Below are 115,343 nucleotides of genomic sequence, written 5' to 3' on the forward strand. Positions count from 1 at the left end.
GTGGCCGCGTAGGCGGCGGTGACCTGATCGGGCAGAGCGAGCTGCCGCTCGCGCAGGGCGGCTTGGACGGTGGCCGCTTTCGTGTCGCGGTTGCGGCGTCGGTGGCGGGCCAGGACGGTGGTGATCTGGGTGCGGGTCAGTTTTGCCGCGGTGGCCGGGGCAGGGGCTTTGATCAGTAGTTCGAGGGCGTCAGCGCTGGTCAGGGTGAGGTCGGCGTAGGCCGTCAAAGCGCCGGGGAAGTACTCGCGGAGCGTGCTGCGAAGGCGTTGGAAGGTGCGGGTGCGTTCCCGCATCAGGGTCTGGTGGGCGCAAGCGACGACCTTGACTGCCTGGGCGGCGTCGCTGTCCCCGGCCACGGGCCGCAGTTGGTCGCGATCGATGCGGACCATGTCGGCCAGCGCGTGTGCGTCGCCCTTGTCGCTCTTTGCTCCCGAGGAGGCGTATCGCTCCTTGAACCGGGCGACCTGGCGGGGGTTGATCGCGTAGACCTGGTAGCCGGAGGCGATCAGGGCCTGCACCCACGAGCCGCGGTCGGTCTCGATGCCGACGACCACCTTGCCCGGATCGGGGCTCTCGCCGCCGTGGCGGGCGACGAGTTCGTGGAGTTTCGCCATGCCCGCCACTCCTTCGGGCAGGTTCGCGGCGGCCAGTTTGCGGCCGGTCTCGTCCTGGATCTCGACATCGTGGTGATCTTCGGCCCAGTCGTCACCGATGAGCAGCAACAAACCCTCCCAAATACGTTCCCCGTACAACAGCGCAGCCTGCGGAAGGCGGGGCACAGGGCCTAATGGATCCAGTGCTCACGCCCCGCGAGGGCGGGCACGCCACCCCATCAGCGGTCTGGCCTCCCAACGACCAGACGGGGCACGGTCTGACCTCAGAAATCAGTGCTTCCGGCGGTGAAAGTGCTCACCTGCTGGCGGCTGCGGAATCGAGCATTCCCCGACTCCGTAGCTCCCATTAGGCGGCGAAGCCGATGTTGGTGAGGTACTCATACTGGCCCCACTGGGTGCCAAGATCGGCAACCTGGTCGACCCACGCGTCGTCCAGCTCCTGGTCGTCGTCGGCTGCCCATGCGGCGACGATCCGGTCCCAGTGCCGCACGTTCATCGTCCGGAACTCCACCGGCCGCTGGTGGACCCCGCCCGGGACGCGGTAGCGCAGAGGGCGGCACATGTCCTGGACCGGTGTGTCATCGGACCTGTGGATGTCCCGAGCACATGCGGCCCTTCATGGAGGACCTGGTGGCGGCGCTCCTGAGGGTGGGGCTGCCCCTCCGTGACCCGAAGTCCGATGACGCCGGCGAGGCGGCGACCGGCGTCATGCTCGCGCTGGGCCCCGGGCCGACGGGCGCCGCCGTGCGGGTCATCTGGCGCCAGCACCACTCCGTCGACGTGCTGAGCCAGGTGTAGCGCACGCAGCAGGACGCCATGCACACCGCGCTCCGCACGATCCTCACCGCGCAGGGCTACTGGATGAGCGACGACACCGGTGACGCACCGGTCGTCTTCGGCCCTCACCGTCCCCGTCCTGAGTTAGGAGGAGCCCCGAACGGGCGCGGATCAGCAATACGACCTGCGAGGCTTCATCCCTGCCTCGTTGCTGCCCGGATTCGCGCGATGGTTGAGATCGGGAAATGGACCGGAGAGCACAACAGAATGCCTCAAGCGGGAGCTGCGCGAGGAGCTGTCGGAGGTCGGCCACCGCGCGGTTCAATGGCGGCCATGATGCGCAGAACGTCATCCGCCGCCGTCGCCGTTGCCGTCGCTGTCGTGTTCGCCGCTCTCACGTCGTGTTCTTCGGATTCTTCGGACCCGTCCCCCGCCAAGGGTCGGCCCAGCGGGTCCGGATCCGGGACACCGACACTGGACCCCAGACTGACTCCCACGGAGACGGCCACGCCGTCGCCCTCGCCGACCGGGCCGTGCGCTGACGGGACTTGTGAGATCAAGGTCGCCGTGGGAGACGTCGTGACAGTGCCGGAAAAGTACGGCCTCGGGCCGATCAAGGTGACTGCGATCACTGGCGGCGAGGTCGAGATGGTCGCGCCGCTGACGGGGTCGGGCTTCAGCGTTTCGGGCTGTTCCGGTGGCGGCGGCGTGTCCTCGGAGGGCAGCGGCGGCGTCAGGCTCAACTGCGGAGAGGGACCCGCCGCGACCATCAACAATGCCATGAGCCTGAAGGTCGTCGAGATCCTCGACACCGCCGCCGTCCTCCGTATCGGACCCGTTGGGTGACGCACGGCACCGACTCCCTGTACCGCCTGTCTCTGCTGCGGGAGGAGGCCGGGGACCGGGAAGGCGCCGAGGCCCTAGCCCGGCAAGGCGCCGAGGCCCTAGCCCGGCAAGGCGCCGACCACGGCAACGCCGACGCCTTGTACTACCTGTTGGCCATGCCGCAGGAAAAAGTGCTCAGCAGGCTATGGCCGTACGGCCTGGACCCGGACGGTACACCGACCCCTGCATGGCAACCGTCAGTGTCCGCTCCGCTCAACCGAGACGTACCGCCGGGCAGAGTGTAGCCATGCCGACGTTTGCCGCTGGTGACGATCCTGCTGGCTCATTGCGTGCCCGGCGGCGCGCGCCCCTCGACGGCATCCGCGTTACCCTCTCTGTCAATCCCAAGGACGACAGCCACAACAAGACCATCACCGTGGCCGAAGACCTCGCCCGGCTCAGCGCCAACCCCGCCCACCTGACCAAGGCCTGCGCCCTGCTCACCACGACGGTGGAAGCGCCCGCCGTCGTCTCCACACCGCCCGATGCCCGCCTCGCCCGCATCACCGCGGACACCGACCTCGACACCCCGACCCGCCTCCTGGAGCGCAACTACCAGCACCACCGGGTCGCCGCGCTGCACCCGCTCGAACTCGCCTGGATCTACCACCAGGACAACGTCCCCGACTGGCTGCGCACAGCCGCAGCGTCCCTCGCCCCAGCCGACGAAACCCAGGCCGTGCTCCGGCTGCTCACCGACGACGAACTCGATCAGCAGCCCGACCCGGCCGCCGTACTGCAGTCCTGGCTGGACGCCCCGGAGAGGGAGGGCGTGTGGACGGACCGGGAGGTGTACCGGGCCGTCCTCAACTCACGTCACCACACTGTCGATCACCTGCGCCAGCTGCCCGCCGACGAAGTCCTCGCCCGCAGCGAACCCCACGTCGCCCTGCCCCACCTGCTCACCCACTGCGCCACCCGGCCGGCACGCTGGAACACCATGCTCAAGGTCCTCGACCATGGCCCCACCGACAAGAAGATCACATTCGGGGAGCTCCTCGACAGCGTCCAGAGTGCCGCCCACGCCCAACCACTCACGGCTTGACGGAGCATCAACGCCACCGAACGCGACGCGCTCGCCCAGCAGCTCGCCGACTGCTCGACCTGCCGATCACCGTCACCCTCACCCGGTGAAACAGATCCGGCCCGTCGCTACAGGGGGAAGCGGCGGGCCGGATGGCTGCCAAGGTCTCATACCGTCGCCAGGGCGCGCCGCCTCCGGCGGTAAGTTGCGCGTGCACCAGGGCGAGTGGTGGCTCGATCGCCTGGCGCGGTGTCTCAGCCGAGTCCGAGGCGGCTGAGGGCTGTGGTCCAATCGGTGACGATGGCCTTCTGCGCGGCGGCGAGGGCGACCTGGCCCTTACAGACCGCGGTGTGCAGCTTCGTCTCCACCGGGTCCTTCGGGTTGTTGACCCCTGATCCCTTCTTATGGCCGGGGTCGGCAGGCTCTACCCACAGGTTGCGGTAGTCGTTCGGGTCCCCGCCCAGCTGCAGGCTGATCAGATGACATCCGGGGTTGCTGATGAGTGCCGCTAGTGTCGCTGACGGGCGGCAAAGTACCGGCTTTGGGCCCGATGGGTGGCACTATCTGGGGTTGTTCGCTCATGACGGTGACGCTGCTGACGATCGGCTCTGCCCGATTGCGGACGGGTGCAGCTCCTTTGGAGGGACGGGCCGGGCTGGGACGTCGGTGTCTGGCGCATCGCCCGTGCCCTATGCGGCTGCCCCTCGTCGGAGTGCCGCGGGTAGGCGTGCCGGCCAGGCCGAAGATCGGCCGAGCGGTCCTCGGTGATCAGCGGCGGGACAACCGGAACCGCCGGAAGGATCACACCTCACATGTGAACTCGCGGCTCGGTGCCGGTGAGAGTGGCGGTTGCCTGCCAGAGCCTCTTGGCGACGGCCGGGTCCAGGCCGGCCCGGCTGGGCTTGCGGATCAGTGGGTAGCCCGTGAAGCTGAACAACCCGTCCGGACCGACGTAGGCGTTGCCGGGGACGTCTTGTGTGGCTGCGTACATGAGCGGCAGAGCTCCGTGTTCGACGTCCTGGACCAGGAACGGGAGCCGGTTGACGAATCCCAGCGGCGAGTGCGTGACCAGTCCGGTCCGCGCGACGCCAGGGTGAGCGATGACCGAGCGGACATGGCTGCCCGAGGCGGTCAAGCGGCGCTGCAATTCCAGCGAGAACAGCACAACGGCGAGCTTGGACGACTCGTAGACGGCCAGCCCGTTGTACTTGCGGGTGCGCCAGTCGAGGTCGTCGAGGTCCAGCCTGCCGAATCGGTGCAATTGGCTGGAGACCGTCACCACGCGGTCGGTCAGCCGGGGCAGCAGCAGGTTGGTGAGCACGAACGGCCCGAAATAGTTCGTCGCGGTCTGTACGTCCAGGCCCTGCGCGGTGCGCGCCGCCGGGATGTCCATCACCCCTGCGTTGTTGATCAGAACATCGATGTCGCCGGTGTACGACGTCGCGAACGCACGTACCGAGTCCAGGTCGGCGACATCGAGTCGCCGGACATCGAAATCTCCCCGCATACCGGCCACCGCCTGACGTGCCTTGTCGACGTTGCGCACGGCCAGCACCACGCGGGCGCCGACCCGTGCGAGTTCGCGAGCGGTCACCAGCCCGATCCCCCCGCCGGCACCGGTGATCACCACCGTCGCGCCGGCCATGCTCGGCAGCCGGTCCGCGGTCCATTTGGCCATGGTGAAATCCTCCAGAGGCTCTTTTACCTGATTCCTGACGTCGTCCAGTGAAGAGGGCCCGTGCCGACGGATGAAGGACCTGCTCAACCACTGAATGGCAGGGCGTGGCTACCGGTGTTGACCTGCCGGACAATGAGGCGGCCAGGTATGCGACATCCGAGTTGGGGAGCCCGATGATGGACACGGCGGTGGATGGCGAGGGTCTGGCCGATTTCCTGCGCGGACGCCGGGAGTCCCTGCAACCCGAGGACGTCGGGTTGCGCCGCGGCGCACGACGGCGGGCGACCGGGCTGCGCCGGGAGGAGGTCGCCGAGCTGTGCGACATGTCGGCCGACTATCTGGCCCGGCTGGAACGCGGTAGTGGTTCCCAGCCGTCGCAGCAGATGGCAGCGGCCATCGCCCGGGGCCTGCGCCTGACCCCCGACGAACGTGACCACCTGTTCCTGCTGTGCGGGCACCGCCTCCAGACACGGCGACTACGCGAAGCGCACATCAGTCCCGGGCTGCTGCGCGTCATGGACCGGCTTCAGGACACACCGGCGCAGATCGTGGGCACGGTCGGTGAAACGCTGCAGCAGACGCCGCCCGCCGTGGCGCTGCTCGGCGACGAGACGCGTCACACCGGCCCGGCGCGCAGCGCCCTCTACCGGTGGTTCACCGACCCCACCGCCCGCCATCGGTACCTGCCCGACGACCACCACCTGCACAGCCGCGTCTACGTCGCCGTCCTGCGCGCCAGTGCCACCGCGCAGGGGCCCGGGTCGCCGGCCGCCTCGCTCGTGGCCGACCTGCAACACAACGAGGAATTCGCCGAGCTGTGGAACCGCCACGAAGTGGGACTGCGGTGGAGCAACGCCAAACGCTTCGTCCATCCCGAGGTCGGACGCATCGACCTGTACTGCCAGACACTGCTCGACCCCGACCAGGGGCAGTCCCTGCTCATCTTCACCGCCACACCTGGCACGGAGAGCCACGACAAGCTTGCCCTGCTGACCGTGCTCGGCGCGGACACATTCGCAGGCTCCTGCCACACGTGCGGCATTCTCGGAGCCGAGCGCCTGTGGGTGTAGCTCCTCTCAAGGTACGACCTCACCGGCACCGAGCCGCGAGTTCACATGTGAGGTGTGATCCTTCCGGCGGTTCCGGTTGTCCCGCCGCTGATCACCGAGGACCGCTCGGCCGATCTTCGGCCTGGCCGGCACGCCTACCCGCGGCACTCCGACGAGGGGCAGCCGCATAGGGCACGGGCGATGCGCCAGACACCGACGTCCCAGCCCGGCCCGTCCCTCCAAAGGAGCTACACCCATTACGGACAGGCTCATACGGTTGCGAGCATGGCAGTTCCGCAGCGGGTCACGTTCGGTGATGAGGTCACCTATGTCGTTCTCGACCGGCAGTGGCGGGTTGTGGAGCCGGCCGAGGAGTACCTGGAGCACCTGCGGCAGGAGCAGTACTCGCCGCACACCGTCCGCTCCTATGCGCACGGCCTGGCGTTGTGGTGGTCGTTGCTCGAGGACCGGGGCCTGGACTGGGAGCGTGTCAGTGTGGAGGATCTCGCCGGGTTCGCGCGGCGGCTACGCAACCGCGGTACCGATCCGGCAGTGCCCAGGCTCAGGCCGGTCGCACCGGTGCCAGCCAGCACGGTCGACGCGGCGCTGACCGCGGTGATGAGCTTCTACCGATATCAGACGGTGGTCGCCGACGTGCCGGCCGCACGCACGTTCTACGTGCACGTCAAAGGCGGCACGATGCAATCGCGCGGCCGGTATGCCTCCTTCCTGGGGCATGTCGGCGGCGAGTAGGAACGACGGGTGATCGGCCGGCGCCGCGATCCGCGTCTTCCGCCGCCGTTCCTGACGCCACGGCAGATGGTCGTGATCAAGGATGCTACCGCCGTGTTCGACCAGGGCCACGGCGGCTGGGTGGGGGACTTGCGGCTGCGGCCCCGGCAGCTGGCCGACTGCCCCGACGGGCCGACTCACTGTCACCCTCGCCCACTGGACGGACGGCCGGGTCCGCCGCTACGGGGGAAAGCGGCGGACCCGGCCGGTACCCACCGTCGCATATCCGCCCGCACGTCCGCAGGAGTTCATCGTGTCCCGGACGACGAGTCAGTGACCGCGCCGCTGGTGCTCGGCTGGCCCCGGACGCTCGCCGTCGCCCCGCTGGCGAAGGCGGATACGACGGTGATGGGTATGCCGCTGGTCCGGGCCCTCCCCCATCGGCGAGAGCGAGCGGTGGAGGCCAGATGCTGCCGGCCCGCACTGCCTGCATCTGTAAGACCTGCCCCGCCAGGCGCCGGGCCGGCCGACGGGCGCCGGACAACGAACGGGGGCTGTCCCGCACCGTGTGCGGGACAGCCCCCGTGATCGAGCGCCGGGCAGGCCTTGCACCTGCATTTCCCCGCAGGAAGCGGGGCGTCGTTCCTTGGACCACCAACGCAGCACCAGCCGACCGGAGTGACGGCGACTAGCTCAAGATCCACTATAGCCGGTGGAAGGTCGGCAAGGAACCGGCGCCGGAAGCAGCCGGGGCTGCGAATCCGGTCCCGAATCCGGAGGGGCCCTGCGAGAACGCCTGGGCGGCCCGGACGCGGAAGTGATCAGAGCCGAAGGCCTCGACACACTGGCCCGCCTCCGCGACCGGATGTTCCGCCTCACCGCCGGACACGAATCCATGATCTTCACCCTCAGCGACCACCAGATCGACCTCGGCCCCTGCACCGAGACCTACACCATGGACAAGATCCGCTCGACCTTCGTCAGCTCTCCCGGCGCCGTCGAACTGTTACCTGCCACCGGAACAGGCCGGTACCCGGTGGTACCAGTTGAGCGGGATGACGGAAGAACCGAACCCCGCAGCCTCAGTCCCACAGCGGATGGCCTACCCTCCCACTCCAAGACCACAGGGGGGGCGTGATGCGGTTGAATCGCGGAAGTAGACGGCTGACGGCAGCCATATTGACAGGCGTGCTCGGTGCGGCATTGGTGAGCTGCGGGTCTCGGCACCCGGCCGCCGCGGCCGGCGGCGGGCAACAAACCGCGGCCAAGGCCGACTATCCCCGGTTGGGCGACGTGCCCGAGCAGGTGGAATCGGACGGTACAAGCATTCTGGTGGGCGACCCCCAGGCGCGGGTGACTGTGCACCTCTACGAAGACCCGCGCTGCCCGTACTGCAGGGAATTCGAGACCACGGGCGGCGGCCCGGTCCTGACCAAATGGGTCCTGCGGCACAAGGTCAAGGTCGAGTACACGATGGCGTCATTCCTGGACCCGCGGCTGGGCGGAAACGGGTCGAAGAAGGCGGTCAACGCCCTGCGCGCGGCGCTGGCGAGGGGAAAGTTTGCCGAGTACCACACCGTCCTCTACCAGAACCAGCCCTCCGAGGAGGTGGACGGCTTCACCACCGCGCGCCTGCTGCAACTGGCCAGCAAGGTGAAAGGGCTGCGGAACCCGTCCTTCGACACCGCCGTGAAGTCCATGAAGTACCAGGCCTTCGTGGACTCCGCCGAGAAGGTGTTCGCCGCCGCTGGGCACTACAACGGGCACGCTGGGCCCGGCACACCTACCGCCGAAGTCAACGGGTACCGGATCCCCGTCAAATACAGCGGGCTCCTCTACAAGGCCGACCTCTTCGACCAGTACCTGGCAAAGGTGATCAGCGCAGCGACGTGAGGGGCAGGCGGTCTGCCGGAGGCTTCCGCGGCCCGACCGGCCCCCAGCCGGCTGGGCGCTTTCCGCCACTGCCATGAGGGAGCTGTCTTGAGCAGCGGTGCTGACGCCCCACGTCATTCCCCCCGAAGTGGAGCTCCGTCGAGGCGTCGGACGCGCAACTTTGGCCGAGGCCTGTGACTTCCTCAAAGATCTTTCGGTCCGTTTCGAGCAGGACACGGCCTCGGAGGACGCCGAGTTCATCGGTCGGCTGGTCCATCTCCGTCGACGTCAGGATCAGGGACTTTTATGAGTCCACGCGGCTCAGCATCGGCAGGCCGCTCCGGCGCGGAGCCGGGAGCAGGCGTCCGTTTCGTCCAAGAAGACGGCGACCTCGGTCAGGCGGCGTCGGTCCGGAAGGGCCATGCCGGGGGTGAAGCCGGATCACCCTACGGACAAGATGTGTGCGGCAGTGGACTGTCTTTGGGTGGCTGTTCCGCAGTGAGGTCGAGTCGGCGGGCGAGCCCGGCGACGGTCGGGTTCTCAAACAGCGCGCGCACCGGAAGCTCGACGTCCAGCGCGGCCCCTACCCTGCCGGTCAGCCGCAGGACGAGCAGCGAATGCCCGCCCAGCGCGAAGAAGTCGTCGTCGGCGCCGACGGAGGGTACGTCCAGTATCTCGGCGAACAGCTTGGACAGGATCGCCTCCGGGCCTGCCGAGGTCACCCGGCCGGTACGTGGGACGAGGCGGGACGGGACGGCGGGCACCATGGTCTTTGGCAGGGCGTGATCCCGTGTCGGCGAATCCGGTGTGGACTCCAGTTCCGAGACCACGTGGTGCAGGGCTTCGAGCAGTGCGGTGCACACCCAGTCGGTGCCGATCGACGGGAGCGCCTGGGCGACGAGCAGGAAGCCGTCCGCGGAGTCGTCGACCGACAGGAATACCGGGTAGTTCGTCCGCTCCTCGCCGACCAGGAGCGTGATGCCCGGCGCTATCTCCGTCACCCCCGGTTCCAGTACGACGGACGTGGCGTGCCGGTAGTTGAGGACGGTCGTGAACAGCGGCAGTCCAGCGTCCACTGCACCGCACCGCTGCGCCCGTGCCAGCGAGGCGTGTTCGTGGCGCATGAGCTCGGCCAGGAGCCGGTGCGTGCTTCGCACGCACGCAGCGGCGTCTCGCGCGCCCGCCGCCACCCGGACCGGCAGCGTGTTGATGAAGGCGCCGATCCCTCGCTGCGCGTCCGCGCCGCCTCGCCCGAACAGCACCGTGCCGAACACCGCGTCGTCCTGGCCGGTGGTGCGTGCCAGGGCCCGTCCCCAAGCGACGTGGAACAGTGTCGCCGGCGAAACCCCCGCTGCTCGCGCCGTCCCTCGTACGCGCGCGGCCAGCTCCGTGTCGAGCCACGTCCGTGCCTCGTCGACGCCGAGGCCATTGCCCTGCACGTCCAGAACGCCGAACGGTGCTGTCGGCCCGGTCACCCCGTCCAGCATCCGCCGGAAGAACCCGTCGTGCTCCGCCTCCTGGGCGTCGAGGACCGACCGGGCGACCACCGTGCGGTACGGCACGGGGTCCGGCAGCCGTCCGCCGGTGCCCGACATGTGCGCGCCGATCTCGGCGAGCAGAAACTGCAGCGACGTGTTGTCGTCCACCAGGTGGTGCAGCAGCAGCGAGACGAGCCAGCGCCCGTGTTCCGCGTCGAACATGGTGGAGACCCGCAGCAGCGGTGCCGCTTCGAGATCCATCCGGTACCGGCGCGCGTCGACCGCACTCGCCAGATCCGCGGCCGAGCCCGGCCCGAGCCACCGGACCGGCAGCTCCGCGCGCCGCCGCACCACCTGAACGGGCAGCGGAAGTCCCCGCCACACCACCGCGGTCCGTAGGACGTCGTGACGCTCGACGGCCTTGTGCAATCCGCCGAGGAACGCGTCGAGCCTCTCCCGCGAGTCGACGGCCAGCAGCCCGGAGATCACGTACGGGTCGCCCTCCTGCGCCAGGGCGTGGTGGAAGAGCATGCCCTCCTGGAGGGAGGTCAGCGGATAGATGTCCTGCACGTCCGCCGCCCCCTCCGGGACGGTGGCCAGCACCCGGTCGATCTCCTCCTGGGTCAGCTCGACCAAAGGCAGCATTTCCGGGGTGATCGCCCCGGTCCCGTGCGTCACCAGGTTCGGCGGTACTTCTGTCTCGGCGCTCGGTGTGCCGAGCGCCGGGGCGAGGCCGGCCGCGGTCGGTGCCGAGAACACGGCGCGGACGTCCAGCCGTATCCCCTGGGCGCGCAACGCCTCCACCAGCTGCACCACCAGCAGGGAGTGGCCGCCCAGCTCGAAGAAGTTGTCGTCGACACCCACCCGGCCGACGCCGAGAACCTGCGCGAACGTCGTGCACAGCAGTTCCTCGTCCGGCGTGGACGCCTCCCGGCGCGCGTCGTCGCGGGCTGCCGTGTAGTCGGGGGGCGGCAGCGCCGCCCGGTCGAGCTTTCCGTTGACCGTGAGGGGGAGGGCGGGCAGCTCTACGAAGGCAGCGGGCACCATGTGCGTGGGCAACGCCGCCGCCACCCACGCCCGCAGCTCACCGGCGTCGAGAGCGCCGGCCGATGTCGTGTAGCCGACGAGGCGCCGGTCGCCAGGGGAGTCCTCACGTACCACGACGGCGGCCTCGCCGACGGTGGGATGGGCGGCGAGCCGCGCCTCCACCTCGCCAGGCTCGATCCGGAAGCCCCGCACCTTGACCTGCGAGTCGGAGCGCCCGAGGTACTCAAGACGTCCCTCACGGTTCCACCGGACGACGTCCCCGGTCCGGTACATGCGCCTGCCCGGTTCCCCGAACGGACAGGCGACGAACCGTTCCGCCGTCAGGCCGGGACGCCCCAGGTAACCGTGTGCGAGCTGGGCACCCGCCAGATGGAGGTCGCCCGCCACGCCCACCGGCACCGGACGCAGCCGCGCGTCCAGCACGTACGCCTCCAGGCCCGGCAACGGCGGACCGATCACGCTCGACACCCGCGCCGAGCCGGACTCCACAGGCAGTTCCTGGCAGCTCGCGTGGACCGTCGTCTCGGTGATCCCGTACATGTTCACCAGGCTCGGCGACTGGACGCCGTGCCGCGCGAACCACCCGTCGAGACGCGCATGGTCCAGTGCCTCGCCGCCGAGGACCACCGTGCGCAGCGCCAGCCGCGCGGACAGGTGCGGTGCCTGTTCGTCGGCGCGCACCAACTGGTAGAAGGCCGAGGGGGTCTGGTTCAGCACCGTGATCCGCTCACGCACCAGCAACGCGAGGAACTGCGCCGGCGAACGTGAGACCGAGAACGGCACGACAACGAGCCGGCCGCCGTGCAGCAGTGCCCCCCACAGCTCCCACACGGAGAAGTCGAAGGCGAACGAGTGGAACAGCGTCCACACGTCCTGCGGGCCGAACGCGAAGCGCTCACGAGTCGCCGCGAGCAGACTCACGACGCTGCCGTGCGACACGGCGACCCCCTTCGGCCGCCCCGTCGAACCGGACGTGAAGATCACGTAGGCCGGCTGTCGCGCGTCCACTCCCGGCGTGAGGTTCGCCCCGCTCAGCCCCGCCAGCCATTCGGCCGTTCCCGGATCGTCCGGCACCACGACGGGCACCCCGCCCGACACCGCACCGGCGGACGCGGTATCGGTCACCGCCAGCAGGGGCATGGAGTCCTCCAGCAAGGAGGCGATGCGCTCCTGCGGATAGCCGGGATCGACCGGGACGTAGCCCGCGCCGACCTTCAGCGTCGCCAGGATCGCCACCACCAGCCCGGCGGAACGCTCCAGCACTACGGCCACGCGCGTGTCCGGCCCTGCACCCCGGGACCGCAGCAGGCGCGCGAGCCGGTTGGCCCGCGCGTTCAGCTCTCCGTACGACAGCGCCTGGGCGCCGTGCGTCAGCGCCGTCGCTCCCGGAGCGCGTGCCACCTGCGCCTCGAACAGCTCCGGCAGCGCCGCTCCGGACACCGTCGGGGCCGGACGGCTACCCCAGGCCAGGACACTGTCGCGTTCGGTGTCGCCGAGCAGATCGGCGTCGCCCACCGTCGCGTCGGCCCCGGACCGGACCGCCCAGTCGAGCACGCGCCGAAACCTGTCGACGTGCTCACCGACGTCGTGCGCGTCGTACCTGACGGCGGCGGCGTCGACGACGACCTCCATGCCATCACCGCCTCGCCTGTCGTACACGGCGAACGACACGTCGTCCACCGGCCCGTTCGACAGGTTGCGGCCGCTGACCGTGCACCCGCCGAAGGACGTCGCCGAATGGTCGAACGACATCACGTTCACGCGGAAATCGGCGAGAACGCCCCGCTCGACGAGCCTCAGGTCGCGGAGCATGTCCTCGTAGCGGTACCGCTGGTGCCGCAATCCGCGCCGCACCGACGCCGTGACCTCCCGCACCACCTCGCCCAGCGACATGCCGACCTGCACGCGGCAGCGAACGGGAAGGACATTCGAGGTCATGCCGGGTATCCGGAGCCGCCGGGACCCCGAGCGACCGAGCACAGGGATGCCCACAAGAAAGTCCTCCGCCCCCGTGACGCGGTGCGCATACACCGCCGAGGCGGCGATGACCAGGCCGGAGGGGCTAGTCCGCAGCCCCCGGGCCGCCTCGCGCAGCGCCTCCACCCCGGCCGGACCGATCTGCCCTGTCGCACGCACCGTTGCCCACGACCGGGCACCCGCGGTGCCACGCCCCCCGAAAGCGAGCGGCGCGGGCGACTGCGCGAGCGTCTCCCTCCAATACGCCTCGTCCGCGGCGCGGTCCGCCGATGCGCGGTAGGCCCCTTCGTCCTCGAACAGGACGGAAACCGGTGCCAGCCGCCCCTCGTCCGGGTCGCCGCCGGCCGTCAACGCGTCGTAGACCTGTGCGACGCGTGCCAAGATGACCGAACCGCTGAACCCGTCGATGGCGATGTGGTGGCACCGCTGATAGCACAAATAGTGGTCGTCGCCGGCTGTGAAGAGCGCCGAGGTGAACAGAGGGCCCTCCTGGAGATCCACGGGGCAGCCCATGTCGGCCCGCATCCACTCCTCCGCCGCCGCACGTGGGTCGGCCTCGGCGCTGACGTCCACCCGGCGCAATGTCCAGTCGTCGCGCTCCCCCACGACCTGCCACACGCCCGCGCCGTCACCACCGAACCGCAGATGGAACGCGTCGACCTCGCGCAGCGTCCTCCGCAGTGCTTCTTCGAACGCGGTGAGATCCAACGGGCCCCGGAACTCGAAGTACTCGCCGATGTTGAAGCGAGGGTCGTCGGGGGCGAGCTGTTGGGCGTGCCAGATTCCCAGCTGCCCGGCCATCAAATCCGACCGGGTCGCCTCGCGCTCCGCCATGGACATGTCCCTCAAGGTTGTGGTGGTACGAAAGTGGGTCCGGGTATGCGTGCTTCGGTTTCCACCGGCACCGTGCCGTCTCCCGGCACGACGCGCATACCGATCCCTCGGGCGTGACTCCTCCACCCCGTAAACGGGGTGGCTTCTCGCTATGCCTGGCTGGCGTGGCGAGAAGCCACCCCGGCCCGTAGAACGTTGATTGCTCCGACGACGTCGGCGTGTGCCCGGTGGCCGCACGAGCGGCAGTGGAACTTTTCCTGGGTGGGCCGGTTCCCCTGGGCGGTGTGCCCGCATTCGGGACACCACCGGGACGTGTTGCGGAGGTCCACGGCCAACACTTCCCGCCCGGCGCTTTCAGCCTTTGCGTTCAGGATCGCGAGGAACACCCCCCAACCGGCGTCAGCGATCGAACGGTTCAGCCCGGCCTTGCTCGCGGCGCCGTTCGGCAGGAAGCTGCCCGGCCGCCCGGGGTCGGGCTTCGCCGCGGGAGCCTTGCACCTGTTGCGGATCTTGAGGTCTTCGTGCGCGATGAAGTCGTGCTCACGGACCAGGCCGAGCGCGGTCCTGTGCGCGTGGTCGAGCCGCTGGCGGCGTACCTTGCCGTAGAGTTGGGCGGCCTTGTCCACAGCGCGCCGGTGGTTGCGGGTGCGGTCGTTGGCCTTGCGGCGCGGGAAGCGGCTCAGTGCCTGCTGCGCGACTTCAAGCGTCGCGGCGGCCTTGCGTGCATGGCGCGGGTTGACGACGTGTAGGCCGTTTGAGTCGGTGAGGAACGAGGCAATACCGAGGTCGATGCCGACTGCTGAGCCGGTCGCGGGCAGCGGCTCGGGCCGAGGCTGCTCGGCAGTCAGCACGACGAACCACTTACGGCCCTCGCGCTTGACCGACACGGTCTTGACCTTGCCGATCACCGCGCGGTGCTGGTTGACCTTGACGTGCCCAACACCCTGGAAGCGGACCCGGGTCACGGGGTCGTGCGGGGTGGAGTCCCACCGGCAGCCGTCCCCGTCCTTGGGGAATTCCACCGTGTCGAACCAGGTCACCCCACGAAAGCGCGGGTAGCCGGGCTTGTCCCCGGCCTTGATCCGGCGGAAGAACGCGGCGAACGCCTTGTCCAGACGGCGCAACGTCGCCTGCTGCGAGGAGAAGGACCAGCGGCCCTGCCGCGCGGGGTCGAAAGCCCGGACGTCCGTGAGCTGTCCGGACTTCTGCCCGTACGTCACGCTCGACTTCGAGACGTCCCGGTAGGCGTCGCGACGCTCCTGCAAGGCCCCTTTGTAGAGGGAGCAGTGATCCCTCAGCATCTCGCCGAGCGCGGCGGCCTGGCCCACAGTGGGCCGCATGAGGAACTTGTACGCACGGATCATCCAGCCCACCTCCTCCGACCGAGTCCGTTGACCCTATTCCACTTGGTTCATGTCACCACGCTGAGAGCCGAACACCGATATCCGCCGGGGCCGTCACGTCGTCTACAACCTGCACGCGCACTTGGTGTTCGTAACGAAGTACCGGCGAGGAGTCTTCCATGACGACATGCTGACGCGCTGCGAAGAGATCGCGCGGAACGTCCGCACCGACTTCGGAGCGGACCTGACCGAGTTCAACGGCGACGAGGATCACGTGCACCTGCTGGTGCACTACCCGCCGAAAGTGGCCCTGTCCTCGCTGGTGAACTCACTCAAGGGCGTGTCCTTCCGCTACCTGCGCCAGGAGTTCACCGGCCGCGTCAACCGCTTCATCATGCACGGCCGGTTCTGGTCCGGCCCCTACTTCACAGGCTCCCGCGGTGTTGCGCCCCTGGCGATCGTCAAGCAGTACATCGAGCAGCAAAAACGTCCGCGCTAACCTACGGGTCAGAGGGGTCGGGCTGCTCGCGCGTGCCGCCGGGGTGCGCATGGGCACGGTGTCTCTGAGTGTCGCCGAACTTTACTCTGGACAGGCCCCGTTGGGGCGGGTGCGCGGGGCGGGCGGCGGCCGTAAGCGGACAGTCGATCTGGACCCGGGGCTGGGTCCGGCGCTATTGGCTCCAGTCGAGCCGGACGTGCGGGGCGATCCGATGTCGCCCCTGCGCTGGACGACGAAGTCCACCCGCCATCTGGCCAGCGAACTCACCCGCCAGGGCCACCGGATGTCCGCCGACACCGTTGCCGACGTACTGCGCGAGGAAGGCTTCAGCCTCCAGGGCTCGTTCGTAGTGGTTGAGACGGCGTCGGGCAAGCGCAAGGACGGCTTGCTTGTGGGACTTCCCCTCAGCGCGTTTGCGCTGGTAGAACCGCTTGGACTCGGGACAGCACACGGCGGCCAACTGGGCTGAGAGGTAGAACATTCGCAGGAGCCGTCGGTTGTAGCGGCGGGGTCTGCGGAGGTTGCCGCTGACCTTGCCTGAGTCTCGGGGGACCGGGGCCAGCCCGGCGACGCCGGCGAGCCGGCCTGGACTGCCGAAGGCAGACATGTCGCCGCCGGTCGTGGCGATGAACTCCGCGCCGAGCAGGTATCCGATGCCGGGCAAGCTGGTGATACGGCGGCATCGGGATGCTTCCGGAAACAGCCCACGATCAGGACTTCCAGTTCCTCGATCTCCCGGTCGAGGGCCATGACATCCCGGGCCAGGGCGTGGACCATCTTCGCGGCGGTCCTCTCCCCGCGGATGGCCGCGTGTTGAGTCTCGGCGGCGGCCACCGCGGTGTCGGCGACATGCCTGGCGTGGTCGGTGCGGAGGTATCCCGAGTTCCCTCCGCTCGATACCTGCCTCGTCGTCGCCAGTCACGGCGGCGAACTGGCCGGCCTGGTTGGAGTGGTACGCGGCCAAGAGCCGATAGGCGGCCAGGCGTCGCAGGTCCTCGTCCGGCACCCAGGAGCGGGTCAGTTCCGCCCTCAAAGACCCTGGGTCGACGACGGACTGACGGTCACCAGGACGGCACCCATAGATTCCCCACTGATCAGGATTTGATCATCGTGAGTCAGCATGGGTTCAGCGCTGGGAATGACGTGCAGTCGAAAGTCACAGGAGTACGAATGAATCGTTCTTCGCTGATCACGGGCAGAGAGGTCTTGGTATTTCTCGACCGAAAGCAACAGGTACAGTACGGAAGTCCGGAATTCTTCCGGCAGTTCGGCGGTTCGGCCGAGGAGCTACACGGAGAGCCGTTCCGTCACCTCATAGCACCGAACCTGCGCGAGACTCTCGACCAGCACCTGAATCAGCTGCTCGCCGGCACTCGTGACCAGTTCAGCCGTCACATAGCGCTGCTGCGCCGCTCCGCCTCGCCGCTCGATGCCACGCTCACCGCGACGGCCCTCTACGGGAGCTCACCGAACAGGGCCGTGGTCGTGCAGCTTGCCCGGCCGCTGGACGCGCCCGCCACTGCGGCGGCGGGCAACGGCCCGAGCATCGGTGAAATGGCGGCCAGGGTGCTGGAAGGAACTGCGGCCGGTCTGACCACTGAATTCCTGGCCGCGCGCCTGTTCATCAGCCGGCAGACCGTCGAATACCACATCTCGCGCATGCTACGGCAGTTCGAGACACCGAATCGAGTGGCCCTCATCGCACACGCCTACTCGACGGGAATACTCCAGACCAATTCCTGGCCACCCCGAGTCGCGGACGAGTACATCAAGTAGGGGCCCTGACAGATCAGTCTCCGCACTCCGTCAAGCTGCCAGCCGATCACGTGTCACCGTTTCACAGAATGGGGTAGGAGTGGAACTCACCCACAGTGCATGGCTGAACGGCGGAACGCTTCGCGCAAGTGCCGAACGGGACAGGGCGGCCGAGGCCGCTCCGACTCAGCTGAATCTCCTGGGCCCGCTCGAAATCCTCGTATCGGGCGTCACGATGTCCCCAGGAGGAGCGAAGCCGCAGATCCTCTTCGCCTACCTGTGTCTCAACGTCAACCGGCACGTCTCGGTCGGCAACCTCATCGAGGCCACCTGGGGCGAACGGCCGCCGTCGAGCGCCAAGAAAAACCTTCAACTCTATGTCAGCCGGCTGCGCGTACAGTTCAAGCGCGCGCCCGACGTGCACCTGATCACGACGAGCGACGGCTACCAGCTTTCGGCCGAGTCGGACCAGGTGGACCTGGAGCGGTGCCAGCGATTGTGGCAGCTGGGCAAGGAACGTCTCCACCACGGTGCACCCAAGGAGGCAGGCAGGCTCTTGCGCGAGGCGATCAAGCTGTGGCGGGGCAAGCCCCTGAGCGGCCTCACCAAGACGCTGTTCATGCAAGGCGAGGCCGCCAAGCTGGAACAGTTCAGGCTCGGCCTGCTGATGAACTACTTCCAGGCGCAGCTCGCGGACGGCCAGCACTTCGAGATCATCCCCGAACTCCTCGACGCGGTCACTGATCACCCTCACCAAGAACGGCTGCGGGCCGATCTCATGCTGGCCCTGTGGCGGTCCGGGCAGCGCGATGCCGCGCTCGCCACCTACCGCGACGCGTACCAGCTCCTGGCCGACGAGCTGGGGATCACCCCGGGCCGGCGGCTGCACGCGCTGCACCAGGCGGTCCTGGCCGACGACACGGAAGGCCTGTGGTTCGACACGAGCAGGTGCATGTAGCGGGCCGGGGGCCTCGGCGAAGGGCGCTCAGGCACCCCCGGCATGCCGAACCCCCCGCCTCACCTGCGGATTGATCGCCAGTTGATCGCGGGCTGCCATCATTGCGAAGCACTGCGAGCCCCGGCGACTCGCAGTCTGGAAACGGCATAGAAACGGGCATAAATAGTGATTCCATTTACGAGCCAGATATCATCGCTCATTCGTCCTTTGTTGGCGGTGCTGGCGCTGACGGTCGTTCTGGCCGGATCCGCCGGAAGCGAGTCGGCGAGCACAGCGCCGGGCCGTCTGTCCCCGAACTCGACGAACTACCGGACGCTGGCCGGGGAACTACCTGGGCTGAAGTGGAACGGCACGGGTTCGGAGTGCGAGAAGTGCAACCAGCAATGACATGCCCGCCCCCAGGCAGTCGCATGGTCACCGGTGATCGATGTACTCGCCAGCCAGGTCGCTGAGCGAGACCGGTGCGCCCGGCGCCGGCAGTGCGGCGAGCCTGCTGCGCCGGGCGTGATCCACCAGGTCCTGCGGGGTCAGGCCCGCCATCGCCTTGCTGACATGGTCGAGCATGGCCGTGGCGGCGGCGAGGACGGCTTCGTCGTCCAGTGGGCGGACTTCAACGTTCATGGCCTTGGCCGAGAGCTTCTGCAGGCTGCGGAACAGGTCGCCCTTGTGGATCTCACGGATCGTCAGGGACAGGTGTGCGGACAGGCCGCCGCTGCCGACGGCTTCGTGCGGGAAACCGCGCGGAATATACAGGACCTGTCCTTCGCGCACGGTGGCGCGCAGCACCTCGGGGGGCAGGTCGCCGTCGCCGTCCAGCCTCCCTTCCTGCCAGTCACCGTCCGCCGGTCCCTGGTAGACGCGCCAGTCCTTGCTGCCGCCCAGTTGGAGGACGAGCACATCGGCGTCGTCGCGGTGCAGCGGAGCCCCCCGGGCACCGGACGGCGTGACGAAGCAGAACGCCTCCACCGGCCGCTGGAGTTCGGCCGACAACCGGGCGAGGAGATCACGGGTGGGGCTGTGCCACTGGTCGACCCGGCGCATGAGCAGGGTCGAGCCCCGCTCGATCAACGCCCGTATCTTCCCCTGGTCCGCGAACCCCGCGTACGAGGTGTGGTTGACGGAGCGCGCCGAGAAGTAGGCGTCGGAGGGAAGGGGCCCCTCGGGGCCGGTCATCTCCAGGTAGGGCTCGTGCAGGAAGCCGGTGGCAAGGGCGTCATCCACGTCGGTGAGTGTGAACGGACTGGCCAGAGGGCCGTCCGGAGTGAAGATGCCAGGGCGGCGACGCCAGTGTCCGGCGGCGAAGGCTGCGGGGTCGCCGACCCACCGGGCCAGTGTCGTGGCGTGAGCGATGTTCATTTCGGGTCTTCCTTCGCGTGCTTGGACGGCGTCCGCCGGAATGCGCGGGGCCGGAGGGCGGGCAGGGCTCCCTGCTCGACGCGGCGTCTCGTCTCGAAGACCCGCACCTTTCCGCTGGGTGTCACGGGGAGGCGGCCGTTCGGCAGCAGGACCATCTCCGACACGTACAGGCCGAGGGTGTGAGCGAGCCGACGCCGGACCTGTGCGGCGACGTCGGCGGGCGGCGACGCGTCGGGGCCGTCGGACGCCTCCACCACGAGACACAGACGCTCACCCGGACCTCCGTCCCCGGTGGTGAAGACGGCGCACCGACCAGGCCTCAGGTCCGGTGTGCCGACGCAGACCGTGAGGGTGTCCACCGCGTAGAAGTTGCGGCCGTGGTGGACGAGTTCGTCGTCGACCCGTCCGAGGACAAACAGCTGGCCGCCGTCCATGAATCCCGGGCGCCTGGTGGCGTGCCGTCGGGACCGCCGGGCCGGCGCGCCAATAGCCGCCGCACAATTGGGGACCCTGAATGTGTGTCTCTGCCGCCCTGTCCGGGTGCTGCCATCCGTCGCCGATGAGGACCTGGGTTCCCGGCAGCGGACGCCCGAGGGGAGCAGGGTGACGGAAGAGGACTCCCGGCACCGCCGGGACCACCCGGCCTGCCCGCAGCGCGTCGGCGAGACGGAGCGCTGGGACAGCGGGCATGGTGGCGGTGACCGTGAGGATCGCCTCCGCCATCCCGTACGAGGGTCACAGGCCTTCGGCCCCGAACCCCGCCGCCACGAAGCGCGCGGTGAACCGCTCGGCAGTGGCGCTGCGCACCACTTCTCCCGCGATGCGGGCGTCGCGCCAGGTGCGCAGGTCCAGCGTGGCCGCCTCGGCGTCGGTGGTACCGCGCGCACAGGTCGTACGCGAAGTCGGGAGCGCTGAAGAGCGTTCCACGGCACGCCGTGAGAGCGGCGACCCACTCCTCCGGACGCCGGGCGAAGCGGCACACGGGTCACAGCGACGTCCGCCGGGCTCCCACCGTAGAAGCCTGCCGTCCGACGGCAACTGGACAACAGTGCGCGTTGGCTGACGACGACGCTCTTGGGAGACCCGGTCGAACCTGATGAGTACCGAAGGAAGGTGGCTGCCTGCGGATTCATTCGCGTGCGGGGCGGACCGTTGCCGCCGGGCACGGCACGGCCGTCTGTCAGCAGTTCCTCCCACGTGGCGGCCCTGGGCCGAGCGGCCGGATGGTCCAGCGCCGCGCGAACCCCTTCCCACCAGGTCTCCGTGGTGATCACGAGGGCCGGACGGCAGTCCAGGACGGTGGCGCGCAGCCGCTGCTCGAACTCCTCGGTGCGGGGCGTACGCGGGGCAGGGACAGGCACCGCGATAAGTCCGCCGCCGATCGGGGCCGGCAGGACGGCGGCGAAGGTCTCGTCGTTCGGCAGCACCAGCGCCACCCGACCGCCGGGATCCGCGTCCAGCCGACGCAGCGTGCCGACGCCCGTGCCCACGAGACGGTCCGGCTCACCGAAGGTCAGACGGTGGCGGACCTCTCCTCGGCCCCGGCCGGTCAACGCGGCGGCGTCCGGCCGGTGCCGAGCAAGCTGCCGGACCCGTCCGGAGGCGGTGCCGCAGTCGGGTTCGGCTCCGGGGCTACCTGCTGCCATCGGGCGCGCTCCGTGCCAGGACGGTGAGATCGGCCCGCCGCAACTTGCCACTGGGAGTACGCGGCAGAGCGCCCGAGGCCGCCAGGACGACGCGCGGGCAGGGCAGTTCGAGCAGATCCGCGGTGGCCTCGATGGCGGGCCCGGGGTCCCGGAAGGCGCTCGTGCCGCCGTGTTCCACGAAGCACACCGTTGCGTCGTCGGCTCCGTCGAGGACCGCCGCGTCGGTGACTCCGGGCAGCAGACGGATGTCGTGTTCCAGGCGTGCCGTCCGTATCTGCCGGGGGCTTTCGGCCCGGCCCAGGACGAACAGATAGCCCTCGTCGTCGACATGGCCCACGTCGCCGGTCCTCAGCACGCCATCGTTCTGGTCCCGGTCGGCCACCCGCAGCCGGATGCCTATGTCCCCCGTCTCCCCCGCGGGCACCGGCCAATCGTCCCGGGTGATCTCGATGCGGATCCCCGGCAGGGGCCGGCCCACCGAGCCGGGTCTGGCCAGCCATTCCGCCGTGGTGATCTCGGTGATGACGCCGTTCGACGTGCCGTAGTACTCGTGCAGGACCGGCCCGAACAGGTCTATGGCAGCGCGTTTGACAGCGGGCGGGCAGGCGGTCCCGCCGTGGAAGACGACGCGGAAGCGGCGCTGCGGTGCCGTGCCGGCCTCGACGAGGTCGGTCAGCCGGTCCGGGCTGAGCATGACGCTGTCCGCACGGTGCCGGTCGGCCAGTTCCGTGAAGGCGCCTGACGACCAGGAACGCTGGACGACGACCGTGCTGCCGGCCTGGAGGGCGTACAGGGCAGGACCCAGCGTGCCGAGGTGATAGGTGGGGTTGGCCATCAGATGAGGACCTCTGCCGGCGCCCGCGCCGTAGCGTTCGACGACCGCGACTCCCTGGTACGGCCTGCGCGGACGGGCGCGTGCCACGGCCTGGGGCAGTCCGGTGGTGCCGGAGGTGGCGAAGACCAGGCGGCCCGCGGGAGTCGGGGACGCGGACGGACCGGCCGCGGTGGCAGTCAGCTCCGTGTCGGTAAGTACGGGGCAGGGCAGCGCGGGTCCGTCGGCCCAGGGCTCCGCGCTGATGTGCGCGACCGTGGCCACCGATGCGAGCAGGGACGATCCCGCAGGCAGTCCGAGCAGCTCACGGTCGATCGGGAACAGACCGAAGCCGTGTCGCAGTGCCGCAAGGGCCAGCGCGAAGAAGGCCGGCCCGGTGGGGATGTCGGTCGACACGGTCGCGCCGTCGGGGAATCCACGGGCACGCAGGCCCCGGGCCAGGGCGTCGGCACGGCGGGTGAGGTCACCGTAGGTGCTCTCCTCGCTGTCCGCGATCACGGCCACACGGTCCGGGTCGGTCCGCGCGGATGCCCACGGGTCCCAGAGATAGGGCTTCATCGGGGCTCTCCTTCGTGGATACCCTCGGCTTCAGCCGGGGGAGGAAACGAAGCTCCTGCGAAGCAGGGCAGGGAAAGCCGGTTCGCCGCCAGGGCGGACCGGCGTCCACCGTTTACCGGCCGGCACCCGCCGCTCGCACGGGAGCTGATTGAATGTGAGGTATGGCGCGGCAGGTAAAGCGGGCGTTCAGGTTCCGCTTTTACCCCACGGACGAGCAGGCAGCGGAGTTGTCGCGCACGTTCGGCTGCGTCCGGCTCGTCTACAACAAGGCGCTGGAAGAGCGCACACGGGCCTGGTACGGCGAGCAGCGCCGCATCTCCTACCTCCAGTCGTCGGCAGCGCTGACCCAGTGGAAGAAGACCGGGGAGCTGGCCTTCCTGACGGAGGTGCCCTCGGTCCCGCTCCAGCAGGCGCTGCGGCATCTTCAGACGGCGTTCGGTAACTTCTTCGCCCAGCGCACGAAGTACCCGCGTTTCAAGTCCCGGAAGAAGTCCCGCGCGTCGGCCGAGTACCCCCGCTCTGCCTTCACGTGGCGCGAGAACCGTCTGACGCTGGCGAAGGTGGCCGGTTCTCTGGACATCCGCTGGTCGCGTCCCCTCCCGGAGGGTTCGGTACCGACGACGGTGACCGTGCCCCGTGACCGTGCGGGCCGCTGGTTCGTGTCGATGTTGTGCGACGACCGCATTGCTCCGGCTCCGGCCACGACGAATGCGGTCGGTATCGATGCGGGCATCACCTCCCTGGTGACGCTGTCCACCGGGGAGAAAGTCGCCAACCCGAAGCATGAGAGGTGTGACCGCGCTCGTCTCGCGAAGGCGCAGCGGGAGTTGTCCCGGAAGGCGAAGGGCTCCGCGAACCGCGAGAAGGCCCGCCGTACGGTTGCCCGCGTGCATGCGCGGATCGCCGACCGGCGCCGTGACTTCCTGCACAAGCTGTCGACTCGGCTCGTCCGTGAGAACCAAACGGTCGTGATCGAGGACCTCACCGTCCGCAACCTGCTGAGGAACGGCAGGCTTGCCCGCGCCATCTCGGACGCGTCGTGGACGGAACTGCGCTCCATGCTGGAGTACAAGTGCGCTTGGTACGGCCGCGAACTCGTCGTGATCGACCGCTGGTTCCCCAGCTCGAAGCTGTGCGGGGCCTGCGGGACGGTCGCGGCGAAGATGCCGCTGAACGTCCGCGCGTGGACGTGCGACTGCAGCGCCGTACATGACCGCGACATCAACGCGGCCCGCAACATCAAGGCAGCCGGGCTGGCCGTCTTGGCCTGTGGAGCTGGTGTCAGACCTCAAGGGAGTTCTCCTGGCGGGCAGTCGGCGTTGAAGCAGGAACCCCTACAGCGCGAGCCGTAGGAACCCCCCTCCTTCAGGAGGGGGAGGAAGTCAAGATTCCTCAGTGCTCGGCTGTCGACGGGACGGACGAAGGCTGCGCGAGCGATGCGGCGAGGGCGGCGAGGCTCGGAAGGTCGACGATGAGTTCGACGGCGACGTCGACGCCCAGGCGTTCCTCCAGGCGGATGCTCAGTTCGACGGCGGTGACGGAATCGCCACCGAGGGAGAAGAAGTCGTCCTCGGGCGCGACCGCGTGGCCGAACACCTTGCTCGCGGCGGCCAGTACTTCGTCGATCGGTGTGTCGGGCATGGTGCCTTCTCTGCTGGGTGAGGGGACGAGGGCGGGTTGGCTCAGACCGCTCCGGGGCGTGCGCCGCCCGTGGCCGCCGTGATCCCGGCGAGCATGTCGTCCAGGATCGAGCGCGCCAGCCTGCGGTCGGCACGCCGGCCGTCGTAGAGGAGGTCGACGCAGAGGCGGTCGCGGAACTCCGTGCACCGCAGATGAAGTGCGAACCTGTCGTGGAAGGTGATCCGTTGCAGCGGATAGGCGTCGTCCGTGATCCGTAGCCGGCCGCCGTCGTCCGTGACCGTGGAGTCCCCTTCGAACCGGCGCAGGTTGACATAGACGTCACGGTTGACCGGCGCACCGCCCACCTCCTCCGCCTCCCGGGTCAGAACGGCGATGTCCCCGGCGGTCAGTCCCTGATGTCTGAGCGCGTTGAGCAACTGATCGCGCACCTGGGTCCGTACGGACAGCGCGTCGGCCGCGGCGTCGCGGACGACCAGCGGGCAGGAGCCGGCGAACATGCCCACCACGTCCGCGTCCCGCGAGGAGCGCGAGTCCATCGAGGTCCACAGCCCGATTTCGGTCCTGCCGGTACGGGCGGCCAGCGCCGCGACGAAGAAACCGACCGTCGTCTGCAGGACGGTGAAGCGGAACTCGGCGCATGTGCCGCGCAGCGCCGCGACCGTCCGGCCGGACAGTTCGTCACCCACCATTCCCCCGGCCTCGGTGTGATCGGACCCGGCGGGAGCGGTCCAGGAAAGGCGGGTCAGGGCCGCCAGGCGTTCCCGCCAGCTCGCCACCGCCCGCTCGCGCTGCCGCACACCGGTCTTGGCCCGCTGCCGGACCGCCGCCTCGGCGAAGGAGGGGGCGTTGTCCGGCAGGGGTTCGCCATTGCGCAGGGCCTGGTAGTCGCGCCAGACCTCGTGCCCGAACAGGTGATGGGCCCGCCCGTCGAAGACGAGGTTCTGGAAGGTGGCCAGCAGGGCGTGGTGGTTCTCGTCGTGGCGCAGCAGCCGGATCCTGAAGGGCCGTTGTGTGCCGTACGACCACGGGGTGACGCAGTCGCGGGACAGCAGGGCCGAGGCGTAGCGGGAGAACTGTCCGGGCGAGGCGGCCTTCACGTTCACGCACCGGACGACTTCCTCGTCGGCGGCGATGGGCCGGGTCCACTGCTGGGGGTGCGGACCCGGGGCCGGAGCCATCTGGAGGTGCAGAGCGTCGTGCCGGAGTACGAAGGCCCGCACCGCGTCCGTCAGCGCGCCGGTGTCGAGGTCGCCGAGGATCTCGAACCCGAGCTGGACGTTCTTGTGGGACCAGCCGCTGGAGCGGGTCTTGGTGTGGAACCGGTCCTGCTCGTAGGTGAGAGGGAAGGGCGTACCGGCCCCGAAGCCCGTCAGGCCAGACACAGGTACTCCGTTCCGCTCTCCTTGAGGACTGCGGGGGGGCCGGTCTCCACGATGCGTCCGTCGCGCATGACGACGACCTGGTCGGCCTCCTCCAGGACGGTCAGGCGGTGGGCTATGACGACGACGGTGATGCCCGCGTCCAGCAGCCCTCGCATGATGGATTCCTCGAGAGCGGGATCCAGGGCGCTGGTCGCCTCGTCGAGGATGACGAGCTCGGGCTTCTTCGCCAGCGTCCGGGCCAGCACGATCCGCTGGCGCTGTCCGCCCGACAGGCCGTAACCGCCGGGGGCGACGAGGGTGTTGTAGCCCATCGGCATGGCCTCGATCTCCTCGTTGATGTGCGCGAGCCCGACCGCAGTGATCAATTCGTCCTTGGTGATCTCGTCGGCGCCGAAGACGATGTTGTCGCGGATGGAGCCGCCGAACAGGTGGGCGTTCTGGTTGACGTACCCGATGCGGCGCCGGTGCGTGGGCCGGTCGAGTTCGGCCAGGTCGGTTCCGTCGACGGTGAGGATGCCGCTGGTGGGGGTGTGGAGTCCGGCGAGCAGCATCCCGAGGGTGGACTTGCCGGAGCCCGAACGGCCGACGATGGCCGTGAACTGGCCCGGTTCGATTTCGAAGTTGATGTCGTCGAGGGTGAGCCGAGGGGCGCCCGGGTAGCGGAAGGCGACCGTTTCGGCCCTGATGCGGCCGGGCCGGGCGACGCCGGTACCGGCGAAGGCGCCCCGCGGCTCGGGGGCCGCGCGCAGCACGTCGTCGAGTTTGGCAAGGGTGGGCCGGACTGCGGCCAGCTGGGAGCCGGCGTCGAAAAGGCCCTCCAGCGGGATGAACAAGGCGATCGTGAGCGTCATGAAGCCCATGGCCTCGCCGAGCGGGTAGTGGCGGCTCAGGACCAGCCAGATCCCGGCGACCAGCACGATGAGAGGGGCGGCGAACTGCAGCGTGCGGCTGAGGGAGGCGAACAGGGCCAGGTTGCGGCGGGCGCTCAGACGTTTGTTGACCTCGTGCACGAGGGTGTGCGACCAGCGCTCGACCGCTCTGCCGTCCATGCCGCCTGCCTTGAGGGTGGTGATGCTCTCGAGCATCTCCACCAGTTCCTCCTGCGCCTTGGTCTGGCGTTCCAGGACCTCTTGGCTCAGCCCCGTCTGCCATCGCCAGGTCAGCGCGAGGATGCCGGTCTGGACCACGACGAGCACGGTGACGACGAGCGCGAGCAGCGGGTTGGCCACGGCAATCGCGATCAGGTACAGGACGATGAGCAGGCTGTCGAAGACGGCGGAGACCGCAGTGAGGCTCAGTACCTGGACCAGGACGTTGCTGGTACGGACGCGCAGGGCGAGGTCACCGGAGTTGCGCACGGTGAAGAAGTCGTACGGCAGGTCCGCCATATGTCCGACGATGCCGAGGGTGAGCCGCTTCTCGATGACGGCCTGACGTCGTGTCACCAGGAACGAACGCGCCGCGTACAGAGAGAAGTAGAGGACCACGAGCCCGGCCAGGACACCCCAGACCGTCCACACTCCCCCGGCCGATCGGCTGCCGAGGACGCGCTCGATGAGGAATCCGGTGGTGAGCGGGAGGGCGAGTTCGAAGGCCATGAGCCCGGTGGAGGCCGCGAGGAGAAGCGCCAGTTCCCGTCCGCGCGGGAGGAACTGCCGCAGGCGGTGCCAGGGGCCCCGCAGTTCGCCGCCGCGTCGGACGCGGCCGGAGCCGGCGGCGAGCGGCGCCTCGAACTCCAGGGCCACGCCGGTGAAGGACTCGGCGACCGACGCCATACCGAGCCTGCGGCGTCCGTGGACGGGGTCGATGACGTCCACGTGGTCCTTGCCGGCCGCCTCCAGGACGACGAAGTGGCTGAAGTTCCAGAACAGGATCGAGCCGGGCGACAGCCGGGCCAGCGCCTCCGTGGTGGCGCGCACGCCGCGGCCCTTCACGCCGTACTCGCGGGCGATCTCCAGCAGCGTACGGGCGGATGCGCCGTTGCGTCCGGAGCCGGCCCGCGCGCGGATCTCGTCGAGGGAGACGTCCACGCCGTGGTAGCGCAGCACGCTCACGAGAGCGGCGGGACCGCAGTCGCTGACCTGAGTCTGGAAACAGACCTGAAGCCGCTGTACGCGTCCGCGACGCCCGAGCCGCTCGCGGACCGCCGCGATCCGCTCGGCCGGCCCTATGGACCGGGTCGCGGGAGGAGAGTGGCCGAATACCGGTCCGAGGCCATCGCCCCTGCGATGGTGCTCGAGCGCCTCGGCGTTGAAACGCGATTCGCCAGGCATGGGTCCCTTCCCGTGGTGAGCCGCGACCCGTCCGCCGAAGAGACTTTCGCTCCTCCGGCGGACGGGTCACGGAGTCAGCGGGGCAAGCGTCAGATGACGCAGCCGTTGGCGATCGCGAACTGGCCGCCGACGATGTCGTCCAGCTCCTCGTCGGACAGCTCAGAAATGTCGATGTCGTCGAAATTTTCCATGACTTTTCCCTTTCGAAGAGGCTTCTTCACGCAAAACGAATGGTCGGCTTGGATTCGCTACGGACACCGAACCGTCCGACAGGAAGAAGCACAGAGGATGTACGGAATTCTCGATCCACGTTCCCATGGGAAATCCGCTCCACAAAGAGATCCAGGAGAAGACTAGTGGATTCCCTAGACCTTCGAGTTCTCCGGCCCGTTTCGCCGTTAGGCAGGAACGGTCACCAGCACCAGGAAACAGGTTGTCCCGCATCCCAGGTCATGGTCAACTCGCCTATGGAAGCGACCCGTTGGCCTCCGGGATTCACTGCCATAAACACCGGGGTGGGTGCGGGCACACTCAACACCTGCCACGTTCCCGCGGATCCAGGGTCCAAAGCCATGACGTCGCCGCCTACACGGACCCGAGCGTCCGGTCCGACAACTCTCGCTACTGCGAGACCCCGAACCGCCCGCAGACCCACACGCCGTACCAAGTCGTCCTCAAACCCGAGCCCGGTACCATTCACGAGCTGTTCCTGGGGAGCCTTCGGGCATTGCGTATCGAGACGGGACCGCTACTTGACCCGCCGGTCCGCCGGATCATGTCCCTGCGGGGCCCTCCCGGTGGAGCAGCGGTATCCGGGACCCGGCCCGGTGCGCGTTTCGCCGGTTGGACAGCGGCTCATCGAGCCGACGCATGCCGCAGCGGATGCCCGCACGGTCCTGGAACGGGCCGACTCGCCGCGGCCGGCCGCACACACCCTGGACGAGCCGGATAGCGTGCGCAGCGCCGAACGGTTCGCCGCACGGCCCAGGCATGTTCCAGCGGGTACGGCGCATCGTGCCTGCGGCGCCGGAAGCGGGCCACGCGACCCGCCACCGGCGCGACGGGCCGACCGAACAGGCCGGGCTGCCGGGCTCGTCAAAAGCCGTGAGGTCCTCGACGGATAGACCCCATTCGTCCGCTTCACCGTGGAGACCGGCGAGTTGGCCGACATGGTGAACACCTTCGCCGAGGACGTCCTGGTGACGGCCGAGGACCCCGAGGTCCGGGGCGACAGGCCGGGCCCGCTCACCGCGGTACGCGATCTCACGGAAGGCATGGTCAACTGTGGCGCCCAGGCCCGAGAGTTCGGACCGTCCCGCTCTCGGTCCCCTCCTTCTCCTCCCATCGGCGCGGCATCTCCGCCACCCGTAACCGGCCACCTCCTGTCCCGGCGCACCCGGTCACAACCAGACAGGGAACCGACCGTTGCAGTTACCACTCTTCGTCACCGAAACTTGGTGCCGGTGGCACGGCAGGAAGGGCGTGGGCAGCGTGACGGAGGAGCTTCGCTTTGCTGTGCTCGGCGCATTGCGAGTGCACCGTGGCAGTGCGGAACTACATATCAGGCAGCCTCAGCTGCGGGCCGTGGTGGCGGTCCTGCTGCTGCGGCCCGGACATGTGGTGTCCAAGGCACAACTCGTCGACGCGTTGTGGGGTACCACGCCCCCCAACAGGGCCACGACCACGATCCGCACCTACGCCTGGCAGTTGCGGAGCCTGCTGGAACCGGACCGCGCCAGGCCGAGTGTCCTCGTGTCGGTCGGGGACGGCTACCGGTTGGTCGTCCCGCCGTCCGCGCTCGACGTTGGACAGGCCGAACTGCTCACCCGGGAAGCCGGGCTGGCACGTACCTCGGGACGGACCCGGGAGGCGAGCGACCTGCTGGCGCGGGCACTCGGCATGTGGCAGGGAGAGACGCTGGCAGGTGTCCCCGGGCCCTTCGCCACCCGGCAGCGCCGCCGGCTGGAGGAGTTACGGATCTCTATGCTGGAGGAGCGTTTCGATCTCGACCTCGCCCTCGGCCGTCATCGCCAGGTCATTCCCGACCTGGCGGACCTCACGGCCACCTATCCCCTGCGCGAGCGTCCGCACGGCCTGCTGATGCGCGCGCTGTACGGGGCGGGCCGGCAGGCCGACGCGCTCGCGGTGTACGGCGGCGCCAAAAGGCTGCTGCTGGAGGAGCAGGGCATCGATCCGGGACCCGAACTGACCACCGTCTACCGGCAGGTCCTGGAGAACAGTCCGGCCCTGTCCATGGCGACCGCCGAGGAATCCGCGGCGCCCGACGAGCCGGCGGAGAGAACCGAGGCAGCGACCACCGCCGCCATCCGTGACCGGGACGCGTTGCCGGTGCCGGCGCATCTCCCTCCCGATCTGCCCGACTTCGCCGGACGTACGGACGCCGTAAGCGACATGCGCACCGTACTGACGATGCCTGGACGCCAAGCGCTGACCATCGTGGCGATCGCCGGGATGGGCGGGATCGGGAAGACCTCGCTGGCCCTGCACACCGCCCACGGGGTACGCCACGCCTATCCGGACGGGCAGCTCTACGCCGATCTGCGCGGCAACGACGACAGCCCGGCCGAGCCCGCCATCGTACTGACGGGCTTTCTCCTGGCGCTCGGTGTCGCGGCCGAGGCCGTGCCCGACGCCCTCGACGACCGCTGCAAGCTGTTCCGCTCGATACTGAACGGTCGCAGAGTACTGATCGTCCTGGACAACGCGCGTGACGTGTCGCAGGTCAGGAACCTGCTGCCCGGATCGGCCGGCTGCGGGCTCGTCGTCACGAGCAGGTCTCGGCTCTTCGGTCTGCCGCTCACGAAGCAGGTCGGCGTGGACACGTTCCGGCCCGATGAGGGCCTGTCCTTGCTGAGCGCGGTCGTGGGACCCGAGCGGGTGGAGGCGGAGCGGACGTCGGCGCTCGAACTGCTGCGGCTGTGCGGGTTCCTGCCACTGGCCGTCCGAATCGTGGCCACCAAGCTGGCGTCCAGGCCGCAGTGGACCATCGCGACGCTGACCGCCCGGCTCTCCAACGAGCGGCGGCGCATCGAGGAACTGCGCGTGGGTGATGTGTCGATCCACGCGGCCTTCGAGGTCGGATACCGGCAACTGCCGCCTCAGCAGGCCCGTGCCTTCCGGCTTCTGGCCGTCGCGGGTCCGCTTGACTTCGGCCTCCCCGCGGCCGCGGCGGTGCTCGCCGCGGAGGAAGAAACGACGGAGGAGCTGCTGGAGTCCCTGGTGGACGCCGCCATGCTGGAATCCCCCGAACCGGGCCGCTACCGCTACCACGACCTGCTCCGCGTCTTCGCTCAGCGGACGGGGAGCGGTCACGGGGCCGAGACCGACCAGGCCTTCGGCAGACTGCTCGACCACCTGCTGGCCACGGCGTGCAACGCGTTCGCGCACGCCGTACCGGGAGACCGGGTCGCCGACTCGCTCGGGCCGTTGCGGTCGCCGGGGCTGTGGTTCCGCGACGTTCAGGAGGCGCGGTCCTGGATCACCGGTGAGATCGCGGTAGTGACGAGCGCGGTGCTGCGCACGGTGGGCCGGCCGGCGGAGGCGGACGACGGATGGCTGGGGACCGCCGTGGACATACTCATCGCGGTCAGTCCCTTCTGCGTCGATGCCCGCTTCGAGGAGCTGGGGTCCGCCGCGTCGGAGCTGGCGCGGGAGGCCGAGCTGCGCGGCGACCAACGGGCCTTCGGCCGGGCGCGGTTCCTGTGCAGCGACATCGCGTTGCAGGCTGCCCGGCCCGTCGACACCGAACAGCACGCGCGCCAGGCCGTCGACGCCTCAAGGAGCACCAAGGATTCGGTGATCCTCCGCCAGGCGCTGAACAACCTCGGCGTGGCCGTCATGTTCCAGCGCCGGTACGCCGAGGCGGTGGTGTGCTTCGACGAGGCGATCGCGCTCGCACGCGTGCTGGGCCACAGGTCCGGCGAGGCGGCGACCACGATCAACGCGGCGCTCGCCCGTCTGCGCAGTGGGCGGGCGGCCGAGGCGGCAGCTGCCTGCGAGGCCACGCTGGGGGTACTGCGCGCCATGGGGGACCTTCCGGGGGTGGCGTACGCGCTGTACGTGCTGGCGCTGGCACTGCATGAGGAAGAGCGGTTCGACGACGCCGTCGCCCGGTACACCGAGTGCCTCGCCGTGTGCCGGTCGGCCGACATCCGCGGACGCGAGGCGCACGCCCTCTATCGGCTCGCCGAAACGCTCCGCAGGACGGGACGGTACGAGGAGGCGGTGCGGTACGTCACCGAAGCCGTGGCCCTGTGCCAGGAGATCGGAGCCGTACGGGACCACGCGTACGCCTTGAAGGTGCTCGGCGAGGCCCAGGCCGATCTCGGCCAGATCGAAAGCGCCCGCGTCCGGCTGGACGAGGCGAAAACGCTGTTCACCCGTCTCGGACTTCCTGACGCCAACGACGTCAGCCGGATCCTGGACCGCTTGACACCCCAAGGGTGACACAAGCCGGAAATAAGCACCAGAGAAATCCCGGAGAAAGCCAAATATACCGGGAATGGACCGCATGTATGGCCCGGCATGAAACAGTGGTCATCAATAGTCGGAATGTGCATCGAAAGAGCCGCAGAACTCTTGGCAGTTCAGTTCCGCGGCGGCACAGACCGAATTCGGCCCTTTCTCAGGAGGCGTTGAGATGCCCAAACCTCGCGAACAGAAAGACAACCACCTGATCTACGCCGATGCGGTGGGGTCACGGGGGAAGTCGGGCGTTTGGTTCGGCGAGCGCGAAGACATCAAGGCCAAGCAGGTCACCGTGATGGACGCCGTCAAGGAACGGGTCGAGTGGGTGCCGGTTGAGGACGCCGTGATGGCGATCAGCCTTGACCCGCCCGGCATCGTCCTGATGGCGCCCAACCCCTCGCTGCCCGGCATCATTGTCCTCGCCGACGGCGCCACCGCCGAGAACACCGAGCACCTCAAGAAGCACTACACCGAGATCGTGCAGGACGTCCTGAAGGACGCGAAGATCGCGCAAGAGGACTGACAATCCATTCTGCTGCGGTGTCATCGGCGATCGGCGGTGACACCGCAGCAGTCTTCTCACCGTGCGCGTTTCGACGCATGACTGATTCCGCATTTTCAGGAGGTCACCCGTGATGAATGACGCCGATCGGCTCTGGAACAAATATCTACTCGTCGCTCAGGGAGCGGAGGGCATCGTCTTCGATCCCGTCTCCCTCGGGAGCGCCAGCCTCACCGCCGACGAGATGCGGCGCATCCGTGCCGACGAGCCCGGGATCCTGGCGGAGATGAGGCAGCTCGGCTTCTCTCCGGATCCGGCGACCGCACCGCAGCGCGATCTCATCCTCGACCGGGTCCGCGGACTGGGCATGACGGGAAAGCCCCCGCGCATCAGCGGTTACCGCATCGTGGTGACCGACCGCTGCAACATGACCTGCACGTACTGCTTCGTCGACACCAACACAGGCGCCGACGACATCACCATCCCCGAACTCCGTGAGGGGCTCGAGTACCTCTTCGAGCAGAACGCCGGCGAGGAGGAGGTCACGATCCAGTGGTTCGGCGGAGAGCCAACCACGCGGTTCGACCTGATGAAGTACGGCGACGAGTACGCTCTCGAACTCGCCGAGAAGCACGGCGTCGGTCGTGTGCAGTTCACCGTCGTCACCAACGGTGTCCTGATCAAGGACGCCATGATCGAGCACTTCAAAGAGTTCAAGTACGGTGTGGGCGTTTCCTTCGACGGCACTCCCGACAACAACAAGCTCGAACGCTTCCTTCTCTCCGGGAAGCCGGCCGACGAGCGGATCCACCGGAACATCCAGCGGCTGATCGAGGCCGGTGTGTACGTGGGCTGCAACCTCACGCCCACCCCCACCAACGTGAGCGACCTCCCGAACACCGTCGAGTACGTGCTGTCGCTCGGCATCAACTTCATCTACGTCAACACGCCGATACCGATCTCGGGTCGCTGGCATGTCGACGGCGAGGCACTGTGCCGCGCGGTCTTCCGTTCGCGTCTGCTGGCCCTGTCCCGCGGTGCCATGCTGTTCTCCTCGCTCGACCGGATCTACCAGGCTCTGGACACGCGCCTGCCGAAGATGTACGAGCACATCCAGCAGGACGGCGGCCTCAATGCGGCGCTGCTGTCCCGCGGGCGGATCTCCGTCCTCGATCTCAACTGGCGTGACGAGTCGTTCATCTTCCCGATCAGCAGGCTCCGTGAGGAACCGGAACTGCTGGCCGGGGCCGCGAAGAACCTGCTGCCGGCGAAGGAGTGCGGAGACTGCCCCGCGGCCGCCGTCTGCGGTGGGCCCTCCCGCAACGACGTCTCGCTCCGGAACAATCCCGAGCCTGATTCCCAGATGTGCGACTTCTTCCAGGTGGGTCTCAAACTCGCCCTCACCGACCACACGGGATTGCAGTGACCGGCCGCATCGGGGCACTCAGCGGGGTGCTGGTCTCGACAGCCGACAACTGCGAGGTGAACTGCCGGTTCTGCTTCAGGGCCGACGTGGGACGCGACGTCCTAAGCCTCGACGCGTACTCCCGGGCTCTGTCGCGCCTTCGTGAGATCGGCGTCGACGAACTGTGCCTCTCGGGCGGCGAACCGACCGATCATCCCGAGTTCCGCCAACTCGTCCGCGTGGCACTGCAGTTCGGCTTCCGCGCGTCGGTGGTCACGGCCGCCAGGACCGGGCCGCGCCTGGATGCGCTCGCCGACGTGGCCGGCATGCTCAGCCATGTCACCGTCTCCGCCGACAGCCGCAGAGCGGACGAACTGGGCCGCACCGGGCGGACGATCCCCTCGACGTCCGCCGTCTTCGAGGCGCTGGGGCACCGCCGGGCCAGCCTGCACGTCACCGCCTACGAACTGGACGTGGACGACGTGAAGTCGATCGTCGGCGTGGTCGAGACCGCCGACATCCCGGTCGAGGTCAGTCCGCTCCTTCCGTCACCGACGTTCCGGTTCGAGAATCCCGACCTCAAACGCGACCTGGCGCTGATCGACACGTTCTTCGGCATGTCGGAACAGCTGAGGACGGTGGTGTCGGACTATCACACGTGGTTGCGCGATCCGGTACTGCGTCCCTGCGAGTCCGCGCGGCTTTACCTGTCCGCCGACGGATTCCTGCGCCGCTGTCCGTATGACAAGGCCGGCCAGGTGTCGGTCTTCGCGACCCGGCAGGTCATCAGCGACGCGCTTGAGCAGTCGTTCTGCGAACCACCGAACACGAGTCTCGCCTGCATGGCGATCTGCCGTTCGGAAAGTCACGAGGGATGAGGTGCCGATGAGCACGACGCAGGATCGACCGACCGTGGTGATCGGCACCATGAGATGCTCGGGGTCCTTCAACGGCCTGATGGTTCTGGGCCGTGACACGCACGACGGCCGGGAGTTCATCGACGGAGCGCTCGCACGGGGATTCACCACCTTCGACACCTCTCCCGTCTACGGCCGCGGACATGCGGAGGAGGATCTCGGAGCCTTCCTTCCCGCGGACACGGCGGTGTGGACGAAGGCGGGAATCGACACCTCCACCCCCCTGCCCACGCTGGACTACAGCCTCGACGGGCTGACCAGGTCGCTGCGGGGAAGTCTCCGGCGATTGAGGCGCGATCACGTCGAGGTCGCCTTCGTGCACAATCCGGAGCCGAAGCGGATCGCGGACATCGACCTCGCCGGGTTCGCCAGACACTGCTCGGACACGGGCCGGGCGGACCTCGTCGGTGTCAGTGTGCTCCTGCCGGAGGTGAGCCTGCCCAGGATCGCCGGCCGGCTGCCCGCCGGCAGCGTGATCATGTGCGAGGCAGACCAGCTGGATCCCGGCGACAGGACCACGATCAGCCTGCTCGCCGACTACCGTCTCGTGGTCCGCAGCCTCTTCTCCGGCGGCTCGCGGCTGCGGGCCGTGCAACCGGATCGCAGGGCGGAGTCGATCGCCGCCAGGATCGCCGAGATCAACGAGGTCTACGCCCCCGAAGCCGTCGTCGTCGGTCCCCGGACCGCAGAGCAGTTGGACGACTACGCGGCAGCGGCGGCCCGGACGCCGTCGTCCGGTCCCCTCTCTTCCGTCAGGGGGGTACATGCCGCTCCGTGACGCCGAAGTGGTCAGGCAGCTGGAGGTGTTCGGGTTCGCTCACCTCCGTCAGGTCGCTTCGGACGCCGTCGGGGGCCTGGAGAGCGGATTCGGGAAACTGATCGAGCTGTCGGCGGACAGCGCGCCGAGCGAACGGGTGACCAGGTTCGACATCCTCACCGAGCTGCCCGAACTCGGCCGGATCTCCCGGTCGTCGTGGGTACGCGGCATCTGCGAGACGTACTTCGCACGACACCACCAGGTCATCACCAGCGACGCGAACGCGCTGGTCGGCGACTCGTACTGGCACTCGGACGGCTTCTACAACACGCCCTTCCTGCGCTTCGTTCTGTATCTCGACGCCGTCACGCACGACACCGGCGCGCTGCGCTTCCTGGCCGGGTCGCACCGTGCCGACAACGGCTGGCTCGGTGATCCGACCCGCCACGTCATCAGGCACCGGCAGGACCTCGGCCTCGACGGCAACGACGTACCGGCGGTAGTGGTCGACTCCCGGCCCGGTGACGTCATCGTGTTCGACACGAACGTCATGCACGCGGCATGGAACGGCGATGTCCGGCGCCAACTGGCCTTCAACTGCGTCGGTGAGCCGGTGACCGAGGCCGAGCAGCTCGACACGCGCCGCTACTTCCTCAACCGCTACGTCTCGGGATCGGTGCTGATCGGATGAGCCTCGCTCCACTGTCGGCGACCGCCGCCGAGGTCACGCACTTCAGGACGTTCGGATTCGTGCGCCTGCGCGGCGCACACGACGATGTCGCGCCGGCGGTCGCGGAAGCCTTCGAAGACGTCCTCGGACGATCCTCACCGGGTCGGCAGGCAGGTGCGGGCGTCTCCCGCATCGCCGAGCACAGTGACGTACTCCGGGCGGTACTGCTGGCGGACCACCGGTGCCCGCGGCTGGCACGCCGGCTGCTGGGCACGGACGTGGTCTACGCCGGCGGGGACGGGGTCCGCCACGACGGTGCCGTCGAGTGGCACCGGGACGGCGACCACCGCGCGCTCCGGCTGCTCAAGATCGTCCAGTACCTGGATCCGCTGCACAGCCGCACCGGAGCCCTACGGATCATTCCGGGCACTCACCGGCGCGGCGGGAGCTGGGACACGTTCACCGCGGAGCTGGACGACCCGCTCCGACGGCTCGGTATGGAGCCGATCGACGTGCCGGCCTTCACCGTCGAGTCGTCCCCGGGCGATCTCGTCGCCTTCGACCCGCACTCCTACCACGCGTCGCTCGGCGACTGTTACGGGCGGCGGCAGATCACCACCACGTACGCCTCCGTACCGGAGTCGGACGAAGCACGAAGGGAACTGAGCGACTACCTGCTCGCCGACCGACCGACACTGCGGGAGTCCGACGATCTCCCGGCTCTCACCTGACGAACGCACGGAAAAGGGTGGTTGGGGATGGACGACGCGACGGAGGGCACCGGGGTGGCGACGCTCCGGGCGAACCGGGAAGTGGCGCCGTTGGAGTGGTTCGACGAACTGCGCGAGTCGCGCGGCATGGACTGGGACGAGACCACGGGCACGTGGTACGTGACACGGTACGACGACGTGTACGAACTGCTGCGCGATCCCCGTCTCGGCGCGCAGGTCGAGACGTACTGCCCACCCGGTCTGACGGAAGGACAGCAGAAGACCTACTGGCGGGTGACGGAGTTCATCGACCGCTGGCCGGTGTTCTCCGATCCACCGCGGCACACCGGCATGCGACGACTGCTCCTCCCGCTGTTCACGACCGCCGCCGTGGGGCGGGCGGCCGCCGCGGCGGCGACCTCTGTCGCGGTCACAAGCCCCGCGGTCGCGCCGGACGGGCTCTTCGCCGCCGTGGTCAGGCCCGCGTTGGCGGCCGGTCTGTGCAGCTTGCTCGACGAGCCGCCCGACGCCCTGGCGGAACTCGGCGACTGTGCCACCCGGATTCTGGCCTTCGGGTCGATCGAGACGTACGACCCTGCCGCCGGCCTGCGCGCGGAGGAGGCCTTGGACGAGCTGACCGAGCTCGTGCGGCAGCGCTGTGCCACCCCGGCCGGAGTCCTCGCCTCCGCGCTGAGCCGCTCCCTGTCCGACGGAACACTCGATCTCCTGGACGCCACCGCGGTGTACGCCCAGCTCGTCAGCGGAGCGCTGGAACCCACGGCGGCGGCCGTCGCACGCGTCCTGGAGGTGGTGACGGGCCCGGAGGGCGTCGGGCTCGACATCAAGGCGGACGTCGACGCAACCATCGACGAGGCGCTGAGGCTGGTCACCCCCTTCCACCTGGCCATGAGACGAGCCCTGACCGACCTGCAGATCCACGGCCACACCGTACGGGCCGAGTCGCGCGTAGTCCTCGTGCTCGTGGCGGCGAACCGCGACCCGAGGAAGTTCGCGGAGCCGGACACGTTCCGCCTCGACAGGGCCGGAGCCCGTCATGTCGCGTTCGGGCGCGGCCGGCACGCGTGTCTGGGCGCCGCGCTGACCCGTCAGGTCATGCGGGAGGTGGTGCTCGGACTATCGGCGAGCGGAGTACTGGAGGGGCTGCCGCCTTTGAAGTCCGTGTGGAACACGGACTTCGGAGGCCGCTTCGTCCAGGACGTCGTGAGCGCACAGGACGCCTGAGGCAGCCGGACAACAGGTGACGGACGAACACTCACCACCGAGGATATCGATGCCCAAGACCATCACGAGTACCGGCGAGTTCAAGGAACTCTGGACGATGCCGCCCAACTTCTATGTCAGCCACGAGTTCTACCGGCCGGACTTCTCCTTCCCCAGTGCCCTGGAGGTCCTTGACGTCGTCCGGCACGACGAAGAAGCGCGCGTGACACTTCTAGGCTCGGACAGCCCTGCCGTGCGGACGGCCAAGACGATGTCCTTCAAGCGCGCACCCGTCGAGGAGGTCGCCACCTGGTCGTTCAGGCTCGCGCACTTCAACCTCTCCCGCTTGTACGACGGCGTCCTGCACGGCTTCTACGAGCAGGTGATGATTCCCTGGCGGATGTTCCTGGCGGCCCAGGGATTCACCTGGCAGCGCTGTGCGCCCGACCTGTTCATCTCCGGCCCCGGCGGCAGTTCCACGTATCACGCCGACCAGTCGCACGGTCTGGTGTGGCAGGTCGAAGGGGCCAAGACCTTCCACAGCTACGTCGTCCCCGACAGCGCGGTCCCCGCGGACTCCGCGATCAGCGGCGACTTCACGGCCGAGGACCCACCGCCGCACGCCGACGAGGACCGCCAGGACGCACGGATGGAGCCGGGCGAGCTGCTGTGGAGCCACTTCCTCACGCCGCACTGGGTCACCGGTGAGTCGCCCCTGAGCATGAGCGTGACCCTTTCCCACGGCGGCCTGTGCCACCAGGGCCGCTATGCCGAACGGGAAACCGCCCTGCGCCGCCACTGGGACCACCACCCCGAGCAGGCGTGGCTGACCGACCTGCGCAACACACGTTACTGAGCCCTTTCCAACCTCCGGCGTCGGCTGGGCAGTTGGCTGAGAAGGCATCCGCTTTCCGAACGTGATCCTATGATTCGTGCTCGTCCGGCATGCATTCCCTTTGGTGGCGGCAGAGTTCGGGTGATTCATCGGGGCCTTCCTTCGTGGATACCCCGGCCTTCAGGCCGGGGAGGAAACGAAGCTCCTGCGAAGCAGGGCAGGAGGAGTCGGTTCGCCGCCAGGGCGGACCGGCGCCCACCGCCGACCGTCCGATACCCGCCCCTCACACGGGAGTTGATAGAGTGTGAGGTATGGCGGAGCAGGTGAAGCGGGCGTTCAGATACCGCTTCTACCCCACGGACGAGCAGGCGGCCGAGCTGTCGCGCACGTTCGGCTGCGTCCGCCTCGTCTACAACAAGGCGCTGGAAGAGCGCACACGGGCCTGGTACGGACAGCAGCACCGCATCTCCTACCTCCAGTCCTCGGCCGCGCTGACCCAGTGGAAGAAGACCGAGGAACTCGCCTTCCTGACGGAGGTGTCCTCCGTCCCGCTCCAGCAGGCGCTGCGCCACCTCCAGACGGCGTTCGGGAACTTCTTCGCCCAGCGCACGAAGTACCCGCGCTTCAAGTCCCGGAAGAAATCCCGCGCGTCGGCCGAGTACACCCGCTCCGCCTTCACGTGGCGCAACGGACAGCTGACTCTGGCGAAGATGTCCGGTCCGCTGGACATCCGCTGGTCGCGCCCCCTCCCGGAGGGCAGCGAGCCGACCACGGCGACCGTGTCCCGTGACCGTGCGGGCCGGTGGTTCGTGTCGATGTTGTGCGACGACCGCATTGCTCCGGCTCCGGCCACGAAGAACGCGGTCGGCATCGACGCCGGCATCACCTCCCTGGTGACCCTGTCCACCGGCGAGAAGGTCACCAACCCGCGTCACGAGCGCCGTGACCGCGCTCGTCTTGCCCGGGCGCAGCGGGAACTGTCCCGTAAGGCCAAGGGCTCCGCGAACCGGGAGAAGGCCCGCCGTAAGGTCGCCCGCGTGCATGCGCGGATCGCCGACCGGCGCCGCGACCACCTGCACAAGCTCACCAGCCGTCTCGTCCGTGAGAACCAAACGGTCGTGATCGAGGACCTCACCGTCCGCAACCTGCTCAAGAACCACACGCTCGCACGCGCCATCTCGGACGCGTCGTGGACTCAACTGCGCTCCATGCTGGAGTACAAGTGCGCCTGGTACGGGCGCGACCTCGTCGTGATCGACCGCTGGTTCCCCAGCAGCAAGCTATGCGGGGCCTGCGGGGCGGTCGCGGCGAAGATGCCGTTGAACGTTCGCGCGTGGACATGCGCCTGCGGCGCCGTACATGACCGCGACATCAACGCGGCCCGCAACATCAAGGCGGCCGGGCTGGCCGTCTCGGCCTGTGGAGCTGGTGTAAGACCTCAAGGGAGTTCTCCTGGCGGGCAGTCGGCGTTGAAACAGGAACCCCTACAGCGCGAGCCGTAGGAATCCCCCTCCTTCAGGAGGGGGAGGAAGTCAATCGCTCGTCTTGCTCACGGAGGTGGCCATGCCGTCGGTGCTCGGTCTGTTGGAGGCTCGGGAGAAGAAGGTCCGGGAAGAGGTGGCCCGGCTGGAAGAGGAGGCCGCTCGGGTGCAGGCCGCGCTGGAGGCGGCCCAGGGCGCGGTTGCCCGGCTGGCCAATGCTCGGAGCACGGTGGCGGAGGTCCTGTCCGAAGAGCCCGCCGAGGGTTATGGTCCGGCCGGGGGGCAGTTGCCAGTTCGGTGGTGCCTCCACGCGCCGAGGGCATGGGAGTGGAGGTCCTGGCAGTGGAGTATCAGCAGATCCTGGCAGTGCTTGCCGAGCCGGAGGCCGGCGAGGGGGTGCGGGTGAAGCCGATCGCGCTGCGACTGAGTGGGGAGTTGACGTCGGCCCTGCTGGAGAGCGTGCGCTGCCGGGTCAAGCGCCTGGTCACGCGGCGCTGGGCTGTGGAGGTCCGGCCGAATGTGTTCACCGCGATGATGAACACGTCACCGGAGGTCTCGGGATGAAGGCATCCCGGCGGCGTCCGGCCAGGCGGGAGGACATGAGCATGATCATGGACCGCAGCACCATCGCCTCGTGCATGGCGGGCAACGTCTCGTAGTCACGCACCAGACGGCTCGAGCGCACCAGCCAGCTCAGCGTCCTCTCCACCACCCACTGCCTCGGCAGCACCAGAACCCCGTGCTGTTGTCGGAGTGTTTGACGATGTCCAGGGTGAGCTGCAGCTTCTCCTTCGTCCAGCCGATGAGGCTCCCGGCGGAGGCACCGTCGGTCCAGACCAAACGGAGGGAGAAGTGCATCTGCCGCAGCCACGCGAGTAGCGGCACGGCGGCGTCGCGGTCCTGCACGTTCGCTGCGGTCACCAGCACCACAAGGACCATGCCGAGACAGTCCATCACCAGGTGCCGCTTCCTGCCTCCCACTCTCTTCCCACCGTCCCATCCCGACGTCGACCTGGGAACATTCGCTGCAGCCCGCACCGACTGCGAGTCCACAATCGCGGCCGTTGGGTCCGGTGAACGGCCCTCCTTCTCGCGGACCTTGTCGCGCAGCCGGTCACGGAGCTCGGCGAGCAGGCCCGTCAGCTGCCGGCGGCGGGCGAAGGCATGCACCCGCCGAAACGGCGGGAAGTCCGCAGGCAGGTTCGCCCACTGGACGCCGTTGTCAACGACGTAGCGGACCGCATCGAGCATCACTCGGTGGCAGTAGCCCTCCGGCCGGCGGCCCCGACCCTGAAGCCACGACGGGATGGGCAGTGCCGCCCGCACAACCTGCCATTCCGCTTCCGTCATGTCCGAGCCGTAACAACGTGTCCGGTCCGGTCCGTCCGCGGCGTTGCCGAACCGGTGCGCGAGGCAATCGCACAGCGACACGCAGGAGTTGGACGCGGTGGACACGTCACGCAAGACTGCAACAACAGGGTCTCCTTGGTGCTCGGGTGCTTCGCAACGCCGAGCTACCGAGGGGACTCCGTCTTCATGCGCCGACACCGCCGCGATCACCCGATCCAGAACCCAGTTCGACTGATCACGCCAACCGGCCGGTCTGCGGAAGCCTTCTAGGAGGGTCAGGCCCCCTTTCCGAAGACAAGCACCTCCGTGGAGGCGACGCCCATGGGGGCCAGGAAGCTGGCCTCCAGGCTGCAGCCGAGGGTCGCGAAAAGGTCCACGCACGTCCGGCGAGGCATGGCGGTTGGGTAGGAGTCGTGCCCCGTGCCGCCCTGCGTCGCCCAGGAGCGCATCGTGGCGGGGTCCAGGCAGGTCTCTGTCATTACGTCGAAGACGATACGACCACCAGGTCGCGTGACCCGCGCTATCTCGAAGAAGTAGCGGGAGGCGCTGAGGAAGGTCAGGGTGTTGAAGACCTTATGGGCCTGCACGAGATCGATGCTGCCGTCGGGTGTCGCGGCGAGACTGCTTCCTGCGGCCGGTTGGGCGACCACGCTGAACGTGTCCACCAGGTAGTTGGCCCAGGGCGCTGCCGTCTCGTAGATCTCGTAGCGGCCTGGTGAACACTCCTTCAGCGTCTTCTCCAGGTACCGTCCGGACCCGGGGCCGATCTCCAGCACCGTCTTCGGGTTGGCAGCGAAGACGCCAAGAGCGCGTAGTTCATCGACGGTGGACTGGGTGGCGCCAGGCGTCCCGTTCATGACCTCGTCAATGTAGTCACCCACCGACAGACCGGCCGCGTGTGCGGCCCGCATCGTTGCCTCGAACGGGATGAAATCGTCAACTCCACCCCGACTGTTGGTGCTGCGCACGATGTCGAATCCAGTACGTCCCAAGAGCCGCTTGACCCCCGACTTCAATCCTGACGCGCCCTTTCCTGCTGCCCTCATCAGGCATACCCCCAGGTCGTTTACACCCTCGATGCCCGATAAGCATAGGACTGCGGACGCAGTGGGACGGCGAATTCGCTACGCAGCGGTCAAGGGCCGGTCCACGGCGCCGGGTCCTTACGCCCGATATACACCCTCCCGGTAAGGCTGCTTGTCGATCCTCGGCGGCCGCCGAGGGAGTCTCGGCCAACACCTCGGCCAGCGAGTACAAGCCGACGAGCAATCCGATCACTCCCGCAGCCCGCGGCCGTTCATGCCCACCCAGACCCAATCAAACGATCACGTTCGGAAACCGGAAGCCTTCTGAAGAGCCGCTTGGGACTCAGGGGTTTTCCGGGCGCAGAGCGCCTTGGCCGTCGAGGTCGTTGAGCACGGCAGGCAGGCCCGTGGCGAGCATTTTGGTGCGGACGGAGCCGAGGATTCTGGCCATGAAGAAGCCTCCGGCGCCGGTGAAGCCGGTGTGGTCGTAGGTGAAGCGCGTTCCACTGCCGTGCGCTTCGAGCCGGTAGGCGACCTCGGTCACCTCGCCACCACCTTCGTCCTGCCACGAGTAGCGCAGTAGCGCAGACTCTCGCACCTCCAACACCTTGCACACCACGACGCCGCTCCAGCCGGGCTTCGGTTTCGCGATGAACTTGAACGTGGTGCCGACCGTGGTAGCGAAGTCCTCAGGCCGACCGCCGGCGCCGGTGGCCGTCCACAGCGGGATCAGTTCCGGATCGGTGACCGCACGCCAGACCCTCTGCGGTGGGTGCGGGTACTCGCGGACGATGTGGATGGCGCTCATGGAGGGCTCCTCGGGTATGGGCGTGTCAAGCCCAGCAGTATTTTACAGTCACTAGAAATTTACAGTAACAGAATAATGCAGATCGGCCAGACTATGCTTCAGTGATGAGTACGCGCACCGTGGACTGGACGGCCTTGCGGCGCCGTGAAGAGGAGCCTGCAGTCGAGGGGCTGCGGGAGCGCAAGAAGCGCCTGCTACGACAGCAGCTGTCCGACACGGCCACCGAGATGTTCATGGACCGGGGCTTCGATGCGGTGCGTGTCTCGGAGATCGCCGACGTCTGCGGGGTGTCGGAGAAGACCGTCTTCAACTACTTCCCCACCAAGGAATCCCTCGTCCTGGACCTGGGCGAAACCACGTTGAACTCCCTGCGGACCACACTGGCCGATCCGGACCTGTCGCCGGTCGCGGCGGTGTTGGAGATCTTGTCCGGCCAGTTGGCGGCCCTCACGTCCTGGCTGGCGGCGCAGGACGACTGGGCCCAGGCTAAGGCTATTCTGCTTCGCTTCGGCATGCTGATCGGATCGACTCCGTCTCTGCGGGCATATCAGCGCGACATGACCGACCAGCAGGTCGCCGTCGCCGCCGAAATCCTGGCCCGGCGCACTGAGATGAGCCCGGACGATCCTGAACCACAGATCGCCGCGGCTGCCCTGCTCGCGCTGTGGCCCGTCCAGTTCCAGGCGCTGCGCAGGCACCTGCATCGCGCCCAGACCTCCGAGGAACTGCACGATGAGGTCAGCGCCGACGTCCGACGCGCAGCCCAACTCATCGACGCCGGACTTAACTCGCTCTCCCCCGCCCGGCGCAGTTTGTGAAACAGCCGACCGGCCCGGGGTAGCGGCGAGGGGCAACACCGTTCCTCCGGCCCACCTGTCGACCGGGACCCGTCACCAACCTGCGTGGGTAGAACAACTGGGGCGGTCAGGGAGCACAGCATCGTGGTGCTGGCGGTGCAGACCAGAACGTGCGGTGTTTCGACGTCCAGGTCGACGGCGATGGCCCGCCCCTCGGCGCTGATGCCGATAAGGGCGGTCCCCTCGGGCAGCGCCTCTATTCGTGTATGCCTGACACCGAGAGCCTAGAAGGGACCGGCGCAACAGCTGCTGTTGCTCCCGACCGCGATGTGAGCACGGCGTTGACGCGTCCAGGCGCCCAGCAAGCCGCCCCACACGACGGACGCCTTCCCTGAACTGCCGCTCCCACAGCAGGAGTTGGTCACTCACCTGCCGGGGTCAAGTCGCTGGGCGAGGTCGTGGGCCATGGCGCTGGTGAGGTCTCCGTCGTAAGCGCCGACGATCTCGACACGGCCCACGGTGATCGAGTGGGCCGCGATGGGAGCGTCCCAGAGTTTGCCGTCCACGACGATGGCGAACTGGTTGCGCGGGGCCGGGGCCGACGCGAGGGAGCCGGTCAGCGTGGCGAAACGGGTCCGGTCGGCAGGGGTGAGGGTCACCTCCACCTGCCAGCTGCCGTCGACGCTGCCCTTCTCGGCCTTCGCCACGGAGACGCGGACGTCGCTCATGCCGCCGGCCGAGCTGGCGTGAATGCACATCGCCGGGTGGGTCTCGGTGCGGTGCACGGTATAGCCGCCGCCGGCCGGGGTGCAGGCCCGCTCTGTCGCCGAGGTGACCGGCAGGAGGGAGATCGTGGCCGCCTTTGTAGCGCCTCGTCCTTCGGCGGGCTGCACCACGTGGGCGCGCAGCGGGTCGTCGTCCGCGACGGCCACCCAGGCGGTGGCAACCGCCGCGGCTAGGGCAACCCCGACACCGGCGCGCGTGAGCCGCTGCCGCCGCCGGGCGACCCGCAGTGCGCCGTCGGCCAGGCCGACGAGATGGGCGCCGACGTCACCGTCGCACTCCCGGACATGGGTGTGCAAGGTGTCGTGCAGCAACGTTTCGTGCAGCAGCTCCTCGGTCGAGTCGTTCATGCGGTCACGCCCCTTCCGGAGGCATTGGAGGAGGCGGACGGCCCTGCCTCGGCCAGAGTGATGCGGAGCGTGACGAGGGCCTTGTGGGTCTGGCTGCGGACCGTGCCCGGAGCGACGCCCAGGATCGCGGCGATCTCGCTGTCGGGCCGGTCCTCGAAGTAGCGCAGCACGATCACCGCACGCTGACGCTTGGGCAGCCGCCGCAGCGCGGTCATGATGTCCTGCCGCTGGACGACGGCGTCGGCCCAGTTGGCGCCCTGTGCGGACGGCTGGTCCGGCACGGAGTCCGTGACCGTCTCCCGCCCCCAGCTGAGCAGCCGGAAGCGATCCACCTGGGCGTGGTAGAGCGCGCGGCGCACATAGATCTCTGGCTGTTCCCGGTCACGGAGCTTGGACCAGCGTCGGGCCGTGGAGGCAAGCGCGGTCTGGAGCAGGTCCCGGCCCTGTTCCCAGTCCCCGGTCAGCAGATAGGCCGTGTGCAGCAGCGATCTCGACCGCGCCGCCACGAACTCGCGGAACTGGCGTTCCTCGTCGGCGTTCAATGCGCCCTCCCTCGTTCCCCCGTAAAGACGGGTACGGACACGCAAACGACTGCCCTGCCGCACCCACTTTCTCCGCCTCGTCCACCGGACAGCGACGCCGAAGGCCATGGAAGGACGCTGGCACGCCCAGCCGTGGAGGGAGGAACCCGGAGCCGCAGGCGACGGACTTCAGGCTGATCGGCATGCTGGTTCCGATCTTGGGGAAGGTCGGGGCCAGACAGTGAGCATCACCGAAGGCGTGCGGAACACCGGGTCGGGCCGGATGGGGCCCTGGCAAGACTTTCGTGAAGCCGGAGTGTGCCTCCATGCGCCGGTGACGCTCCGTCACGGGTAGCGGCGTCGGAGGTGAGCCATGAGGACGACGCGGTGGCGCAGGAGCGGGGCGCCGGCGCGGCCGGCCATGATCCGTTTCTGGAGCTTCAGGTCCGTGATCCGGCCTTCGTTGACGCCGGAGGTGAACGGGGTGGTGATGCCCTGTACGACTGCCGGCTGGTCCTCGCGGATGGCGTTGGCCAGGCTCGCCAAGGCAGAGAGGCCCAGGCCGCGAGTTGGCCGAGCCAGTCGGGTGTGTCAATTTAACAGCTGATCTTGGTTGTTGAGTGGTCAGTTATTGCTCGGGGTCAGGCGATCCGGAACGCGTTCAGGGGTGCTTTCCAGCGCATGGTCCACCGCTTGCGGCCCTTGCCCGTCGGGTCCAGGCTCATCAGCGCCATGTAGATGCACTTGAGGGCGGCGGCCTCGTTGGGGAAGTGGCCGCGGGCGCGGACGGACCTGCGGATGCGGGCCTTGACGCTTTCGATCGCGTTCGTGCTGCAGATGACCTTGCGGATCTCGACGTCGAAGGAGAGGAAGGGCACGAACTCGGCCCAGGCGTCCGACCACAGCTTCACGATCGCCGGATACTTCCGGCCCCACGCTTCCTGGAACTCCAGGAACCGCTCCGTCGCCGCGTCCTCGCTGGGTGCGGTGTAGACGGGCTTGAGTGCCTTGGCGACCTTGTTCCAGTCCTGGCGGGCGGCGTAACGGAACGAATTGCGCAGCAGGTGAACCACACACGTCTGGACAATCGTGCGAGGCCAGACGGCCTCCACCGAATCGGGAAGGCCCTTGAGCCCGTCGTAGACCAGCATCAGCACATCGTCCAGGCCGGGGTTCTTCAGTTCCGTGAACACGTGCAGCCAGTACTTCGCGTCCTCGCCGCCGTCGCCGGCCCAGATTCCGAGGATGTCGCGGGTGCCGTCCACGGTCACCGCCATCACCACGTAGACGGGACGGTTCGCGACCTTCCCGTCCCTGATCTTGACGTTGATGGCATCGACGAACAAAACGGGGTAAACACGGTCGAGAGGACGGCTCTGCCATTCCGCCATGCCGTCCATGACCTTGTCGGAGATGGTGGAGAGGGTCTGCTTGGAGACCTCCGCCCCGTAGACCTCGGCCAGGTGAGCGGCGATCTCCCCATGGGTGAGACCCTTCGCCGAGAGCGACAGGACCATCTCGTCGACTCCGGTCAGCCGCCGCTGCCACTTCTTGACGATCTGCGGCTCGAACGTGCCCGAGGTGTCACGCGGGACCTTGACCTCGATCGGCCCGACGTCGGTCAGCACGGTCTTGGCCCGGCTCCCGTTGCGGGAGTTGCCGCTGCCCCGGCCGCCGGCATCGTGCTTCTCATAGCCGAGGTGATCGGTGATCTCACCTTCCAGGACCGATTCCAGGACCCGCTTGGTCAGCTGCTGCAGCAGCCCGCCCTGCCCGGTCAGCTGCAGTCCCTCCGACCGGGCCCGTTCCACCAGCATCGCGACCGGCTGCTCGTCGGACACGGGCTCAGGCTGCCCAGGCTGAGCACTCTCGACAGGCTCCACGGTCTCCAACTCCACGGCGGTGTCAGTCACTTGACGTCTCTCCCATGATCGTCGGATCCGCCGTTGGATTTACACTCCCCATCGTGAGCAGGTCTCCTGACCTGGAATCGAAGTTCAGCCGCACAGAAACGGAGCAGCGTGAGGCCCCTCGTCGGCGTTGACGAATGCCTCCCACCAGAGCGACTACAGGATGAACCGCGCAGGGGGACGCCGACCTCCATGACAACCGACTTCCCCGACGCCATCGCCGGCGTCGGGGAAGTCGGCGACCAGAGCGAAGTCATCGCGGGGCCCCTACCTGGTGTCGGTGTCGGCGGCTGCGTGGGCAGCACCGGCGACCCCACCAACCGGATGGACCCGACAGGTCTTTACGATGTCACCGCAGACCTGGCAGCAGCTCTGGTGGCGGGGGCCGCAGGTGTCGCCGTTGGTGGTGCAACGGGGAATCCGATAGCCCGTGCGGCAGCCGGCGGCGTCCGGGGCGTTCTTGCCGGCCAACGACCAGGCACGGCAACGGACTTCGGACCGTGCGGACCGGATGGCCTGCAGGGCTTTCTCGCCGGAGGCGGCGAGGGTGTCGATCAGGCGGGAGATGGTCGGGTCGGAGGCGACCGGGCCGAAGACGCCCGCCTCGCACCGCAACATCGCGAGGTCCGCGAGGCAGTCCCCGCCCAGCGCGACCGCCAGGGCAACGTCCAGGAGGGCCTTGCCGGGATCGTGGACGGCCCGCGGTTTGCGCCACGGAGCCAGAGCCTGGGATACGACCCGGTCAAGGCCGGTCTTGCGGACCGTTTCGACGAGCAGGACCGACCCAGTCTGGGAGACAATCTGGCGGCCGTCGTCCTGGACACGGACGCGGGGGTAGGACCCAATAAAGTGCTTCACCTGGGAAGTGCCTCCGGCGGTGGCAGGAACAAGGACCTCGACAATCCTCATTCTTGCTGGTCAGGGGAACCTTCTGCTTTCCTGACCGCCTGCCGGACAGCCCGCTTCACGAAAGCGCGAGGTTAGGGAGCGTCTTTGCCCGGGCCGAGCAGCCGGGGCGCACGGGCATCACGCTCCGGGTCGCCCGGTGCGCCGGGCGACCCGGACCTGTGGCTCAGGCCGGCAGCTTCCAGTTCTGGGCTGCCGTGCCGTTGCAGGTGTAGAGCTGGAGCTGGGTACCGGTCGTCGTCGTGGAGTTGGGGTCGTCCAGGCACAGCTTGGACTGGGGGTTGATCAAGGAGCCGTTGGTGCCCGCGGTCCACTGCTGGGCGCCGCTGCCGTTGCATGTCCAGAGCTGGATCAGGGTGCCGTTGGTGGTCCCGCTGTGGTCGACGTCCAGGCATTTGCCCAGGCTCCGGACGGTTCCGTCGCCCGCGACGATCCAGTCCTGGGCGTAGCTGTTGTTGCAGGTCCAGATCTGGACGTGGTTGCCGTCCGTGGTGGAGGAACTCGCGTCGTCCACGCACAGGTTGGACGCCACCGCCGAGGTGATGGGGCCGATACGGGGTGAGGCCGGAGCCGTGGTGTCACCGGCGTAGGAGGGCGGAGCGGCGGACGCGGCCGTCGCCCAGGAGGTGTTGGCGCCGGCGCCGAGCGTGTAGGTCAGCGTGCCGCCCGCGGTGATCGCCGCCGTGGGGGCATAGGCGTTGTTCCAGGCAGAGCCGTTCCACGTCGCGGACTGGACGTAGGGGGCGTTGTCGGCGGCGCCGTTGCCGTTGATCGTCAGCGTCTTTCCGGACGGCAGCGTGATCACGGCCTGTGTGAACACAGGGGATCCCAGGGCGAGATCGGTGGTGCCGGGGGTCTCGGGGAACATGCCGAGCGCGGACCACACGTACCACGCGCTCATCGCGCCGAGGTCGTCGTTGCCGTCGGCCAGCCCGCCGGGGGTGTTCCCCCAGATCTGCTGCTGGATGGCCCGTACGGTGCCCTGGGTCTTGTAGGGCTGCCCGATGTAGTCGTACTCCCACGGCAGTTCGATGCTGGGTTCGTTGCCGACCCACGCATACCCCTGGTCGCCCGTGTAGCTGCGCAGCACGGTGTCCAGGTAGTGGCTCATCGCCGTGTTGCCGCCCTTGGCGCGCGCGAGGCCGCCGATGTTGAAGGGGATCATCCCGGTGTAGATCCAGGAGTCGGCCTCGACCATGTCGGTGCCGCTGGTGGGGTCGAACCCGCCGGTCCAGGAGCCGTTCGCGTTGCGTGGTTCGACGAAGCCGGAGGCCGGGTTGAGCACGTTGCGCCAGTCCTGGGCGCGATTGGCGTACGTCTTCTGGTTGCCGGTGTCGCCGAGCGCCCCGGCCATCGCGGAGAGCGCGAAGTCGGCGGTGTTGTACTCCAGCGTCGTGGCCACGGGGCCGTAGAAGTTGCAGCAGCCGTAACTGCCGTCGTGCGGCATGTACCCGGGTGAGTTCAGGTAGTTGAGGCCCGGCCGGTCGTTGTTGGCCGTGCTCGCCTGCTTGACCATGCCGGCGAGGGCGGTCGTGGTGTCGAAGTCCCGGGCGGCGAAGGCGTAGTAGTCGGCGATGATGGAGTCCGCCGGGTCTCCGACCATCACGTACGACTCGCCGTTGTTCTCGGACCACTTGGGGAAGATCCCGGTCTGGGCGTAGTCGTCGACCATCGACTGTGCCGTGTCCGAGGCGACTTGGGGTGCGACCAGGGCCTCGAGCTGCGCCTGCGAGCGGTAGATGTCCCAGCCGGAGTAGTTGGCGTAGACGGCCTTGTGGCCGGCGTCCACGGTGTGGGTCCTGCCGTCGAAACCGTAGTACTGGCCGTTGGTGTCGCTGATGACGTTCGGGTGCAGGAGTGAGTGGTAGAGCGCGGTGTAGAAGGTCTGCTGCTGCGCGGCTGTTCCGCCCGCGATCTGAATCTTGCCCAGCGCGCTGTTCCAGGCGTCCTGGGCGGCGGTGCGGGTCGCGTTGAAGTCCCACCCGGTGTTCTCCGCGGCCCGATTGGCGGTCGCGTTGGCCACCGAGACGTAGGAGACGCCGACCTTGGCCTGCACCACCGGGTTGCTCGTGGTGTTGAAGGTGACGTAGCCGCTCGAGGCTGCGGCCTGCGGCGAGGCGCTGTCCTTGGTGGTCTTCGGGGCCGCGGCGGTGGGCGTCTTTCCGTGGAGCACGGGCTTGTTGGGCTGCTCGGCCGCGTTCTTGGACGCCGGGCGGGGCTTCGCAGGGGTGGCGGCCGACGACTTGGCGACCGAGCTTCCCTGGGAGGCGAACGGCTGGTCGAAGACCATGTCGAAGTACACGGTGTACGTGTTCCCGGCGCCGCAGAAGCGACCGCTGGTGACCTGTCCGCTCACCTCGGTGTTCGAGACCTTGGTGAACTGCGTGGACGAGGTTCCGTTCTGGCTGCCCGTCAGCTTGAAGATCAGATTGGCCTGGCTGGTCGAGGGGAAGGTGAAGCGCGCCATCCCGCTGCGGGCCGTGGTGGTGAGTTCGGTGGTCACCTGGTTGTTCAGCCCGACCTTGTACGAGCCCGCGGATGCGGATTCGTTGGCGTGCGAGAACGCCACCGTGGCGCCGGTGTTGACCGTGCCGACCGTGGGCAGCACCGGTACGTCTCCCGCCGCTCCGCAGCCCGGGCCGGCGATGTGAGTGAGGCTGAAGCCGGTGATGGACGAGTCGTTGTACTCGTAGCCGCCACCGGGGGGCCGCGATGTCGTGTCAGGGCTCCACTGCACCATGCCGAACGGCACATCGGCCCCGGGGAAGTCGTTGGCCTCGTTCGACGTGCCGATGAACGGGTTGACCACGGTGGCCGGCGACGCGACGAGCACCGCCTTTCCGGCCGCCCACGCGGGTGCGCACAGCCCGGCCACGGCCAGCGCCGCGGCCGCGAACAAACCGATCACGGCCGTTCCGGGAGGTCTCGACAATCGTGTCACGGGGGTTTCTCCTCTACTCGGAAGCGAGAGCTGGAGCTGAACCTGAAAGCTGACAACGTTGTCTTCATTTGAAGCGCGGCACTCGCTTAAGCGGCAGTCGAGTTAGACAACGTTGTCGCGCCATCGGGATAAGGCGCTTGGCGATGCGAATTCACGAACAGGCCCCCTGGGGCGGGGACGAGAACTGTTCGCGAAGCTAGCCACAGGGCAGGTTCATGTCAACGACTTGTGCAAGGAGCCTTGTCGGCCACCACGAAGATGCGGCGCCCACCCATCGGACGGACCGTTGAGCTATCCATCCGGTCGTACCCTCAGGCGAGACCCCACCCGTCGACGGCTCCATCGCCGAGGCATACCCAGACCATCGCTGCACACAAAGGTGGATCAGCGAGTTCGCGGCCCATTCGGTCCGGCAGCCGACAGGGAGTTGCGACTGTGGACGTGCCGCAACTCCCCTGCACGGCAGACAGCTGCGGCATGAGGGCGGTTGCGAAGCTCGTCCTCGACGGGGCCGAGAGGGGTGTGCTCGTCGAATTGAGCGGGGCCGAGTCGGAGGTATTGGCGCACGCTTTGCGCGCCTGAACCGTGGACGACCCAAAGATCGGCACGGCACACCGTACAGGGCAACCAGTCTTTCACCGTCCGGCCCGGCGGGCGAAGCAAGTAGCTGTTCCTGCAACCCAGTTGGCCTGCCGGGAAGGATGCCGAGGCCTGTCGTACGAGAGGCGCCCGGTAGTGTGTTCAAGTCTCGAACGCTTCCTCTGTACCGGCGACGTGTGGGACGTGTCGCCCGTCCGATCCGCCCTGCACTCGACCTCTGAAAGTGACGTTGATGAACGTGTCGATCTGCGGCAGACGGCCATGGAGCCGGGCCCATTTAGCCGCTCTCGTCTGTGCGATCGCCCTGTTACCCACCCCCAGTCACGCGGCGCCGACAGAACCCGACCCGCAGGACGACAAGTCGATCGAAGGCATCCGCGCCGAACTGAACGGCCTGTACCGCGAGGCGGAGATAGCCACCGAGGCGTACAACACGGCGGACGTGAAGGCGGCCGGGCAGAAGAAGCGGCTGGCCTCGCTGCGCGAGGACCTATCGCGGAGCGAGGACCGGGTGCGCGACTTGCGCAATCTCGCGGGCGCAGCCGCCCGCACGCAGTACCGCGGTGGTGATCTCGCTTCCACGGGAATCCAGTTGCTGCTGGGTGACCACCCGGACCAGGCCCTGGACGAGGCGTCGCAGGCACGCCAGGCCCTGCGAAGCCTGGTCACTGTGTCCAACAGCCAGAAGAGCGCCAGCGACAAGGTGGGCCGGCAGGCGGATGCGGCCGCGAAGAAGCTGCGCGAGCTGAGGAGCAGCCGTGCGGCCAAGGCCGTGGCGAAGAAGAAGATCGAAGGGAAGATCGCCCGGGCCGAGCAGATCGAGGACGGGCTGCAACAGGGCCAGACGCGCAAACTCGCCCAGCTGGACAATGCCGAGACGCGGAAGGCCAAGTCCCGGTGGACCGGCTCGGATTCCGGCGGTGGCGCGCAGGCGACCGGTGCTGCGGAGAGGGCCGTCGACTTCGCGCTGGCCCAGATGGGCAAGCCGTACGTCTGGGGAGCAGTCGGTCCTTCGTCGTACGACTGCTCGGGGCTCACGTCCAGGGCCTGGGCGGCGGCCGGGCACCCCGTCCCCCGTACCTCGCAGGCGCAATGGCAGGGGCTGCGGCACGTCAGTCTGGCGTCCGCGCGACCTGGGGACCTGATCATCTACTTCAACGACGCCACCCACGTGGGTTTGTACATCGGCGGCGGGCGGATCGTGCACGCCCCGAGGCCGGGACGTTCGGTCACGATCGCGCCGGCTGCCTCCATGCCCATCCTCGGCGTGGTCCGACCCGGAGCCTGAGCGGATGAACCAGTCACTGACCCCCCGCGACGACGCGAACCTGCCGGTACTCACCGCGCCACCACTGATCCGGCTCGACGCCTTCGTGGCCGAGGACGGCTCGACGGTGGTCAACGGCCATCTGCTGGAGATGGGTGGCGTGCAGCAGCCCAACGAGGCCATCCTCGACGCCATCGCCATGTTCGCCCGCACCCTGGGTGCCCCGGTGGCGGCCACCGTCATCGACCGTACGGTGATGCAGGTGGCCCGCCTGCGGGTGCACCCTGACGGGTCGAGCCGCACGATCGCCGAGGACGAGGACCTGCCGCCGGGACGCGAGCGCACCGCCGCGGAGGAGGAGGCCTTCCCCCCGCTCGCCCGGGTCGAGCGGATCATCCGGCACGCCCAGCGCGAGGAACTGCACGCCGCATTCGTCCTTGCCAGCGCGCTACGGGAGCACCTCACGCTGCGCAGGGGCGCGGAGGACGAACTCGCCCTGGAAGCACGGGCGATCGAGGCGTACCTCGCCTTCCGACGGGGCGACTACACACTCTCCACCGTCCTCGCGCTGACCGTGGCGCGCATCCGCTGCCGCACGGACCTCGCCCGGGCAGCGCCGGAGGTGGCCCGCGCCACCGCGGCGTGGCAGCGGCTGCTGGACGAGAGCCAAGTGGCCACCCGGGGACAGGAGTTGCTGCACATGTGGGAGCGCCTGTCCGAGGAGGGCGTACCGCTGGAGCCGGCTCACCAGGCCATGGCCCGCGCCGTCCGCAACCGCCTGGAACAACGCGGCCCGGCACTGCCGGCCCTTCCCCCAGGACAGGAACCGATCGCTCCCGAGGACAAGCCCCTCAAGCCCACCCGCCGCGGACTGCGACGTTTCACACGCCGGGCCGGACGGCCCACGCAACCGTCGTCCTAGGTCCAATGCCGTGACTCTGTTGGTGATCTTGCCGGGGTCAGCTGGGGCGGTGCACAGGGCGTGGAAGTGGCTGGGTGCCCGCCGGGGACGGGTCGGTTCGGCGATCCGTCGGCGATGCGGGTGACGTTGCAGGCCAGTGCGGTCAGGACGTGCCCGATGTGCGTTTTCGGCAGGCCTCGGTATCGGGTTCTGCGCAGGCCGTGGGCGCGGACGTTCTGGGAGAGGGTGGCTTCGATGCCGGCGCGTATCGCGTACCTGCGCTGCCAGTCCTCGGTGCGCTGGTCGAGACGGTTGTGCTGCTGGATCTCGTGCAGTTCGCGGGTGGGCAGCAGCGCGAGTGAGCACGGACCACTGATCGCGTCGGTGCACTGCGGGCGCACGAGGCAGGCCAGGCAGGTGGCCTTGTCGAATTTGACCTGGATGTAGTCATGTCCGTTGATGCGCAGGGGCCGCCACTCGCGGCTGAGGTTGCCCTGGGGGTAGGTGCGGTGCTCCCAGTCGATCGTGAAGGCGGCCTACCAGACCCCGGCCTCCCTCCGCCGAATCGGCGTGAAACGGCTGGAGACATGGCTGCGCAACCGCAAGGTCCTGCGCGCCGACCGGTTCGCCGAGACAGCTTGGGAGGCCGCCGGTCGCCAGCTGACAAGCCTGCCCGGCGAGGAACTGACCGCCCAACTCGTGCACACACTGGCGGCGGAGGTGCTGGCCCTCAACCAGCAGGTCGCCGAGCTCGACAAGGCGATCGAGGCCCGGTTTCGCGACCATCGGGACTTCGAAGCGATCACCAGCATGCCCGGCCTGGGCATCATCCTCGGTGCCGAGTTCCTGGCCGCCACCGGCGGCGACATGGCCTTCTTCGGTACTGCTGACCGCCTCGCCGGCTTCGGCGGCGTTGCCCCGGTGCCCCGCGACTCCGGCAGGATCAGCGGCAACCCGCGGTGCCCACGACGCTACGACCGCCGACTCCAACGCGTCTTCTGCATCTCCGCGTTGTTCAGCATCCGAAACTGCGAGGACTCCCACCGGTTCTACGACCGCCAACGCTCCGAGGGCAAGCACCACATCCAGGCCGTTCTGGCCCTGGCCCTGGCCCTGGCCCGCCGCCGCGTCAACGTCCTAATTCCGGAGTAACCAGATCACCAGCGCTCGCCGGTCGGTGAGGTGGTTCGAACGGGTTGTGACGCCTGCACTCCGCCGGGCCGCAGGTCTGCGACGAGCACGGCTGCGCAGCCCAGCTGGCGGGTGGTGGTCCTGTGGGTGCCGGTGGATACCTCTCAACGTCACGGCCACGATGCCTTCCCAGAGAGCGGCGCCATCCCGCTCTCGTGGCCGCCACCCACCCAGCACTGACGCTGCTGGCGGTTGTGTGGGCTCCGGACGCAGGCCTTCTTTCAGCCCGGCCATCATGTCTCCGCCAAGATCGGCGGCGTTCGGCGCCTTCACGGCCACCAGCGGCGTCAACACCGTTTGCTCGATCACTCGTTGGAGTTGGTGGTGCGAGCCCGTCGCACGGTGATCTCTTGCATTCCCCGAGCCGTCTGAGCTCTGCGAACAGACCGGGGCCCGTGCGGTGAGCTGGTGCCACGAACGGCTTGTGAGGTGTCGGCCCGTTCCTTGATCGAGGCCTGGAATTAGGTCGCCGCGTGGCCCCGCATGCGGTCGTGACCAGCGCAAGCACCCGCGCTTCGAGGAGGGAAAGTTGATCTACTGTGGCATCGACTGGGCCGAGAAGACGCACGACATCGCTTTGGTCGACGACGACGGCACGCAGATGCCCGCTCTGCTGCGGCAGCTCGAAGCGGCCTCCACGGCCGCCGACCAACTCGCCGAGGCGGTGGAAGAGGTGTTCCCTCAGCATCCGGACGCCGAGATCATCCTGAGCCTCCCCGGGCTCGGCACCCAGCTCGGCGCCCGGATCCTCGCTGAGATCGAGGACGACCACGCCCGCTTCGCCACTGCCCGCGGTATGAAGGCCTACGCCGGTGCGTCCCCCATCACCAGGGCGTCCGGCAAGAAGTCCAGCATCACCAGACGCTGGGTGAAGAACGACCGGCTCAACCACGCCGGCTACCTGTGGGCCTTCGCCTCACTGACCCACTCACCGGGCGCAAAGGCCCACTAAGAAGTCATCTCATTTGGCGAGCCTACGGTAGCAGATGAGGGTGCAGGCGATGCTGGTGAAAGCGAGGAAGTGGTCGGCCTTGCGTTCGTAGCGTCGGTGGAGGCGGCGGCAACCGGCGAGCCAGGCCATAGTGCGTTCCACGGTCCAGCGGTGGCGGCCCAGTCGTTGCGAGGACTCGACTCCCTTGCGGGCGATGCGGTGGGTGATGCCGCGTTCGCGTAACCATCGCCGCAGGTGGGCGTAGTCGTAACCCTTGTCGGCGTGGAGTTTGCCGGGCCTGCGCCGTCGCCGGCCGCGGCGCGAGCGGATCGGCGGGATGCCCTTCACGAGCGGGATCAGGGCCTGACTGTCGTGCAGGTTGGCCCCGGAAATGCCGACGGATATGGGCAGACCCGACCGTTCCGTGATCAGGTGGATCTTCGAGCCGTACTTGCCCCGGTCGACAGGATTCGGACCTGTCAGGTCCCCCTTTTCAGGGCCCGCGTGTTCACCGAGTCGATCGCGCACCGCGACCAGTCCAGCTCGCCGCGGGCACCGAGTTCGTCGAGGACCAGGCGGTGGAGTTTGGCCCACACCCTGGCCTTCGACCACTCCGAGAACCGCCGGTGGGCGGTCGCTCCGGACGGGCCGAACGACGCCGAAGGCAGCTGCTGCCAGGTACAACCCGACGTGGCCACGAAGACGATCGCGGCCAGCACTTCCCGGTCGCCGTGCCGACGCCGACCACCGCCCTGCGGCCGCGACGGTGCCTCCGGCACCACCCGCTGGAACAACTCCCACAACTCATCCGGCACAAGCCGCTCAACGATCCCCACCATGACTCACAGAATACCGAGTCACCCAAATGAGATGGCTTCTAAAGACGGGGGATTCCAGCAGTCGCCCGCTGGGGTTCCTGTTTTCACTGACGACTGCCCCGTCCGGGAGGACTCCCGTTGAGGTCTTACACCGTCTCCACAGGCAGCCACCGCCAGCCCGGCAGCCAGGATGTTGCGCGCCGCGTTCACGTCGCGGTCATGCACCGCGCCGCAATCACACGTCCACTCGCGGACGTTCAACGGCATCTTCGCCGCGACCGTGCCGCAGGCCCCGCACAGCTTCGAGCTGGGGAACCAGCGATCGATCACGACGAGGTCGCGCCCGTACCAGGCGCACGTGTACTCCAGCATCGACCGCAGTTGCGTCCACGACGCGTCCGAGATGGCGCGTGCCAACGTGTGGTTCTTCAGCAGGTTGCGGACGGTGAGGTCCTCGATCACGACCGTTTGGTTCTCACGGACGAGACGAATCGACAGCTTGTGCAGGAAGTCACAGCGCCGGTCGGCGATCCGCGCATGCACGCGGGCAACCGTACGGCGGGCCTTCTCCCGGTTCGCGGAGCCCTTCGCCTTCCGAAACAACTCCCGCTGCGCCCTGGCGGGACGAGCGCGGTCGCGGCGCTCGTGCCGGGGGTTGGTGACCTTCTCGCCGGTGGACAGGGTCACGAGCGACGTGATGCCCGCATCGATACCGACCGCATTCGTCGTGGCCGGAGCCGGAGCAATGCGGTCGTCGCACAGCAGCGACACGAACCAGCGGCCCGCACGGTCACGGGACACGGTCGCCGTCGTCGGTACCGAACCCTCCGGGAGGGGACGCGACCAGCGGATGTCCAGAGAACCGGCCACCTTCGCCAGCGTCAGACGGTTCTCGCGCCACGTGAAGGCAGAGCGGGTGTACTCGGCCGACGCGCGGGACTTCTTCCGGGACTTGAAACGCGGGTACTTCGTGCGCCTGGCGAAGAAGTTCCCGAACGCTGTCTGAAGGTGCCGCAGCGCCTGCTGGAGCGGGACCGAGGACACCCCCGTCAGGAAGGCGAGCTCCCCGGTCTTCTTCCACTGGGTCAACGCTGCCGACGACTCGACGTAGGAGACGCGGCGCTGCTCCCCGTACCAGGCCTGGGTGTGCTCCTCCAGCGCCCTGTTGCAGACCAGGCAGAGACAGCCGAACGTGCGCGACAGCACGGCCGCCTGCCCGCCGGTGGGGTAAAAGCGGTACTTGAACGCCCGCGTCACCTGCCGCGCCATACCCCACGTTCTATCAACTCCCGTGCGCGTGGCGGGTGTCGGCCGGTAGACGGTGGACCCTGGTCCGCCCTGACGGCGAACCGACTTCCCTGCCCTGCTCCGCAGGAGCTTCGATTCCTCCCGGCTGAACCCGGGAGCATCCACGAAGGAGAGCCCCGATGAACATCGGGGAGATCGCCCGGCGTGCGGGCGTGTCACGGAGCACGGTGTCGTACGCGCTGAGCGGCAAACGTCCCGTCTCGACCAGCACCCGCAGACGTATCCAAGACGTGATCGACGAGTTGGGATACCGGCCCAATGCGGCCGCGCGGGCCCTCAAGGAGGGGCGGACCCGGACGATCGGTCTCGTCATCCCGCCCGCCGGCAACCGGCTCACGCACATGCAGCTCGACTTCGTCGCCAGCGTGGTCGACGCCGCCTCCCGGGTCGACCTGGATGTGCTGCTGTCCCCTTCCGGCGGGGATCACGACCGTTCCTTCGAGCGGTTGGTTTCGGAGAGCCGCGTGGACGGTGTGATTCTCATGGAGATCCGCCTGGAGGACCCTCGTGTCGGTCGGCTGCATGACGCCGGGCTGCCCTTCGTCGGCATCGGGCACACGGCCGGCGACCAGCAGATGTCCTGGATCGACGTCGACTACGCCGGCTTGATCCAGCACTGCGTGCGCCACCTCGCCGATCTGGGGCACCGCCGGGTTGCTCTGGTCACCCGTTCCCCGGAACTCATCGCGGCGGGTTACGGCCCCGCCCGCAGGGCCAGGGAGGGCTTCGAGAAGGCCCTGGAGGAACGCGGCCTTGACGGCATCGAAGTGCCTTGTGGGGACGATGCCCGTTCCGGCCAGGAATGCATGACGGCGCTTCTGCAGAACCATCCGGACCTCACAGCTGTCACCACCATCAACGAGGCCGCCCTGCCCGGCATCCAGAGGGCGCTGTCGGACACCGGCCTGGAAGTGCCGTACGACTTCTCCATCACCGGAGTGGCGGCCAGGACCTGGGCCGAGGACTTCCGTCCGCCGCTCACGGCGGCGGACGTACCGGCCCTGGAGATGGGCGAGAAGGCCGTGTCCCTCCTGGTGGGGCGCATCACCGCGCCGGACACCCCGCCTCAGCACATCCTGCTGGCACCCCCGGTCTCGCTGCGCTCCAGCACGGCCGCCGCGCCCACCGGCCGCCAGGCGCGCGTCAACGGCGCGGCGCGCTGAGCCCGGCGGCTACGGCAGACCCCTGCAGACCGTCGCGCACGAACTCAACCGCCGGCCACGCAGAACGCTCGGCCGGGAAACCTCGGCCGAGCGCCTGTCCCCACTGCTCGCGACCGTCCGGAGCTGACGCGTGTCGAGCGCGTGGAGGTGGTGTCAGGAGCGCGGCAGTAATCCGCGGCATTCACACCGAGACCAAGGGTGCTTACGGCATTCCCCGGATCACGCGTGAGCTGCGGGAATGGGGTCCGGTGGTGAATCACAAGCGGATCGCGAGGCTGATGCGGGCCGCCGGCACCCCTACGAAAGCAGGGGCCGCCGACAGGGCAGATGCCGGGCTGCCCGGAGCGGCGGCCATGGTTGAGCAGTCGGATCGGACGCCACGTATAGGCAACCTTCGAATCGGCAACCGCCGGAGCTGCCGTTCCGGCGGACCCGTGTGGTCAGAGCGTTAGCCAGGGACAACTTGTCCGCGGTTAAAGCCGCCCTTCATCCGGTTCCGGGTTCGCGTCAAGATTGTGCTGTCGAACAGAGGAGGTCGGACGATGGACCGGGCGTTGCTGGCGGATTTTCTCCGAGCGCGTCGTGAGGCGTTGCAGCCGGAGGATGTCGGGCTTCCCCGCGGGCAGCGGCGCCGCACCGGCGGGCTGCGGCGCGAGGAGGTGGCGGCGTTGGCCGGGATGTCGGCCGACTACTACAGCCGCATCGAGCAGCAGCGAGGTCCAGCACCGTCGGAGCGGATGCTCGTCGCGCTCGCCCGGGCGCTGCGTCTGAACGAGAGCGAGCGTGACCACGTCTTCGTCCTGGGTGGGATCCCGGCGCCGCAGCGGGTTCTTCGAGACGATTACATCGGTCCCACGATGCTGCGGATCGTCGCCGGTCTCTCGGACGTGCCCGCGATCGTGCTGTCACGGCTCGGCGAGGCGTTGCTGCAGACGCGTCCGGCGGTCGCTCTGCTCGGTGACTACACCCAGTACTCGGGCTTGTCCCGTTATCTGGTCTACCGCTGGTTCACCGGTGATCGGCGGGTCCGTGGCCTGTACCCCGTCGAGGACCATCCGATACGGGGCAGGGTCTTCGCCGCGGAGATCCGGGACGCGTACACGGCGGATCCCACCGGGAAGGCCGGCGAGATCGTCGAAGCGCTGCTGGAGGTCAGCTCCGAGTTCGCGAACATCTGGCGGTTGCACGAGGTGGGAGTGACTCATCATCACGACCTCAAGCGCTACCTGCACCCCGAGTTGGGGGAGCTGGAGCTGTACGCCGAGATGCTCTTGGATCCGGAGCAGCATCAGACGCTCCTGGTGTTCACCGCCGTGCCCGGTTCCCCGAGCCACGGCAAGCTTCAGCTCCTGACCGCCGCATAACGGCTGTCACCCCTCACCCACCTGAAGGCACTGTCTCGAAAGCCCGGGCGTGCCCAGGTTTCACGATGCTTCACATTCGAAGCAAATCCCCTGCCATGAAAGGCGTTATTTGTTATGAAAGCAGTGCGTTTCTATGAGTACGGTTCTCCGGACGTCCTGCGTTACGAGGACGTGGAAGAGCCGGTCCCCGCGGCCGGGGAGGTCCGGATCCGGGTGGCCGCGACGTCGTTCAACCCGGTCGACGGCAACATCCGCGCGGGCTTCATGCAGGGCCCCATCCCGGTGGCCCTGCCGCACACCCCCGGCATCGACGTCGCGGGCACCGTCGACGCGCTGGGCGAGGGCGCGGACCGGGTCAGGACGGGTGACCAGGTGGTCGGCTTCCTGCCGATGACCAGTGCCGGCGCGGCGGCGGAGTACGTGCTGGCACCGGCCGGCCTGCTGACGGCGGCGCCCGCGAGCATCCCGCTGGCCGATGCGGGCGGCCTGCCGCTGGTCGGGCTCACCGCCTGGCAGGCCCTCTTCGACCACGCCAAGCTGACTGCCGGCCAGCGGGTGCTGATCAACGGCGCGGGCGGCGCGGTCGGCGGCTACGCCGTCCAGCTGGCCAAGCACGCCGGCGCACACGTGATCGCCACGGCCGGGCCGCGCAGCAGTGAACGCGTCAGGACGGCGGGTGCCGACGAGGTGTTCGGCCACGGGGTCCCCGAACTGTCCGCGCTGGTCGACGTCGTGCTCAACCTCGCACCGGTCGACCCGATGGAATTGGCCGCGCTGACCTCCGTGGTCCGCGACGGCGGCATCGTGGTGAACACCACGGTGTGGATGCCCGCGCCTTCCGACGAGGAACGCGGCGTGCGCGGGGTCAACCTCTTCGTCAACAGCGACGCCGCGCAGCTGGCAAGGCTGGTGACGCTGGTCGACTCCGGAGCGCTGCACGTCGCCATCGCCCGCCGGGTGCCACTGGCCGAGCTGCCCGCGCTCCACTCGGAGGCCGCAGAAGGCACCCTCTCCGGCAAGGTCCTCGTCCTTCCCACCGCCATCCCTCTCACCTAGGCGACCTTCCACGGCGGCGACCACCGCGGCTACACCGACTACCCCACCCTCCCCACCGCCACGGAGAGCTGAACCATGACCACACTCCTCATCAGCGCAGCCGACAAGACCGTCACCATCACCATCCAGCAGCGGACCCGCACGGCACCCCGGGACGCCTTCCGCATCCTGGTACCCATCGACCTCCCCACCGTCTTCCGCCCAGTGGTCCCCTTCCCCGGCATCAGCAGCGTGAAGAACCAGACCGAGGCCTGGGACCACGCGGGATCGCGAAGAAACCCGCAGTTCGACGACGGTTCCCAGGCCAACGAAGAACTCACCGAGTACGTAGTGGGCTCCAGCTTCGCCTACCAGCTGACCGGCTTCACCAATGCCCTCTCCCGCCTTGCGGCCGGTATACGGGGCGAGTTCAACGTCAACCCCGACGGTGACGGCGCACTCATCCGCTGGACCTACGAGTTCAAGCCGCTGCCCGGCCGCCGCTGGATCCTGGCCGGTCCCTTCGCCCCGCTCTGGCGCCGCTACATGGTGGCCGCCCTCGACCGGTGCGTTCACGTCATCGAAACGAAGGACAACAGCGAGCAGGTGCAGCTCCGGGCCGGGTGACGGCCCGAAGCAGCGGCACCAGAGTTCCAACCCGGTCGTTCCGACCAAGCTGAATTCGTAGGAACCCGTCCTCGATGCCGGCCTCCCACGAAGTCCAGCCCCGACCATCAGCTCGGACACGCCCCCAAGGTCCACTACACGACACCGCTGGCCGGGCCGGAAAAAGCCCCACAGCAGACGTCCTGGTCCGGCGGATGCACTCGGTGAATACACCCATTGCATGCGAGCACTGCCAGTGTCCCGAGGTGGGCGTGCTGGAGCTGAACAGACGGTGGCTGGCCACCCCCTGATCAGGCCCGGAGGCTGCTGAACAGCCCCGGGCGCGGGCAGGCGGCCCGAAGTTCCGCGGCTCCAGCCCGCGAACGAGCACATCCCACAATTATTTGACCAGCCACATGATTGGCAGCACGTTTCAGGTGTCTGGCCACCTGATCTGGCGGATCAACTCATTGAAGGAGACACAGTTTTGACTTCCTCCCCCTCCTGAAAGAGGGGGATTCCTACGGCTCGCGCTGTAGGGGTTCCTGCTTCAACGCCGACTGCCCGCCAGGAGAACTCCCTTGAGGTCTTACACCAGCTCCACAGGCCGAGACGGCCAGCCCGGCCGCCAGGATGTTGCGGGCCGCGTTGATGTCGCGGTCATGCACCGTGCCGCAGTCACACGTCCACTCGCGGACGTTCAACGGCATCTTCGCTACGACCGCGCCGCAGGCCCCGCACAGCTTCGAGCTGGGGAACCAGCGGTCGATCACGACGAGTTCGCGCCCGTACCAGGCACACTTGTACTCCAGCATCGACCGCAGTTGAGTCCACGACGCATCGGAGATGGCGCGCGCCAGCGTGCCGTTCTTCAGCAGGTTGCGGACGGTGAGGTCCTCGATCACGACCGTTTGGTTCTCACGGACAAGACGAGTCGACAGCTTGTGCAAATGGTCGCGGCGCCGGTCGGCGATCCGCGCATGCACCTTGGCGACCCGCTCGCGGGCCTTCTCCCGGTTCGCCGAACCCTTCGCCTTCCGGGACAACTCCCGCTGCGCCCTCGCGAGACGAGCACGGTCACGACGCTCGTGCCGGGGATTGGTGACCTTCTCCCCGGTGGACAAGGTCACCAGGGAGGTGATGCCGGCGTCGATACCGACCGCATTCGTCGTGGCCGGAGCCGGGGCAATGCGGTCGTCGCACAGCAGCGACACGAACCAGCGGCCCGCACCGTCACGGGACACAGTCACCGTGGTCGGCTCCGCCCCCTCGGGCAGCGGACGCGACCAGCGGACGTCCAAAGGGGCGGCCATCTTCGCCAGCGTCAGACGGCCCTCGCGCCACGTGAAGGCGCTCCGCGTGTACTCGGCCGACGCCCGCGACTTCTTCCTCGACTTGAAACGCGGATACTTCGCCCGCTGGGCAAAGAAGTTCCCGAACGCCGCCTGAAGATGCCGCAACGCCTGCTGAAGCGGAACCGAGGACACCTCCGCCAGGAAGGCGAACTCCCCGGTCTTCTTCCACTCCGTCAACGCGGCCGACGACTGCACGTAGGAGACGCGGCGCTGCTCCCCGTACCAGGCCCGGGTGCGCTCCTCCAGCGCCTTGTTATAGACGAGACGGACACAGCCGAACGTACGCGACAACTCCGCCGCCTGCCCGTCCGTCGGGTAACAGCGGTACCTGAACGCCCGCTTGACCTGCCGCGCCATACCTCACATTCAATCAGCTCCCGTTTGAGCGACGGGTGTCGGCCGGCAGCCGGTGGACGCCGGTCCTCCCTGAGGGCGAACCGGATTTCCCCGCCCTGCTCCGCAGGAGCTTCGATTCCTCCCGGCTGAACCCGGGAGCATCCACGAAGGAGAGCCCCAATGAAGGCCATCGTTTTCGACACATTCGGCGGCACCGAGGTCCTGCACGAGGCGGAAACCGAGGTCCCCGAGCCCGGTCCCGGCCAGGTCCGCGTACGTGTACACGCTGTCGGCGTCAACCCGGTGGACGGCAAGATCCGCTCCGGGATCATGGAAGCCATCTTCCCCACTACCCTGCCCGCCATCCCCGGCGGGGAGATCGCCGGCACCGTCGACGCCCTCGGCGAAGGCGTCGACCTGTTCAAGGTGGGCGACGAGGTGCTGGGCTGGTCCGACACCGGCGCCTACGCCCAGTACGCGCTGGCCGACGCGGCCGTCCTCGCCCCCAAGCCGGCCGGCCTGGACTGGACGCACGCGGCCGCCCTGCCCGTGGCGAGCGACGGCGCAGACCGGGTCTTGGACCTGCTCGACGTCAAAACCGGCGAGACCCTGCTGATCCACGGCGCGTCCGGCGCGCTGGGCACCGTCGCCGTTCAGCTCGCCGTCGCCCGCGGCGCCCGCGTCATCGGCACCGCCGGCCCAGCCAACCAGGAGTACGTGACCTCGCTCGGCGCCACCGCGCTGGTCTACGGAGAAGACCTGGTCGAGCAGGTCCGCGCAGCCGCCCCGGGCGGCGTGGACGCCGTGCTCGACGCCGCGGGCAAGGGCGCGCTGGAGGACTCCATCACCCTGCGCGGCGGCACCGACCGGATCGTCACGACCGCCGACTTCCGGGCCCGCGAACTCGGTGTCGTCTTCGCCGAGGGCCCGGCGCGGCGCTCGGCCGCCCGGCTGGCGGAGCTCGCCCGGCAGGCCGCTGACGGTGTACTGGTGACCACGGTCGGTGCGACCTACCCGCTCGCCGACGCGGCCAAGGCCCAGCAGACCAGCGACGCCGGCCACAACCGCGGAAAGCTCGTCCTCACCGTCGACTGATCCCCTCCCCCACGAGCCGGCCCGTGGCCGCGCTGACATCGTCACCGTCGGCGCGCTCGCGCTGGCCAATCCCGACCTGGCCGAGCGGGTGCGTTCCGGGGCACCGCTGAACACGCCCGACCCGGCCGCCTTCTACAGCGGCGGCGCAACCGGGTACACCGACCATCCCGCCCGCCACGACGCCTGAACAGAAGGATGCCCGACCCCCCTGCGGGCCCCAGCACGGCGCGCGACGGCACCTTCGTCAGTGACCAAGCGGTCACCAGTAGGCCGAGGCACCTGCCCACCGCTGCGCGATCAACGCGCCGCTGTCCTCCTCTTCGATCAGGAAGAAGTTTCGTCATGACTCCTGAGCCCCTCACCCCCGCCAACACCACCGTCGTTCTCGTCGACTACGCAGTCGGTTTCGCGAACCTTCTGCGCTCCCACAACCTCACCGAACACATCAACAACGTCATGGGCCTGGCGAAGACGGCGAAGTGGCACGAAAGCGGTCTTGTCGTGACCAACGGCCAGTCGGGCAAGCCGTCCGGCCCGCTGTACCCGGAGCTGTTCGAGGCCATCGGTGACCAGCCGGTCATCGAGCGTGCCGTCGACTTCAACTCCTTCCTGGACGAGTCGTTCGCCCATGCGGTCCGGGAGGAAGGCCGGGAGAACCTGGTGGTCGGCGGCGTCGCCACGGACGGATGCGTGCTGCAGACGGTGCTGGGCGGCCTGCGCGAGGGCTACCGCGTGCACGTGGCCCTCGACGCCTCCGCCAGCCCCTCGCTCGAGGCCCACAACGCGGCGGTGCAGCGCATGGTCCAAACCGGCGCGGTACCGGTCACCTGGTTCTCCCTGGCCGCCGAGTTCCAGCTCGACCCCAAGTTCCACGACGCCCCGCACCGCATGCGGCTGATGCAGGAGAACGTGCCGTCCATGGACATGAGTGCCCGGACCTTCTCTCACGCCCTCGAACTGGGCAAGCGCGCCGCCACGGCCGTCTGAACCCCTGGGGGGCGGGCTCCGACCCAACCCCCACTCCCACCCTGCGAGGCCCGCCCCCGCCTTCAGGAAAGGGATCTCGCCCGTGAACGACGTACAGGGGAACTTTGCCGCTGTCCGCACGGACCATCGTGGTGGCGGGCGCGACCGGCGGCGTCGGAAAGGGAATGACTCTCGCGCTGCTGCGCCAGGGAGCCATCGTCGTAGCTACCGGCCGCAGCGAGCAACGACTGACCGGCCCCGCGGCTTACGCCAAGGACGCCGGTCCGGGCACCTTGATCACCCACACGGTCGATGTCGGTGACGCGGACAGCGAGTCGGTGTGCGCCCAACTGTCCGCGTACGGCGCGCTGGACGGTGCCGTCATCGCCACCGGCGACTGGGGCAGCCCGGAGCGCACCGGCATCCTCAAGACATCCGACACCGAGTGGCGGTCGATGATCGCGTCGAACCCGACGAGTCGTCGTGGCTCTCCTTACTGGCTCTGACAAGAGCTGCTGATCATGTGACTGTGGGCTTGTCTGCTCGTTGGTCTGGTCGTGGGGAAACGTCGGTCGCGGCCGTGGATCGTGTCGGATGAACTGTGCTCGCTCATCGAACCGTTGCTGCCCGTGCCGGCGCCGAAGCTGGTCGAGGGCAGACCTCGAGTGCCGGACCGGCAAGCACGGTGCGGGATCCTCTTCGTCCTGCACACAGGCATCCAAGGGGAGTACCTGCCTCAGGAGCTGGGCTTCGGATCCGGCATGACGTGCCGGCTGCGCCTAACCGCCTGGAACGAGGCCGGCGTCTGGGACCGACTGCACGTGCTGCTGCTGGAGAAGCTACGGTCGAAGGACCAGCTGGACTGGTCCCGGGCGGTGATCGACTCCTCCCACGTCAGGGCCCCTCGCCGGGGCCCGAAAGCGGACCCGGCCCGGCCAGTCGAGCACGTCCGGGCAGCAGGCACCACCTCACCGTCGACGGGCAGGGCATCCCGCTCGCGGTGTCACTGACCGGCGGGAACCACAACGACGCCACCCAGCTCCCGCCACCGCTCGACAAGATCCCGCCCGTCACGGGCCGCGTCGGCAGGCCGCGCAGGCGCCCCGACGCGCTGCCGGCCGACCGCGGCTACGACCACGACAAGTACCGGCGCCTGCTCTGGGCCCACGGGATCCGACCGGTGATCACGAAGCGCCGCGAGCCCCACGGCACCGGCCCGGGCATCTTCCGCAACGTCGTCGAGCGCATGATCGCCTGCCTTCAGGGCTTTCGCCGCTTGCGCATCCGCCGGGAACGACGCGACGACATCCACGAAGCGTTCCTCGGACTCGCCGTCCGCCTGATCACCCTCGCCACGTCCAACGGCTTTGTTAGGCACAGTTAATGCGCTCAGAAGATCCGGGCCGACTGGCCCACCCCGACAAAGCGAGTCTGGTGGAGGCTTTGTAGGAGCCGGCTTCACGGACGGAGAGCATCCAGTGCTGGCCAGCGACGACGCGGTGGTAACCACGACTGCGCTCTTGCCACGTGAAGTGCAGGGGCTCGCCCGTGTGGTCGGTGTGATGGACATTGCTCGATCGGGCGGGAACCCAGTGGCTCAGCCGCCGGAATGGATCCAGTGGCCGCGGCGCAGGGCGGCGATGAAGGCGGCTCCGTTCGGGGTGCCGATACCGGTCATGGTGTCGTAGCCCTTGGCGGTCACCTGCTCGGTGTCGGGGCGTTTCTGGGCGTCGAAGATGTCGACGTTCGCGCTGCTGGAGGCGTCGTCGGGCGCGATGTACGCGGCCCGGTCGCGCTGCGGCGTGGACGTGCTGGTCGGCAGGGCGTCGTGAAACGCCTGGGCTCGGGCCCGGCGGTAGAGCAGCGGATTGATGAAGCCGTAAGGCGACTTCTGCCCCTGCTGGGCGTCGGCGACGAGACCCGCGACCAGCGGGGTGGCCAGGCTGGTGCCGGCGCTCGACACGGTGCGGTAGCGCCCTGGGTTCCCGTGGCTGTCCGTGTCGGTGTAACCGGTCAGCATGCCGGTGTCGGGGTCGGCGTCGGCGGCGATGTCGGGCACGGTCCGGCCGAGCACCGTCCTGTGGGCCACCTTGACCCGTGCCATCGACGCCGGGACGACACCCTTCTGGTACGACGGCTGCCGGTAGACGTCGCTGACGCCCCCGCCGCCTCCGCTGACGCCGAGGTCGCTCCACGTGCCGCCGTCCAGCGAGCCGAAGTCGTCGGACCAGCCGGTCTCGAACACGCGGTTCTTCGCGGCCCCGATGCCCAGGGTGGTGCCGCCGACCGCCACCGCGTACGGGTCGGAGTCGGTGACGGTGAGGCCCGGGGTGTCGCCGGAGGCGAAGTACATGCCGACCCCCTCGGCTGCGGCCCGCACGTCGATGGCGTGCACGATCCACGGCGACACCACGCCCAGCGGGATCTGCCACGAGTTCGACGCGATGGAGGCCAAGGGGCGGTGGCCGTCCCCGGTCAGCACGGCCGAAGCCGCGTTCAGGAACGCCTGGTCCTCGTCGCAGCCGGTGCCCACCACCATCACCTGGTTCGCACCCGGCGCCATCGCGTAGACGGCCTCGGAGTCCATCTCCGCCTCGACGTCGACAGTGGCCGACTGCGCCGCACGGTCCGTCACCGCCGAGGACGCTTGACAGGCCCCGGCCTGCACCTGCCGGAACTGGGAGCGCCTCGGCAGCGGCAGGTGGTTGCTGCGGGCGTACGCGGTCAGCGTCCGGAACATCGCAGTCGGCTCGGTACTCTCGGTCAGCGCCACGGTCTGGCCTCTGCCGGTGTCCCGCCACGTCGCCCCGTAGGCAGCGCGGAGCTGCGCGGCGGAGTACCCACACACCGGCAGCGAGACCCGGGTCAGCCCCTTGTAAGCGGGGTGCAGGGCATGCGCGTGCTGCGCCCAGTATCGGGAGCACGTAGCCGTCTTGGCCGCCGCGCGGCTCGGGAGGGTCGGCGTCGTGGTGCTCCGTGATGTGCCGGCCGCGCTGCTCAGCCCCGTCACACCCAGCACGAGGGAGGCCAGCGGGGCGGGCACCGACACCTCCCTGTCGTTCGACGTGAACACTGCCGACCGGCCGGGCGGCCCGCTTGCGGCAGCCCGGGCCCGGTACCGGCCGATCCGCACCTGAAAGGCTGACTCGACCGCCGAGACCGGCCCCCTCGCCGACACGTAGTCGCGGCCGGCGTCGACCTGAACCCCTGTTAGTCCTCTGCCGGTGAGCCACGCCGCCACCGCTCCGGCCTGCGCGGCGGAGGGGCCAAACCTGGCGGTGTAGGCGTCCGGGCTCAGGTAGCGGTGAAAGTCGGGGCTGCCCGGCGTGGCCACCGCGTCCGCGGCCGCGGCAGCGCGCGTCACGTCCGGGTTGAGCCACACCTGGACCGTCAGCCGCTGCGACGCGGGCGCGGCTCCCATTCGCGTGGCTGTGCCCACCGCGGCGGGTACCGACCCGGGCACCATGTCGGCCGACGCCGCCCGCGCGGAACCCGATGCCCCCGCACCCCCGCTGACAGCCACCATGGCCGCACAGACTGCCATCACGGCCCCCGTGCGAAGAATCCCGCCCATTGATACTTCCGCCCGTCTGCAAGCACAACGGCTCCATAGCCGCCGCTTCCCGCGCGTATGACGCAGGCCGCGAACGCCCGGTTGCGGACTGAACGCAAAGCCGTCCCATCCGGCGAAGCGCGTGGGCCGTATGCATGCCGACCTCGGCGCCAGGGACTGCGGGCGCGGCGGCTAGAGGGTTTGGTCCCTGGCCGATGAACAGTCCAGGAGATACTGGAGGCCCCTCGCGCGAACTACGAGGAGCACTGGACACTGTGCCGCGCCGTTCTAGGGTCCGTCTTCAAACGGATCTTGCCCAGAGCAGGAATGATGCGAGTCTGACCGCTGCCTCGTAGGAGGTGGCGGTCTTGTCGTATCTGGTCGGTGCGCCACGAGGCGCCATGGAATCGAGTGAGGTGAGAGACCTTCACCCGGACGCCGAACGGGACGGCTACACGCAGTTCACGAAAGTCGGGAAGGGAGCCGGTGCGCCGGGTGAGCGGCTTCTGGACCTCGGGGCCGGCCGCTTGGCCGACATGGACGACCAAGGCATCGACCTGCAGGTCCTGTCAGTGACCACACCTGGGGTGCAGAACCTGGCCCCGGACGTGGCGGTGCCGCTTGCCCGGGAGGCCAACGACGCGATCGCCGCAGCGGTCCGGTCGCATCCGGACAGGTTCGAGGGATTCGCGACGCTCCCGACCCCCGAACCCGCCGCGGCTGCCGAGGAACTCGACCGCGCGGTCACGCGCCTCGGATTCGCCGGAGCGATGCTCCTGGGCCGAACAGGGGCAAAAAACATCGACCACCCCGACTTCGAGCCGATCTGGACCACCGCGGCACGGCTGCGCGCACCGATCTACCTCCACCCCCAGATGCCCGTCCCCGCCGTGCGCGACGCCTACTACTCCGGCATCGACCCGATCACCGACTTCCTGCTCGGTGGCCCCGGCATCGGCTGGCACTACGAGACCGGGGTGCAGCTGCTCCGCCTGATCCTCTCCGGCACCTTCGACCGGCACCCGCACCTGCAGCTCATCATCGGGCACTGGGGCGAAGTAGTGCTGTTCTACACCGAACGCCTCGCCAAGATGCAGCAGTGGAAGCAGCTCAACCTCGATCGTCCCCTCATCGACTACTTCCGCTCCAACGTCTCCTACACCGGAAGCGGTGATCTCAGCGACCGCTACCTACGCTGGACCATCGACGTCGTCGGCGTCGAACGCATCATGTATGCCACCGACTACCCGTTCGTCGACACCGGAGCCGACCAGGCCCGCCGCTTCCTGGAGAACGCGAACCTCACCGACACCGAACGCAACGCGATCGCACACGGCAACTGGGAACGACTTACCGCCCACCTCCCCGCCCCCGCGCGCCCGTGACGTGACACAACCGGCTCCGGCCTGCCCACCAGCCGTCCGCGGTGGGTCAAGCAGGCCGGCGCCCTGGCCAAGGAGGTCGTGGATCTTGTTCCAGCGTTCACGGGTGGTCTGCTCGCATGCCGCACCGGGGCCTGGGCGGGCTGATGGTGGCCCAGCAGCCGGGGCCTCCCTGCCCTGGAGGCACGGCCCGCTGTCGTCGAGGCCGCTGACGGGCTGCCGGTCCTGTTCGACTCCGGCATCCGCAGCGGAGCCGACATCGTCCAGGTCATCGCCCTCGATGCCACCGCCGTCGGCATCGGTCGGCCCTACGCCCTCGTCCTCGCCCCAACGAGGCCGTATGAAGACACGGCAGCCACTCCTTCGATGACCCGGGCTCATCTCTCATTTTCGGACCAGAGGCCTACGCAGTGGGGCGGGTGGGACTCGAAGCCACGGCGGACGGATTACGAGTCCATTGGAGATCTTGGCGGCCCTTGCGGATCAACGCTCATGCCTGACGTTTTCCCAGTTCAGACGTGCTGATCAGTGTCCGTCCCGTGCGGTCCTTGTCGATGTGTTCCTGTCCTTGCGGCCCCTCAATGACCCCTGGGATCGACGAGTTGGCCGCTCACCCCAGAAGCAGCCGGGCCCGCGCAGTTCAGCAAAGGGGACAGAACCCTCGCACAGCGGATTCCTCTTCCCCGCCAACTGGACTCTTCGGCAGCCGGTTCACCCCCACGTACAGGCAGAGGACGCGCGTATCGTGCGCGGATCCGGGCTCCGTCGCGCATAAGCCACCGGCCCGGCGGGCCCGGTCTGCCAGCCGTCATCCTTTCGGCGGGCAAGGGACCAGCTGGTCATGGACGTGTGGCGGCATGACGCACGCATGCTCGGCAAGGGTGTCGAGGAACGCGGTGGTCAGTGGGTCCGGATGGGACCGGGTGTAGGCGGTCAGGGTGCGGCGTACGGGCGGGTCGGGGCGGAGCAGACGGCCGGCGAAATGGGGCGGGACGACGTTGGCGGGGACCAGCGCGGGGCCCAGGCCGGCCGCGGCCAGCAGGGGTGCGGCGGCGGTCTGTTCGGTGCGTACCGCCGTATGCGGGCGGAATCCGGCGGCAGCGCAGGTCCGGTCGAGGATCTCGGCGAGGCCGTTGCCTGCGGCGTAGTGCACCCAGCTGCGATCGGCGAGGGTCTCGAGCCGAACGCGGGTCGCGCCCTGCTCGGCGGCCGGGTCGTCGGCGGAAACGACCACGACGAACTCCTCGGTGCCCAACTCGCGCAGCAGACCGTCCCAGCTCGGCGGTCGTGGACCGACCGCGAGGTCGGCGTGTCCGGCGGTCATCGTGTCGTGGAGTTCCGCGGCGTGCCGGTGCTCCAGCAGGCGTACCTGAATCTGCGGGTGGGTCTCGTGCCAGACGTTCAGGACCGGCGGCAGGACGCCGAGGGTGACCGAGTACACGGCCGCGAGCTGGAGCTCGCCGGCTTCCAGCCCGGCCGCACGACGGGCCGCGGAGCGGGCCCGGCCCGCGTCGGCGAGGGCGGCGCGGGCGTGAGGCAGCATCGCGCGGCCCATCGGGGTCAGCCGGACCGAGCGCGGGAGGCGTTCCAGGAGGGGGCCTCCGCTGTCCCGTTCCAGGGCGCGGACCTGGTGGGAGAGAGCGGGCTGGGAGACATGCAGAAGCTCGGCGGCGCGGGTGAAGGACCCGGTGTCCACGACGGTCACCAGGTATTCCAGCTGCCTCAGCGTTGCCATACACCCAGGTTATGCCAGAGGTAGAAAGTATGTCTTGGACGTATCAATGAGGCGTGGCGCAAGGTCGACATGACAGAGCCGTACGCACCGGCGTGCGGCGTGAGTGAAGAGATGCCTCCATGTCTGCCTCCCCTCCCCGTTCCGTTTCCCCGTCTCTCGAAGGTCGGCGCATCGTTGTCCTCGGCGCAGGCTCCCGCATGGGCCGGGCCCTGGCCGCGCGGACGTCGGCCGCCGGGGCCGAGCTGATCCTCGCGGGTCCGGACACCGGCAAGCTCAGAGTGACGGCCGACGAATTGCCAGGAGCAGCCAGGGTGCTGGCGCTCGATCTCGCGGACGAGGCCTCGATCGCCGCGTTCGCGACCGAGGCCGGCGCCTTCGACCACCTGGTCTCGACGGCGGCGATGCCGGCCAACGGGCCGGTCGCCGAACTCGAACTCTCAGCGGTGCAGCGGGCGTTCGCCGCCAAGGTCATCGGCCCGCTACTGCTCGCCAAGCACCTGGCCGGTCAGGTGCGTGAGGGCGGCTCGTTCACCTTCTTCTCCGGTGTGGCGGCGTGGCGACCCGCACCGGGCCGGGTGGTGATGGCCACCACGAACGGCGCGCTGGCTTTCCTCGTCGAAGCCCTGGCAGTGGAACTCGCCCCGCTACGGGTGAACGCCGTCTCCCCCGGCATCATCGACTCCGGAGCCTGGGACGCCATGGGCGACGGGAAGGAGGCGTTCCTGCGCCAGACCGCCGAGAGCAACCCCGCCCGCCGCGTCGGCACCCCCGACGATGTCATCCAGGCGGTGCTGTTCACGCTCACCAACCCCTACGTCACCGGCACCGTGCTGCATGTCGACGGCGGCGGACGCCTCGCCTGAGCCGACCCGACGGCCCCACACACGAACGGAGCGACACATTGAGTACCCAAGACGTGAGCGGTCTTCCACTCGCCGGAGACCTGATCGCCGACGGCTTCCAGGGCTGGCCTCCGCACCTGCGCCAGGAATTCCAGCGCAACGCATTCAACGGGCACGTCGGCCAGACGCTGCTGAGCGAGACCGACCGGGTGCGCGTGTGGGAGATCCGCCTCGCCCCGGGCGAGCGCGTGCCTGCCCACCGGCACGTCCTGGACTACTTCTGGACCGCGGTCGCAGGCGGCCGCAGCCGCCAGCACACCGACGACGGCACCACCCGGGAGATCGCATACCAGCCGGGCGACACCCGGCACCTCTCCTTCCGATCCGGCCAGTACCTCCTCCACGACCTGGAGAACACGGGTCCCACGACCTTGATCTTCGCCACCGTCGAATTCAAGGACGGCCCCAACGCCCCGCTGCCTTTGCACAGTTGACGGACGGGGCCAGGACACGGTCACCAGCGCCGCGAATTCGACATGGCCGACACCGAAGACGTCGGCGAACGCGTCCACTCCCTCGGGTGCCACGGCATGAAGCCGCTCGTCGAGTCCAGCACCGTACATCACCGGCTCCACCCGAAGGAGGTGAGCCCGTCACGGTCGGACTCGCCCGCGACGGGCATGACGCGCACTCCCGCGCGGCGGAGCGACCGACCGCGCCGAGCTTTCAGGTCCGCTGTTTCGGCAGCTCCGGCACGGGCTCTGCCTCTCGCTCCCGCTGCTCGGACTTGAAGTAGACGCGGACGAACGCCAGGAGGCCCGCGATCTGTCCGAACGTGGCGATCGTCCCGCCGAGCAGGAAGACGAGCAGCGAGAGGCGAGAGGCTACAGAGAGGACTCTGTTCACGACGGCTCCGGTTCCCGGGCGTTGGGCAGGAGAGGGGGTCTGCGACCCGGTGGGCTGAAGGGGGACGGCCAAGCGGTTCACGGCACCCACAGAATCCCTGCGGCGATGAGGACCCCGAACAGGATGGACGGTACGAGGTAGTAGGCCATGATGGGCCCGAAGATCCGCACCGGGTTGATCTCGGCGATACCGCTCGCGACTTAGCTTGTTCTTTTTCTTCTGGCCTCGAACGGTGTCCCGAACGCGATCACTCACCTGGGCATTCGCCGGACATGAGGGTCTGATCCTGCGCTCCGTCACGAGGAGAACCAGTCGAAGGCCGTTGCTATGAGTGTGGTGTACCCGGATGTCCGGCGGGAAGCGTCACGCTTCCGAGCAGAGTTCTACGAGTGTCTGACCGCCCGGCGTGACGAAATGTTCGAACTGGCCGACGCGCTGTTGTGCGCCGACGGGCCGGTCACCTCGCCGGTGGACCTGACGATGGTGCCCGAGCACCGGCGTGGGCACAGCGCTTTGTACGGATCTCTCAACTGGGGCCGGATCGACGTCGAGAGGCTGCGGACCTTGCTCGCCGGACTGCCGTTACCCCGGTTCGAGGGCGGGCGCCTGGTGCTGGCGGTCGACGTGTCGCCGTGGCTGCGCTCGGACGCGCCGTGCTCGGCAGACCGGCTGTTCTGCCACGTCTACGGCCGGGCGAAGTCCGCCTCCCCGTTCATCCCGGATTGGCCGTACTCCTTCGTCGCCGTCCTCGAACCGGGAGCCACCTCATGAACGTCGATCCTGGACGTGGTCCGGCTCGGACCCGAAGACGACGCCACCGCCGTCACCGCCACCCAACTCCGCGCCGTGGCCCAACGGCTCATCTCGGCCGGCCAGGGGGCGCCCGGCGACCCGGACATCACGATCGTCATGGACGCGGGTTACGACGTCACCCGCCTGGCCTGGGTCCTGCGGGATCTTCCTGTCGAGCTGGTCGGGCGGATCCGCAGTGACCGGGTGATGCGGCTGCCGAAGCCCTCGCTCAAGGAGTACACCCTGGCCTATCCCCAGGGTGGGCGACCGCCGAAGCACGGCAAGGAGTTCCGCTTCGCCAAACCCGAGACCTGGCCCGAGGCTGCGATCACCACCATCACCGACTACGGCAAGGCCGAAGCCCAAGCGTGGGACCGGGTCCACCCGAGGTTGACCCACCGCTCGGCCTGGCTGGAGCACGACGGTGAACTCCCCGTCGTCGAGGGCACCTTGGGCCGCTTGAAGGTCGAGCACCTCTCCAAGGAACGGGAAGCACCGCCGGTTTGGCAGTGGTCCTCCAAGACCGGCGCCGCCCCGGCAGACGTGGACCTGTGGTGGCAGGTGTTCCTCAGGAGATTCGATCTTGAGCACACCTTCAGGTTCGGAAAGCAGACTCTCGGCTGGACCACCCCGAAGGTCCGTACTCCCGAGGCCGCGGACCGGTGTACCTGGCTCGTGGTCGTCGCCCACACCCAACTCGGCCTCGCCCGGCCTCTGGCCGCCGGCCTCCATCGGATCGGGGAGAAGCCGACCAGGCCCGAACGCCTCACCCAGGCCCGAGTCCGCCGAGGGTTCAGGAACATCCGAGCCCACCTGCTCTGTCCGGCCCGCGTTCCCCAACCTCGCGGCGCTGGTCCCGCACGACCGCCCGGGACCAAGAACCGCAATCCCGCACCCCGCTACGACGTTGGTAAAACCGTCAAACGCCCCGAGACCCTCAAGGCCATCGACAGACCTGGCCGATCTTGGTAGATAAAGAACAAGCTGAGCCGGTGGTTCTTTCTCCCACCGCCGGGTGAAGGTCGGCTACGTCAACCCCTTCGCACTGAGCGCCGCCTTCAAACGCCTGCGCGGCATCACCCCGACCGAGCGCCGCGCCACCACACCAACGCCGGGACCCCGGCGATGTTCTGACCTCCGCCCCGCGCGCTCCACATCGAGCCATGAGCCCTGGTCTCCGCCACCTGCCGCCCCGGAGCGTTCCGTTCACGCGGGAGCGGCAGGGCGTTCGGGTCAGTGTCGGGCGAACTGGGCCCGTGTGGGCTGCACGACGTCCGGCCGCACCGCGATCCCGTTGACGGTGAGTTGTTGTCCGTAGATGTCGGTGAGCCTGATGGCGCCACCACACCCGCTGCCGTCGGGAGAGAGGAAGTAGTTGTAGTCGGTACGGGCCAGTTGGCGCCAACCGCCGCCGCTGCGGACCTCCAGCCGGGCCAGCGGGTTGCGGTGGCCGATCGCCTGGATACCGCACCAGTAGGGGCTGGACCCGGTCTTGTAACGGATCGAGATCGTGCCCGCCGTGTCGGGGCTCAGCAGGCTCCAGGTGATCGCGAGCCGGCCGGTCGAGACGGGGGCCAGTTCGGCGAAGGCCTGTTCGCTGAGGTCGAGTTGCCCAGGCGCACAGGGCAGCGGGCATTCGTTGGTGATCCGGACCGTGACGGAGGCGCCGTTCGCCGCGTGGACGCGTATGTACGCCCCGCAGGTTCTGGACGTCTCGTAGTCGGTGGTGTTCATCGCCGCGATCATCATGTCGCTGCTCGGCCCGTACGAGCAGGCGCCGTCCCCTACCCCGGCCTTGTAGACCGTGGCGACACCCTGGTACGTGGTCTTGGGCCTGATTCGCCCGGCCGGCGAGGTCGTGACGGGAGCCTTCCGCGGGGAGGCCGATGCCCGCGCCGCCGACCTGGACGCGGAAGCCTTCGGCGTGGTCGGACCGGCAGACGGTGTCACGGAGCTCGTGGAGGTCGCGGACGGGGACGTTGAGGACAGCTTGCGCCCCGGCGAGGCCGCCGGGAGAGTCTCCTGGGAGTTGGCGACGGCCGTGGCCGCCGGCCCCGCGTCCTCCTTGCGGTCCGGTTGCATCGTCATGACCAGGCAGACGAGAAGTCCCGTGACGATCAGTCCCGTGGTGGCGCCCACCATCAGTCGGCGTCTGTGCCTGCGCTGCCGCGCCGCCTGACGTGTTGTCTCTTGCATGTCCATCCGTTCGGAAGAGCGAGTCGGTGTTGCACTGCTCAGTGGTCACAGGTGGTGGAAAGGTTGCCGCCGATTTTTCGGCGGGTCAGGTACCGACGCATGAGCAGCCGGACAGGAGTGCCGGGCACGGTCGTTGTGGTTCCCGTGCTCCCGCCCTTGGATCCTCAGATGGGAGCACAGCCTGCTGCGGGCGCGGGTCGATGCCTCTGCGGGTTGGTGATGCCAGGTGAGCCAAGGTGAGCGGGCAGCCTGGTGGGACTGTGCCGTTTCGGACGGCCCCTGGCTCCGGTGGAGGATCCGCTCGCCGTCGACGCGCTCCTGGTGACCGGCCTGCCGCTCCCATCCCGCGCTGTCACCGCCAAGGACTCCTCCGCACGCATCAGCCGAATTCCAACGCCGGGGCCCGGGCGATGAGACAGGGAAACCGGCACCGGCGGCGGACGCTTGGACCTCAGAGACTCCATACCGTCCGGCCGTCGGCGTGTGTGCCAGGCGTCGGAGGACTTTCCGGTGATGGCAGCCGCAGGGGCTGCTGCCTGTGGCTGCGTCATGTCCTGAGCGAGCAACTCTGCGGCCTCGGGCTGCACTTGATTCACGGGCCGCCGCTTGCTTCGAGGTCGGGCCGCCCCATCGGGATACCGCGTGCCGGGAGTGCGCCGCTCCCGGGACCACGCTCACCGCGAACGGATGACCGTGGCAGCTACTCGTCGAGCGCGGCGATGAACATCCGGGAGCCGGGTGGAGCGATCTGCCGGTAGTCGCGGCCCGTAGCCCGTCCCTCGTCGGATCCGAGCGCGGCTTCCAGGGACTCCATGTCCGTGAAATACAGCTCCGCGACTCGATGGAACGTCGACTCACCGCCGTCGGCGGCTCCGGCAACGCGTGCGGACTCCCATCGTTCGAGGCCTGGAACCGCCTCCACGAGGGGCGCGTGGACACCCAGGTAATGTTCGTCGAAGGCGTCGCCGTCGACGGGCTGCGTGTACAGCACCATCAGTTTCACGGTCATGCGCTGTCTCCTGCGGACATGAGGTTCCTCGTGGAGAGGTCGGCGAGTGGATCACGTTCGAGCACGGCGGATGCCGCGACGAGTCCGCCCATCACCGCGCCGCTGACGCCGGCCGCGGCGATGTCCTGGCCGCTGAGGAACAGGCCGGGCACCGTGGTGTGGGCGCTCAGACCCCGCTGGGCAAAGCGTTCGGGAGTGTGCGCCAGCGACATGAAGTCACCGTGGGTCCGGCCGAGGAAGTGATTGAAGCTGAGCGGCGTGGCCAGCTCCATGTGATCGATCTTGCCTTCCGTCTTGGGATAGAACCGCAGGACCTGGTCGAGCAGTTCCTGGCTCAGTCGTTGCTTGAGCTGCTCGTACTCCGGTCCGCGACGCATCCAGGCGCTGTCCGCGAAGGGCTCGAACAGGGACCAGGTCGTCACCCCGGCGATGTCGACCGTGCTCCGCCCGGGGTAGCGGACGTTCCAGAGCGGATCCTTGGCCGAAGCAGCGGTCAGGAAGTACGACGGCATCGGACGGTGCAGGGGATCCGCCTCGTAGGCGGCGAACTGGGCGTCGATGTCAGGTCCCTGGTGTGCCCAGATGTTGGACGCCTGCAGGCCGAGCTGGTCGGCCGGCTCCTTGAGCCCGATGTTGAGGACGACCCAGGTGAGCGAGGGGCCGATCGTCCGGCACGCCTGAACGAGGCTGTCGTCGTGTTTCGCTTCGGCGGGCAGCAGACGGGTGAGGGTGTTGAGGGCGCCGGCATCGCTGATCACTGCCGGCGCGCGGAACACGCGGCCGTCGGTCATCGTGACACCACCGGCCCGCCCCTCGTCGTCGAGCAGCACGGAGGAGACTTCGGCGGCGATGAGGACCTCTCCGCCCGCGTCCCGGATCACCTCGCTGATGGTCTCGGCCAGTCGGCCCGATCCGCCGACCGGGAAGTTGGCGCCGTCGATGTAGTGCCGGATGAGCATGGCGTGCATACCGAACGAGGCGCGCCCCGGGGTCAGTGAGTAGTCGCCGTAGTGACCGCACAGGACGGTCTTGAGCTCCTCGTTGTCGGTGAGTTCCGAAAGGACTTCCGTCGCCGTGCGGTCGGAGAACGCGCGAAACGGTGCGCACATCGCCTCGTAGAGCTCGTCGGCGGCCGGCTGTGGCAGGCTGCGCTGTGCGAAGAAGTTCTTGGCCGTCCGGTTGGCCGAGAAGACCAGGTCCACGTAGCGGCTGATCGCCTCGGCTTCGTCCGGGAAGTACCGGGTCATGCGCTCCTTGAACCGCTCGGCGCCCGACGGGATCTCGTACTGGCGGTCGCCGACGACGATGCGGTTGTAGACGTCGGGCATCGGGGCCCACTCAAGATTGCCGCCGGTGATGTGGTCGAAGATCCGGCGCAGCCCGCTGTCGGGACGGTGCACCTCGCCCATGTAGTGCAGTCCGGCGTCCCACTCGTACCCGGCCCGGCGGAAGGTCTGAGTGGCTCCGCCGGCCGTCGAATGCCGCTCCAGTACCAGAACCCGTTGTCCGGCCCGGGCGAGGAAGCCGGCGGTGGTGAGGCCGCCGATCCCGGACCCGATGACGATCGCGTCCCATGACGTACCGGCCTTGCTCCGGCGGTAACTCTGTCCGACGCTCATGTGCGCCCCTCTCCTCAGCTGAGTACGCATAACCGTACTCAGCCTCGGGGTGAGTGTAAAGTGCAGGCGTGTGAGGGGCCTGTGGGCAGGCGCCGACCTGGGGAGAGGGACGTGGCTGACGCACCAGAAGGACCGGGACTGCCGGGCGGTCCAACCCAGTGGAACCGTGATTCCTGGGACATCGAGCCCGACTCGATCGCCCTCGCCCTGGAGGTCCTCAACCCCCGCGCGGCCGGCAAAATCTTGAAGGAAGCCTTCTACGGCACGCGGCGTTTCGAGGACTTCCAGCGTCGGTGCGAGCTGAGCCGGACTGTCCTCTCGACACGACTGCGCGACCTCGTGGCCATCGGCGTGCTTGAGAAACGGCCCTACCGCGAGCCCGGTGCCCGCGAGCGGGACGAGTACCGTCTCACCGACAAAGGGCTCAGCCTCGCTCCCACCCTGGTCGCTCTCAACGCCTGGGCCGAACACTGGCTTGCCGACGCGCCCGGGCCCACGGTCACGCTGATCCATCGCGACTGCGGGGCGCCGGTCCACTCGGTCATCGCCTGCGCCTCCGGCCACGAAATCGCCGCCGTCCGCGACATCACCGCGACACCCGGCCCCGGAGCCCGGCCCACCCGGCCCGGCGCAGCAGATGCCCCCGGCCCGGCTGACGGGCCGTGACATCCGCATCGCTGCGCCGCCTGCGGCCGTTCGGCTAAACGCTGACGATCCGCCACTGCTCCCGAGCGGCGTTGGTGTACGTGTACTGGTTGACGTTGGCGCCGTCGGCGGTGGAAGCGCCGTCCACGTTGAGTGAAAGACCGCTGAGCCGGTTGGTGAGGAAGTAGTAGCCGTCACCGGTGGGCGTCAGGGCCCAGTGCTGCTGGGGAACGTTGGCATCGGCCCATATGCCGACGTTTCCGCCGTCGACGCGGGAGAGCCCTGCGACCTCCATGAGCTTGCCGCTGTTGACGTTGCGGATCTCGAAGTAGCCGTCGCCGGTGCTCACGAAGGTCCACTTCTGGGCCGTGTTGTCCAGCCAGGGCCACTGCTGGATGTTGGCGCCGTTGGCGGTGCCGAAGTTGTACACGTCGGCCACCTCTCCGCTGTTGCGGTTGACCAGCTTGTAGACGGTCGAGTCGCCGGGGAACGTGCTGGAGACCAGGGCGGGCCTGGCCGACCGGCCGCCGATCCTGACGCCGCCGATGTTCGCGTAGCCGCCGGTGGCGGCATCGACCTGGATGCGCACGAAACCGACGTTGCGGTTCGTCCACTCCACCAGCTTGGTCGTCTGGTTGCCGCTCCAGGTACCGGTGGCGGCTTGCGTGAAGGTGACGCCGTCCGTGCTGGTGTAGATGGTGTACGACGTGATGTCGCCGTCGGTGGTGTTGGACCGGTTCCACTGTTTGGGCAGGTATTCCAGGGTGGAGACGTTGCTCCAGACCCCGCCCAGGTCGATCGTGATCGACTGCGGCAGCGACAGACTCCAGGTGGACCAGCAGGTCTCGAAGGATTTGTCGCTGAGCCCGTCGATGGCGTTGAGCGGGCCCTCGCCGGTGTGGAAGGCGGTGGCGTAGGCATTGACCGGGTTGACCGGGTGCTCGCAGCGCAGTTGCTGGGTCGGCAGCGGGGCCCGGGAGGTGTTCGGGCTCCAGGCGGCGCCGACGCCGGCGAGGCGGTTGACGATGTTGGTGTCCAGTACGCCGTCGCGGTTGGGCGGGCAGTTGAGGATGAAGGAGGTGTACTTCGGTTCCAGGTCCGTGAGATGGGACAGGATCGACGCCTGGCTCATCGGGTCGGTGGTAGGTGTGGAAGGGTGCCAGAACCAGCCGTTGCTGATCGTCTGTCCCTGGAGGGAGGCGTAGGTGTTGCCGGCCGGCGAGGTGACACCGAGCGGCTCTTCGAAGTAGATCGCGTCGCCGAGCCACGGTTGTGAGAGCCCGCCGTGGTCGATCATGACGATGTTCGGCTGCAGCGACTTCACGTGTTCGCGGATCCGCTGGTAGGAGACGGCCTGCTGGCCCATCTGCCAGGCGTAGCCGTCGGTGATGAACATGTCGATGGTGCCGTAGTTCGTCAGCAGCTCGGTGATCTGGTTGAGGATGAAGGTGATGTCCCCCGGCTGGATCTCCTCGGCGGCGGCGACCCCGTGCCGTGTGTCGTAGGCCTGCACGTTGTAGGTGCGGTCCCAGATCGAGTAGTACAGGCCGACCCTGAGGCCCTGAGCGCGGAACGCGGTGACGTAAGCCTGCACGATGTCGTGCTTGTAGGAGCTGTTGGCGACGTTCTGCGTGCCGTAGGCGCTCGGCCACAAGGCAAAGCCGTCGTGGTGCTTGGTCGTCAGCACGCCGTAACTCATCTTCGCGGCGGCGGCCGCAGCCGCCCACTGCGCGCAGTCGACGGCCGTGGGAGCGAACAGCGCGGGGTCCTGGTTCGGCGCGGCCCACTCCTCGTTGGTGAACGTGCCCAGGTTGAAGTGGTTGAACATCCCGAACCGCAGGTTGGCCAGATGGACCAGATTGGTCTGCAGGTCAGCGGCGGACGCCTCGGACAGAAGGCCGGAGAAGGCGGGAAGAACAGGCAGGGCGGTCGCTGCTGCCGCAGCACCCGCCGCAGTCAGAAGCGTACGGCGGGACAGTCTTCCTGACGGCATGATCTCACTCCTGGTTTGTGTGCTTTGTCCCTGGCTGGGCTGTACACGGTGGGAGATGACCGAATGCGCATCGCCCGGTTCTCGCACCTGCAGGCAGTCGGCGAACCCCCAGGTGCCGCGAACGACGGCTTGCGTGCGGGCGGGGACGCGGGCCGAACAGCACCCCGGCCGGAGGCTCCGGATGTTAACGATGAACTTCGGCCATGTATCCCGTGGATGTCAACACCTTTGCAGGGATGAAAGACAGGAAATATGACCGATTTATCATTGATTGCACTTTATTGGGCGCCTCCCGGAGGCTCAGACATGGCATGTCTCTGCCCTCAGTGATCGAGTCAAGGGTTTTCGCGGCGGAGCACCCACGAAGGCAGAGATGGGATGGATCGCGTGGTGGAAGTCCGCACCCGCCGCCGTTCTCCACTCGTTACCTCGCTTTTTATGCCAGTGGTCGCAAACGTCTGGACAGGGGGGAAGGTTCACGCCTATAAACATCCCATGTCTAGAGGTGACGTCATCTGACGTTCGCACCCCCGAAACATTGCCCGCCCGTCCAGCCGTTCCGCGTGAGGAAAGAAGCCATGAGACTCAGAACCGCACTCTTCACAGCTGTCTCGGCCACGTCCGCCCTGCTGCTGACCAGCGCCTGTGGCGGCGGTTCCACCTCCACGTCCGCCGGCGGTGCCCCGCTGGTGGGGGTCGACTACCCGCGCTCGGACACCGACTTCTGGAACTCGTACATCAAGTACACGCCGGAGTACGCCAAGGAGTTCGGCGTCTCCCTCAAGACCACCAACTCGCAGAACGACGTCGCCAAACTGACCGCCAACGCGCAGACGTTCATCAGTCAGGGCGTCAAGGGCGTGGCGATGGCCCCGCAGGACACCGCCGCCATCGCGCCGACGCTGGCGCAGCTGGCGGCGAAGAAGATCCCGGTCGTCACCGTCGACACCCGCCCCGACAGCGGCAAGGTCTTCATGGTGGTGCGCGCCGACAACCGGGCGTACGGCGAGAAGGCGTGCCAGTACCTGGGCACCAAGCTGAGCGGCAAGGGCAAGGTCGTCATGCTGGAGGGCGGCCTGGACTCCATCAACGGCCGTGACCGCACCGAGGCGTTCAACGACTGCGTGAAGAAGAACTACCCCGGCATCAAGGTGTTCGGCGAGGCCACCAACTGGGACGGCGCCGTCGCCGCGCAGAAGCTGCAGACGGACCTGACCGCGAATCCGGACATCAAGGGCGTCTACATGCAGTCCAGTTTCGCCCTGGCCGGCACCCTCCAGGTCCTCAAGCAGAAGGGCCTGCTGGTCGAGCCGTCGGACAAGAAGCACGTGTTCGTCGTGTCCAACGACGGCATCCCCGAGGAACTGAAGTCCATAGGCGAGGGCAAGATCGACGCCACCGTCTCCCAGCCCGCCGACCTGTACGCCAAGTACGCCCTGTACTACCTCAAGGCCGCGATCGACGGAAAGACGTTCAAGCCCGGCAAGACCGACCACGACAGCACCATCATCCAGGTCCGTGACGGCCTCCTGGAGGACCAGCTCTCCGCCCCGCTGGTCACCGCCGACGGCGGCACCTACGGCGGCGTGCCCAGCGTCAAGAGCGACGACAAGTCGCTGTGGGGCAACAACCTCGGCTGATCCCCCCGTCCGGCATACAACGGTTCACGAGTACAAGGCGGTTGAGATGAGCGACGGGGAGCGAGCAGTCACCCCCGCGCCCGCCCCGGCGGACGACGGCCGGGCCGCAGCGGGCCCGCCCGTCGTCGAGGCGACGGGCATAGTCAAACGATTCGGTCCGACGGTGGCCCTCAACGGCGCCCGGATCACCATCAGGCCCGGCGAGACCCACGCGCTCGTGGGCCGCAACGGAGCCGGCAAGTCGACCCTGGTGTCGGTCCTCACCGGCCTCCAGGCCCCCGACGAGGGAAGCGTCTCCTTCGGCGGCACCCCGGCGCCGCGGCTCACCGACCGCGACGCCTGGCGGCAGCGGGTCGCCTGTGTCTACCAGAAGTCGACGATCATCCCGACGCTGACCGTCGCGGAGAACCTCTTCCTCAACCGGCACCACCACGGGCGCAGCCGGCTGATCAGCTGGCAGGGCGTGCGCCGCCGTGCGCAGGAGACGTTGTCGGCCTGGTCGGTGGACGTCGACCCCCAGACTTCTGCCGGCGAACTCAACGTGGAGCAGCGGCAGTTCGTCGAGATCGCCCGCGCGCTGTCCTTCGGCGCCCGGTTCATCATCCTCGACGAACCCACCGCCCAGCTCGACGCGGCCGCCATCAGCCGACTCTTCGGCAGGATCCGCGACCTGCAACGCCAGGGCGTGACCTTCCTGTTCATCAGTCACCACCTCCAGGAGGTCTACGAGATCTGCGACATGGTGACGGTGTTCCGCGACGCCCGGCACATCCTGACCGCGCCGGTGGCCGAGCTCCCCCGAACCGAGCTCGTCGCCGCCATGACCGGCGAGGCGGCGGCCGACCGGCGCGAGGCGCGGGCGAGCACTCTGGACACCGGTGCCACGGTCGCGCTGAACGTCCAGGGGCTGAGCGGCGGAACCTACGGCGATGTCACCTTCCAGGTGGGGGCGGGCGAGATCGTGGGACTCGCCGGGGCCGCGGTGAGCGGTCGTACGGAGGTCGCCGAGACCGTCGTAGGGCTTCGGTCCGCCGACGGCGGAGCGGTGGAGATCGCCGGGCGTCGGCCCCGGCCGGGCAGCGTGCCCGCGGCGCTCGCCGCCGGTGCCGGGTTCGTGCCGCAGGACCGGCACCACCAGGGCTTCGTCCCCGACATGTCGATCGCGGACAACGCCACCCTGTCCGTCCCCAAGCGGCTCGGCTCCCACGGCTTCCTGAGCCGCGGTCACCGGGACCGGCTCGCCGAGGGCATGATCGAGAACCTGGCGATCAAGACTCCTTCAGCGGACCTGCCTGTCTCCGCACTGTCCGGGGGCAACCAGCAGAAGGTCGTCATGGCCCGCGCCCTGGCCGATGACCCCCGGCTGCTGGTGCTGATCAACCCGACGGCGGGCGTGGACGTGCGCTCCAAGGAGTTCCTCCTCGGCAAGGTCGAGGAGACCGCGCAGACCGGCACCGGAGTGCTCATCGCCTCCGACGAGCTCGACGACCTGCGCATGTGCGACCGGGTCCTGGTGATGTTCCAGGGCCGGGTGACGACAGAGATCGCCCGCGGCTGGCACGACCACGACCTCGTGGCCGCGATGGAAGGAGTGGACCTAAATGTCTGAATCCGTTCTCGCGGACAAGGCCGCCTCAGAGGCCGCGGAGCCGGGAACCAAGCCGACTGCGCTGTTCGGCGGCCGGGTGCCGCTGGCCAGGCTGCGTGACCTCGCGCTCGTCCCCGCCATCGTGGTGATCGCGGTCGTGGGCCAGATCGTCAGCCCGGTCTTCCTGCAGGCCGACAACCTGATCAACGTGCTGCAGACCATGTCCGAGATCGCGCTGCTGGTCCTCGCCCAGACGATGATCCTGATCGTCAAGAAGATGGACCTCTCCCTGGAGTCCACCATGGGCCTGGCGCCCGGAGTGGCCGCCTGGCTGGTGGTGCCGACCGGGGCGGGACACGGCCTCGGTCTCCTCCCGGGCGCCTGGGCGATTCCCGTCACCCTCGCCGTCGGCGCACTCGTCGGTGTCATCAACGCCGTCCTGATCATCCGCTTCGGCCTCAACGGCTTCATCGTCACCCTCGGCATGCTGATCGTCCTGCGCGGGGTCCTCACCGGTATCTCCGGCGGCCAGACCTTCTTCCAGCTGCCCGAGTCGATGCTCTACCTGGGCACCGCCGAGTGGTTCGGGATGCCCGCCTCCATCTGGCTCTGCCTGGCACTGTTCGCGGTGGCCATCGTGGTCCTCGGCTGGACCAGCTTCGGCCGCTCCCTGTACGCCATCGGCGGCAACGTCGACGCCGCGAAGGCGGCCGGTATCCGCACCGACCGGGTGCTGTGGATCGTCATCGTCACCGGCAGTGTGCTCGCCGCCCTCGCCGGCCTCCTGCTCTCCGGGCGGCTCGCCTCCGTCGCCTCCGCACAGGGCAACGGCTACATCTTCACCGTCATGGCCGCCGCCGTCATCGGCGGGATCAGCCTCAACGGCGGCAAGGGCACCATGTTCGGGGCCTTCAGCGGCATCCTGCTGCTTTTCATGATCCAGAACGTGCTGACCCTGGGCGGCGTGCCCGCGCAGTGGATCGGCGCCCTCAACGGCCTCATCATCCTGGTCGCGCTGATGATCTCGCGCATCACGGGCGGCAAGGTCCAGGACTGAACGGGCGGCCGCCGCCGGATCCACCGTGACCGCGCGGCCCCCGGCCTCCGCCGTCGTCGTTGCCCCCTCTCGTCGCAGGGTCCACGCCCCTGCCCCCTAGGAGTTGCCATGTCCTCCACCGAGTCCTCCGTACCGGCATCTGCCCGCATCATCGCCCTGGACGTCCTCGACGTGCGCTTCCCGACGTCCGAGCACCTGGACGGCTCGGACGCGATGAACCCCGAACCCGACTACTCCGCCGCCTACGTCGTCCTGCGCACCGACGCCCCCGACGGCCTGGAGGGCCACGCCCTGGCCTTCACCACCGGCCGCGGCAACGACGTCCAGGCCGCGGCCATCGCAGCCCTCGCCCCGCACGTGGTCGGCCTCTCGGTCGAAGAGGTCTGCGCCGACCTCGGCGCGTTCTCCCGCTCCCTGGTCCACGATCCCCAACTGCGCTGGCTCGGCCCGGAGAAGGGCGCCATCCACATGGCGACCGGCGCGGTCGTCAACGCCGCCTGGGACCTCGCCGCCAAGCGCGCAAGCAAGCCCGTCTGGCGCTTCCTCGGCGAGATGCCGTCCGAGGAACTGGTCGCCCAGGTCGACTTCCGCTGGCTCAGCGACGCCCTCACCCCCGAAGAGGCCCTGGAGATCCTCCAGCGTGCCGAACCCGGCCGCGAGGAGCGCATCGCCCAGTTGCTGGAGCGCGGTTACCCCGCCTACACCACCACCCCCGGCTGGCTCGGCTACTCCGACGAGAAGCTGGCCCGCCTGGCCCGCGAGGCCGTCGCGGACGGCTTCACCCAGATCAAGCTGAAGGTCGGCGCGTCCCTGGAGGACGACGTACGGCGGATGCGCGCAGCCCGTGAGGCGGTCGGGCCCGGCATCCGCATCGCTGTCGACGCCAACCAGAGATGGGACGTCCAGCCCGCGATCGACTGGATGCGCGAACTGGCCCCCTACGACCCGTACTGGATCGAGGAGCCCACCTCCCCCGACGACATCCTCGGCCACGCCGCCGTCCGCAAGGCCCTGAGCCCCATCAAGGTCGCCACCGGCGAGCACATCGCCAACCGGGTCGTCTTCAAACAGCTCCTCCAGGCCGGCGCGGTGGACATCGTACAGATCGACTCCGCCCGGGTCGGCGGCGTCAACGAGAACATCGCCATCCTGCTGCTCGCCGCGAAGTTCGGCGTCCCGGTCTGCCCGCACGCCGGCGGGGTCGGCCTGTGCGAGATGGTCCAGCACCTGTCGATGTTCGACTACATCGCCGTCTCCGGCACCCTCGAGGACCGCGTCATCGAATACGTCGACCACCTGCACGAACACTTCGTCGACCCCGTGCGCATCACCAACGGCCACTACCTCGCCCCCGCCCTTCCCGGGCTGAGCGCGCAGATGCACCAGGACTCCCTCAAGGAGTACACGTACCCCGACGGCCCCGTCTGGGCCGCCCGTGTCTGACAGCCGGCACCTGGTGGACGCCCACCATCATGTGTGGGACCTGGACCGCAGACCGCAGCCCTGGCTGGATGAGCCCGGCCACGAGCCCATCCGCCGCACCTTCGGCACGGCCGATCTGCGCTCGGCGGCGACCCGGCCGATCGCCGGACGGAAGCCCGCGAGCACGGTGGTCGTCCAGTGCGTGGCCTCCGTGTCCGAGACACGGGAACTGCTCGACCTGGCCGACGCCGACCCGCTGATCGGCGCGGTCGTCGGCTGGGTGGACCTCACCTCCCCGGCCGTCGCGGACACGCTCGACAACCTGCTCGCCGGACCCGGTGGCCCCTACCTCCGCGCCCTGCGCCACCTCGTGCAGAGCGAGTCGGACCCGGCGTGGCTGCAACGGCCTTCCGTGGAAAGAGGGTTGATGGCAGTGGGCGAGCGCCGACTGGCGTACGACGTCCTGATCCGCAGCCCACAGTTCGACCAGGCGGTCCACCTGGCGGAACGCTTCCCCGATCTGCCGATCGTCCTCGACCACGCGGGCAAGCCGCCCATCGCCCGGGGTGAACTGGGCCACTGGGAAAGGCAGTTGCGGACTCTGGCCGCGCACCCTCAGGTGCGCTGCAAGGTCTCGGGTCTGGTCACGGAGGCCGACCGGCCGAAGTGGACGACCAAGGACATCCGCCCGGTGTGGGACGTGCTGCTGTCCGCCTTCGGACCCGACCGGCTGATGTTCGGTTCCGACTGGCCGGTCTGTGTCCTCGCGGGCGGCTGGAACCAGTGGGCCGCCACCGTCGAGGAACTGCTCGCCGGCTGCTCCGCCACCGAGACCTCGGCGATCCTCGCCGACACCGCGACCGCCTTCTACCGCCTGAACCGCACTGCACCGCAAACCTCTGGAAGGAAGGAGGGAACACCATGCTCCTGACCCGTCTGCTGCACCCGGGGATCCTCGAAGCGCTGGCCGGCGCCGGCCACGGCGCCCGGGTGCTGCTCGCCGACGGCCACTACCCAGCGAGCACCGCGACCGGGGAACGCGCCCGCGTCATCCACCTCAACCTGGCGCCCGGCCTGCTGGACGTCACCACCGTGCTCGACGTCCTGCTGAGCGCTCTGCCGGTCGAGTCGGCCCAGGTGATGGTGCCACCCGGGCGCGAACCGGAACCGCCCGCCATTGCGCAGTACCGCGCCCTGCTGGCGCCCGTCCCGGTCGACACACTCGGCCGCTTCGAGTTCTACAACGCCGCCCGCTCCCCCGACCTGACGCTGGCGATCGTCACCGCCGACACCCGTACCTACGCCAACCTGCTGCTGACCATCGGTGTCCGCGCTGAAGGGACCCTGACCCCACGATGACACTCGCCGTCCGTTACCTATCCGCCCGCACCCTGGACACCGCCCCAGCCGAAACCTCCGCCCCTGGTCCCGGCGAGGTGGAGCTGGCGCCCGCCTATGTCGGGATCTGCGGCACCGACCTGCACATCTTCCACGGCGACATGGACGCCCGGGTGTCCACGCCCGCCGTCCTGGGGCACGAGATGTCCGGCCGGATCGTCCGCGTCGGCCCCGGCGTGGACGGCTGGGCACCCGGGGACGCCGTCACCGTGATGCCGCTGCGCTGGGACGACACCTGCCCGGCCTGTCTCAAAGGCCACCAGCACATCTGCCAGCACCTCGACTTCATCGGCATCGACTCCCCCGGCGCGATGCAGCAGCGCTGGACCGTGCCCGCCTCGACACTCATCCGGCTGCCCGACACCCTTCCCCTGGACCGGGCCGCGCTGGTCGAGCCCACGGCGGTCGCCGTGCACGACGTCGGCCGCGCCGAGGTCGCCGAGGGCGAGAAGGTCGTCGTGGTCGGCGGCGGACCCGTCGGCATCCTCATCGCGCTGGTCGCCCGGGCCGCCGGAGCCGACGTACGCATCGCCGAACTGAGCGCCTACCGGCGCGCGCTCGCCGAGGAGTCGGGGCTGACCGCCTGGGATCCGGCCGTCGACAACGTGGCCGAGCTGGTCCGCGAGTGGACCGCGGACGCGGGCGCGGACGTCGCCTTCGAGGTGTCCGGCGCCGCCGCCGGCGTCGACACGGCGGTCGAGGTGCTGGGCGTACGCGGCCGGCTGTGCCTGGTGGCCATCCACCCCCGGCCCCGCGAGATCAGCCTCCACCGCTTCTTCTGGCGCGAACTCACCCTCGTCGGCGCCCGGTTGTACGACCGCACGGACTTCGAGAAGGCGGTGACCCTCGTCGCCGACGGCACGATTCCGGCCGAGCGGCTCATCAGCAAGACCGTACCGCTCACCGAGGCGCCCGCCGCTTTCCAGGCGCTGGAGGCAGGCGGCGACGTGATGAAGATCCTCGTGGACTGCACCACCGACAACGCCCAGGGAGCCGCCGTATGAACGCCTTCGACCTCACCGGGAGGCTCGCCGTCGTCACCGGTGCCCGGCGCGGCATCGGCCGGGCCATGGCCCGCGGCCTCGCCGAGGCCGGCGCGGACATCATCGGCGTCAGCGCCAACCTGGAGGAATCCGGCAGCGCGGTGGAGAAGGACGTGCGTGCCGCGGGGCGTGCCTTCGAGGCGATCCGCACCGACTTCGCCGACCCCGCGGCCGTACGGGCCCTGGGCGCCGATCTCGCGGGACGCGAGCGGCCGGTGGACATCCTGGTCAACAACGCGGGCACCATCCGCCGCGCCCCGGCGGCCGAACACACCGACGCGGACTGGGAGCTGGTCCTCCAGGTCAACCTCAACGCACAGTTCGCGCTGACCCGCGCGGTGGGCACGGCGATGGTGGACCGCGGCCGGGGGAAGGTCATCTTCACGGCCTCGCTGCTCAGCTTCCAGGGCGGCATCAACGTCCCCGGCTACACCGCCGCCAAACACGGCATCACCGGACTGACCAAGGCACTGGCCAATGAATGGGCCCCCCACGGCGTCAACGTCAACGCCATCGCCCCCGGCTACATCGCCACCGACAACACGCACGCACTGCAGGTCGATCCGATCCGCAGCCGCGCGATCCTCAACCGCATCCCGGCCGGACGCTGGGGCACCGCCGACGACCTCACCGGCGCCACCGTCTTCCTCGCCTCCGACGCCGCCGCCTACCTCCACGGCGTCGTCCTGCCCGTCGACGGCGGATGGCTCGGCCGATGAACGACACCGACGGCCTGGCCTCCGTACTGGCCGGCGCCCGCATCATGCCGGTTCTGACCGTTCCGGATGCCGACACGGCCGTCCCGCTGACCGCGGCGCTCGTCGCGGGAGGCGCCCGCTGCGCCGAGGTCACCTTCCGCACCCCGCAGGCCGAGCGGGTTCTCAGGGCGATGGCGAAGCACGGCGGACTCACCGTCGGCGCCGGCACGGTCCTCACGCCCGAGCAGGCAGAACGGGCCGTGGCCGCCGGGGCCCGCTTCGTGGTCTGTCCCGGCTTCGACGAGGAAGTCGTCGCGATGTGCCGGAAGCTAGGTGTTCCGGTGGTGCCGGGTGTCGCCACCGCCACCGAGCTGATGAGGGCGTTGCGGGCCGGCATCGACACGGTCAAGCTCTTCCCCGCAGAACCCCTCGGCGGCCTGCCGACGCTGCGGGCGCTCGCCGCGCCGTTCCCCCGGGCGCGGTTCGTACCGACCGGCGGGATCGGCGCCGGTCTGCTGGCCGGCTACCTCGCCGAGCCCGCGGTCCTCGCCGTCGGCGGCAGCTGGATGGTCACCTCCGCGCACCTGGAACGGGGCGACTACGAGGGAATCCGCCGGCTGACCGCCCAGGCCGCGGAGAGGAGCACGCCGTGATCGACGTGGTGGCGCTCGGCGAGGTGATGCTCCGCCTGGACCCGGGCGAGGGACGGATCCGCACCGCCCGCACCTTCCAGGTCTGGGAGGGCGGCGGCGAGTACAACGTCGCACGCGGTCTGCGCCGCTGCTTCGGGTGGCATGCGGCCGTGGTGACCGCCCTGGCGGACAACGCGGTGGGCCGACTGGTCGAGGACCTGATCCTGCAGGGCGGAGTCGACACCTCGCTGATCCGCTGGGTGCCCGGCGACGGCGTCGGCCGCACCGCCCGCAACGGCCTGAACTTCGTCGAACGCGGCTACGGCATCCGCAGCGCACTCGGCGTCAGCGATCGCGCGCACACGGCCGTGTCCCAGTTGAAGAAGGGTGACGTGGACTGGGATGCGGTCTTCGCTGCCGGAGTGCGCTGGCTCCACACCGGCGGCATCTTCGCCGCCCTTTCGGACACCACCCTGGACGTCGCGGAGGAGGCCATGACGACGGCCCGCCGCCACGGCGTCACCGTCTCCTACGACCCCAACTACCGCCCCAGCCTCTGGGCCGGCCGGGGCGGCGCCGACGCCGCCCGCGAGGTCGACCTGCGGCTCGCCCGGCAGGCCGACGTCGTGGTGGGCGCCCTGGGCCTGGCCGGAACATGTCCGGGACAGGCACACATCGGGGCCGACGAAGTGACGGACGCCCTCACCGAGGTGGCGGGCCTGCTGCCCGAGGCGAGGCTGCTGGCGACGACCCTGCGCGAAGTGCCCTCAGCCGGGGTCAACGACTGGGCGTCGGCCGCCTGGTCACCCCAGACCGGCTTCGTCACCGGCCCCCGGATGCCAGGCCTGCACGTCCTGGACCGCATCGGCTCCGGCGACGGTTTCGCCGCCGGCCTCATCCACGGCCTGCTGGCCGGGGACGAGCGGCCGGGCCGGTTGACGACCGCCGGCCTCAAGCGGGCCCTCGCCTACGGCACCGCGCACGGCGCGCTCACGATGACCACCCCCGGGGACGTCTCCATGGCCTCACTCGCCGAGGTCGAAGCCCTCATGGCCGACAGCTCGGCCGCCGTCAGACGCTGACCTGCCGCCGAGCGGCCCGCGCCACCCGTACCCCCAAGTCGCCAGGAGCACCGTTGAGACATCGGACCGCCGGACGCCGGAAAATAACGAACACCGCTGTCGAGCTCACCGGCCTCGGCTTCGGGGCCTCCGTCCTGGGCAACCTGTACCGGGTCACCCCGGTCGAGGACGCGACCGCTGCGGTCGAAGCCGCCTGGGAAGCCGGCATCCGCTACTTCGACACGGCCCCGCACTACGGCCTGGGCCTGTCCGAGCTGCGCCTGGGCACCGCCCTGCGGCAGCGGCCCCGTGCCGAGTACGTCGTCTCCTCCAAGGTGGGCCGCCTCCTGGTCCCCAACGAACATCCGCGGGGCGTCGACAGCGAGGGCTTCGTCGTACGGGACGATCTGCGCCGCCAGTGGGACTTCAGCCGGGAGGGGGTGCTGCGCTCCATCGAAGCCACGTTGGACAGGACGGGCCTCGACCGCCTGGACGTCGTCTACCTGCACGACCCGGACGACCACTGGGAGCAGGCCGCCGACGAAGCCATGCCCGCCCTGGCGGAACTGCGCGACCAAGGAGTGATCGGTGCGATCGGCGCCGGCATGAACCAGTCGGCCATGCTCGCCCGCTTCCTGCGCGAGACCGCCGCCGACGTGGTGATGCTCGCCGGGCGCTACACGCTCCTCGACCAGTCGGCGCTGGACGACGTCCTGCCCGCCGCCGAGGAACTCGGCAAGAGCGTGGTGGCCGTCGGTGTGTTCAACTCGGGGCTGCTCTCCCGCGACCGGCCCGCCGAGGGCATGAAGTACGACTATCAGGATGCCCCGCCGCCTCTGGTCGCCCGCGCCCGGGCGATCGCCGACGTCTGCGCGGCACACGGGACGAGCCTGCCCAAGGCCGCGATCGCCTTCCCGCACACTCATCCCACTATCATCAACGTCACCCTCGGCATGCGGACTCCGGACCAGGTCAGGCGGAACGTGGAACTCCACCAGCAGCACATTCCCGACGGCCTCTGGGAGGATCTCCGTGCCCAAGGACTGATCAGGCCGGACGTGCCCGGCGCGGGCGCCGGGGCGAGGAGTTCGACGTGTCTCTGACGGACAAGGCCATCGATCGGATCCGTGAGCTCGTCCGCACGGGTGCGCTGCCTCCGGGATCGAAACTCCCCCCCGAAGCCGACCTGGCGGCCCAACTCGGTCTGTCCCGCAACCTCGCACGTGAGGCGGTCAAGGCACTGGCCGTGGCGCGGGTCCTGGAGGTCCGCCGGGGCGACGGTACCTACGTCACCAGCCTGCAGCCCAGCCTGCTCCTGGAGGGGCTCGGCGGCGCGGTGGAGCTCCTGCAGGGCGACTCGGCCGCCCTGCAGGATCTCATGGAGGTGCGTCGGCTCCTCGAACCCGTCGCCACCGCGCTGGCCGCCACCCGGATCTCCGACGATCAGCTGGCCGAAGTCAAAAGCCACCTGGACGCCATGCGCGAAGCCCGCGACAACGTCGAACTACTCAACTCGCACGACGCCGCCTTCCACCGCGCCGTAGTCGCCGCGACCGGCAACGAGACCCTGCTCACCCTCCTGGAGAGCGTCTCCGGTCGCACGCTGCGCGCGCGGATCTGGCGCGGTCTGGTCGACGACCAGGCCGCGGGCCGCACTCTCGCCGAGCACGAGGCGATCTACGCGGCCCTCGCCACCCGCGACTGCGCCCTCAGCCAGGCCGCCGCGCTACTGCACGTGAGCAACACCGAACAGGCTCTGAAGGAGCACCTCCGCTCAAGCCGGCCACTCCCCTTCCCGTCGCCGGCACAGAAGTGACGAACGGCGTCACACGCACGCCCCGCGTGAAGCCGCCTGCGCGGCGGGGCGACCGTACTGCCGTGCCCCGGCCCGTCCACAGGAACGCCGCAGGGTTCGGTTAGAAGCACGCGATCCGCCGGGATCTGTTCGTCGGCCCTGCCGAGGAACAGATCCCGGCGGTCACACACCGCGTCAGCACATCACGGCAGCGGCGGGTACGCGTTCTGGATCAGCTGCTGGAACTGGGCCGAGAACCAGTGTCCGGCCAGCGGCGAGTTCGCCAGCGCGCCCGTGGGGTTGTTGCCGTTGCGAGCGTTGCCGCCGTAGGTCGGGTCGCACATCCGGTCGAATCCCTTGCCCTCGTCGTTGGGGACGGCGGCACTGTTGCCGTCGGACTCTCCCGGCGGCTTGACCCACACGTAGGCGTCGATACCGGCGGCCGGAGCCGCGGTCGGCCGTTCCCCGATGCCTGCCCCGCTCTGGTTGCACCAGTTGCCGGCGTGGATCCGCCGGTCGACGCGGCTGCTGTCGACGTAGCCGTCCACGGTGGTCTGCGCTCCGGGTCCGGTGGGCCGGGCGGAGCCGCCCCAGCCGTTGCGTGAGGTGTCGATCAGCATGCCGAGTCCGGAGTTGAATCCGGACGCGACGAGCTTGTCGCGCAGCGCCTGGGCGAAGGACTGCTCGTCCACGTACTGGTTCCAGTCCACCCACTTCGACTGGCGTACGGTCTGTCCGTTCACCGTGTCGGTGACCTTGAGGTACGGCTCCTTGGTGGGGCTGTAGTTCGCGGTGTTGACGATGAAGCCGGCCACGTCGTTCACGCTCGCGCCGTTCGACGTCGCGACCTTGTGGAACTCCTGCACCGCGGGATCGAGGTTGCTGTCCCAGCCGAGCCAGCCGTGGTGGGCGGCGTCGATGTAGTTGTAGACGTTGGGGATGGCACCCAGCTTGTCCAGGGCGTAGCCGACGCCCTTCTCGTAGTTGCCGTTGGACTTCATGGTCACGCAGGCGTCCGTGGTGGTGGGAGTGCCGCCGGCGTTGGTGACCAGGTTGGGCAGCGAGTCGGGCTCGATGACGGTGGCGACCCGCAGGCCCGCGTACTTGGGGTCGGACAGGATCGACGCGATGGGGTCGATGTACTGGGACTTGTACTTGTCGAGGTCGTTGGGTCCGAGCTCGCCGTTGGAGGCGAGGGCGGCGCAGTCGCGGCCGGGCAGGTCGTAGATGACGAGCTGGACGACGAGGTCGCCGGAGCCCTTCTGCTTCAGGGCCTCGTCGAGGTGGGCGCGCAGGCCCATACCACCACTTACACCGTTGATGGCGGCGATGCGGTCGAGCCAGACGGCGGTGGGCTGGTCGGCGATGCGGCTGCCGCCCGGTTCGGCGGCCGCCTTGGCGGACCACTCGGGGTTCACGTACACCTTGGCGCCGGTGTAGGGGTTGTCGACGTGACTGCCGGTGTCGCCGCCTCCACCGCCTCCACCCGTACCGCCACCCGTACTTCCACCGGTGCCGCCGCCCGTACCGCCGCCGTTGTCGACGTTGCAGGCGACGCCGTCGAGCGTGAACGTGGCGGGCACGCTGTTGGTGCCGCTGTAGGAGCCGTTGAACCCGAAGCTGACCGAACCTCCGCTCGCCAGAGGGCCGTTGTAGCTCTCACTGGCGGCGGTGACGTCGGCACCGCTCTGGCTGAGCTTCGTGTTCCAGGCGTTCGTGACCTTCTGGTTGCCGGCATACGACCACTTCACCGACCAACTCGACTTGGCGGCCGCGTTGTTGGTGATGGTCACGGCAGCGGTGAAGCCGGTGTCCCACTGGCTCTGCACCTGGTAGTCGACGATGCAGGGGACGGACGAGGTGGCGGCGCCGGCCTGGCCGACAAGGAACGCCGACCCCGTCGTCCCGGCGACCAGCGCCACGGCGACGAGCAGCGATGTCCTGGTGTGACTCATGTGCGGGTGCTTCCTTCTCTCGTGGTGGACTTGTGGATGAAGACCGCGCGAACGGTCGCGCGAACCCCTGCCCGGGGCACGCGTGGCGTTCCAGTGATCGGTGAGCCGGCACGTCCGGCATCGCCTCGAATGCACCGCCGTCCTGCCGGCGCTTCGAGGCCTCCGTCGTACCGGGAGGGGACGCCTGGTCAGGCGCAGGGGCGCCCAGTCGTGCGCGAAGGGGCCGACCGCCGACTGAAGTTCCCTACGGTTCGAGGGACTTCATGCCCTGGGTCTCGTGGCGGGCCGCCAGGACACCGGCAGCGTCGACGCGGTTCGAGGTTTCGTTCCCGGGCTCGGTGACCGGCAGGGTGCGGAGAATGTGCGGCGCTCGCGAAGCGCGGCCGGGCGCTTGTGGATCGGTCGACTGCGCTGCCTCGGAATGCGTGTGCCCGGCGTACGCGGCCGTGTTTGCCCGGCCTGAGCACACCTTGCGGCACAGTGCGCGAGAGGGCGTCGCTGACTAAAAGTACTGAATGCGGGGGGTGTCGCATGAGCGAGTCCTTACAGCCTGGCGCGCCGCTACGGACGCGTCACTGATGGAACCGCTCCCACTGGTGGGGAGGAAGTTAGCGTCAACTGCCGAGGTTTCATAGGGTCCTTGCGAAACTTTTCGATCCATCGGCTCAGTTCGAACTTTGAACCTCTCAGCGTCTTGACCGCAGCCGCCTTCGTCTCCACGATGGGAGCGCTCCCACTGGATTCAGGCCTTGGCATCTCTCCGTGAGTCACGTGACGCGAGGAGGAACAGCACATGGATCCCGGACGCAAACGAAGAGCCGTGCGGCGGTTTTGGACCGCCGTCGCCGCCGCGTTCGCCCTGCCCCTGTCCATGCTCGCCACCGGCACGACCACCGCGAACGCGGCGACCGTGCAGTGCAGCGTCGACTACAAGACCAACGACTGGGGTTCCGGCTTCACCGCCGACCTCACCGTCACCAACCGCGGCACCGCCGCGATCGACGGCTGGACCCTGGCCTACGGCTACACGGGCAACCAGCAGCTCGCGAACGGGTGGAACGGCACCTGGTCGCAGGCCGGTCAGACCGTCACCGTCAAGAACGCCTCGTACAACGGGACCATCGCCCCGGGCGGCGCCGTGTCCGCGGGAGCGCAGTTCAGCTACAGCGGAACCAACGCCGCTCCGACGAACTTCACGGTCAACGGCACCAGTTGCACCGGCGCCCACCAGCCCCCGATCACCGTGCTGACCAGTCCAGCCGCCGGCGCCGTCTACTCGCGCGGGGACGCCGTGCCGCTCGCGGCGACGGCGGCGGCCGCAAACGGCGCGACGATCGGCAAGGTGGAGTTCTACGACGACACCACCCTGCTGGGTACCGACACCAGCGCGCCCTACACGTACGCCGCCTCCGGCTTGACCGTGGGAAGCCACTCGCTGACGGCCAAGGCGTATGACAGCCTGGGCGCGTCCGGGGAGTCCACCCCGGTCGGCATCACGGTCGCCGCGGGTCCCGCGGTCGTGGCCTCGGCCTCCCAAATCGCCGTCCAGCAGGGCAAGACGGCGACCTACGACGTGAAGCTCTCGACCCAGCCGTCGGCGAACGTGACCGTGACGACCGCCCGGACCGGCGGCAACACGGGCCTGTCGGTGACCGGCGGGGTCTCACTCGTCTTCACGCCGTCGAACTGGAACACCGGGCAGAAAGTGACCGTCACCGCGGACTCCTCCGGTACGGGGGCGGCGACCTTCGAGTCGACCGCGACCGGATACGGCACCGCGTCGGTGACAGTCACCCAGATCGCGACGTCCAAGACGTACGACGCCCGGTTCCTGGACCTCTACGGCAAGATCACCAACCCGGCGAACGGCTACTTCTCGCCCCAGGGCATCCCCTACCACTCGGTGGAGACCCTGATCGTCGAGGCGCCGGACCAGGGGCACGAGACGACGTCGGAGGCGTACAGCTATCTGCTGTGGCTGCAGGCGATGTACGGCAAGGTGACGGGCGACTGGTCGAAGTTCAACGGTGCCTGGGCTCTCATGGAGAAGTACATGATCCCGACCCACGCCGACCAGCCGACCAGCTCCTTCTACAACGCCTCGAAACCGGCGACGTACGCGCCCGAACTGGACACCCCGAACGAGTATCCGGCGAAGCTCGACACCTCGGTGCCGGTCGGCTCGGACCCGCTCGCGGGCGAGCTGAAGTCGACCTACTCCACGGACGACGTCTACGGCATGCACTGGCTCCAGGACGTCGACAACACCTACGGCTACGGCGACACGCCGGGCGGCGGGTGCGAGGCGGGGCCGACCGCGAGCGGGCCGTCGTACATCAACACCTTCCAGCGCGGACCGCAGGAGTCCGTGTGGGAGACGGTGCCGCAGCCGACCTGCGACGCCTTCAAGTACGGCGGTACGAACGGGTACTTGGACCTCTTCACCGGCGACTCCTCGTACGCCAAGCAGTGGAAGTACACCGACGCGCCGGACGCCGACGCGCGGGCCGTGCAGGCCGCGTACTGGGCCGACGTGTGGGCCAAGGAGCAGGGCAAGGGCTCCGACGTCTCCACGACCGTCGGCAAGGCAGCGAAGATGGGCGACTACCTGCGCTACGCCATGTACGACAAGTACTTCAAGAAAATCGGCAACTGCGTCGGACCGTCCACCTGCCCGGCAGGCACCGGCAAGGACGCCTCGGACTACCTGCTGTCCTGGTACTACGCCTGGGGCGGCTCCGCCGACACCACCGGAGGCTGGGCCTGGCGGATCGGATCCAGCTACGCCCACAGCGGCTACCAGAACCCGCTCGCCGCGTACGCGCTCAGCGCCGACGCCGATCTGAAGCCCAAGTCGGCGACGGGGGCCACCGACTGGGGCAAGTCGCTCCAGCGGCAACTGGAGTTCTACCGCTGGCTCCAGTCGGACGAAGGCGCGATAGCCGGCGGATCGACCAACAGCTGGGCAGGACGCTACGCGACCCCGCCGGCCGGGACGTCGACCTTCTACGGCATGTACTACGACCAGCAGCCCGTCTATCACGACCCGCCGTCCAACCAGTGGTTCGGATTCCAGGCGTGGTCGATGGAACGGGTCGCCGAGTACTACCAGCAGACCGGGGACCCGCAGGCCAAGACGGTCCTCGACAAGTGGGTCAAGTGGGCGCTGTCGAAGACGACCGTCAACCCGGACGGCACCTACCAGATTCCCTCCACCCTCCAGTGGTCGGGCCAGCCCGACACCTGGAACGCGTCAAGTCCCGGCGCCAACAGCGGACTTCACGTCACCGTCGCCGACTACACCAACGACGTCGGCGTGGCGGCCGCGTACGCCAAGACCCTGACGTACTACGGCTCCAAGTCCGGTGACGCGAAGGCGAAGTCGACGGCCAAGGCACTGCTCGACGGGATATGGGGCAACTACCAGGACAGCCTCGGTATCGCCGTTCCGGAGACCCGCACCGACTACAGCAGGTTCAACGACCCGGTCTACGTACCGAGCGGCTGGACCGGCAAGATGCCAGGCGGCGAAGCGATCAACTCATCCTCGACGTTCGCCTCGCTCCGGGCCTTCTACAAGAACGACCCGGCCTGGTCGAAGGTCGAGGCCTATCTCAAGGGCGGCGCCGCACCCGTCTTCACCTACCACCGGTTCTGGGCCCAGGCGGACATCGCCCTGGCCATGGGCTCGTACGCGGAGCTGCTTGAGTAGCCCCCCGCCGGCACTCCGCGTACGGACCCCGTCACCAGACGACGGGGTCACCGGCCGGGCGGTTCCCCACCCCCTGGGGGGCCGCCCGGCCATCCCAAGACCAGTTCGGGCCACCCGTCGAACGCCCGACATTCCCCTGTGCGAACGCAGATCACCAGGGCCTGGCAGCTCGCTCCGTTTATGACCACCGGCGGAGAACGCCCACACCTCCCCAACCAGAACGGGAGCGCTCCCAATCCATGGGGGCAGGACAACAGCCCGTAACTATGCCACTGGTGAATTCGTGTGCTCACCCCATCCGGCCGGTAAGATCGGTAATCTCTTGGGGGAGGTGGTCATGGGCAGGCGACGCCCGGGGGCACCGACGCTGGAGGAGGTGGCCGTCCATGCGCGGGTGGGACGGGGCACGGTCTCCCGTGTCATCAACAACGCGGCGGGTGTGAAGGATTCGACGCGCCGGGCCGTACAGCAGGCCATCGAGGAACTGGGCTATGTGCCCAATCTCGCGGCCCGCTCCCTGGCCGGTCGGCGGGCAGACGCCGTCGCCCTGGTCATGACGGAGCCGGACTGGCGGCAGTTCGCGGAGCCCTTCTTCTCCGAGATCGTCAACTCGCTCGGAAACGCGCTGACAGACACCGGAATACAACTGCTGCTGACCCTGGTGCGCTCGGACACCGAACGGCAGCGCTTCCTCGAGTACGCGCGCGGCGGCCGGGTCGACGGCGTCCTCCTGATGTCCGTGCACGCCGGCGACCCCCTGCCCGACATGCTCGCCGAGGCCCGGCTGCCGACCGTGCTGCTGGGGCGCCGTTCCGGGGAGGAGTACGTCAGCTACGTCGACGCGGACAACATCGGCGGCGCCCGCAGCGCCGTCTCCCACCTGGCCAAACGGGGCCGCAGGGTCATCGCCACCATCACCGGGCCGCTCGACCTGTACGCCGCCCAGTGCCGGCTGCGCGGTTATGAGGAGGCCCTCAAACTCGCGGGCCTGAAGAGCCTGCCGACCCTTGTCGCCGAAAGCGACTTCACGACGGACAGCGGACGCCGCGCCATGGCCGAGCTCCTCGAACGGCATCCGGAGATCGACGGTGTCGTCGCCGCGTCGGACACCACGGCCGCGGGGGCTCTGGAGGCGCTGCGCGCGGCCGGACGCCGGGTGCCCGAGGACGTCGCCGTGATCGGCTTCGACGACTTTCCGCTGGCCCAGCAGACCGCACCACGGCTGACGACGGTGCGTCAGCCGATCGAGGAGATCGGGCGGGCCATGATCCGGCTGCTCCTGGAGGAGATGGAGGAGGGCGCCGTGGCCTGGCGTCACGTCATCCTCCGTACGGAGCTCGTGGTCCGCGACTCGACCTGACGTCCGTCGCCGCATCCGCCGGGGAACGCACCGCGGGTCGGCGCACTGTGTCTCGTCCCCGTGTCCGACCTGCGACTCAGAAATCGCTTCGACGGGTTCACGCTCACAGTCTTGTCATGGACCTGAACCATCCCTACAGTCCTGCCGAGCCAAGTTTTGGGAGCGCTCCCATTCATTTAGCCGCAGGAGCACTCCCCCACCACCCCCATCCCTCGGAAGAGGATCCGCATGCGTCCTTCAACGCACCATGCCCGCAGCGCGCGTGGCCTGCTCGGCGCGCTGCTCACCTCGCTCGTCTCGCTCGCCGCGCTTCTGACCACAGCGCCGGCGGCACAGGCCGACACCACGATCTGCCAGCCCTTCGGAACGACGACCATCCAGGGCCGCTACGTGGTCCAGAACAACCGCTGGGGCACCAGCTCCGCCCAGTGCATCACCGCGACCGACTCGGGATTCAGGATCACCCAGGCCGACGGATCCGTCCCCACGAACGGCGCTCCGAAGTCGTACCCGTCCGTCTACAACGGCTGCCACTACACCAACTGCTCGCCCGGCACCAACCTTCCCGCGCAGCTCAGCGCCGTCTCCACCGCGCCGTCGAGCATCTCCTACAGCTATGTGAACGACGCGGTGTACGACGCCGCGTACGACATCTGGCTCGACCCCACGCCACGCACCGACGGCGTCAACAGGACCGAGATCATGATCTGGTTCAACAAGGTCGGATCCATCCAGCCCATCGGATCCCCGGTCGCCACCGCCAGCGTGGGCGGGCGCGACTGGCAGGTGTGGTCCGGCAACAACGGCTCGAACGACGTGCTGTCGTTCGTCGCGCCGTCGGCGGTCACCAGCTGGTCCTTCGACGTCATGGACTTCGCCCGGCAGGCCGTCTCGCGCGGACTCGCGCAGAACAACTGGTATCTGACGAGCGTTCAGGCCGGGTTCGAGCCCTGGCAGAACGGCGCGGGGCTCGCCGTGACCTCGTTCTCCTCCGCCGTGAACACCGGGTCCTCCGGCGGTGGCCCGGGCAACCCGGGCGACCCCGGCGGCTCCACGTCCTGCAAGGTGGCGTACGCGACGAACGTCTGGCCGGGCGGCTTCACCGCGGACGTCGCCATCACCAACACCGGCTCCTCCCCCGTCAACGGCTGGCAGCTCGCGTTCGCCCTTCCTTCCGGGCAGCGGATCACCAACTCCTGGAACGCGAACCTGTCCTCGTCGTCAGGAGCCGTCACGGCGAGCAACGTGGCCTACAACGGCCAGATCGCGGCCGGTGGCCAGGTGACCTTCGGGCTCCAGGGAACTACCGACGGAACCTTCGCCAGCCCCGCCGGCTTCAGCCTCAACGGGAACGCCTGCACCACCGCGTAACACACCTTCAGCCTCCGGGCCCGACCACCGCCAAGCCGACGGGCTGGGCCCGGAGGTCACACGGAACGCCCCTTCCGGTACCGAGCACCTTGGAGTACCGACAGACACGCGCTCGCCTTCGGCACCGCCAAACATTAAATGACAAAACGGACATGCACAATGAGCCGGAGTAATCACGCCTGCAGGTCAATCACTGATCCGCGCCGTGGCCGCCCCACCTCCCCAGCTCCACAGATCGAGGTATGTCATGCATGGGTCCGATCTGAGTCGGCGTGCCGTTCTCGCGGGGAGCGCGGCCGCCGCCGCACTCGCCGGTCTCTCCTCGCTCCAGGGCCGTGCCCAGGCCGCGGAATCCGCGCACGGCGCGGCAACCGCAGCGTCGCCCTACAACTGGCGCAACGTGTTCATCGGCGGCACCGGATTCGTCACCGGCGTGGTGTTCCACCCCGCCGCACGGGGGCTCGCCTACGCCCGTACCGACATGGGTGGCGCCTACCGCTGGGACGACAGCGCGGCCCGCTGGGTCCCGCTGCTGGACTGGCTCAGCCAGGACGACCAGAACCTCCTCGGTGTCGAGTCCCTGGCCATCGACCCCGCCAAGCCGGACCGCCTCTACCTGGCTCTCGGCACCTACGCACAGTCGTGGGCGGGCAACGGCGCGTTCCTGCGCTCCGACGACCGCGGGGCCACCTGGACCCGTACCAACCTCAGTGTGAAGCTCGGATCCAACGAGGACGGCCGGGGCACGGGCGAGCGCCTCCTCGTGGACCCGCGCAACAGTGACACCCTGTGGCTGGGCACCCGCCACGACGGCCTCCTCAAGTCGACGGACCGGGGCAACACCTGGGCCGCCGCGCCGGGCTTCCCGCCCAAGCCCAACGCCTCCGGCCAGGGCGTCACCGTCCTCGTCGCCGCCGAGCGCACCCTGTACGCGGGCTGGGGTGACGGCGACGGCACCTCGTCCGCGACCACCCTGTACAGCACCGCCGACGGCACCAAGTGGGTACCCGTCGCCGGGCAGCCGGCCGGGCCCGCGGCCAAGATGCCGATGCGAGCCGCGTACGACAGCCGCGCCAAGGAGCTGTACGTGACGTACGCCGACGCGCCCGGCCCCAACGGCCAGTCCAACGGCAGCGTGCACAAACTGGCCGTCACCACCGGTACGTGGACCGATGTCACCCCGGTGAAGCCCGGCGGCACCGACGGCTTCGGATACGGCGGGGCGGCCGTCGACGCCCAGCGCAGCGGCACCGTCGTCGTCACCACCAACAACCGCTGGTCGTCGGGCGACACCCTGTTCCGCACCACCGACGGGGGCCGCACCTGGACCTCCCTCGAGGACTCGGCGACCATCGACGTGTCGGAGACCCCCTACCTCAAGTGGGGCAAGGCCGCGCCGACGTTCGGCTGGTGGATCCAGATGGCCGCCATCGACCCGTTCGACTCCCAGCACATCGTCTACGGCACCGGCGCCACGCTCTACGGCACCCGCGACCTGAAGAAGTGGGCCCCGCAGATCCGTGGCCTGGAGGAGACGTCGGTGCTCTTCCTGATCTCGCCCCCGACCGGCCAGGCACACCTGCTCAGCGGCTCACGGGACATCGGCACGCTCTACCACGACAAGCTCACGGCGTCTCCGGCCGGCGGCCTGGCGACCAACCCCATCTTCGGCACGGCGACGGGCATCGCACAGGCCGCGAACAAGCCGTCCTACGTGGTCCGCACGGGAATGGGTGACAACGGCAACGGCGCCTACTCGAACGACGGCGGGCAGACCTGGACACCCTTCAAGTCCCAGCCCGCCATCGCCAAGGAGGCACCGGGACCGATCGCCACCACCGCCGACGGCACCGTGCTGGTGTGGTCCTTCATCCACTGGGACGGCACGAAGCACCCGACCCAGCGCTCCACGGACAACGGCGCCACCTGGTCGGAGATCTCCTCGTTCCCCGCCGGCGCCACACCGGTGGCGGACCCGGCCGACCCCAAGGTCCTGTACGCGTTCGACACCGCCACGGGAAAGCTGCTCGCCAGCACCGACAAGGGGCTGACGTTCGCGGCCCGGGCCACCGGACTCCCCTCCGGCGACGGCGGGTACCAGCTGGCCGTGGCACCGGGACGCTCCGGTGACCTGTGGCTCAGCACCAAGGGCAACGGACTGTTCCGCTCCACCGACGGCGGCAAATCCTTCACGAAGATCACGAGCTGCCAGGCCTCGTACACGCTCGGCTTCGGTGCGGCGGCCGACGGATCCTCCTTCCTCTCGGTCTACCAGGTCGCCACCGTGGGAGGCGTCACCGGCGTCTACCGCTCAGACGACGCCGCGAAAACCTGGCTGCGCATCAACGACGACCAGCACCAGTGGGCCTGGATCGGCCAGGCCATCACCGGGGACCCCCGGGTCCACGGCCAGGTGTACCTGGCCACCAACGGCCGCGGTGTCCAGTTCGGCCAACCGGCCTGACACGCGAACACCACCGCGGCCGGAGCCGGATGAGCCGACTGTTGCCCCTGCAAGCGCTCCGCTCGCAGGGGCTCGGTGTCGGTGGACGGAGTCGGTGCCGGGCTGACTGGACCCGCGTCGGCCGCACGACGTCCGGCCGCAAAGCGATCCACGGTGCCTCTCAGCCGACGGGACCTCTACCCGAAGCAGGCCGTAGCCAGCCGGCCTGAGCGAGCTCCACTGCTGCGGGCGGCTGCCCTTGGGTGTGTGCGTGTCCGCCGGGTCGAGTACCGCGTCGGGGCAGGGCCGAGCGTAGCCGAGGCCACCGCGTCCAGTGCAGGAAGGAGTCCAGGAACGGAGCGCCTGCCCGTCAGCTCAAGCCGGCTCAAATCAGCCGGTCCTTGGCGGCGGCCGGGATCTCTCCGTGGCGCAAGCCGCGGGCGCTCTTGCCGTCCACCGCGAGGGTCTCGGCCCCGGCCAGATCGGATCCGAGCAGGTCGGCCAGACCGCCGGGACAAGCAGCATTCAGCACCCGGCGGATGGTTGCCGCACTCGGTGCGATCCGCACATCGAAGACTGTCGCGACGCGGGTGCCGAGCCTGGCGAACGCGTCCCGCGGGCGCTTCGTGCCCACTGGCCGATCGCGGCAAGGGAACGCGCCCCGGTCAGCACCGCCGAGCAGGCCACCAGCAGCACACTCACGAACGAGTGACGCTTCCCGCGCCGATGCCGCGGATCGGCCAGGGTCCGCAGCCGAAGGGCCAGCGGCCCGACCAACCGGTGCTGACGGGTGGGCGAGTTGATCAGACAGATGCTGCAGACTGACGGCACATCGAAGCTCCGGGCGGTGCAGGCGACTTGATCGGTCACCGGCATCAACCGGAGCTTCGTTGCGTACGGACCGGGCCGACCACGCAACGTCATACCGTCGCGACCTGCACACTCACGTGATCAACGAGACTTTGAAACCGCCCTGCGCAAGGCCCGGGATGCGACATGCCAACAGGGCAGTAACTAACCATCAGGATTTCTGGCGCATCACATTAGGGATGGATACCGGAGGGCCCGAGCACGCCGTAGTCGGCACGTAGCGATTCGAGCATGGCGAAGGCGTTGTCGGTCGTGTAGACGTCGGCCCCGGCCAGTATTCCGGTGTACTTGGCGGTGACGGGAAGGGCCGCCTGCTCGGCAAGGGCGTCGAAGTAGGTCTTGAAGATCGCCCAGGCATTCCCCGAGGGCCCGTACCTGTCGAAGAACGGGGCGGGGTCCAGGGAATCGTAGGTGGCCCGGGTGCTCGCGTCGAGGTCGGCGACGTACTGCTGCTGCAGGTCGGCGTCGGAGCGGACGCCGAGGCGGCCTAGGTGGCCGCCTACCAGGGTCTTCCACGGGTAGCGCATCGCCTCGTCGTGCGCGGTCACCCAGCCGCGGATGTCCTGGGAGACGGCCAAGCCGGTGAACGGCACCCAGCCGGGATAGAACACGTCCACAACCATCAGTGTTTCCTGGTCGGGTGCGTGGATGAAGATGTTGTCGTACGTGTGGTTAGGACCGTGGTAGGCGAGTTCGAGGCGCTCGCCACCGACTCGCAGGGTGTAGTGGTCGTCGAAGGTCACCGTCGGCGCCGGCCGGTTGGGGTCCGCGTCGATGAGCAGCAGGCGACGGGTCTCGGTGTGGCCGATGCGGACGACATCCTTGCCCAGGATGGCGGAGGCCGCGATGTGATCGGCGTGGGAGTGGGAGTAGACCTGGTGAGTCACCTTGCTGGGTCGACCGTTGGCCCTGGTGACGTCGTCGATGGCGCGCAGCAGGTTGTGGCCGATGCTCGGCGGTGCGTCGACGAGTACGACCCCGTCGCGTGTGCTCAGGAACATGGGCTGGTAGGAGGAGTCGGTGACCCAGTACAGGTTGCCCTTGATGCGGCCGACGAAATAGCCGTCGGCGTTGAGCGCGGGTCCCAGCGCGCTCCTCGGCACCGGCGCGAACTCGGGCAGGTCGGAAGCCTCTGCTGCGGCTGCGGTGCCTGGCAGTGTGCCGCCGATTAAAGTGGCTGCGGCGGGCACTGCGGCGGCGGCCAGCGTCCGCTTGAGGAATGTGCGTCGGGCGTCGGACTGCTGTGGCTCCGTTGTCATCGTCTTGCTCCTTTGTGAGATGTGTGTGGGTTGCCCTTGGAAGAGGCCAGTTGTACCGGGCAGCCTGCGGATACCGGGAAGGCGGCTTCGTGGCGACGATGTGTCATGCCTGCCGCGCCTCCGTCCGCAGGGAGACCAGTGCGAACGCGGTGATACCGGTGCCGGTCACGGTCGTGTGGTGGCCGTGGAGATCGAGGGTTCGAGGCTCGGTCCGATCACCTGCCGACCGGCTCGGAGTGTCCATCTGTCGGCGGTCATGCAATTGGTTCTGACCGTCGACACCGCTGAGCGCGGCGTTCGGTTGGTTCTGCTGGCGACGAACGGCCGCTGAGCGAACTCCTGTTGCGTGGGTGTGGTCCCGCCGACGGCGGAGGGCTGAGGGCCGTAAGGTCGGTGGTCCGGGGTGGTCATCCCTCTCGGATGGCGTGCAGACCGGTCAGCGGCCCTCCGTCCACTTGCATGAGGCGACCCATCACCAGCGGGCCGAGGTCGACGGGAGCGAATCCGAAGCCCTCGACGACGGAGCGGAAGACGCTCTTGGCGTCCTGGTCGTCGCCGGCGTAGAAGAGGATCCGGCGGCCGGCTTCGGTGACGGGTTCCGCTGCGACGTAGCGGCCGTACATGTTGTCGAAGGCCTTGATGACATGTGCCCCGGGGATCAGCGAGGCGACCAGTTCACTTCCACCGATGTCGAGGTGCTCTGCGACAAACGAGGGAGTGAGCTTGATCCACTGGTTCGTTGCGTCGATGACGATCCGCCCCTCTCTGGCCGGCAGGTGGCGCACCGCCTCGCGGACCTTCGACCAGGGGACCGCGAGGACGACGATGTCCGCGGCACCGGCTTCGGCCACACTGCCGGCCGAGGCGCGAGGACCAAAGGCGGCCACGACGTCACCCAGCGTCTCGGGGCCGCGGCTGTTGCTGAAAATCACGTCATGTCCGGCCTTCACGACGTGACCGGCGACGGCACGGGACAGCGTTCCCGCACCGATCATCCCGAACTTCATCGGTGTGCTCCTTCACTGCTGTGGGCTCGCACGATCGGCCGCCCTCCCGGCGATGACCGCGGCGATGGTGCCTGCGTGTCAGGGGACGGCCCGCGGTGCGGCCGACCAGTACCGGGGCCGGGCCGCCGACCAAGCCGTCGGCGGGGCGCGGCCCTCTCCGCAAAGCGGTTGAGGACTCAACAATAACTCCATTTGATTGAGTCCTCAACCTCTAGCTAGAATGGGCGAATGCCGACGGAACCGAAGTGGCTCGACGCCCGCGAGGACCGCGCCTGGCGGACCTTCGTGCACGCGCACCACCAGCTTCATGTCCGCCTGCAGCGGCGCCTCCTCCAGGACTCCGCACTGAGTGAGGCCGACTATGAGATCCTGGCCGTACTGTCGGAGCATCCCGAGGAGCGCTTGCCCGCGCGAGAGCTGTGCGACCTGCTCCTCTGGGAGAAGAGCCGTCTCTCCCATCAGGTTCGGGGCATGCAGCAGCGCGGACTGGTCGCCCGCGAGACCAACCCGGCCGACGCCCGCAGCACCCTCGTCCGCCTGCTGCCTGCCGGACGCCGGGCGATCGAGGAAGCGGCACCCCAGCACGTGGACACTGTGCGCCGGTACTTCATCGATCTCCTCGCCCCTGACGAGCTCGACACCCTTGCCGCCATCCACGAACGCATCCTCCGCCGGCTTGCCGACGAAGCCGCCCAAGATGACGCCACCGCCGAAAGCTGAGCGGCCGCCGGGCGACGGGTTGTGACCTCCATCAGCCCGATTGCATCGGCCGGAAGGATCTCCCACCCCCAATCAGCACGACCACGGCCTCATAACCTGATCGACGATCTTCCCTCCATGAGAGCTGCACCCATCTCGTTTGGCCTGGTCACTTCTCTGAACTAACTGATCGTTTCAAAATGGTTGGTGTTCACAGCGCGGCCTACGGCGTCCAAGGTGGTGGTGGCAGAATGCCGGGGTGGAGTCGATCTTGCGCGCCGCCGGCGAACTGTTGGATGTCGAGTTGTCCGGCCCGGTCGACCTGGGTGGCAGCTCGCGTAGCACCGTGTTGCGCTGTGAAACGGCCGGTGGCGGCAGTGTGATCGTCAAGGCGTTCGGCAACGAGCCGGAGTCCCTGCGCGGCTTCACGGCTGAGGCCGCTGGGCTGTCTCTCGGGATCGCCGGTCCCGAGGTGCTGGGTGTGGACCCCGACGTTCCCCTGCTGGTCATGGCAGATCTCGGGAACGCGCCTACCCTGGCGGACGTTCTGCTCGGGAGTGATCCGACGGCCGCGGAGAGCGGGTTGCTGGCCTGGGCCCGCGGGCTCGGGCAACTGGCCGCCGCGTCGGTGCACCGGCGTGCCGATCTCGCGCGGCTGTGGTCCCGGTACGACAAGGGCATGCGGTCCTGGGGGGACGAGCCGTGGATCGCGCAGAGGGCCACCGATCTGCTCGGGCTGCTCGACGGCGCCGGAATCGCAGTTCCTCCGGGCCTTGCCGGGGAGTTGGCCCGGATCGGGACAGCGGGTGGGGAGGAGTATCCGGCCTTCACCCCGGGTGACACCTGTCCCGACAACAACCTGCTCACCTCACAGGGGCTGCGGCTGATCGACTTCGAAGCGGCCTGCTACCAGTCGGTGTTCCTGACGGCCGCGTACTGCCGGATGCCGTTCTCCAGCTGCTGGTGCGTCTTCACCCTGCCGGCCGGGATCGCCGCGGAGATCGAGCAGGCGTATCGCACGGAGGTCGTCGGTGTGTACCCGGCGCTGGCCGAGGACGAGGTGTGGCAGGCCGGCATGCGGCAGGCCATAGCGGTCTGGACGATGGACGCGACGGTGAGGATGCTTCCTCGCACCGTGGAGGACGAGCCGCTGCACCGGACTCGGCGTCCGGTCCCGACGAGGCGTCAGGTGCTGAGGCATCGCTGGGAGATGGCGAGCACGCTGGAGGAGTTCCCGGCGTTCGCGGAGACGATGCGGTCGTTGTTGCGTGAGGTCTCCGGAGGCTGGGAGGTGGCCCCGCTGCCGGGGTATCCGGCTTTCGGAAACCAAGGGGAGAGCCGGTCGTTTCAGGCACCGGCCGATGTAACGACTCCCGGCTGAAGGCACGTCGGGGCAGGATCTGCCGAATGTCTGCCGATCTTGTTCCTGATGACCTGTGGGAGCAAATGGTTCCGTTGCTCCCGCCGCGGCGTTCTCGGCGGTACCGCAAACCTGGGCGGTTGCCGGTACCGGACCGAGTTTCTCTGGCCGGCATCGTCTGCGTGCTGCGGAAGGGCGTCGCGTGGCGGGATGTTCCTGCTCAGGTCGTCGGTTGCTCAGGGGTGACAAGTCGGCGTCGGCTTCGGGACTGGACCGAGGCCGGTGTCTGGCCCCGCCTCCACAACGCTCTCCTCGGTGAATTGAGAGCATGGGGACTGCTCGCGATGGACGACACCGGGATTGACGGCTCTCACGTCCGCGCTCTGAAGGGGGGAGACCATGTCGGTCCCTCACCTGTCGATCGTGCGCGTCCTGGCTCCAAGCACCATGTGATCGTCGACCAGCACGGCACTCCGCCGGCCGTCTCCGTGACCTAGGGAAATCGGCACGACGTCACGCAGCTGATCCCGTTACTGGAAACGATCCCACGTATCCGGGGATTGCGCGGTCGCCCCCGCAATCGGCCCAAACAGCTGTACGCCGACCGAGGCTACGACTTCGACAAGTACCGCCGCCTGTTGTGGGCGCGCGGAATCAAGCCCGTCATCGCCAGACGCGGGGTTGCACACGGCTCGGACCTTGGGCGCACCAGGTGGGTAGTCGAGCGCACATCCGCCTGGCTCCATCAGTTCAAACGGCTGCGGATCCGCTACGAGCGCCGTGCCGATCTCCACCAAGGGCTGCCAGAGCTGGCCTTCCGGAATCATCTGCCTTCGCCGACTCCGGAAGGCATTCTGAAACGATCAGTGAGGCCGTGCCAATGGGGCCGACAAGTTTCTGCCTGAGGTCGAAGCGGCGGACGCTCCAGCGGGACCCTGTGTAGCCGCGAGCGACTCTACTGCCCGGATGGGTCCCAGCCATTGCCCCATCCGGGCAGGAGCGTCGCTTACGGCTTTGCCACCTTGCCGCCGAAGGTCACAACGAGGCTTCCGTTCGAGGCGAAGGACCACTCCAGGGCGCCGGAATACGCGGAGCACCGGGAACCGTTCGAACCGGACCAGAACTGGTTCGAGCTGTCGGCGTTGCCGACCACCTTGTCGTTCGATCCGCCGCTGCTGAATCGGCACGAGGTGTCGTTCCGGAACACCGAAGTGCCCTCGTCGAACGAGAAGTTGCGGGTGCCGTTGTCGATGCTGACGTTGTCCGACACCGTTATCGTGCCTGGGTTGCTGTTGTAGGTGAACCCGTGTTTGCCGTTGTGGTACGCGATGCTGTTCCGGACGACGTGGTTGACCTTGATGTCCTCGCCGCCGAGCTTGTAGCCGTTGCGGTCGCCGTTCTTGTTCTGGGTGCCGTTGCTCAGTGTGCCGTTGTTGTAGGACAGGGAGTTCTCGATGGTCACCGGGCCGATGGCTCCGGTGTCGGTCTTGGTGTAGAGGTCCCAGCCGTCGTCGATGTTGTTGTGGGAGACGTCGTAGCGGAAGACGTTGCCCGTACCGGTGGTGAGCTTGGAGGCGAAGCCGTCGGCGTCCTCACCGTCGGAGTCGGAGTTGTCGTGCGACTCCGAGCTGATGATCAGGTTGTTGGCCGGCCACTGGGACGCGGAGGTGCTGGAGGCCATCCGGCCCAGCTGTAGGCCCGTGTCGCGGTTGAACGCCGTCACCACACGCTCGATGACGTTGTTGCTGCCTCCGACGGCGATGCCGTTGTCGCCTGCGTGTTGGACGGTCAGGCCGTACAGGTGCCAGTAGTTGGCGTTCAGCTGTATGCCCCGGTTGGACGAGCTCTCGCTCTGCGCCGAGAAGTCCAGCACCGGTTTCTCCCCCGAGAAGGCGGAGAGAGTGGTGCGGGCACTGGAGGTGCCGTTGCCGCCGGCCGGGATGGTGACTGTCGAGGAGTACTCGTAACTGCCACCACGCATGTAAATCGTGCCGCCGGAGGCGATGCGACTGATCGCCGAAGTGAGCGTCGTCGGGTCGGACTGTGTTCCGGCAGCGCTGTCCTTGCCGCTCGGCGCGACGTAGAGGACGGTGCTCACCGCCTTCAAACCACCGGAGGTCTCGGGCACGGTGTTGCTGTTGTCGCCATGCACGGAAACGGCCTGAGCCGTGCCGGACAGCGCGAGGAGGGCGCCAGCCAGCAGGCTGACCGATGTTGTTGCGGCTCTCGATTGCATCGCCTGACTCCAGATTCCTCTGTCGTGGGGGTGCGATGGTTCTGGTCCGTGTCGTCGGGGCGGGCGTTGGGCCCTGGGTCCGCCGACGGAACAGCAGGAGCACGAGCTGGGCCCCTTCTCCTGCGCTTCCACATGCCCAGGAGTTGTTCGACCCTTGACTGATCAGGTCGACTCAGAGCGGGAAAGCGCTTTCTCGGACCGTAGGGAATTGCCGTGACTGCGTCAATAGCGTCGTACGGAATTTGTTCACGTAGATGAATCACGCGACTGCATCGCGACGTCTCACGCTGCACGTCTCAAGTTTGCGAGTCCCCGACTCCGGAGATGAACACGGCGGCAGAAGTCGACGGCAGAGGGTAGGCCCTACAAGCAGGAGCCCACCAAGCGAACGGCCCCGCCCTGCGCGCTCAACCGCTCGACCCCCAGCGTCGACCCGGCCCGTGCCGCCCATACTCAGCCCCCAACACCCCTACGGGCGTGGCGGCGCAACGACCATCAGTGAATCCATGGATGCAAATAAAAAACATGTACGTGACTATTGA

At 68.6% G+C, this 115,343-nt stretch carries 91 protein-coding genes and 13 pseudogenes (1 of these 104 cut by a window edge); 63 read left to right on the top strand and 41 right to left on the bottom strand.

Annotated elements, in window-relative coordinates; all coding sequences use genetic code 11:
• Together OG407_RS00470 and OG407_RS00475 are read right to left on the bottom strand one after the other, a co-directional pair.
• Nucleotides 1-722: the 5' portion of an IS110 family transposase gene (locus OG407_RS00470; RefSeq protein WP_405853894.1), read on the bottom strand. The gene continues 505 nt to the left of window position 1, outside the view; 722 of the gene's 1,227 nt are visible here — the first part of the coding sequence; the start codon lies at nucleotides 720-722; its stop codon lies off the left edge, out of view.
• A 238-nt stretch (nucleotides 723-960) separates the two neighbouring features.
• A pseudogene (locus OG407_RS00475) lies at nucleotides 961-1,134 on the bottom strand (transcriptional regulator); the annotation flags it as partial.
• An 86-nt stretch (nucleotides 1,135-1,220) separates the two neighbouring features.
• Here OG407_RS00475 and OG407_RS00480 point away from each other — a divergent pair.
• From OG407_RS00480 to OG407_RS00495, 4 genes and pseudogenes are all read left to right on the top strand, one after another.
• Nucleotides 1,221-1,412, top strand: a complete 192-nt coding sequence (locus tag OG407_RS00480) for a hypothetical protein (RefSeq protein ID WP_405853896.1) — start codon at nucleotides 1,221-1,223, stop codon at nucleotides 1,410-1,412.
• A 157-nt stretch (nucleotides 1,413-1,569) separates the two neighbouring features.
• A pseudogene (locus OG407_RS00485) lies at nucleotides 1,570-1,728 on the top strand (hypothetical protein); the annotation flags it as partial.
• Nucleotides 1,729-1,958: 230 nt separating this feature from the next.
• Nucleotides 1,959-2,237: a hypothetical protein gene (locus OG407_RS00490; RefSeq protein WP_405853898.1), complete on the top strand. Its 279-nt coding sequence runs from the start codon at nucleotides 1,959-1,961 to the stop codon at nucleotides 2,235-2,237.
• Between the two features lie 286 nt (nucleotides 2,238-2,523).
• Nucleotides 2,524-3,321 carry a hypothetical protein gene (locus tag OG407_RS00495; RefSeq protein WP_405853900.1) on the top strand — a complete coding sequence of 266 codons (798 nt, stop codon included), beginning with the start codon at nucleotides 2,524-2,526 and terminating at the stop codon, nucleotides 3,319-3,321.
• 233 nt (nucleotides 3,322-3,554) lie between these two features.
• On the opposite strand, the pseudogene OG407_RS00500 reads toward OG407_RS00495, so the two are convergent.
• Nucleotides 3,555-3,782, bottom strand: a pseudogene (locus tag OG407_RS00500) (hypothetical protein); the annotation flags it as partial.
• Nucleotides 3,783-4,108: 326 nt separating this feature from the next.
• Nucleotides 4,109-5,065, bottom strand: a complete 957-nt coding sequence (locus tag OG407_RS00505; RefSeq protein WP_405853902.1) for an SDR family NAD(P)-dependent oxidoreductase — start codon at nucleotides 5,063-5,065, stop codon at nucleotides 4,109-4,111.
• An 86-nt stretch (nucleotides 5,066-5,151) separates the two neighbouring features.
• Between OG407_RS00505 and OG407_RS00510 the strand changes: the two genes are divergently transcribed.
• From OG407_RS00510 to OG407_RS00520, 3 genes are all read left to right on the top strand, one after another.
• Nucleotides 5,152-6,048, top strand: coding sequence for a helix-turn-helix transcriptional regulator (locus tag OG407_RS00510; protein WP_405853904.1), 897 nt, complete (start codon nucleotides 5,152-5,154; stop codon nucleotides 6,046-6,048).
• A 264-nt stretch (nucleotides 6,049-6,312) separates the two neighbouring features.
• Nucleotides 6,313-6,780 (top strand): site-specific integrase, encoded by a 468-nt coding sequence (locus OG407_RS00515; protein WP_405853905.1) that lies wholly within the window; start codon nucleotides 6,313-6,315, stop codon nucleotides 6,778-6,780.
• 1,167 nt (nucleotides 6,781-7,947) lie between these two features.
• On the top strand, nucleotides 7,948-8,652 hold the full coding sequence (locus OG407_RS00520) for a DsbA family protein (protein ID WP_405853907.1): 705 nt from the start codon (nucleotides 7,948-7,950) through the stop codon (nucleotides 8,650-8,652).
• Nucleotides 8,653-9,077: 425 nt separating this feature from the next.
• On the opposite strand, the gene OG407_RS00525 is transcribed toward OG407_RS00520, so the two are convergent.
• Entirely contained in the window at nucleotides 9,078-13,973 is a 4,896-nt protein-coding gene (locus tag OG407_RS00525) for an amino acid adenylation domain-containing protein (protein ID WP_405853909.1), read from the bottom strand.
• 143 nt (nucleotides 13,974-14,116) lie between these two features.
• The gene (locus OG407_RS00530) at nucleotides 14,117-15,331 is read right to left on the bottom strand and encodes an RNA-guided endonuclease InsQ/TnpB family protein (protein WP_405853911.1); all 1,215 of its coding nucleotides are present in this window, start codon (nucleotides 15,329-15,331) and stop codon (nucleotides 14,117-14,119) included.
• A 79-nt stretch (nucleotides 15,332-15,410) separates the two neighbouring features.
• Here OG407_RS00530 and tnpA point away from each other — a divergent pair, with 79 nt between their 5' ends.
• Both tnpA and OG407_RS00540 read left to right on the top strand, forming a co-directional pair.
• Nucleotides 15,411-15,809: an IS200/IS605 family transposase gene (gene tnpA / locus OG407_RS00535; RefSeq protein WP_405868223.1), complete on the top strand. Its 399-nt coding sequence runs from the start codon at nucleotides 15,411-15,413 to the stop codon at nucleotides 15,807-15,809.
• A 13-nt stretch (nucleotides 15,810-15,822) separates the two neighbouring features.
• Nucleotides 15,823-16,191, top strand: a pseudogene (locus OG407_RS00540) (ISAzo13-like element transposase-related protein); the annotation flags it as partial.
• A 96-nt stretch (nucleotides 16,192-16,287) separates the two neighbouring features.
• On the opposite strand, the pseudogene OG407_RS00545 reads toward OG407_RS00540, so the two are convergent.
• A pseudogene (locus tag OG407_RS00545) lies at nucleotides 16,288-16,815 on the bottom strand (transposase); the annotation flags it as partial.
• Between the two features lie 164 nt (nucleotides 16,816-16,979).
• Between OG407_RS00545 and OG407_RS00550 the strand changes: the two are divergent.
• Both OG407_RS00550 and OG407_RS00555 read left to right on the top strand, forming a co-directional pair.
• On the top strand, nucleotides 16,980-17,585 hold the full coding sequence (locus OG407_RS00550) for a LuxR C-terminal-related transcriptional regulator (protein WP_405853913.1): 606 nt from the start codon (nucleotides 16,980-16,982) through the stop codon (nucleotides 17,583-17,585).
• Between the two features lie 79 nt (nucleotides 17,586-17,664).
• On the top strand, nucleotides 17,665-18,522 hold the full coding sequence (locus tag OG407_RS00555; RefSeq protein ID WP_405853914.1) for a BTAD domain-containing putative transcriptional regulator: 858 nt from the start codon (nucleotides 17,665-17,667) through the stop codon (nucleotides 18,520-18,522).
• A 414-nt stretch (nucleotides 18,523-18,936) separates the two neighbouring features.
• Here the strand turns inward: OG407_RS00555 and OG407_RS00560 are convergent, their stop codons facing one another.
• From OG407_RS00560 to OG407_RS00580, 5 genes and pseudogenes are all read right to left on the bottom strand, one after another.
• Nucleotides 18,937-19,878, bottom strand: coding sequence for a JmjC domain-containing protein (locus OG407_RS00560; protein ID WP_405853916.1), 942 nt, complete (start codon nucleotides 19,876-19,878; stop codon nucleotides 18,937-18,939).
• Complete coding sequence (locus OG407_RS00565; RefSeq protein WP_405868988.1) at nucleotides 19,875-20,312, bottom strand: hypothetical protein; 438 nt, start codon at nucleotides 20,310-20,312, stop codon at nucleotides 19,875-19,877. The genes OG407_RS00560 and OG407_RS00565 overlap by 4 nt, the downstream gene beginning before the upstream one ends.
• Nucleotides 20,313-20,613: 301 nt before the next feature.
• A complete protein-coding gene (locus tag OG407_RS00570) occupies nucleotides 20,614-20,805 on the bottom strand; it encodes a hypothetical protein (protein ID WP_405868990.1) in 192 nt (63 codons plus the stop codon).
• A gap of 59 nt (nucleotides 20,806-20,864) precedes the next feature.
• Nucleotides 20,865-21,524: pseudogene (locus OG407_RS00575) on the bottom strand (AMP-binding protein); the annotation flags it as partial.
• Entirely contained in the window at nucleotides 21,511-22,914 is a 1,404-nt protein-coding gene (locus OG407_RS00580; protein WP_405853918.1) for a class I adenylate-forming enzyme family protein, read from the bottom strand. The pseudogene OG407_RS00575 and the gene OG407_RS00580, both read right to left, overlap by 14 nt.
• Nucleotides 22,915-23,075: 161 nt before the next feature.
• Between OG407_RS00580 and OG407_RS00585 the strand changes: the two genes are divergently transcribed.
• A complete protein-coding gene (locus tag OG407_RS00585) occupies nucleotides 23,076-24,266 on the top strand; it encodes an RNA-guided endonuclease InsQ/TnpB family protein (RefSeq protein WP_405853920.1) in 1,191 nt (396 codons plus the stop codon).
• 40 nt (nucleotides 24,267-24,306) lie between these two features.
• Here the strand turns inward: OG407_RS00585 and OG407_RS00590 are convergent, their stop codons facing one another.
• The 3 genes from OG407_RS00590 to OG407_RS00600 are packed head-to-tail and all read right to left on the bottom strand — an operon-like array spanning nucleotide 24,307 to nucleotide 28,210.
• A complete protein-coding gene (locus OG407_RS00590) occupies nucleotides 24,307-24,555 on the bottom strand; it encodes an acyl carrier protein (protein ID WP_405853922.1) in 249 nt (82 codons plus the stop codon).
• Between the two features lie 41 nt (nucleotides 24,556-24,596).
• Nucleotides 24,597-25,937: a condensation domain-containing protein gene (locus OG407_RS00595; RefSeq protein WP_405853924.1), complete on the bottom strand. Its 1,341-nt coding sequence runs from the start codon at nucleotides 25,935-25,937 to the stop codon at nucleotides 24,597-24,599.
• Nucleotides 25,925-28,210, bottom strand: coding sequence for a peptidase domain-containing ABC transporter (locus OG407_RS00600; RefSeq protein ID WP_405853926.1), 2,286 nt, complete (start codon nucleotides 28,208-28,210; stop codon nucleotides 25,925-25,927). The genes OG407_RS00595 and OG407_RS00600 overlap by 13 nt, the downstream gene beginning before the upstream one ends.
• 316 nt (nucleotides 28,211-28,526) lie before the next feature.
• Between OG407_RS00600 and OG407_RS00605 the strand changes: the two genes are divergently transcribed.
• The 12 genes from OG407_RS00605 (at nucleotide 28,527) to OG407_RS00660 (ending at nucleotide 41,760) form a co-directional block, all read left to right on the top strand.
• Nucleotides 28,527-29,162 carry a glycine--tRNA ligase subunit alpha gene (locus OG407_RS00605; protein WP_405853928.1) on the top strand — a complete coding sequence of 212 codons (636 nt, stop codon included), beginning with the start codon at nucleotides 28,527-28,529 and terminating at the stop codon, nucleotides 29,160-29,162.
• A 632-nt stretch (nucleotides 29,163-29,794) separates the two neighbouring features.
• Complete coding sequence (locus tag OG407_RS00610; protein WP_405853930.1) at nucleotides 29,795-32,677, top strand: BTAD domain-containing putative transcriptional regulator; 2,883 nt, start codon at nucleotides 29,795-29,797, stop codon at nucleotides 32,675-32,677.
• Nucleotides 32,678-32,870: 193 nt separating this feature from the next.
• On the top strand, nucleotides 32,871-33,221 hold the full coding sequence (locus OG407_RS00615; RefSeq protein WP_405853932.1) for a hypothetical protein: 351 nt from the start codon (nucleotides 32,871-32,873) through the stop codon (nucleotides 33,219-33,221).
• Nucleotides 33,222-33,333: 112 nt separating this feature from the next.
• Complete coding sequence (locus tag OG407_RS00620; protein WP_405853934.1) at nucleotides 33,334-34,626, top strand: radical SAM protein; 1,293 nt, start codon at nucleotides 33,334-33,336, stop codon at nucleotides 34,624-34,626.
• Nucleotides 34,623-35,483, top strand: coding sequence for a radical SAM protein (locus OG407_RS00625; RefSeq protein WP_405853936.1), 861 nt, complete (start codon nucleotides 34,623-34,625; stop codon nucleotides 35,481-35,483). The genes OG407_RS00620 and OG407_RS00625 overlap by 4 nt, the downstream gene beginning before the upstream one ends.
• 7 nt (nucleotides 35,484-35,490) lie before the next feature.
• Nucleotides 35,491-36,300, top strand: a complete 810-nt coding sequence (locus OG407_RS00630; protein WP_405853938.1) for an aldo/keto reductase — start codon at nucleotides 35,491-35,493, stop codon at nucleotides 36,298-36,300.
• Nucleotides 36,287-36,970, top strand: coding sequence for a phytanoyl-CoA dioxygenase family protein (locus OG407_RS00635; RefSeq protein WP_405853940.1), 684 nt, complete (start codon nucleotides 36,287-36,289; stop codon nucleotides 36,968-36,970). The genes OG407_RS00630 and OG407_RS00635 overlap by 14 nt, the downstream gene beginning before the upstream one ends.
• Nucleotides 36,967-37,680 (top strand): phytanoyl-CoA dioxygenase family protein, encoded by a 714-nt coding sequence (locus OG407_RS00640; protein ID WP_405853942.1) that lies wholly within the window; start codon nucleotides 36,967-36,969, stop codon nucleotides 37,678-37,680. The genes OG407_RS00635 and OG407_RS00640 overlap by 4 nt, the downstream gene beginning before the upstream one ends.
• Nucleotides 37,681-37,707: 27 nt before the next feature.
• Nucleotides 37,708-38,901: a cytochrome P450 gene (locus OG407_RS00645; RefSeq protein WP_405853944.1), complete on the top strand. Its 1,194-nt coding sequence runs from the start codon at nucleotides 37,708-37,710 to the stop codon at nucleotides 38,899-38,901.
• Nucleotides 38,902-38,950: 49 nt separating this feature from the next.
• Nucleotides 38,951-39,736, top strand: coding sequence for a hypothetical protein (locus OG407_RS00650; protein ID WP_405853946.1), 786 nt, complete (start codon nucleotides 38,951-38,953; stop codon nucleotides 39,734-39,736).
• 290 nt (nucleotides 39,737-40,026) lie between these two features.
• A complete protein-coding gene (locus OG407_RS00655; protein ID WP_405853947.1) occupies nucleotides 40,027-41,217 on the top strand; it encodes an RNA-guided endonuclease InsQ/TnpB family protein in 1,191 nt (396 codons plus the stop codon).
• 321 nt (nucleotides 41,218-41,538) lie between these two features.
• Nucleotides 41,539-41,760: a hypothetical protein gene (locus OG407_RS00660; RefSeq protein ID WP_405853949.1), complete on the top strand. Its 222-nt coding sequence runs from the start codon at nucleotides 41,539-41,541 to the stop codon at nucleotides 41,758-41,760.
• A gap of 129 nt (nucleotides 41,761-41,889) precedes the next feature.
• Here OG407_RS00660 and OG407_RS00665 read toward each other — a convergent pair whose 3' ends face one another.
• From OG407_RS00665 to OG407_RS00675, 3 genes are all read right to left on the bottom strand, one after another.
• The gene (locus OG407_RS00665; protein WP_405853951.1) at nucleotides 41,890-42,651 is read right to left on the bottom strand and encodes a transposase; all 762 of its coding nucleotides are present in this window, start codon (nucleotides 42,649-42,651) and stop codon (nucleotides 41,890-41,892) included.
• A gap of 170 nt (nucleotides 42,652-42,821) precedes the next feature.
• Entirely contained in the window at nucleotides 42,822-43,592 is a 771-nt protein-coding gene (locus OG407_RS00670; protein ID WP_405853953.1) for a methyltransferase domain-containing protein, read from the bottom strand.
• Between the two features lie 322 nt (nucleotides 43,593-43,914).
• The gene (locus OG407_RS00675) at nucleotides 43,915-44,379 is read right to left on the bottom strand and encodes an SRPBCC domain-containing protein (RefSeq protein ID WP_405853955.1); all 465 of its coding nucleotides are present in this window, start codon (nucleotides 44,377-44,379) and stop codon (nucleotides 43,915-43,917) included.
• Between the two features lie 104 nt (nucleotides 44,380-44,483).
• On the opposite strand from OG407_RS00675, the gene OG407_RS00680 reads away from it, so the two are divergent.
• Complete coding sequence (locus OG407_RS00680) at nucleotides 44,484-45,197, top strand: TetR family transcriptional regulator (RefSeq protein WP_405853956.1); 714 nt, start codon at nucleotides 44,484-44,486, stop codon at nucleotides 45,195-45,197.
• A gap of 404 nt (nucleotides 45,198-45,601) precedes the next feature.
• Here OG407_RS00680 and OG407_RS00685 read toward each other — a convergent pair whose 3' ends face one another.
• The 6 genes and pseudogenes from OG407_RS00685 to OG407_RS00710 form a co-directional block, all read right to left on the bottom strand.
• Nucleotides 45,602-46,309, bottom strand: coding sequence for a SecDF P1 head subdomain-containing protein (locus OG407_RS00685; protein ID WP_405853958.1), 708 nt, complete (start codon nucleotides 46,307-46,309; stop codon nucleotides 45,602-45,604).
• Nucleotides 46,306-46,851 (bottom strand): SigE family RNA polymerase sigma factor, encoded by a 546-nt coding sequence (locus tag OG407_RS00690; RefSeq protein WP_366498553.1) that lies wholly within the window; start codon nucleotides 46,849-46,851, stop codon nucleotides 46,306-46,308. Before OG407_RS00690 ends, OG407_RS00685 begins: the two co-directional genes overlap by 4 nt.
• 324 nt (nucleotides 46,852-47,175) lie before the next feature.
• Entirely contained in the window at nucleotides 47,176-47,376 is a 201-nt protein-coding gene (locus OG407_RS00695) for a hypothetical protein (RefSeq protein WP_405853961.1), read from the bottom strand.
• 95 nt (nucleotides 47,377-47,471) lie between these two features.
• Complete coding sequence (locus OG407_RS00700) at nucleotides 47,472-48,647, bottom strand: IS256 family transposase (RefSeq protein ID WP_405868225.1); 1,176 nt, start codon at nucleotides 48,645-48,647, stop codon at nucleotides 47,472-47,474.
• A gap of 531 nt (nucleotides 48,648-49,178) precedes the next feature.
• Nucleotides 49,179-49,598: pseudogene (locus OG407_RS00705) on the bottom strand (transposase); the annotation flags it as partial.
• A gap of 214 nt (nucleotides 49,599-49,812) precedes the next feature.
• Nucleotides 49,813-52,554: a lectin gene (locus OG407_RS00710; protein ID WP_405853963.1), complete on the bottom strand. Its 2,742-nt coding sequence runs from the start codon at nucleotides 52,552-52,554 to the stop codon at nucleotides 49,813-49,815.
• An 865-nt stretch (nucleotides 52,555-53,419) separates the two neighbouring features.
• On the opposite strand from OG407_RS00710, the gene OG407_RS00715 reads away from it, so the two are divergent.
• Both OG407_RS00715 and OG407_RS00720 read left to right on the top strand, forming a co-directional pair.
• A complete protein-coding gene (locus OG407_RS00715) occupies nucleotides 53,420-54,475 on the top strand; it encodes an NlpC/P60 family protein (RefSeq protein ID WP_405853965.1) in 1,056 nt (351 codons plus the stop codon).
• Nucleotides 54,476-54,479: 4 nt separating this feature from the next.
• Complete coding sequence (locus OG407_RS00720; RefSeq protein ID WP_405853967.1) at nucleotides 54,480-55,376, top strand: hypothetical protein; 897 nt, start codon at nucleotides 54,480-54,482, stop codon at nucleotides 55,374-55,376.
• Here the strand turns inward: OG407_RS00720 and OG407_RS00725 are convergent.
• The gene (locus tag OG407_RS00725) at nucleotides 55,373-55,879 is read right to left on the bottom strand and encodes a transposase (RefSeq protein ID WP_405868227.1); all 507 of its coding nucleotides are present in this window, start codon (nucleotides 55,877-55,879) and stop codon (nucleotides 55,373-55,375) included. The genes OG407_RS00720 and OG407_RS00725 overlap by 4 nt on opposite strands.
• 13 nt (nucleotides 55,880-55,892) lie before the next feature.
• Between OG407_RS00725 and OG407_RS00730 the strand changes: the two are divergent.
• A pseudogene (locus OG407_RS00730) lies at nucleotides 55,893-56,507 on the top strand (transposase); the annotation flags it as partial.
• 610 nt (nucleotides 56,508-57,117) lie between these two features.
• Nucleotides 57,118-57,495, top strand: a pseudogene (locus OG407_RS00735) (IS110 family transposase); the annotation flags it as partial.
• Between the two features lie 12 nt (nucleotides 57,496-57,507).
• On the opposite strand, the gene OG407_RS00740 reads toward OG407_RS00735, so the two are convergent.
• Both OG407_RS00740 and OG407_RS00745 read right to left on the bottom strand, forming a co-directional pair.
• Nucleotides 57,508-58,316 (bottom strand): IS5 family transposase gene (locus tag OG407_RS00740; RefSeq protein WP_405853969.1). Its coding sequence is split into 2 segments (ribosomal slippage): nucleotides 57,508-57,968 and nucleotides 57,968-58,316, totalling 810 coding nucleotides; the frame shifts between segments, so codons are not numbered across the junction.
• A 38-nt stretch (nucleotides 58,317-58,354) separates the two neighbouring features.
• Nucleotides 58,355-59,564, bottom strand: a pseudogene (locus tag OG407_RS00745) (RNA-guided endonuclease InsQ/TnpB family protein).
• Nucleotides 59,565-59,722: 158 nt separating this feature from the next.
• Between OG407_RS00745 and OG407_RS00750 the strand changes: the two are divergent.
• From OG407_RS00750 to OG407_RS00770, 5 genes are all read left to right on the top strand, one after another.
• A complete protein-coding gene (locus tag OG407_RS00750) occupies nucleotides 59,723-60,766 on the top strand; it encodes a LacI family DNA-binding transcriptional regulator (RefSeq protein ID WP_405853970.1) in 1,044 nt (347 codons plus the stop codon).
• A 170-nt stretch (nucleotides 60,767-60,936) separates the two neighbouring features.
• On the top strand, nucleotides 60,937-61,218 hold the full coding sequence (locus OG407_RS00755) for an IS3 family transposase (protein ID WP_405868229.1): 282 nt from the start codon (nucleotides 60,937-60,939) through the stop codon (nucleotides 61,216-61,218).
• Nucleotides 61,219-61,308: 90 nt separating this feature from the next.
• Nucleotides 61,309-62,130 (top strand): helix-turn-helix transcriptional regulator, encoded by an 822-nt coding sequence (locus OG407_RS00760; protein WP_405853972.1) that lies wholly within the window; start codon nucleotides 61,309-61,311, stop codon nucleotides 62,128-62,130.
• Nucleotides 62,131-62,244: 114 nt separating this feature from the next.
• Entirely contained in the window at nucleotides 62,245-63,186 is a 942-nt protein-coding gene (locus OG407_RS00765) for an NADP-dependent oxidoreductase (RefSeq protein WP_405853974.1), read from the top strand.
• 75 nt (nucleotides 63,187-63,261) lie between these two features.
• Complete coding sequence (locus OG407_RS00770; RefSeq protein ID WP_405853976.1) at nucleotides 63,262-63,792, top strand: SRPBCC family protein; 531 nt, start codon at nucleotides 63,262-63,264, stop codon at nucleotides 63,790-63,792.
• A 500-nt stretch (nucleotides 63,793-64,292) separates the two neighbouring features.
• On the opposite strand, the gene OG407_RS00775 is transcribed toward OG407_RS00770, so the two are convergent.
• Entirely contained in the window at nucleotides 64,293-65,483 is a 1,191-nt protein-coding gene (locus OG407_RS00775) for an RNA-guided endonuclease InsQ/TnpB family protein (protein WP_405853978.1), read from the bottom strand.
• Between the two features lie 159 nt (nucleotides 65,484-65,642).
• Between OG407_RS00775 and OG407_RS00780 the strand changes: the two genes are divergently transcribed.
• The 4 genes from OG407_RS00780 to OG407_RS00795 all read left to right on the top strand — a co-directional run bounded on the left by OG407_RS00780 (nucleotide 65,643) and on the right by OG407_RS00795 (nucleotide 68,907).
• Nucleotides 65,643-66,557: an NADP-dependent oxidoreductase gene (locus OG407_RS00780; protein ID WP_405853980.1), complete on the top strand. Its 915-nt coding sequence runs from the start codon at nucleotides 65,643-65,645 to the stop codon at nucleotides 66,555-66,557.
• Nucleotides 66,558-66,899: 342 nt separating this feature from the next.
• Nucleotides 66,900-67,544 carry an isochorismatase family protein gene (locus OG407_RS00785; RefSeq protein WP_405853982.1) on the top strand — a complete coding sequence of 215 codons (645 nt, stop codon included), beginning with the start codon at nucleotides 66,900-66,902 and terminating at the stop codon, nucleotides 67,542-67,544.
• 104 nt (nucleotides 67,545-67,648) lie between these two features.
• A complete protein-coding gene (locus OG407_RS00790; protein ID WP_405853984.1) occupies nucleotides 67,649-68,029 on the top strand; it encodes an SDR family NAD(P)-dependent oxidoreductase in 381 nt (126 codons plus the stop codon).
• A 51-nt stretch (nucleotides 68,030-68,080) separates the two neighbouring features.
• Nucleotides 68,081-68,907 (top strand): IS5 family transposase gene (locus OG407_RS00795; RefSeq protein ID WP_405853985.1). Its coding sequence is split into 2 segments (ribosomal slippage): nucleotides 68,081-68,432 and nucleotides 68,432-68,907, totalling 828 coding nucleotides; the frame shifts between segments, so codons are not numbered across the junction.
• Nucleotides 68,908-69,120: 213 nt separating this feature from the next.
• On the opposite strand, the gene OG407_RS00800 is transcribed toward OG407_RS00795, so the two are convergent.
• Nucleotides 69,121-70,944, bottom strand: a complete 1,824-nt coding sequence (locus OG407_RS00800) for a protease pro-enzyme activation domain-containing protein (protein WP_405853987.1) — start codon at nucleotides 70,942-70,944, stop codon at nucleotides 69,121-69,123.
• Between the two features lie 548 nt (nucleotides 70,945-71,492).
• Between OG407_RS00800 and OG407_RS00805 the strand changes: the two genes are divergently transcribed.
• Nucleotides 71,493-72,461, top strand: coding sequence for an amidohydrolase family protein (locus OG407_RS00805; RefSeq protein ID WP_405853989.1), 969 nt, complete (start codon nucleotides 71,493-71,495; stop codon nucleotides 72,459-72,461).
• Nucleotides 72,462-72,623: 162 nt separating this feature from the next.
• Nucleotides 72,624-72,785, top strand: a pseudogene (locus OG407_RS00810) (alpha-hydroxy-acid oxidizing protein); the annotation flags it as partial.
• 481 nt (nucleotides 72,786-73,266) lie between these two features.
• Here the strand turns inward: OG407_RS00810 and OG407_RS00815 are convergent.
• The gene (locus OG407_RS00815) at nucleotides 73,267-74,193 is read right to left on the bottom strand and encodes a LysR family transcriptional regulator (protein ID WP_405853991.1); all 927 of its coding nucleotides are present in this window, start codon (nucleotides 74,191-74,193) and stop codon (nucleotides 73,267-73,269) included.
• Nucleotides 74,194-74,312: 119 nt separating this feature from the next.
• On the opposite strand from OG407_RS00815, the gene OG407_RS00820 reads away from it, so the two are divergent.
• Both OG407_RS00820 and OG407_RS00825 read left to right on the top strand, forming a co-directional pair.
• Nucleotides 74,313-75,056 (top strand): SDR family oxidoreductase, encoded by a 744-nt coding sequence (locus tag OG407_RS00820; protein ID WP_405853993.1) that lies wholly within the window; start codon nucleotides 74,313-74,315, stop codon nucleotides 75,054-75,056.
• 53 nt (nucleotides 75,057-75,109) lie between these two features.
• Nucleotides 75,110-75,529, top strand: a complete 420-nt coding sequence (locus tag OG407_RS00825) for a hypothetical protein (RefSeq protein ID WP_329347269.1) — start codon at nucleotides 75,110-75,112, stop codon at nucleotides 75,527-75,529.
• 232 nt (nucleotides 75,530-75,761) lie between these two features.
• On the opposite strand, the gene OG407_RS00830 is transcribed toward OG407_RS00825, so the two are convergent.
• Nucleotides 75,762-75,941: a hypothetical protein gene (locus tag OG407_RS00830; RefSeq protein ID WP_405853995.1), complete on the bottom strand. Its 180-nt coding sequence runs from the start codon at nucleotides 75,939-75,941 to the stop codon at nucleotides 75,762-75,764.
• Between the two features lie 327 nt (nucleotides 75,942-76,268).
• Between OG407_RS00830 and OG407_RS00835 the strand changes: the two are divergent.
• Nucleotides 76,269-77,705, top strand: a pseudogene (locus OG407_RS00835) (NF041680 family putative transposase).
• Between the two features lie 261 nt (nucleotides 77,706-77,966).
• On the opposite strand, the gene OG407_RS00840 reads toward OG407_RS00835, so the two are convergent.
• The 3 genes from OG407_RS00840 to OG407_RS00850 all read right to left on the bottom strand — a co-directional run bounded on the left by OG407_RS00840 (nucleotide 77,967) and on the right by OG407_RS00850 (nucleotide 81,557).
• The gene (locus OG407_RS00840) at nucleotides 77,967-78,929 is read right to left on the bottom strand and encodes an expansin EXLX1 family cellulose-binding protein (protein WP_405853997.1); all 963 of its coding nucleotides are present in this window, start codon (nucleotides 78,927-78,929) and stop codon (nucleotides 77,967-77,969) included.
• 700 nt (nucleotides 78,930-79,629) lie between these two features.
• Nucleotides 79,630-79,938, bottom strand: a complete 309-nt coding sequence (locus tag OG407_RS00845) for an EthD family reductase (RefSeq protein WP_405853999.1) — start codon at nucleotides 79,936-79,938, stop codon at nucleotides 79,630-79,632.
• On the bottom strand, nucleotides 79,935-81,557 hold the full coding sequence (locus OG407_RS00850) for a phytoene desaturase family protein (protein WP_405854001.1): 1,623 nt from the start codon (nucleotides 81,555-81,557) through the stop codon (nucleotides 79,935-79,937). Before OG407_RS00850 ends, OG407_RS00845 begins: the two co-directional genes overlap by 4 nt.
• Before the next feature lie 111 nt (nucleotides 81,558-81,668).
• On the opposite strand from OG407_RS00850, the gene OG407_RS00855 reads away from it, so the two are divergent.
• Entirely contained in the window at nucleotides 81,669-82,223 is a 555-nt protein-coding gene (locus tag OG407_RS00855; protein WP_329353101.1) for a helix-turn-helix domain-containing protein, read from the top strand.
• Nucleotides 82,224-82,257: 34 nt separating this feature from the next.
• Here the strand turns inward: OG407_RS00855 and OG407_RS00860 are convergent, their stop codons facing one another.
• The gene (locus OG407_RS00860; RefSeq protein ID WP_405854004.1) at nucleotides 82,258-84,195 is read right to left on the bottom strand and encodes an alpha-L-fucosidase; all 1,938 of its coding nucleotides are present in this window, start codon (nucleotides 84,193-84,195) and stop codon (nucleotides 82,258-82,260) included.
• Between the two features lie 578 nt (nucleotides 84,196-84,773).
• On the opposite strand from OG407_RS00860, the gene OG407_RS00865 reads away from it, so the two are divergent.
• The 12 genes from OG407_RS00865 to OG407_RS00920 all read left to right on the top strand — a co-directional run bounded on the left by OG407_RS00865 (nucleotide 84,774) and on the right by OG407_RS00920 (nucleotide 96,550).
• A complete protein-coding gene (locus OG407_RS00865; RefSeq protein ID WP_329353098.1) occupies nucleotides 84,774-85,835 on the top strand; it encodes a sugar ABC transporter substrate-binding protein in 1,062 nt (353 codons plus the stop codon).
• A 46-nt stretch (nucleotides 85,836-85,881) separates the two neighbouring features.
• Nucleotides 85,882-87,444, top strand: coding sequence for a sugar ABC transporter ATP-binding protein (locus tag OG407_RS00870; protein ID WP_329353096.1), 1,563 nt, complete (start codon nucleotides 85,882-85,884; stop codon nucleotides 87,442-87,444).
• Nucleotides 87,437-88,480, top strand: a complete 1,044-nt coding sequence (locus OG407_RS00875; protein WP_329353094.1) for an ABC transporter permease — start codon at nucleotides 87,437-87,439, stop codon at nucleotides 88,478-88,480. Before OG407_RS00870 ends, OG407_RS00875 begins: the two co-directional genes overlap by 8 nt.
• 108 nt (nucleotides 88,481-88,588) lie before the next feature.
• Nucleotides 88,589-89,923: an L-fuconate dehydratase gene (locus OG407_RS00880; RefSeq protein WP_405854006.1), complete on the top strand. Its 1,335-nt coding sequence runs from the start codon at nucleotides 88,589-88,591 to the stop codon at nucleotides 89,921-89,923.
• Nucleotides 89,916-90,833 (top strand): amidohydrolase family protein, encoded by a 918-nt coding sequence (locus OG407_RS00885; protein ID WP_405854008.1) that lies wholly within the window; start codon nucleotides 89,916-89,918, stop codon nucleotides 90,831-90,833. Before OG407_RS00880 ends, OG407_RS00885 begins: the two co-directional genes overlap by 8 nt.
• Nucleotides 90,824-91,261, top strand: a complete 438-nt coding sequence (locus OG407_RS00890; protein ID WP_329353089.1) for an RbsD/FucU family protein — start codon at nucleotides 90,824-90,826, stop codon at nucleotides 91,259-91,261. Before OG407_RS00885 ends, OG407_RS00890 begins: the two co-directional genes overlap by 10 nt.
• On the top strand, nucleotides 91,258-92,304 hold the full coding sequence (locus tag OG407_RS00895; protein ID WP_329353088.1) for an alcohol dehydrogenase catalytic domain-containing protein: 1,047 nt from the start codon (nucleotides 91,258-91,260) through the stop codon (nucleotides 92,302-92,304). The genes OG407_RS00890 and OG407_RS00895 overlap by 4 nt, the downstream gene beginning before the upstream one ends.
• Nucleotides 92,301-93,062 (top strand): SDR family NAD(P)-dependent oxidoreductase, encoded by a 762-nt coding sequence (locus tag OG407_RS00900; RefSeq protein WP_405854011.1) that lies wholly within the window; start codon nucleotides 92,301-92,303, stop codon nucleotides 93,060-93,062. The genes OG407_RS00895 and OG407_RS00900 overlap by 4 nt, the downstream gene beginning before the upstream one ends.
• A complete protein-coding gene (locus tag OG407_RS00905; RefSeq protein ID WP_405854013.1) occupies nucleotides 93,059-93,694 on the top strand; it encodes a bifunctional 4-hydroxy-2-oxoglutarate aldolase/2-dehydro-3-deoxy-phosphogluconate aldolase in 636 nt (211 codons plus the stop codon). Before OG407_RS00900 ends, OG407_RS00905 begins: the two co-directional genes overlap by 4 nt.
• Nucleotides 93,691-94,755, top strand: a complete 1,065-nt coding sequence (locus OG407_RS00910) for a sugar kinase (RefSeq protein ID WP_405854015.1) — start codon at nucleotides 93,691-93,693, stop codon at nucleotides 94,753-94,755. Before OG407_RS00905 ends, OG407_RS00910 begins: the two co-directional genes overlap by 4 nt.
• Before the next feature lie 53 nt (nucleotides 94,756-94,808).
• Nucleotides 94,809-95,837 (top strand): aldo/keto reductase, encoded by a 1,029-nt coding sequence (locus tag OG407_RS00915; protein ID WP_405854017.1) that lies wholly within the window; start codon nucleotides 94,809-94,811, stop codon nucleotides 95,835-95,837.
• On the top strand, nucleotides 95,828-96,550 hold the full coding sequence (locus OG407_RS00920) for a FadR/GntR family transcriptional regulator (protein ID WP_405854018.1): 723 nt from the start codon (nucleotides 95,828-95,830) through the stop codon (nucleotides 96,548-96,550). Before OG407_RS00915 ends, OG407_RS00920 begins: the two co-directional genes overlap by 10 nt.
• Before the next feature lie 182 nt (nucleotides 96,551-96,732).
• Here OG407_RS00920 and OG407_RS00925 read toward each other — a convergent pair whose 3' ends face one another.
• Nucleotides 96,733-98,484: a glycoside hydrolase family 6 protein gene (locus tag OG407_RS00925; protein ID WP_405854020.1), complete on the bottom strand. Its 1,752-nt coding sequence runs from the start codon at nucleotides 98,482-98,484 to the stop codon at nucleotides 96,733-96,735.
• A gap of 793 nt (nucleotides 98,485-99,277) precedes the next feature.
• Between OG407_RS00925 and OG407_RS00930 the strand changes: the two genes are divergently transcribed.
• The 4 genes from OG407_RS00930 (at nucleotide 99,278) to OG407_RS00945 (ending at nucleotide 107,391) form a co-directional block, all read left to right on the top strand.
• The gene (locus OG407_RS00930; protein WP_405854022.1) at nucleotides 99,278-102,196 is read left to right on the top strand and encodes a glycoside hydrolase family 48 protein; all 2,919 of its coding nucleotides are present in this window, start codon (nucleotides 99,278-99,280) and stop codon (nucleotides 102,194-102,196) included.
• A gap of 337 nt (nucleotides 102,197-102,533) precedes the next feature.
• On the top strand, nucleotides 102,534-103,556 hold the full coding sequence (locus tag OG407_RS00935; protein WP_405854024.1) for a LacI family DNA-binding transcriptional regulator: 1,023 nt from the start codon (nucleotides 102,534-102,536) through the stop codon (nucleotides 103,554-103,556).
• 228 nt (nucleotides 103,557-103,784) lie between these two features.
• Nucleotides 103,785-104,927, top strand: coding sequence for a GH12 family glycosyl hydrolase domain-containing protein (locus OG407_RS00940; protein WP_405854026.1), 1,143 nt, complete (start codon nucleotides 103,785-103,787; stop codon nucleotides 104,925-104,927).
• A gap of 247 nt (nucleotides 104,928-105,174) precedes the next feature.
• Nucleotides 105,175-107,391, top strand: coding sequence for a 1,4-beta-glucanase (locus tag OG407_RS00945; protein WP_405854028.1), 2,217 nt, complete (start codon nucleotides 105,175-105,177; stop codon nucleotides 107,389-107,391).
• A gap of 364 nt (nucleotides 107,392-107,755) precedes the next feature.
• Here the strand turns inward: OG407_RS00945 and OG407_RS00950 are convergent, their stop codons facing one another.
• The 4 genes from OG407_RS00950 to OG407_RS00965 all read right to left on the bottom strand — a co-directional run bounded on the left by OG407_RS00950 (nucleotide 107,756) and on the right by OG407_RS00965 (nucleotide 110,506).
• Entirely contained in the window at nucleotides 107,756-108,004 is a 249-nt protein-coding gene (locus tag OG407_RS00950; RefSeq protein WP_405868992.1) for a hypothetical protein, read from the bottom strand.
• Complete coding sequence (locus OG407_RS00955; RefSeq protein ID WP_405854030.1) at nucleotides 107,896-108,294, bottom strand: transposase family protein; 399 nt, start codon at nucleotides 108,292-108,294, stop codon at nucleotides 107,896-107,898. Before OG407_RS00955 ends, OG407_RS00950 begins: the two co-directional genes overlap by 109 nt.
• Nucleotides 108,295-108,413: 119 nt before the next feature.
• Nucleotides 108,414-109,499: an MBL fold metallo-hydrolase gene (locus tag OG407_RS00960; RefSeq protein WP_405854032.1), complete on the bottom strand. Its 1,086-nt coding sequence runs from the start codon at nucleotides 109,497-109,499 to the stop codon at nucleotides 108,414-108,416.
• 407 nt (nucleotides 109,500-109,906) lie between these two features.
• A complete protein-coding gene (locus tag OG407_RS00965; protein WP_405854034.1) occupies nucleotides 109,907-110,506 on the bottom strand; it encodes an NADPH-dependent F420 reductase in 600 nt (199 codons plus the stop codon).
• Between the two features lie 228 nt (nucleotides 110,507-110,734).
• On the opposite strand from OG407_RS00965, the gene OG407_RS00970 reads away from it, so the two are divergent.
• The 3 genes and pseudogenes from OG407_RS00970 to OG407_RS00980 all read left to right on the top strand — a co-directional run bounded on the left by OG407_RS00970 (nucleotide 110,735) and on the right by OG407_RS00980 (nucleotide 113,423).
• On the top strand, nucleotides 110,735-111,226 hold the full coding sequence (locus tag OG407_RS00970; RefSeq protein ID WP_405854036.1) for a MarR family winged helix-turn-helix transcriptional regulator: 492 nt from the start codon (nucleotides 110,735-110,737) through the stop codon (nucleotides 111,224-111,226).
• A 238-nt stretch (nucleotides 111,227-111,464) separates the two neighbouring features.
• Entirely contained in the window at nucleotides 111,465-112,586 is a 1,122-nt protein-coding gene (locus OG407_RS00975) for a hypothetical protein (protein ID WP_405854038.1), read from the top strand.
• Nucleotides 112,587-112,612: 26 nt separating this feature from the next.
• A pseudogene (locus tag OG407_RS00980) lies at nucleotides 112,613-113,423 on the top strand (IS5 family transposase).
• 148 nt (nucleotides 113,424-113,571) lie between these two features.
• On the opposite strand, the gene OG407_RS00985 reads toward OG407_RS00980, so the two are convergent.
• Nucleotides 113,572-114,801: a right-handed parallel beta-helix repeat-containing protein gene (locus OG407_RS00985; protein ID WP_405854040.1), complete on the bottom strand. Its 1,230-nt coding sequence runs from the start codon at nucleotides 114,799-114,801 to the stop codon at nucleotides 113,572-113,574.
• Nucleotides 114,802-115,343: the final 542 nt, after the last annotated feature.

This window comes from Streptomyces sp. NBC_01515 (assembly GCF_045040345.1).
GTDB lineage: Bacteria > Actinomycetota > Actinomycetes > Streptomycetales > Streptomycetaceae > Streptomyces.

Coding starts and splice junctions, on each gene's coding strand:
- OG407_RS00480 (WP_405853896.1), top strand. CDS start 1,221: ATGCGGCCCTTCATGGAGGACCTGGTGGCGGCGCTCCTGAGGGTGGGG.
- OG407_RS00495 (WP_405853900.1), top strand. CDS start 2,524: ATGCCGACGTTTGCCGCTGGTGACGATCCTGCTGGCTCATTGCGTGCC.
- OG407_RS00510 (WP_405853904.1), top strand. CDS start 5,152: ATGATGGACACGGCGGTGGATGGCGAGGGTCTGGCCGATTTCCTGCGC.
- OG407_RS00515 (WP_405853905.1), top strand. CDS start 6,313: ATGGCAGTTCCGCAGCGGGTCACGTTCGGTGATGAGGTCACCTATGTC.
- OG407_RS00525 (WP_405853909.1), bottom strand. CDS start 13,973: ATGTCCATGGCGGAGCGCGAGGCGACCCGGTCGGATTTGATGGCCGGG.
- OG407_RS00530 (WP_405853911.1), bottom strand. CDS start 15,331: ATGATCCGTGCGTACAAGTTCCTCATGCGGCCCACTGTGGGCCAGGCC.
- OG407_RS00550 (WP_405853913.1), top strand. CDS start 16,980: ATGAATCGTTCTTCGCTGATCACGGGCAGAGAGGTCTTGGTATTTCTC.
- OG407_RS00560 (WP_405853916.1), bottom strand. CDS start 19,878: ATGAACATCGCTCACGCCACGACACTGGCCCGGTGGGTCGGCGACCCC.
- OG407_RS00565 (WP_405868988.1), bottom strand. CDS start 20,312: ATGGACGGCGGCCAGCTGTTTGTCCTCGGACGGGTCGACGACGAACTC.
- OG407_RS00580 (WP_405853918.1), bottom strand. CDS start 22,914: ATGAAGCCCTATCTCTGGGACCCGTGGGCATCCGCGCGGACCGACCCG.
- OG407_RS00585 (WP_405853920.1), top strand. CDS start 23,076: ATGGCGCGGCAGGTAAAGCGGGCGTTCAGGTTCCGCTTTTACCCCACG.
- OG407_RS00590 (WP_405853922.1), bottom strand. CDS start 24,555: ATGCCCGACACACCGATCGACGAAGTACTGGCCGCCGCGAGCAAGGTG.
- OG407_RS00600 (WP_405853926.1), bottom strand. CDS start 28,210: ATGCCTGGCGAATCGCGTTTCAACGCCGAGGCGCTCGAGCACCATCGC.
- OG407_RS00605 (WP_405853928.1), top strand. CDS start 28,527: ATGGGAAATCCGCTCCACAAAGAGATCCAGGAGAAGACTAGTGGATTC.
- OG407_RS00615 (WP_405853932.1), top strand. CDS start 32,871: ATGCCCAAACCTCGCGAACAGAAAGACAACCACCTGATCTACGCCGAT.
- OG407_RS00620 (WP_405853934.1), top strand. CDS start 33,334: ATGAATGACGCCGATCGGCTCTGGAACAAATATCTACTCGTCGCTCAG.
- OG407_RS00630 (WP_405853938.1), top strand. CDS start 35,491: ATGAGCACGACGCAGGATCGACCGACCGTGGTGATCGGCACCATGAGA.
- OG407_RS00635 (WP_405853940.1), top strand. CDS start 36,287: ATGCCGCTCCGTGACGCCGAAGTGGTCAGGCAGCTGGAGGTGTTCGGG.
- OG407_RS00640 (WP_405853942.1), top strand. CDS start 36,967: ATGAGCCTCGCTCCACTGTCGGCGACCGCCGCCGAGGTCACGCACTTC.
- OG407_RS00645 (WP_405853944.1), top strand. CDS start 37,708: ATGGACGACGCGACGGAGGGCACCGGGGTGGCGACGCTCCGGGCGAAC.
- OG407_RS00650 (WP_405853946.1), top strand. CDS start 38,951: ATGCCCAAGACCATCACGAGTACCGGCGAGTTCAAGGAACTCTGGACG.
- OG407_RS00655 (WP_405853947.1), top strand. CDS start 40,027: ATGGCGGAGCAGGTGAAGCGGGCGTTCAGATACCGCTTCTACCCCACG.
- OG407_RS00670 (WP_405853953.1), bottom strand. CDS start 43,592: ATGAGGGCAGCAGGAAAGGGCGCGTCAGGATTGAAGTCGGGGGTCAAG.
- OG407_RS00675 (WP_405853955.1), bottom strand. CDS start 44,379: ATGAGCGCCATCCACATCGTCCGCGAGTACCCGCACCCACCGCAGAGG.
- OG407_RS00680 (WP_405853956.1), top strand. CDS start 44,484: ATGAGTACGCGCACCGTGGACTGGACGGCCTTGCGGCGCCGTGAAGAG.
- OG407_RS00685 (WP_405853958.1), bottom strand. CDS start 46,309: ATGAACGACTCGACCGAGGAGCTGCTGCACGAAACGTTGCTGCACGAC.
- OG407_RS00700 (WP_405868225.1), bottom strand. CDS start 48,647: ATGCTGGTGGAACGGGCCCGGTCGGAGGGACTGCAGCTGACCGGGCAG.
- OG407_RS00715 (WP_405853965.1), top strand. CDS start 53,420: ATGAACGTGTCGATCTGCGGCAGACGGCCATGGAGCCGGGCCCATTTA.
- OG407_RS00720 (WP_405853967.1), top strand. CDS start 54,480: ATGAACCAGTCACTGACCCCCCGCGACGACGCGAACCTGCCGGTACTC.
- OG407_RS00750 (WP_405853970.1), top strand. CDS start 59,723: ATGAACATCGGGGAGATCGCCCGGCGTGCGGGCGTGTCACGGAGCACG.
- OG407_RS00760 (WP_405853972.1), top strand. CDS start 61,309: ATGGACCGGGCGTTGCTGGCGGATTTTCTCCGAGCGCGTCGTGAGGCG.
- OG407_RS00765 (WP_405853974.1), top strand. CDS start 62,245: ATGAAAGCAGTGCGTTTCTATGAGTACGGTTCTCCGGACGTCCTGCGT.
- OG407_RS00770 (WP_405853976.1), top strand. CDS start 63,262: ATGACCACACTCCTCATCAGCGCAGCCGACAAGACCGTCACCATCACC.
- OG407_RS00775 (WP_405853978.1), bottom strand. CDS start 65,483: ATGGCGCGGCAGGTCAAGCGGGCGTTCAGGTACCGCTGTTACCCGACG.
- OG407_RS00780 (WP_405853980.1), top strand. CDS start 65,643: ATGAAGGCCATCGTTTTCGACACATTCGGCGGCACCGAGGTCCTGCAC.
- OG407_RS00785 (WP_405853982.1), top strand. CDS start 66,900: ATGACTCCTGAGCCCCTCACCCCCGCCAACACCACCGTCGTTCTCGTC.
- OG407_RS00800 (WP_405853987.1), bottom strand. CDS start 70,944: ATGGGAGCCGCGCCCGCGTCGCAGCGGCTGACGGTCCAGGTGTGGCTC.
- OG407_RS00815 (WP_405853991.1), bottom strand. CDS start 74,193: ATGGCAACGCTGAGGCAGCTGGAATACCTGGTGACCGTCGTGGACACC.
- OG407_RS00820 (WP_405853993.1), top strand. CDS start 74,313: ATGTCTGCCTCCCCTCCCCGTTCCGTTTCCCCGTCTCTCGAAGGTCGG.
- OG407_RS00840 (WP_405853997.1), bottom strand. CDS start 78,929: ATGCAAGAGACAACACGTCAGGCGGCGCGGCAGCGCAGGCACAGACGC.
- OG407_RS00845 (WP_405853999.1), bottom strand. CDS start 79,938: ATGACCGTGAAACTGATGGTGCTGTACACGCAGCCCGTCGACGGCGAC.
- OG407_RS00850 (WP_405854001.1), bottom strand. CDS start 81,557: ATGAGCGTCGGACAGAGTTACCGCCGGAGCAAGGCCGGTACGTCATGG.
- OG407_RS00860 (WP_405854004.1), bottom strand. CDS start 84,195: ATGCCGTCAGGAAGACTGTCCCGCCGTACGCTTCTGACTGCGGCGGGT.
- OG407_RS00865 (WP_329353098.1), top strand. CDS start 84,774: ATGAGACTCAGAACCGCACTCTTCACAGCTGTCTCGGCCACGTCCGCC.
- OG407_RS00870 (WP_329353096.1), top strand. CDS start 85,882: ATGAGCGACGGGGAGCGAGCAGTCACCCCCGCGCCCGCCCCGGCGGAC.
- OG407_RS00875 (WP_329353094.1), top strand. CDS start 87,437: ATGTCTGAATCCGTTCTCGCGGACAAGGCCGCCTCAGAGGCCGCGGAG.
- OG407_RS00880 (WP_405854006.1), top strand. CDS start 88,589: ATGTCCTCCACCGAGTCCTCCGTACCGGCATCTGCCCGCATCATCGCC.
- OG407_RS00890 (WP_329353089.1), top strand. CDS start 90,824: ATGCTCCTGACCCGTCTGCTGCACCCGGGGATCCTCGAAGCGCTGGCC.
- OG407_RS00895 (WP_329353088.1), top strand. CDS start 91,258: ATGACACTCGCCGTCCGTTACCTATCCGCCCGCACCCTGGACACCGCC.
- OG407_RS00900 (WP_405854011.1), top strand. CDS start 92,301: ATGAACGCCTTCGACCTCACCGGGAGGCTCGCCGTCGTCACCGGTGCC.
- OG407_RS00905 (WP_405854013.1), top strand. CDS start 93,059: ATGAACGACACCGACGGCCTGGCCTCCGTACTGGCCGGCGCCCGCATC.
- OG407_RS00925 (WP_405854020.1), bottom strand. CDS start 98,484: ATGAGTCACACCAGGACATCGCTGCTCGTCGCCGTGGCGCTGGTCGCC.
- OG407_RS00930 (WP_405854022.1), top strand. CDS start 99,278: ATGGATCCCGGACGCAAACGAAGAGCCGTGCGGCGGTTTTGGACCGCC.
- OG407_RS00935 (WP_405854024.1), top strand. CDS start 102,534: ATGGGCAGGCGACGCCCGGGGGCACCGACGCTGGAGGAGGTGGCCGTC.
- OG407_RS00940 (WP_405854026.1), top strand. CDS start 103,785: ATGCGTCCTTCAACGCACCATGCCCGCAGCGCGCGTGGCCTGCTCGGC.
- OG407_RS00945 (WP_405854028.1), top strand. CDS start 105,175: ATGCATGGGTCCGATCTGAGTCGGCGTGCCGTTCTCGCGGGGAGCGCG.
- OG407_RS00955 (WP_405854030.1), bottom strand. CDS start 108,294: ATGACGTTGCGTGGTCGGCCCGGTCCGTACGCAACGAAGCTCCGGTTG.
- OG407_RS00960 (WP_405854032.1), bottom strand. CDS start 109,499: ATGACAACGGAGCCACAGCAGTCCGACGCCCGACGCACATTCCTCAAG.
- OG407_RS00965 (WP_405854034.1), bottom strand. CDS start 110,506: ATGAAGTTCGGGATGATCGGTGCGGGAACGCTGTCCCGTGCCGTCGCC.
- OG407_RS00970 (WP_405854036.1), top strand. CDS start 110,735: ATGCCGACGGAACCGAAGTGGCTCGACGCCCGCGAGGACCGCGCCTGG.
- OG407_RS00985 (WP_405854040.1), bottom strand. CDS start 114,801: ATGCAATCGAGAGCCGCAACAACATCGGTCAGCCTGCTGGCTGGCGCC.